A 100,798-nucleotide genomic window follows, 5' to 3' on the forward strand; every position below is an offset into this window, starting at 1 on the left:
ACCTTCTTCCACCGGGTCTCCCTCTTTCACTAAGACTTTCCAGATATTTCCCGGCATGGGGGCTTCCACGGTTTGAGCACCGGCGGGCGCCGCGGGGGCCGCTTCTTTTTTCGGTTCTTCCTTTTTCAGTTCTTCCTTTTTGGGAGCCGCGGCTTGGGCCGGCTTGGCTGCAGGCTGAGGGGCTGACTGGGCCGCCGGTTGTGCCGGTGCTTGAGGCGCGGCCCCTCCCTGTCCCACTTCTTCTACGTCCACTTCATAGGTCACACCGTTCACGGTGATATTAAACTTTTTCATATTGATGTTCCTCCTTCTATTTATCCCTTTTGGTTATTTTTAATGGATCCTGCGTTTTACCCGTACTGATTTATACCCGGTACATTTGATTGATCTGCTCCGTCCGTCCCGCTCTTCCCCAGGCCGGGGTGGTATCGGCGGTTCGTACGATGTTTCTTACCACGATGTTGTGGGTGGATGTTTCCATACTTGCGGCAATGGCGGCGGTAATCACCGCTACCAATTCTTCATCTTGCTGCTCCGCCGCAGAAGGCTCACGTTCTTCTTCCTTTACCGGTTCCGCCGCTGCGGGGGTTGAAGGCTTTTCTTCCGTGGCCTTGGCCGCCGGCTTTTGAGGCTGACGCAATAGTTTTTCCATAATATTGATGGCAAAATATAACAGGATCAATGCCATTAGTACGATTACAACCCCTAGGATCGTAACCTGAATACTGGCCGCCAGTTTATCGCCGAAGGACATCTCCACGCTGGGATCCCGCAGTCGGTCCAATAGGGTCTCCCCCGTAAGCAACGCTCTATTCATGTTCATTTAATCACCTCTTTGTTTAGTTCATAACCTTATAACCTAACCTTATACCGGGAAGTTTCCGTGTTTCTTCGCCGGTCTTGTTTCCCGTTTACTGGCCAGCATATCAAAGGCGTCCACCAGTCGTGCTCTTGTGGCAGCCGGTTCGATAACATCGTCTACGAAGCCTCGTTCCGCCGCCTTGTAGGGGGTGGCGAATTCCTCGGAGTACTGTTGGATTTTTTCTTCCCGGGTACGTTGAGGGTCGTCGGATTCCTTAATTTCTTTTCTGAAAATGATGTTGGCCGCTCCTTGAGGTCCCATTACCGCGATTTCCGCAGAAGGCCAGGCCAGTACCATATCGGCCCCCAGGTCCTTGGAACACATGGCAAGATAGGCTCCGCCGTAGGATTTTCGCACAATCAAAGTTACCTTCGGTACCGTGGCTTCGCTGTAGGCATAGAGCATTTTCGCTCCGTGTCGGATGATTCCCCCGTGTTCCTGTCCTTTTCCGGGCAGAAATCCGGGAACGTCCACTAAATTCAGTACCGGGATGTTAAAGCAGTCACAGGTTCGAATAAACCGTCCCGCCTTATCGGAAGCGTCAATATCCAAACAGCCGGCCAGAACCTTGGGCTGATTGGCAATGACCCCGACGCTGGCACCGTTGATTCGAATAAATCCGGTGATCATATTCATCGCATAGGTGGGCTGTACTTCATAAAAATCTCCCTCATCGGCGATGGCGGTGATGATGTCTTTCATATCATAGGGCTTGTTGGCATTTTCCGGTACAAAGCCTTCCATTTCCGGAAGCATGCGGTTTAAATCGTCTTCAATGGCGATTTGGGGTGCCCCTTCCATGTTGTTGGAGGGCAAAAAGCTTAAGAGTCTTCGAATTTCCCCTAAACATTCTTCGTCGTCGGAGGCCTTCACATGGGCCACACCGCTTTTGGTATTATGAGTGGTGGCGCCCCCTAATTCTTCCGAGGTCACCTCTTCTCCCGTTACGGACTTGACCACTTCCGGTCCCGTAATAAACATTTGACTGGTTTTATCCACCATAAAGATAAAGTCCGTCAGGGCCGGGGAATAAACCGCTCCACCGGCGCAGGGTCCCATGATGGCGGAAATCTGGGGAACCACTCCGGAGGCGATGGTGTTGTTGTAAAAAATCTGACCGTATCCCGACAGGGCATCCACCGCCTCTTGGATTCTTGCCCCTCCCGAGTCATTGAGTCCCACTATGGGGGCCCCCATTTTCAGGGATAATTCCTGGGTCTTCACAATCTTCTTCGCGTGCATCTCTCCTAAGGATCCCCCAACCACGGTGAAATCCTGGGCGTAGGCATAAACCAGTTTTCCGTGTACTTTCCCGTAACCGGTTACCACCCCTTCTCCCGGAGCATCGACCTTTTCCATTCCGAAGTTGACACATCGGTGTTTCATATGGGCATCGATTTCAACGAAGCTTCCCTCATCAAACAGTAGGTTGATTCGTTCTCTCGCCGTCAATTTTCCTTTGGCATGCTGCTTCTCGATTCTTTTTTCTCCACCGCCGGCTCGGATTTTTTCTTTCCGCCGACGCAGTTCTTCTAGTCTCTCTGTGGCCATTTACCATAACCTCCTAAATAAATAGTGTTCTATGTTCGTCCTATGATTTTACACCTAAACATTATAACATAGTTCCTCTCATCGAAAACCCTTTTTTCCCACTTTCCCCGGGGAATCAAGGATTTTTTTATGACCAGGTGCCAATACTATGTTCTGATAATGAACAAACCGGTAAAAAAACTAATCTTCCCGTTCACTCAGCTCAATTAACACCCCGTTGGTATCCTTCGGGTGACAAAAAGCGATTTTCGCACCGCCGGCTCCGTAACGGGGTTTTTCGTCGATCATCCGGATGCCCTTTTCCTTCATGGAAGCAATGGCCTTTTCAATATCCTCCACCCGGTAGGCCATGTGTTGGATGCCTTCCCCTTTTTTCTCGATGAACTTCGCAATGGGACCTTCGGGATCCGTGGACTCCAGAAGCTCCACCTCCGTATCTCCGATGGGCAGGAAGGCCACCCGTACTTTTTGTTCCTCCACGGTTTCTTTGCCTTCGCATTTGATGCCCAGTACATCCTCATAGAAGGAAAGGGATTTTTCCAGATCCTTCACCGCAATTCCGATATGATCCAATTTAGTGGTTTTCATATTTTTCAGCCTCCTTTTTTATCATCTTTCTTAGAATCTCTTCACTGGCGCTGTAGGGGTTCGATTGCCGCTGGGCCACTTCCCTGGAAAAGGCCTTGATGTCTTTTAAAATATCCTCTTCCCGTAAAAGGTCCTGCATCATCCGATCCTTGATCAGCTCCAGGATTTCAATCTCACTGCTTTTGACTCTTCGGTTCAGCATTTCTCCCGATTCATCCAAATAGGCCAGATGGTCTTTGACCGCTTCTAAGAGCTCTTCAATCCCTTTGTTTTGAATGGCCACCACCCGCTTTACCGGCGGACGCCAGTCACTGTGGGCATAATCCAGCATATTGTCAATTTCCCGGTGGGTTTTTGCCGCCCCGTCCCGATCCGCCTTATTGATGGCAAATACGTCGCCGATTTCCATGATCCCGGCTTTGATCGCCTGGATGTCGTCACCAAGACCGGGAACCATGACCATCAACACCGTATCCGCGGTTTTCATGATGTCCACTTCCGACTGGCCCACCCCTACGGTTTCGATAAAGATATAATCCATTCCGTAGAGGTCCAGGGCTTTCACCGCTCCCTGGGTGGCTTTGGAAAGACCGCCCAGGTGCCCCCGGGTGCCCATACTTCGGATAAATACCCCGGGATCCACCGCAAGGTCCGTCATTCGAATCCGGTCTCCTAAAATGGAGCCGCCGGAAAAGGGACTGGTGGGATCCACGGCGATGATCCCCACGGTTTTATCTTCCTTTCGAAGGGCTTTGACCAGTTTATCCGTCAAGGTGCTTTTCCCTGCACCGGGAGGACCGGTGATGCCGATGACCTTGGCGTTTCCCGTATACTGATAGAGTTCCCCCAGGATCTTTATGGCCTCGGGATCATTATTCTCCAGCATGGTAATCATACGGGCCGTCGCTTTTTTGTTCCCGTTTCTCAGTTTTTCCTTTAAATTAACCATAATTCACCGCCCGTCTGTATCCTTTAGTTACATTATCATTTATCCATTCGTTTATTAGATTAGTTGATTACATTAGTTGATTACATTAGTTGATTACATAGGGAAGTAGATGATTATGATAAACCATCTACTTCTATTTTTTTTGCCTGTTTTATTTCTTTAAGTTCTCCTTGATAAAGTCCACGGTGACACCGGTGGGGGTCCCCGGGGTGAATACCGATTCAACCCCTGCATCTATCAGGTTTTGAATGTCATCGGCGGGAATCACGCCTCCGGCCAGTACCAGCACTTCATCATAAACCCCTTCTTCCTTCAGGCGCTCTACCACCTTGGGCAGCAGATGATTGTGGGCTCCGGATAAAATACTCAGGGCCAACACATCCACATCTTCTTGAATCGCCGTTTGTACAATTTGATCCGGGGTTTGTCGAAGTCCTGTATAGACCACTTCCATCCCTGCATCTCGTAAGGCTCTTGCAATAACCTTGGCTCCTCGATCATGCCCATCCAAACCCGGTTTTGCCACTAATACTCGTATCGGTTTATCCATGAAAAAGACCTCCTCTATATTTTCCATAATATTCTATGATCTTTTATGCTGTATATTAATTAGATGACAACGCTTTGCTGATACTCTCCGAATACCTCTCGTAAAACGTCGCAAATTTCTCCTAAGGTTGCATAGGATTTAACCGCCTCCAGAATGAAGGGCATGGTGTTATCCTTTCCTTCCGCGGCTTTTTTCAGTGCTTGTAGTTTTTCCTTCACCGCAGCCTCATCCCGAGATTCCTTGGTTTTGGAAATTTTATCCCGTTGCAGCTCCTCTACCTTCGGGTCTACTTTTAAAAGACCTTCCACCGGTTTTTCATCCACTTGGAATTTATTCATTCCTACCACAATTCGTTCTTCTTTTTCCAGCTCTTTTTGATAGTTGTAGGAGCTGTCCATGATTTCCTTTTGAATATAGCCCTGTTCGATGGCTTCCGGAGCACCCCCCAGTTCATCGATTTTTTCGATGTATTTCAGCGCTTCTTCTTCGATGGAGTTTGTTAAACTCTCTACATAGAAGGAGCCGGCTAAAGGATCCACGGTATCCGCCACTCCGCTTTCATGGGCCACTACTTGCTGGGTTCTCAGGGCCACTCTTACGGAGTCCTCCGTGGGAAGAGCCATGGCTTCATCCTTTGAATTCGTGTGAAGGGACTGGGTGCCTCCAAGAACCGCAGCCAGGGTTTGCACTGCCACACGAACAATATTATTATCCGGTTGTTGGGCCGTTAAGGTGGATCCGGCGGTTTGGGTATGGAATTTCAGTTGCATGGACTTCGGATTTTTTGCCCCGAAGCGTTCCTTCATGATCTTCGCCCAAAGCTTTCGTGCGGCCCGGAACTTTGCCACTTCTTCCAGTAAATCATTATGAGAGTTAAAGAAGAAGGACAGTCGCGGCGCAAAGGAGTCCACGTCCAAGCCCGCTTTGATTGCGGCTTCCACATAGGCAATTCCATCGGCTAAAGTAAAAGCCACTTCCTGGGTTGCCGAGGATCCCGCTTCCCGAATATGATATCCGGAAATACTGATGGTATTCCAATTCGGTACTTCCTTTGAACAGTAGGCAAAAATATCGGTGATCAGCCTCATGGATTCTTCCGTTGGAAAGATATAAGTTCCCCGGGCTATGTATTCCTTTAGAATGTCATTTTGAATGGTTCCCCGTAACTTATCCGCACTGACGCCCTGCTTTTCTCCCACGGCAATATACATCGCCAGAAGCACCGCAGCCGGGGCATTGATGGTCATGGAAGTACTGACTTTGTCCAGGGGGATTCCGTCAAATAAAATCTCCATGTCCTTTAAGGAATCAATGGCCACCCCGACTTTTCCCACTTCTCCCTGGGCCAGTTCATGATCCGAGTCATAGCCGATTTGGGTGGGCAGGTCAAAGGCTACGGAAAGTCCCGTCTGACCCTGGTCCAGCAAGTACTTATATCGTTGGTTGGATTCCTCCGCCGTGGCAAACCCGGCGTACTGGCGCATGGTCCAGAACCGACTGCGGTACATGGTGGGTTGAACCCCTCTAGTGTAGGGATATTCTCCCGGGAATCCTAAATCCTCCTGATAGTCCATCCCTTCGATATCCTCGGGAGTATAAAGCCGTTCAACGGTTTTCCCGGAGGTGTTGGTGAACTCTTCTTTCCTTTCCGGGAATCGACTTAAGGCTTTATCCACCTTTTCCTGTTGCCATCTTTCTTTTTCCTTTTTTACCTGTTCTACTTTCTCTTTTTCAAACATCCTGTTTCCTCCCTTAAAATTAGTTTAAAATGGAAACCAGCAATCTTTCAATTGTGATAAACCCTGCTCATTTCAAAAATCTTCTTGTCCCTTTGAATCACGAGACCACAGATTTTTAAAACTTCTTTTGCTTTTGGCTTTGCAATTTTTTTGCAAGTATTATTTCATTCCTTGCAAGATGTTGAAATTTCAACTCTATACCTATAGACATTCTACATTTTTTGCTACCCTTGTGCAAGGTTTATTTTTAATTTTCTTATAATGCACCGCTTTGTAAACCTTCTCTTTTCATGCCTGCAACCTTTTTTCCACGGAAAAAACACCCCGGGAGATCCTCCCGGGGTGTTTTAACAGTGTTTCCTATTCAGGTTATTGATTCTTTTTCTCTTCGCTCTCTTTTTCGCTGTCATCGGAATCTTTTGGGTCTTCGTCGGTTTTGGCGTGCTCCTCAGCACTGCCCTCCCGGGCTTCCCCTTGTTCCTTAGGCGCTTCTTCCTTCGGGCCCTCTTCTGTTGTAGAGTCCTCTTTTGCAGAGTCCTCCTCCCGGTTGCCCTCTTTAAAGCTCTCCTCCGATTCTTTTTGTTGATGACCTTCCCGTACTTCTCTTTGAATCTCTTGCAGTTTTTCTTCCTGCTCTTTTATTTCCTTCGGATTTTTTTCAACCTGACGGTCTTTTTTCCGCTGTTCTTTAAATTCCTTCTCTTCTTTTTCCGAATCGATTTCCGCCTGAATTTTAATGGAGGCCAGTTTTTTCTCTAGGCTGTCCGCCGTATCCTCTTCTTCCACGGTCACCAGTCCTTTGAAAATCTTTTCAAACTGGAATCCGTTGATGGTCTCCTTCTTCAGAAGGGCCTGGGCCACGGCTTCTAACTGTTCGGAATGTTCTTCAAGAATTTTAATGGCCGCTTCATAAGCGCCATCCACAAATCGTTTGATTTCACGATCCACCCGGGAAGCCACTTCTTCCGAGTAATCCCTTTTGGAGGCAAAGTCTTTGCCGAGGAATACCTCGTCGTCGCCGCTACCGAAGGTCATGGGACCCAGTTTTTCACTCATGCCGTACTTGGTCACCATGGCTTTGGTCACCTGGGACACCCGTTGCAAGTCGTTTTGGGCACCGGTGCTGATATCATCCAGTTTCAGTTTTTCCGCTACCCGGCCACCGAGGAGATGGATCAGATGCTCTTCCATTTCCGTTTTGGTGGCATAGGATTTGTCCTCCTCCGGCAGGATCATGGTAAATCCTCCCGCACGGCCTCTGGGGACGATGGTGATTTGATGTACCGGATCGGAACTGGGCAGGCATCTTGCCGCCACCGCATGCCCCGCCTCGTGATAGGCGGTAATTCTTCGTTCCTTCTCACTGATCACCCGGCTTTTCTTCTCGATACCGGCGATGACTTTGGTAATGGCCTCTTCGATGGTGGCCATATTGATTCTTTTCGCCCGCCGTCGAGCCGTCAGTAGAGCGGCTTCATTCATAAGGTTTTCAATATCCGCCGGGGTAAAGCCCGGGGTTCTTCGAGCCAGAACTTTAACATTCACATCGTCATCCAGGGGCTTGCCCTTGGAGTGAATATGCAATATCGCTTCTCTTCCTTTAATATCCGGAAGTCCCACTTCCACCTTTCGGTCAAATCGTCCCGGTCGTAGGAGGGCCGGGTCTAAAATATCCGGTCGGTTGGTGGCGGCTACAATGATGATTCCTTCATTAATGCCGAAACCGTCCATTTCCACCAGTAACTGATTCAGGGTTTGTTCCCGTTCATCATGGCCTCCGCCGAGACCGGCTCCCCTTTTTCTACCCACCGCATCAATCTCATCAATAAAGACAATGCAGGGGGAACTTTTCTTCGCCTGTTCGAACAAGTCCCGTACCCGGGAGGCTCCAACACCGACAAACATTTCCACAAAGTCGGACCCACTGATGCTGTAAAAGGGTACGCCGGCTTCACCGGCAACGGCTTTGGTGATGTAGGTTTTTCCTGTCCCCGGGGGACCCACCATTAATACGCCTTTGGGAATTCTTGCTCCCAGTTCAATAAATCGTTTCGGGGATTTTAAGAAATCCACCAGTTCCGATAATTCTTCCTTTTCTTCGTCCATACCTTCCACATCATCAAAGGTAACCTTCTGTCGGTCCTCTTCTTTTTGCAGTTTGGCTTTGCTCTTTCCAAAGTTCATCACTTTACTGCCGCCGCCCTGGGACTGCTGCATAAATACAAACCAGAAAACCACAAACACCAGAATGATCAATAATGTGGGTAACATATTGATAAACCACGGGGTTTCCGCCGGGGGTTCTCCACCCACGGTTAAGTCCGCTTCATCCATCTTCTCGGTTAAAATTTCGGTAAACCGGGCGTCATCATATACATCCGGAATATAGGAAGTAAATTCCTGTTCCTCTCCGTTTACCAAACGGACACCATCCACGGAACGCTCCTGGGTATTAATTGAAACGATCTGGTCATTCATTAAGTCCTGGTATAGTTCCGAAAACTCTATATCTTCGATCTCTTGGGCTTCCATTCCCCATCTTTGTACAATTAAGAGCAGTACAATAAAAATTAAGATGTAAAAACTAGCACCACGGAAAAATTTCCTCAACAAAAGTCCTCCTCTCATTCTCCTGTTCATTTAAACACTTTAAATATTTTAACACAAGGATTTTTAAAAAACAACTGGAACCCTTGCTTTACTCCAAAATTCTATCATTTCACAAGCCGAATGGAAAGTATTCGTTGAGTTTCCTCCGTGACTTTATATTTATCACTTATTCGATACCCCACTACCCATAAAATATCTTTTTCATGACAGATCAGGGGGATTAAATCCCTCTCCCGCCGATCCACTTTGCAGTCAATCAAAAAGTCCTTCAGCTTTTTTTTCCCGGAAAGACCCAGGGGCCAAAACCGGTCTCCCTCTCTTCGGTTTCTGACAAGGATCTTTCCCTTAATTTTGTCATAATCGAAGTATTTCACAAACTTATCCCTGCTGACTTTAGACACCTCATCCTTGGAAAACACCTTCAGTTCAAAACTTGCCTTCAAGGGATGGACATAGGTGATCTCTCCCACTGCCAGTTCTTCCTTAAAAGACTCCACGTCTTCTTTGCTTCCCCGGGTGAAAATCAGTTTGTCATAACTGATGAAGGCTTCAAGGTTCATCGGTAAGTGGAGGGCTTTTCCCGTCGCTTTTTTTGCCAGCAGCCCCAAGAGGTTTTGCACCTGCTGATAACTTAACAGCTCTCCCCTTCCCAAGAGCTCTTCCCCGGCCCGTCGAAGGATCCGGGCTTTGATTGCCGGGTGCTGCTTTTCTAAGGCGGGAATCGAAAAAGATACCTGATCTTTTTTCTCAAAACACACCAGCTCTTTATACCTACCTTCCCCTTCTTGTTCAAGGTAATCATAATCCTCTTTTAAAATGTTCGCGGTTTTCACCAGGCTTTGTAAGACGGAAGGGTTGTAGTTTTCCTCCAGGTAGGGAATCAGTTCTCGGCGGATTTTGTTGCGGTGATAAATACTGGTTAAGTTTGTTTGATCGGTCCGGGGAGCTAAATTATGATCGTTGCAGTAAGCCTCGATTTCCCCGCGGGACACATCAAGCAGAGGACGAATAACCTGATCCCTTTTATACTGGATCGCCGTAAGGCCCTGCATTCCTGTGCCTCGCAAAAGACGCATCAATACGGTCTCCGCCTGATCGTTTTTGTTGTGCCCCACCGCAATTTTGGAGGCCCCCACTTTTTTCAGGACTTCCTCAAAGAACTCATACCGAAGGATTCGCCCCGCCTGTTCCGAGGTTAGCTGCTGCTCTTTGGCATAGGTCTGCACATCCATGCTTTTGACAAAACAGATAATGTCCAGTTCCTCACATAGGTTCAGGACGTACTGGGCATCCATCTGGGCGTCGATTCCCCGGATATTATGATTTAAATGAGCCCCGTATACTTCAATCCCCAAACGGGATTTCAATCGATGGAGTAAATGCAGCAAGGTTACGGAATCCGGTCCTCCGGAAACCGCCACTACAATTTTATCTTCGGCTTTTAGCAATCGGTGCTCATCAATGGTATTCAATAGTTGTTTTACGATGCTTTCTTCGGTTGTTTCGTCACTCTTCATAGAATCTCCTCACTTTATAGAGTACCTATTCATTATGATAACATAAGATGCCCCTATAGCCTATGGCATATTTGTGCTCTATGAGGTTTTTTTTACCCTTCCAGGAAATCCATGGCAGTTTTAGCATACAGGGCGGCCACCATACCCAGTCGATTTTCATCAATGTCAAAATGAGGGTTGTGAAGATTGTACACCAAATTCTTTTCCTCATCATAATTTCCGATTCTCAAAAAGGTTCCCGGAATTCTTTCCAGATAAAAGGCAAAATCCTCTCCGGCCATGGAGGGCTTCTTTCCCTCCAACACCCGTTCTTTGCCCAGAAGTTCCTCTGCAACCCCTTGGGCAAATTCCGTAAACTCTTCATTATTAATGGTTGCCGGGTATAAATGGGTGATTTTCAGGGAGTAATCCGCTCCGTAATAGTCTGTAACATTTTTTACGATGTTTTCAATTTTCTCCGGGAGGGCCAGCCTCAGTTCATTGTTTAAGGTTCGAAAGGTTCCCTTTAACAGGGCTTTATCCGGCATAACATTATAGGTTTCTCCCGCCTGAAAGGAGCAGATGGATATCACCAGATTTTCCAAAGGGTCCATCCCTCGGCTGGTTAAACTTTGTAACCGCTGAAGAATTTCCTGGCCGATCAGAATCGGATCAATATTTTCATGGGGCCTGGCCGCATGTCCGCCTTTTCCGTGAATTTCCAGGTACAATTGTCCCGTGGAAGCCATCACCGGTCCCTTGACCACCTCAACGCTTCCCCCCGGGGTGTCCGGCCAAACATGGCCTCCGAGGATTGCCTCTACCTTGGGATTATCCAATACCCCTTCTTCAATCATGGGTTTTGCTCCCCCGGTGCTCTCCTCCGCCGGTTGAAAGATGAATTTCACATTTCCCTTTAATCGGGACTGATATTTTTTCAGCAATTTAGCCGCGCCGATCACATAGGTCATATGGGCGTCATGGCCGCAGGCATGCATTTTCCCCGACACCTTCGATCGGTAGGATGCGGTGCTCTCCTCCTGTAAGGGGAGGGCATCCATATCTGCCCGAAGAGCAATGGTTTTCCCCGGTGCTTTTCCTCTCAACAATGCCACCACTCCGGTTTTCGCCACTCCCGTTGTCACTTCCAGTCCTATATCCTTTAAAATCTTTGCAATCATGGCCCCGGTTCTTTCTTCTTCATATCCAAGTTCCGGATACTGATGCAACTGTCTTCGGATTTCGATCAGCTCTTCTTTTAATGCCTCGCCGCTTTTTAGCCAGGGTATATTCATGGTTTGCCTCCTCTACAACACTTTTTTTACGACCATGGTTTTCCTTTCCTTGAATTCCATAGCTCTCCCTAAACTTCAGAAAGTTTTGCATCCCGGATCTGCAAGGTTTTGCATCAGTCCTTGGGATTGTTCAGCTTTAAACTGAAATAAAAGGTGCTTCCTCTTCCCAACTCGCTCTCCATCCATATTTTCCCTTTCATTAAGTCCACCATGCTCTTGGCGATGGTAAGGCCCAGTCCGGTGCCTCCATATCTTCGGTTAAAGGCCCCTTCGCTTTGGGTAAAGGGCTTGAAAATCCTCTGGCCCATTTCTCTGGAAATCCCTATTCCCGTATCCTGAATCGCGAACTGAATTTCCGAATAATATTTGGTCTTTTTCCTTGCACCGGCCCTCACATGGATTTCTCCCTGTTCCGTAAACTTCAGTGCATTGTTTAAAAGGTTTTCCAAAACCTGCATCACCTTTTCCCGGTCCCCGGATACCATCTTGGGGAGGGTTTCCTCCATATCCAGAAATAAAGAGACCCCCTTTTCCACCCCCTGGGGCTTATACTTAACCAGGAGTTCTTCCAGGAGCTCATGGGTATTAAACTTACGGTTTGCCAATTTCACATTATTGGTTTCGATTTTCGAAAGGTCCAGTACGTCCTGGATGACTTTGGAAAGATTTTTGGAGGATTGTTCAATTTCACCGATATATTCTCTTTGCTCTTCGTTTAATTCCGTATCCTTTAACAGATAAACAAAACCCAGAATCCCGTTCATGGGCGTATTGATCTCATGATTCATATTGGCTAAAAACTGATTTTTCATGTCGTTGGCCAGATGGGCCTGGTTTGCCAATCGATTGGAAGCCTTAATGGCTTTTTCAAGTTTTTTGTTGATGTATTCCAACTCCACCTGTGTTCTTAAGAGCTCATCTTCCTTTTTTCTTTTCTCCGTAATATTATTGCCGATGCCCCGATATTCCAGAATCTCTTTCCCCTCTCCAATTTCCGGATACTCGGTGAGCTGCAGGGTTTTGATATTATGGTTTTTATCAAAAACCTCGATAGGATAGGTTCTTTTTCCTTTACCGGGACTTTCACTGGTATTGGATTTAAGCCGGCACATATCCATTTTCTTATTGATGGGATTATTGGTAAGAAAATTTCTGAATTGGCTGATAAACTCCTCACTGGTAAATCCTAATATATTTTTAATCGATGCACTCATATAGGTAAAGTCTCCGTCGGGATTTCGAGAATAAAAAAAATATTCATCCCCGAAAGTCTCCAGGATCTGTTGTATTTTTTTGTCACTTCCCCAGCTTTCTTCCGTAATCATGCTAATTCCTCCATGGTCAAGATATACTGTCTAGGTTTCTACCCGATTTATCACTTTTAAAACTTCCCTAACAGAAAAAACTGCAGAGATTTTTCTCTCCACAGTCTAGCGTTGCCTGTTGCTTTATTTCCTTTGGAAAGACCCTGTCCTACAGCGGTTCTATAAAGCGCCCTAGCCAAGAGCCTTTAGAACTCCCTTGTTATTGGTTTCTTTTGAACAGTCGTTTCGGAATCTTTTTCGCCATCATGCCATTGTACTTCAGCACCGGGCGAAGATCCTTCCAATCGAAAATCGCCGGCGCTTTGGGTCGCATCAGGGAGCCCAGCACCTCTTTAAGGGACCATTCCCCGGATTTCAAGTAGCCCCTTACGGCCCACAAATCCTCGTAAAGATACCAAAAAACCCGGTTTTTTGTTTCCCGAACCTCTTGGGGGGGCAAGGGGTTTCCCGTGAGATCCCGGTAAAGAATATAGGGCATGTTCAGTCCGATTTTTTCCAGCAAGGTGTTAAAGTTCACAATCCGCACATTGATTTCCATCAAATAGTACCTACCATTGTTTTCATCTTTTTTGAACTCCAACTCGGCGAAGCCTTTAAATCCGATATCCTCTAAAATCTTCTTTCCGTAATCGAAAATATCTTCATTGTAATAATGTTCCGTGTACACCGAGGCTCCGTAATCATTAGGATATAACCTTAATAAGTGGAAGCTGCTGCAATGACTTACCCTTCCCGAGGCATTCACATAGGCATCAAAGGTATATTTGTTGGTATCGGGACCTTCAATGATCCTCTGCACCACCACCTTTAGATCCCTGCTTTCAGCTTTTTCAATGGCTTCGGTCAGCTCCTGTTCATTTTGAACCTTGAAAAGCTTTTTGCGAAAGGTCTTCACAAAACTATGGGAGTCCACCGGCTTGACCACACAGGGATAGCCCAACTCTTCCCGGACCTTTTTATAGAGATTGTCCTCGCTAATTTCCAAGGTTTCGGGAACCAGGATTCCCCCTTCCTTCATCATGGCATAAAGCCGGTCCTTGTCCACAATGGTGCTTAAATAGCCCTGGGGAATATCCGGCAGCAAATAGACGGTTTTCAACCGGTCCCAGTAACGGTCCACCATTTCCACGTAGGGATCCGCCGTGGGAATAAGCACCGGGGGGCGCTCCTGCTTTTTCCCATAGGCCATTAGATAATCGATAAACCCCTCGGGATCCTCTTTGTAGTAGGGGCCGATCAGGGAGCTTGTTACGTATTTGGAATAGGATCCGTAGGCTTCCTCTTGATTGTAATCCACGGTTGTCACCGGTACCCCCATTTTTCCCAGACACCGAACCGTACTCAGTCCGATGTAATAATTGGATCCCAATACCACAGCTTGATGTTTTTCCATTTTATTTCTCAATCCCCGTTCTGGACTTGACCCCTTGTTTATAATAATGTTTGACTTCTTTCATCTCCGTAACCAGGTCCGCGGCCTCAATAATTTCTTCCTTTGCATAACGGCCGGTAATAATCAGTTCGATTTTTTCATTTTTATTCTTGATAATATCCAGTACCTCTTCCAGGGCAAAAAGATCGTAGTGCAGGGCGATATTCACTTCATCCATAATCACCACATCGTATTTTCCGCTCTTGATGATCCCCGCCATTTTCCGAAGCCCCCGCTTGGCAATCTCCACATCCTCTTTTTTAGGGCTGTTACAAATAAAACAATCCCGTCCATACTGCTCGATGCGAAAACCGGGGAGATAATCCATGGCTTTTAACTCGCTGTAATCCATTCCTTTAACGAATTGTCCCATAAACACTTTTTTTCCGGCGCAAACCGCGCGCAGGGCAAGACCCAGTGCGGCGGTGGTCTTTCCTTTTCCGTCCCCGGTGTAAACCTGTACGTATCCTTTACTGTCCATTGTAAAACTCCTCTCTGTTTTTTCTTTACTATATCATATTTTTTTCTTCCTTTGAATAACTTTCAACCTTATTCCAAAATCCCGAAAGTTTTTTAAGGTTTTTCGCGTCGCAAAATTTTTATTGGGTATACATATAAAAATCACATAAAAGTTTGAAACAAAAGTCTTTATAAGGAAAGGAGCATGACTATGACAAGCCCTAAAGATCTTAAAAATGATCAGAAAAAAAAGAAGACCTTGGTAAAATGCGAAGCCAAGGGGGGAAAGGAAGTTACCCCGGAAGAATGCGAATACCAGAACCAAAAAGATAAGGCAAGAGAAAAGGGCCGGGAAAAACCTCCGGAAAAATCCGCAGGTAGAGATGCCGGCAATCGGCTGTGTATCAACTGCGATAATTACCCTCCCTTTAATAAAATGTAAGCCTAACTACATTCACTCCTCCCTAAAAAAGCGTGCCCCGAAGTATGGGGGCACGCTTTTTGCTTTCCTGGTGCACCGGTTCTCCCTCGATTACACCAGTTTTCGTTGAACCATTTCATCCACCACAAAGGAGGCCACGTCCTCGGCATAGGACCCAATGCCAAACCCGGCGTCATAACCCAGTTCCTTGGCCAGTTCGTGATTGAGTCTCGGTCCGCCGCAGACCACCACCATTTTTTCCCGAAGGCCTTCCGCCTCCAAGAGTTCGATCAACTCCGTTAAATTGGGAATGTGCACATCCTTTTGGGTAACCACCTGGGATACCAGGATGGCATCGGCCTTCAGCTCAATGGCTTTGGCCACCAGTTCTTCATTGGGCACCTGGGAACCCATATTCACCGCTTCGATGCCATTGTACCGTTCCAGCCCGTAATGTCCGTCATACCCTTTCATGTTCATTATCGCATCAATGCCCACGGTATGGGCGTCGGAACCGGTACAGGCCCCGATAATGGTGATGTCCCGTTTGATTTTTTCTTCAATGAAGGCTTCCACCTCTTTTTTCGACAGGGTTTCCACTTCTACCTTGGGTACTTCTATACCGGTGTAGTCAATGGAAGCGGCACATCGGCCGTAGACCACGAAAAATGAAAATCCCGGCCCCATATTCTTCATGCTTACCACACTGGGATCCTCGAGCCCCATTTTCAGTGCCAGACGCCGGGCCGCCTCCTTGGCCTCCTCATCCGCCGACACCGGCAGGGTAAAACTCATTTGCACCATTCCGTCATTTAACGTGTCCCCGTAGGGTTTCACTTTGGTTAAATCCACCTTCTCCAATGCCATTTTACGCACCCCCCTCTAACATTAAATCCACAAAGGGATTATAATAACCGGGATCTTTTTTCGTCACGCCGTCCAATCCTTTTCCGCCGGTTCGCATTCTTTTCACTCCGCCGAATTTCCCTTCTTCAATGGTTTTAAAAATGCCGTTCCGCTGGATTTCAATTAACAGATCGTGGGCATTACTTAGTACGTCCTTGGCCCGGCTTTGAATGATCCCGTCTTCCTTAAAGGTAATTTCCGAGCCCAGGTCCCGGCAGTTATTGAAAATGTACTTGGCATTTTCGATGGCCAGGGCCCGGTCCTGAATATGGGGGGTGTGGATGGCTTCCGTCATCATCCCCAACAGCTGCACCTCCTGATTGGTCCAGATGGAAATCATATTAAACATGGCATCCTGGATATGCCCTTTGAAAATGTCTCCGGTTTTGAATTTCGTGGGCGGCATGTATTTCAGCGGAGCCTTGGGGAAAATTTCCCTTGCCATTTGGGCCTGGGCAAGCTCCCATAGGAATCCGTTTTTCAGATCGGGATGCATTTCGAAGGCATGGCCCAGACCCATTTGTTCTTCCGGAAGTCCGGCTTTTTTGGCAAACTGCTCATTAATAAACTGAGAGGCCAGTACCGTATGGGCTTCCTCCACGGCGTCGGCGGTGGTTAAGTAATTGTCCTCCCCGGTATTGATCATGATACCCGCAAATCCGTTGATGATTCTGGAAAAGTATTGATCCACCAAGGTTCGCTGCATATTGATATCCCGAAACAAAATGCCGTACAGGGCGTCGTTCAGCATCACATCCAGGCGCTCTAAAGCGCCCATGGCCGCAATCTCCGGCATACACAGTCCGGAACAGTAGTTGCAAAGATGGATGTATTTCCCCACTTCCTTGCCTACCTCGTCCAGGGCTTCCCGCATGATCCTAAAATTCTCCTGGGTGGCGAAGGTTCCTCCAAACCCTTCCGTAGTAGGGCCGTAGGGTACATAGTCCAGCAGGCTTTGAGCCGTACTTCGAATCACTGCGATGATATCCGCCCCCTGTAGTGCTGCGGATTTTGCTTGCATGGCATCCTCATAAATATTTCCCGTGGCTACAATCACATACAGGTAGGGCTTTTCTCCATCCCCGATGTTTTTCATATCATGGTCCCGTCGATCCCGATTTTTTTGAATTTTTCCCACGGTCTCCTTGGCCACTTCATCAATAACCCCTTGAATATCCTTTTCATCCTTGATTTCGATTTTTGTAAGGTCCAGCTCTCCCCGGGATACGGCTTCGCCAATTTCCTGGGGACTTTTGTTTAGGGTTGCCATGGCATTGCCGATCCAAAAAGCGGCGCCTTTTCCCAGGCCTCCCCCCTGCTGGATGTTTTCCACCACCACATTGGGCAGTGGGGTGTCCAGTTCGTCCACGCCGTCAATGCCTAAGAGTCTTACCACCGTTCTTTCCACCGTAACCGTGGTATGCTCATCAATAAAATACTGCACGTCATCGGCAATGGTTCCTGCGGCCTGTCGGGCCTCCTGAATCATCTTTTGGTCCAGATTCAACTTGCTCTCCATCATTCACCCTCCTTGTTTTCTTCTTCTTTTGCTTCTCTGATCCCTTGTTCTTGACGTTCTCTTTCCAGCACTTCCTCCGCCCTTGTTAAAATATCCTCCCTAAGGCCCATCAGCCGGGCGATCATAATGGCCTCCTTGGGAACTTCTTCCCGGGGATCCCGCTCTTCCAGTCGATAATCCATGTATTTTTCCAGTACGCCGATGCCTTCCTCGCCGTGCTGCAGTTCATTTTTCAGTTTTTCCGGTTGTACCCTTCGAAGACCCACCACCTGTAAATGGCGTAGATCTTTGATCCGGCTTAATCCATCGAAATGGGTGGTCACCACGGAGATCCCCTTTAGGGTTTTAAAGTGTTCAATAACCCCCCGGGAAATTCCATAGCCCTCCTTGGGATTGGTTCCCCGGGCCAGTTCGTCGATTAACACCAGTCCCTTTTCTTTTTTTTCATCGGTAATCTTCTTAAGATGGTAGATTTCCGCACCGAAGGTGGACAGTCCCCGCTCCTGAGACTGTTCATCCCCGGAGGAAAAATAAATAAAGGATACCGGTCCGATGGTGGCCTCCTTCGCCGGAACATAAAGACCCAACTGGGCCATGGCCGTAATTAAAGCGATCAGCTTTAAGGTGATGGTTTTCCCCCCCATATTGGCCCCGGTAATTAAGGTCACCCCGTTTTCCAGGGTCACATCAATGGGCATATAGGACTTGCCTTCCTTTCGAAGCCGTTGTTCCACCAAACTGTGGCGACCTTCAACAATTTTTATATAGGGGTCCCCTACGATTCGAGGTTCCACCCCATGGATCTCATCCCCTAAGAGGATTTTCCCGATGCTGAAATCCAGCTCCCCCAGGATATGAATATTCTTTTGAATTTCATCGTGGAAATTTCGAACGTCCTGGGACAGTCTCCTGCGAATTTGAAACTCCTCTTCCTCTTCCCGGATTTTCAGGTTCTGATATTTTTCCCGAAGATCCTTCAATTCCTCCGTGGGACTTATTTTAAACACATAACTTTTAAAAGTTTCCGATAAAAAGAAGACCAAGTCGCTGTTTTTTAAGATTCCCAGGGCTTGTTTCTTCTCCTTGGGCACCAGGATTTCATTATTGGGTTTCGGTCTCAGACCGGTGAGCTCATATACTTCCTGGCGTGATTTTTTATCGGTTTCCATGATTTTTCCGTCAATGTTTCGTTTTTCCTCCCGGATATTCCATAGTTCTTCGGAGTAACTGTCATAGATGTAGAAGGTTTTTACCCGACTGTTTTCCGGGTCCATGGCTTTGATCAGGGGGGCCACGGAGTCCATCTCGAATTTTTCCAGGGCAACCTCCGGGTGCTCCATGAAAAACCCTCGTAATTCTTCCATCACCATGATTTGATTTTTAATTTCGAAAAACTCCACTTCATTCAGCACTTCGTTTTTCATCACCCGCTGCAGGGAGCCTTTGATATCCTTAATCTCTGATAGATAGCCCTTTAAATTCCAAAGAAAGTAATCGCTGCTTTTCAAGCCTTTGCGAAACCTGCGCAGCTCTTCAAAGGCACGTCTCAGCTCCCGAACCTGGGAGGTGCCGTAGGGAACCAGCTTGGACTTCAGTTCCTTGCCGTACTCGGTTTCTGTGGGCACCCAGTCCAGGACTTCCCGGAGGCCGGTTTCCTGAAACGTTTTTTTATCCATAAAGCGCATCATGAACATCTTCTCCTTCCAGCATTACATCAATCACCGGCAGTCCCAGGGAGCTTTTCATCTTTCTTAAAAATTCCAGGGGAGGGAATTCGTAGCCCTGAGGGGCATAGGGATTGATGGAGACCGCCACAACCTTTAAGGGCTCCATCACCTGAATCCGAACCCCCCGTTTCTTAAAGCGCACCCAGTCTTCCCGGGGAATAAAAATCTTCGTTCCGTCCTGGACCACAAATACCACCTGTTTGTAATAGGGGGTCACCGCAATTAAATCCTCGATGGTTTTCTTTACCAGGGAACCGGGGAAAATAATATATCGGCTGTTTTTACTTAAGGCACTGCCGATAATTCGCCCTCCGTTCAGAGAGGTTTTAAGGGGAAGCTTTTCTTGATTCCCCTCTTCATCGGCGATCCCGATACAGCCCTCCCGGATAACTTCCTTCCCGAAGGCGCGAATTCCCTCCTTCTCCAGGGCCTTCAAACCGAATAGTTCGATCTGATAGGCGGTCTCTTCGATAACCCGGTCCATACTTCGGTTGACTACGGCCCCGGTAGCTAAAATCGCAGCCTCGGTTATTCCCGGGGAAGCGGCGGTTTTCCGATTAATGGCCCCGTCCACCACCACAATATCCGCTCCGTACACCAGCATTTTCTTTGCCACTTCCCGGATCTCTTCATTATTGCCGGGCCCGGCCAGCTCCACCAAGCCGTTTTCCTTCACACGGCAAATCACCACGGGACCCAGGGTGGTTCGGTAGTCGGTGACCTCCAGGATTTCCAGCCGGGCATCACTGTTCAGGAGGATGTCTTGAGCCGTGGCCACAATGGTTCCTTCCATCACATGGATCACCGGTTTATCCGTGTTTGTCACTAGGTCTTCCCGTTCGCCGTCCCGTCCAATGGAGGTAAGGCCCAAACTGATGTATCGATCGTAGGCCTCTTCAATAATCCGATTCAGTACAACGGTTTTTCCGGCATTTTTTCCCATACCCACCACGGATAGGATTCGATATTTTCCGTAAATCAAATCAACAAAGCTCAAGACTTCACCTCCCCGCTTATTGGGTCTTCCTTAGCCATACTTTCCTCCGCCTTACTTTTTGCTTCGCTGCATTCTCTTTAATTGGGCCGGTTCTAAGGCAATGCGTCTTCCCTGCATTAAGGAAGCCACGCCGTCCAGATCCCATTTCTTTTCGCCCTTGCAAACTTCGCAGTTGCAGGACTCTTCATAATGCTCCGGTTCCGCATAAGTGGTAATAACCCCTTCGTAGTTTCGAAGAATCACTTTATGGGGAGATTGGGATATCAGATAGCTTGGCATAACCGGAATCTTTCCGCCGCCCCCGGGAGCGTCCACCACAAAGGTGGGTACCGCATATCCCGACGTATGCCCCCGAAGCCCTTCAATAATTTCAAGCCCCTTGGATACCGGGGTTCTGAAATGTTCGATCCCCATGGATAGATCACACTGGTAGATATAGTAAGGTCTTACCCGGTTTTTTACCAGATCATGGACCAGATCCCGCATCACATGGACGCAGTCATTAATTCCCCGAAGGAGTACCGATTGATTGCCCAGGGGCACACCGGCATTGGCCAGTAATTCCAGGGCCTCTTTGGCCTCAGGGGTGATCTCCTTGGAGTGGTTAAAGTGGGTGTTCAACCAGATGGGGTGATACTTTTTCAGCATTTCCACCAGGGCGGGGGTAATTCGCTGGGGCATTACCACCGGGGTTCTGGATCCCAGTCGGATGATTTCCACATGGTCGATTTCCCGAAGTTTTTGGATAATATACTCCAGCCGTTCACCGGATACCAACAGGCAGTCCCCTCCGGAAAGAAGGACGTCCCGCACTTCCGGCGCCTTTCGAATATACTCGATGGCCTGGTCGATTCGGTCCACAGGCTGCTCTTTATCCTGCTGTCCCGCAAAACGTCTTCTGGTACAGTGTCGACAGTACATGGAACACATATCCGTAATCAACAAAAGCACCCGGTCGGGATACCGATGGGTCAGTCCCGGCACAGGAGAGTCCACGTCTTCACTCAAGGGGTCCTCCATGTCCGCCGCCCCCTTATGAAGCTCTAATCCACTGGGGATGGCCTGTTGCCGTACGGGACAGGTGGGATCATTTTCATCCATCAAGGCGGCATAATAGGGGGTGATGCCCATTCGAAGGGTTCCCAGGGTATCCTTGACTCCCTGCTCTTCCTTTTCCGTCAGGTTTACCACCTTTTTTAAGTCTTCAACGGTTGTGATCCTATTTTTAACCTGCCATTTCCAGTTCTTCCACTGTTCCTTGGTAACGTCCTTCCATAATTCAATTTCATTGTAATGTCTCATTTACAATACACTCCTTATTATTTGTCTTATCCTCCCGGGATTATTTGTCTTATCCTCTCGGGGTTTTTCTTCCCCTTACAAGGAGGGCTGCATCGGTTTCCTGCCATTGTTTCTCTTGTTTCTTTTTTTTCTCTTGTTCTTTTTGTTTTTCTTGTTCCTTTTGTTTTTTCTTGTTTCAAGCCTTCGGTTCCCCTTTTAGGATAGGGCTTATGAGGCTTCTCTAGGATGGAGGCTTAGCTGTAAAGCTCCTGATATACTTTTTTCAACGGGGGATTTTCCCGTAATATTTCCATGGAGATCTCCGCGTGGCCTTTGGTGTATCCATTGCCGATGATCATGGTGGTGTCTTGCCCCACACCTTCCGCCCCTAATGCGGCTTTGGTAAAATTGGTGGCCATGGAGAAAAAATACACCAATCCGTCGGATTTCGCCGCTAGAATACTGGCCATCTCCGTGTTGTTGACATTTACGCAGTTGATCACCACGTCGGCCATTTCCCCGTTGGTAGCCTCGGCGATGCGGTCCCGTACCGCCAGAGCATCCGTGGCATCCACGGCGATATATTCGTCGGCCAGACCCAGCCCTTCCGGTCGTTGCAGGGATTTTTCACTATGCCCTAAGCAGATTACCTGTCCCGTTACGCCGGCTCTTTTCTTCGCTTCATGAAGGCACAGCATTCCCGACTTACCCGCTCCGCCGATGACCACAACCCTATGTCCCGGTTGGACCAGCTTTGCGGTTTGGGCCGGGGCTCCCGCCACATCCAATACGGATAAGGCCAGGTTTTGGGGAAGATCCTCGGGGAGTACGGCATAAATTCCGGATTCAAACAAAATCGCTTTCCCGGTAATATCCACTTGATCAATATCGATGCGAACCTCGTGGATTTCATCGATCACCAAGGGGGTCAGGGAAAGGGATACCAAAGTAGCGATTTTATCCCCTTCTTTTAACTCCACTTTTCCCTTTAGGGCCTGGCCGATTTTTTCCACGGTGCCGATTAACATCCCCCCCGAACCGGTAACCGGGTTTTGATGTTTTCCTCTTTCCGCCACTATTCCCTTCATGATTTCCTTGATTTTTTCCACATCTCCCCCGGCCTGTTCTTTGATCTGGGTAAAGCTGGCGGAATCGACGTTCAAGGTCTCCACGTTGATTCTGATCTCATTGTCGTAAATCTCCATGCTGTTATCAATTTTTGTCGCCGGTTGCGGGAGTACCCCTTTTGGTTCTAGTACTCTGTGGGTTCCTAAAGCACATCCTTTTTTCTCCATAATAAGCCTCCTTGATTTTTTGATTATTTTTGATTATTTTTCATAAATTTTGTTTTTATGCTTTGCTTTTCCTGAGACAAAGCCTGTTTAATGCACTCCACTTTTTAAACGCAATATCTATGCCAAGTTTATCACAAAGTTTTTGTTTTTAGTTTCCCTCCCTTATTTTCGTTGCAAACCCTGCTATACACCCCTACCGGGGGTAAAGCTCCTTTCTTTTTTTCCGCTTGTATGACTTGGAAACCCTTTTAAATTTCCCAGAAAATGAAAATAACCGCCTATTATTCAGCGGTTATCCCAAGTTTTTTGACTTTATACTGTAAGGTTTGGCGGGGAATTTTTAATAACTGGGCCGCTTTGGTAACGTTGCCTCCGGTTTCTTTCAGGGCATCCTCGATAAATTGCTTTTCCCAATTTTCCATGCTTTTTTTAAGAGAGAAATTCAAATGATCCTTTCGCTGTCCCTCCGCCCCGAACAAGGTTAAATGCCGGGGCAGGTCCTCTTCCGTAATATAGGTGCCCTCAATCATATTCATGGCCCCTTCAAGAATATTTTCCAACTCCCGAATGTTTCCCGGCCAATGGTATCGGTAAAAGGTTTGCAGCACCCCGTGGGTTACGCCCTTCACGTTTTTACCGAGCTGACGGTTGAATTTTCGAATAAAAAACTGGACCAAGCCTTTGATGTCTTCCTTTCGTTCCACTAAATTCGGTACCCTAAAGGAGACCACGCTCAGGCGGTAAAACAGATCATCCCGGATTTTCCGCTCTTTCATGGCATGGTAAGGGTCCATATTCATGGCCGCAATAATGCGAACATCCACTTTTCGGGTTTTGATATCCCCCACCCTGCGAATCCTGCCCTCCTCCAATACCCGAAGAAGCTTTGCTTGAAGCTCGAAGGGCATGGAGTTGATCTCATCTAAAAACAGGGTCCCTTTATTGGCCAACTCAAAGAGACCGGGACGATTATCCGCATCCGTAAAGCTTCCCTTCACGGTTCCGAATAAAATACTTTCTAACAGGGATCCCGGGATCGCCGCACAGTTCTGCGCCACGAAGGGCTCATCCCTTCGTTTGCTGGCATTATGTATGGCTTGGACAATCAATTCTTTTCCCGTTCCCGTGTTCCCGTAAACAATGACCGAGGAGTCGTTCTCCGCGGCTTTGATCGCCTTTCGTTTCAGCTCCACAATCTCCTTGGTGCTGCCGATAATGTCCTTAACCGTATACCGGGCGGTTCCCCGTTTTTCCTCTAAGTTGTCCGGCTCCTCATAATACAGTTCTTTTTGAAGATCCACGAGTTGTTCCGACAGGGCCCGGACTTTGGTAATGTCCCGGGAGATTTCAATGGCCCCCATTACATGACCCTCTTCTATAATGGGGATTGAAGTATTAATCGTGGTAATTTTATTGCCCTTGAAATTTAAAAACTCCTGCTTCACATCATACATGGGCTCTCCTGTACGAAGAACCTGTAAGAGGGTACTGGTTTTGTCCGTCAAGGAAGGATAGACGCTGAGAATATGTTTCCCCGTGACTTCCTCCTGATCGATGTCCTCCATTACTAAGGCTACGTCGTTGGAGTACAGGATTTTCCCTCGGCTATCAATGATTTGAACCCCTTCATCGATATTATTCAATATAGTATCCACCGTATCCCTCGCAAAGTAATTTTCCACTTCATCACCGCCTATTATTCAGCATTATTTTGTTTACATTGCCTTCTTTTGGGCAACGTTTGAGCGCTATTATTGAAAAATACTGGATTGCTCTCTTTCATTATACCACATTCCAAAATGGATAAAAGAATTTTCCGTGAATTCCCAAGGAACACCCCAAAAGAAAACCCCGCTTCCAAAGAACTAAGCGGGGGGGTCTTCTCGGTTACCAGCCGGCGGCTTTTCCCATAAAGAGAATACTGTCCGCTTCCTCATTGGCAATAACAAACAGGAATGGGCGGTCCGCTATAAAGCTTGGAGGATCCATGGCTGCGGATTCTTCCATTACTACCACGGTGGCCGCCGCGGCTTCGCTGCCCTGTTCGTTGACTTCAATCACCGCTTTGTGCAGGACCTCTTCAATGAAGATCCCCGGGCGGATCCCTTCAAAGTCCGCATTCATGTCAAAGGCTTCCACCATGCCCAGTCTTCCTAAGGCATCCTTTAAGGATTTAATGCCGTATTCCATTTCAAACCGGGGCATCTGCAGTTCCACATTTTGTCTAAGGGAAATACTTTCCTTGATTTCCTGCCACTGCTCATTGTCCAGGGTGTTTAAGAATTCATTAATGTCCGCCTCCTCCCTCGGCATAATAACGTACATCGCTGTATTTTCCTCTTCCCCGTAGGGCATTCGGACACTTTGGTAGCTGTTCCCTTCTCCGTATGCCACTTCGCCGCTACGCTTCATCATCATCACATCCTGAACCTCTCCGCTAATGGAGGTGAACTCCCCTTCAAAGCTCTGTTCCTCCTCAAAGGGTTCCGTCCAATCCCCCTGAAAGTATATGGCGTTGATCAAATACATAATCACATCTCCCGGTATGGGCCCCTCCAGCATCTCTTCGATTTTTCCCTCGGTGGCCTCCTCAATCCAGGCATTAATCTCCTCCGCCGCCCCTTCGTCAGAAAAATCCATTTCTTCCACTAAGGCATTGAATACCTGCTGATTCACTTCTAGAAAGTCTTCTTCGATAGACTCTCCTTCCCGATACCAAATGGAGTTAGCGATACTAAGATCAATATCCGGGTCCATGGCCACCAGGTACTTTAAAAACTCTTCATAGCTTTCCTGCAGCACCTCGTCCCCGATCCCGGCGTATCCTAAGACCTCCGCCATCTCTTCTCTTGTTTCTCCCCGGGCGCCCTGATAGGTCATGGCAAGGGCCGTGGAAATACTGATGGGGGAGATGAAGACGTTCTCCTGTGGCGCCTCTTCATTTAAGGCCTTCATGATGTCCCAGGCAAAATCGTTGTTTCCCTCAACAAAGCCCCCACTCACTTTGGACTGATCGTAGTCATGAGCGGCCTCCCCGCCGGGTAAAGTCCCGCATCCTATCAGGGCTGCGGTCAACAGCAGGATAATCCCCATAAAAACCGGCTTTTTCATCGTATCTTCTCCTCTCCTATTTTCGACTTACTATTATGACGGTTTGCCTCCCCGATTTGTTCCCTAGACCCATTGCCGAATATTTTATTAAGTTTTTGTAAAATCTCCTTGTTCCCCAAAAAATCATACCAAAAAATGATATAATGGTAGAGGATTTTCTATGACAGCGAACAACGATAAAACATTTTAGGAGGCAGGATCATGTCATTATTGGAAGCTATTATATTGGGGATTGTTCAAGGAATTACCGAATTTTTACCGGTCAGCAGCTCCGGCCATTTGGCCTTAACCCAGTTTGTCCTCGGCACCCCGGAAGATCAAATATTTTTCCTGACCGTCATGTTACATATCGGAACCATCTTTTCCGTCTTAGTGGTGTACTGGACGGACCTGTACAATATGGTGCTGGAGTTCTTTAAAATGTGTTGGGACCTGCTTCGAGGAAAGAGCTTGGGACTGGACAATATTTATCGAAAGCTGGGGGTATTGATCATTGTGGGGAGCATTCCCACAGCCTTGATGGGCATTTTTCTGAAGGACATTTTTTCCGAGGTCTACACCTCCCAACGGGTGATCGGTTTTGCCCTGCTCATTACAGGAACCCTTCTTTGGACTTCCGAGCGGATGCAGAAATTTCAATCCAATAAAAAAGCATTACAAAAAATGACCTGGCTCAATGCCGCCATCATCGGCGTATTTCAAGGTCTTGCCATCACCCCGGGGATGTCCCGTTCCGGCGCCACCATTTCCGGGGCGTTGTTTCAGGGAATCAACAAGGAGGCCGCCACCCGTTATTCTTTCCTCCTTTCCTTTCCCGTCATTGTCGGGGCCAGCTTATTGGAGGCCCGGGATGCCTTCACCCACGGCACCGGGGAAGTTGCCCTTCCCATGCTCCTGCTCGGGATTTTTACCTCTTTTGTGGCGGGGGTTTTTGCGATTCGCACCTTGATTCGAATGATCTCGAAGGGAAAGCTCTATTACTTTTCCTATTACACCTGGACCTTGGGTACCGGAGCGATTATTTTATCTTTCCTCTAGTTGTTTTACTAGTTATTTTACTAGTTGTTTTGCTTTTCCTTCTTCCAAAACCGAAACCCTCTATTTTCCAAGGGAAACTCTTCAATCACGGGATAGACCAGCTTCCCGTCTTTTCGGGTACTCTCCATGATGGCTATAGACGATACTTCCAAGGCTACCTTTTCCTCCGTTAATTTTTCCTCCAGGTCCGCTTTTGCTAAAGGGGAAAGCCTCACTTTTCGCCCAAAGGTCATATGGGGCCGAAAGGGACGGCTTTCTTTTTCGTAGCCGATTTCTTCCAGGCCCTGCTCGATTTTTTCCTGTAATTCCTGTAAACGATCCATCCCTTTCGTCACTCCCAACCAGGGGATGCAAGTTTTCCCCTTGAAAAAAGTGCCAAAACCCTGCAGCACCAGTTTAAACGGCGGCACCCCTTGTGTCTCTTTCTTTACCACCGCCCGCACCGGTTGAAGCTTTTCCTCGGGGATTTCTCCGATGAATTTCAAGGTCAGATGAAAATTTTTAGGGTCGGCGAAGCGGCCCCCCTCACTTTTTTCCATCACGATTTTTTGCAGGTTTTCCAGGCTTTTTTTCTCCCGCTCCTGAAAGGGGATTCCGATAAAAATCCGCATATTCTCCCTCCTATCAAACTTCCCGCTGTATTATTTTTACCCGAAAACTGCCTAGGCTGAAACTGCCCTAGGCTTTTTTGATGTTTACCCCGGCAGGCTTTTGTTAATCAGTGGATCGGAGGGCGATATGATCAAAAAAGCCCCGTAAAAAAACAGCCCCGGGTTTTCCGGGGACTTTTTTGTTATATTTTCTTGTCCTTATAACCGCAATGCAGAGAAGTCCCCACTGCTATAAGTGGCGGGAGTATGTCACAGGCTTTCCTTTAGCCCAGCAGTTTCACAAAGGTGCCATAGGCCTTTTCCACAATTTCCTCCTGGCTATATTCCACATTCCTTGAAAAAACCTTTTGATTGGCAAATTGGTCTTCATAGATCAACACGCACATAATGGCACTGTTCACCGCAAAGTACCAATCAAACAAGTCCGGTTTTTCGTTGATGATCCCTTCTTCCAGGCTTTTATCCACGATCTTTTCATATAGGTGGAGCAGTTTCTTTTGAATATCCTCGTTGTTTTTTTCCATCAGCTTATGCAGAGAGTCCACGGAGTTTTCACTGGATTTGCTGAGCATCAGAAAGCCCATAAATATCTGTTGTTTCTTTTCCATCATGGGAAAAATATTTCGAAGAATGCTTCGAAAGCTTTTTTCAAAACCTTCATTCTCCTCAAGAATATCCTCCAGCTCCTGGACCCAGCCCTTGATCATATAGGCAATGGCTTCGGAAATCACCTCTTCCTTGCTGTCAAAGTACTCATAAATGGTACCCTTTCCAATATTGGCTTTTTTCGCAATGTCCCCCACTTTGATCTGGGTTAGCTGATAATTATCCTCTATCAGGCTAAGGGTGGCCTCATAGATTAATTCCTGTTTACTCTTCACCATGATTTACTCCGCCTCCTTGGAACGATACTCTTTACGATTCAGTATATCATAAAGCACAGGAATAAGAATCAGGGTTAACAGGGTTGCATAGATCAGTCCTCCCACGGCGGTGATGGCCATAGGCTGTACCATCTCCACGCCCTGGCCGATCCCCACGGTTAAGGTGGAAAGGGCCACAATGGTGGTGATCGCGGTCATAACAATGGGTCGAAGCCGGATCTGTCCCGCTTTGATAATCGCTTCCCGTTTTTCCATGCCTCCCTCTCTTCGCTTATTGATATAATCCACGAAGACAATGCCGTTATTTACCACAATTCCCGATAGAATAATCAAGCCGAGAAAAGCGATAATACTGACGGGATTTCCCGTGACAATCAGGGCTAAAAACCCACCGGTAAAAGCCAGGGGAATGGTAAACATGACGATAAAGGGTGATAACAGGGACTGGAACTGAGCTACCATGATCAGGTAAATAAAGATTACCCCAAGACCCAGCATCAGGAACAGGTCTTCAAAGGACTCCATGATCAGCTCAATTTCTCCTCCCATTTCGAATCGATAACCTTCGGGCATATCATATTCTTCCAGGGCCGCTTCGATCTCGTCGTTGACCAGTCCAATGTTGTAGCCCTCCTGGAGATCCGCACTTACGGTTACGTAGCGCTGTTGATTGGAACGGTTGATCGCGGAGAATCCTACGGTTTCCTCAATGCTTGCAATATCCGTAATCGCCACCGCTTCCCCTTCGGAATTCTCCAGGGTCAGGCCTTCTAACTCCTGATAGTCTGCCCCTTCGATACTGTCTTCATCATAAACATAGATATCATAATCGTCTAATTCCATGGTCAGGGTCGTTGCTACATCCACATCTTCCAACAGCTCACTGACCTCCATATACACTTGGGCTACGGTGAGTCCTTCGGCAATGGCCGCATCTTTATCCACGGTGATGCTAAACTCCGGTGCACCGTCTTCCACACCATCGGAGACGTCCATGGTTCCCTCGATGCCTTTTACAATTTCCCCAACATCTTGGGCGGTTTCTCTCAGGGTATCCAACTCTCTTCCGAAAATATCAATGGAAACCGCTCCCCCTCCCAGCATGGCCATATCCATATTGTCGTCATCCACGGTGATTTCCCCGTCAAAGCTCTCCGACAGGTCCCGTAACTCCTGGGCCACTTCCTGGGTGGTTTTGTCAATGTCTTCGTAGAGCAGGACATACATGGAAACGTTTTCCAGGGATCCGCCCCCCATGCCCATCATTCCGAAACCGGCGTCGCCGATAAAGGCTCCTACGGTCTCCACTTCCTCCATGGCATAGATTTTCTCCATGATGGCATCGGCTTCTTCCGTCACCTCTTCAAAAGTGGAGCCTTCAGGAAACTCCACCTCTACGGATAACTCCCCGGAGTCCATAGGAGGTATAAATTCGGTCCCCAGGCTGAAGGATCCGTATACGCTTCCCACCAGGAGCAGCACGGCCAGTACAATGACCACCCACCGTCGCTTCAGGGAGGCTCTCAGGATTTTTCCGTAAACATTTTTCACTTTTTCCAACAGCTTATATTCCTTCGGCTTGCCCTTATCCATGATTCTTGATGAAATCATGGGTACCAGGGTCAGAGATACCAGCAGACTGGCCAACAGGGCGTAGGCAATGGTAAGCCCCATGTCCGTAAAGACCTGTCTTGCGATGCCGTCGGTAAAGAGAATCGGAATAAATACGGAGACCGTGGTAAAGGTGGAAGCGGTAATGGCTCCCGCCACCTGTTTTGCTCCGTCAATCGCCGCCTTTTTCGAGCTTCTTCCTTCATTTTTCATCCGATAGATGTTTTCAATGACCACGATGGAATTATCCACCAGCATTCCTACCCCCAGAGCGAGACCGCTCATGGAAATAATATTTAAGGTCACCCCGCTAAAGTACATGGCCACAAAGGCGGAAACCAGACTGATGGGTATGGCCAGGGCAATGGTGATCGACGGCTTCAAATCCTTTAAGAAAATAATCAGAATCAGGACGGCCAGCAATCCTCCGATCACTAAATTCATGAAAATCGAAGAAATGACAATGTTCACAATTTCCCCCTGGTCCATCAAGGGCACAATACTAATCGTCCCGTCCTCTTCCATGATGTCCTCCATCTGGGCCCGAAGACTGTCCGCCACGGCGGCGGTGGAGTACCCCGTTTGTTTTTGGATGTCCAGGATAATGGCATCCTCTCCGTTGACTTTGGCATAGGAGTCTTCCGTACCGTCAATCAGATTAATCTCCGCCACGTCCTCCAGAGCAAAGTCGGGAACCCCTTCCATTATCGAAGGAAGAATCGTCAGTTGTCGAAGTTCCTCCAGATCCTCAATTTCATCCCCCACTCGCACCAAATAATTCATATCATCTTCTAATACATAGCCGGCGGGAAGACCGAAGTTTTGTCCGCTGAGGATCCCTTCAATCATATCCTTGGTGATGTCAATGTCGCCGTTTTCCATATCCATGTCTTCCATGGGGGGATCTACCTCCGGCACTTCTTCGGGAGCCGCCTCACCGGGGGTTTCTTCCCCTTCCCCGGGAACCGCGCCCTCCTCGCCGGAAGCCCCCTCTGGACCACCGGGGCCTTCCTCCATTTCACCGGGATCGGGATTTTCCCCGTCGGGGATATCCCCCTGGGGCATGTCTGCCATCTGTTCCCTAATGGCTTCCTGGACCTCTTCATTCACCCCTTCTATTTTTTCTTCCTGTAATACGACCTCCACCTGAAAATCTCCAAGGCCCGAAGCATTAACGGAGGCGACCCCTTCAATACTTTCCAGGTCCGGGATCACATCACTTTCCACCACATTGGTGGCTTCCGTAATAGATAGGTCCTCTACGGAAACCGATGCCACCATAATCGGAAGCATGTCCGGGTTGAGACGCATAATATTAGAGGAGCCCACGTCATCGGGCATCCCCGTCGAGAGCATATCCAAATTCTCCCGCATTTCAATGAGCACACTGTCCATATTTGCCGACTCTTCAAATTCCAAGATCATAATGGACATATTCTCCTGGGAGATGGAACTGATGGAGCTGATATTGGTCAGGGTTGCCATGGACTGTTCCATGGGCTGAGTGACCGCATTTTCAACCTCTTCAGGGCTTGCGCCGATGTAGGGGGTGGTTACCACCGTCACCGGTAAATCGATGTTCGGCAGTAATTCCAAATTCATTCCCGTTAAGGAAACCACCCCTAAAATTGCAATGATTACCACCGCCACCACAATGGTGTAGGGTTTTCTTACACTGAATGCTGATAACATATTTTTCACTCCGTTTCTTTTTGTTATTCCGATTGATTGATCCTTTCAACTGCTCCCTTCAAATCACAGCCCACCGTCGATCAGCTCGCCATGTAATTTATAATTGTTATTGATTAGAACTGACTGGTCGGTCAGTTTTTAAATTATACAACCCTTTCCCCTCTATGTCAACCGTCTCCCCCATCTTTTCGATAAACCATCGGGGGAGCTGTGGACTTGCCATTTTATAAATGATAAAATTAATATAATCTTTCGAAACCGTTCACCGGAAATATAATTTACTTAACCAATTTACTAAACCAGTTTACTTAACCAAAGGATGTCTTTTAAATGAACAAAACAAAACTAGGTATGTTACTGATCACCGGAGTATTATGTATGTATGCTTTATTCTCAGGGGGAATCTCCTTAGTAGGGGAAGCCCTTCTTATTGCGCTGAGAACCTTTGTAAGCATTATTCCTATTTTAATCGTCGCTTTTCTCCTGGCAGGACTGATTTCCAGCTTAATTTCCCCGGATATGGCCTCGAAGTGGTTGGGAAAGGAAGCCGGTTGGAAAGGGCCCTTTTTCGGAGCTCTGATGGGCGCCGTGGTTCCCGGGGGCCCCTTCTTTTTTTATCCCCTGATGGCCACCCTGCTTACCTCCGGGGCAAACCTGGGCACCATGCTCAGCTTTGTGGCCTCCAAAAGTCTGTGGAATGTTGCAAGGATTCCTATTGAAATTGCCTTCGTAGGCATTGAACTGACCGTGATCCGGTTCCTGGTCACCTTCTTGATTCCGGTGCTGGTGGGCACCGGAGTGAATGTCTTCCTTCCCGGTTACACCGATAAAATACGGGAGGATATCAAGGCTCTGCAGTTGAAAAAGCCGGAGCATAAAAAGGAGGGTAAACATGACTAATGCCTTTTATACCCTAACGATTATGGCGGTGGTCCTTTTTATCATCGCTTATCGAAAAAACAAACACGGAGAAAGCATTATTGAAGCCCGGCGGATGCTGATCAATGTCCTGCCCCTGTTGCTGTTGGCCTTTACCATCGTGGGCTTTCTCGAAGTGTTGATTCCAAAGGAGGCCCTGCAGGACTGGTTGGGAGAGGAGTCGGGATGGCGGGGTCTTGTGATCGGTCCCTTGATCGGCGCCATTGTCCAGGGAGGACCCTTTGCTTTTTTCCCCTTGTTTGATTCCATCTTCCGGGACAGTGTCACCATCGGTACCGCCGTGGCCATGATCAGTGCCTGGGGCATGATCAACATCGGTCACCTGCCCTATGAGTTTGCCTTTTTGGGGTACCGCTTTGTGCTGATAAAATACAGTCTATACATTGCCCTTCCCAGTCTGGCCGGGCTTCTGGCCCAGCTGATCTTCGGGCCGTAAATTTTTCCATAAAAAAACCTATTGCTTCATGCAATAGGTTTTTTCGTATGTGCAACCGGCTGTCATATTCCTTTTCACAAAGGAATGAAGACCCTTGGCTTTGCGTCCTTACCTTTCGGTAAGTTTGCCCATGGTAAATATGTGCATTCCTAAGATGCCATAATTAGTTCGTAAGTCATAATTATTATATAAGAAGATTGGCCCTTTGTCCACCCATTTTCTGTTAAAATCCTGTATTCTACTTTTTCGACTTTTTCCTACGACGTTGCCAGCCGGTGAGGGCAGTGGTCAGGGCTCCTAAAATAAAAGACCCCAACAGTACGATGATCAAGGGGGCATCCAGGTTCATGAAAAGAAAGTTGACGGATACCTCCTGGGTATTGACAATGGCAAAGATTGCAAAAATAAATAACAGAATCAGACTGATGACCACTTGGGGACTGATGGTTTTCTCCCCGGTGCTGGTATCGGTTTTCGGCGGAACGTATTCTTTGCTTTGATTTTCTTTGTTGACGGATGCATCCTTCTCTTCTTTGGACATTTCTTAAACCCTCCCCGATTTGTGATATTTTATTCCTACCCCAAACCCCGGCGGTTTTAACGGTGATTTATCTTATTTCCCTTTCCAAAAGCTAGGAATGAAAAAGAGGAAAACCGTAAAAAGTTCCAGCCTGCCGAACAACATAAACAAAGAGAAGAGCATTTTACTGGGAGCGCTGAATTGACTGTAATTCTGGGTGGGACCCACCATTTCAAATCCCGGTCCGATATTCCCCACGGTTGCCGCCACCGAGGACACCGCCGTCACTATACCGACCCCTTCTAAGGAAATCAGTACCGTTCCAAAGGCAACAATTAACATATACAAAAAGAAAAAGCTGGTGACCCCTTGAACAATACTATTGGATACCGCCTTACCGTTTAAGGTCACCGGTAGGTAGGCCTGAGGATGAAGGAGTCGTTGGACCTCCCGACGGATGACCACGCCAAGGATCAGAAGTCTTGCCACTTTAATCCCCCCGCCGGTGGAGCCGGCGCTCCCTCCCACAAACATTAATACAAAAACAATCGCCTTACTAAAGGCCGGCCATTGATCAAAATCCGCCGTACCATAACCGGTGGTGGTGGTGATGGCTGCGGTTTGAAAGAAGGCCTGTTTTAAGGTTTCAAAAAAACCGGTATAGTAAGTGGTCAGCAGTAAATTCAAGGTAATCAGGGCTCCGGCAAAGACGATAATCGAAAGATATAACCGGAGCTCCGTGTTTTTAAATAGATTCTTCCATTTTCCCTTCCACAGATCGTAGTACAGGGCAAAGTTCACCCCGGCGGCAATCATAAAAAACGTAATGACCCAGATCGTGTAGCTACTCTGGTAGGCACCGATACTGTCGTCCTTTATGGAAAAACCTCCGGTGCCCACGGTGCCGAAGGTATGTACCAGGGATTCATACAGATTCATCTCTCCCAGATACAACAGAATGATCTGCAGGACCGTCATTCCCAAATAGGCGGTGTAAAGGATTTTCGCCGTATCCTTTACCTTCGGGACCAGCTTGTCCGACATGGGCCCGGGACTCTCGGCTTTAAAAATCCGAAAGGCGCCCACCCCCAGGGCGGGAAGTACGGCCAGGGTAAGGACCAAGATTCCCATCCCCCCCAGCCAATGGGTTAAAGATCTCCAAAAGAGAATTCCCTTGGGAAGCCCTTCAATTTCTTCAAGAATGGTGGCTCCCGTGGTGGTCAGCCCTGATACGGTTTCAAAGAAAGCATCCACAAAGTTTGGAATCACCCCGGAAAAAATAAAGGGAAGGGCTCCAAAAAAAGAAACCAGTATCCAGCCAAAGGTTACAATACTAAGGGCTTCCCGGGCCTGCATTTTTTTGGATTTTCCACCAAAGACTCTCATAGCCCCACCAACCAACATCAGTAAAGCGATCGTGTAAAAAAAAGGATAGGGACTTTCTCCATAATACAGAGAAATTCCCAAAGGGCCAATTAATACAATGGACTCAAATAGAAGAAGGGTCCCTAAGACCTTTATAATTATTCCAAAGTTCACCGAATACCCCTCCTCTTGTTTTGTAAAACAACTTTTTTAATATTTTCACTTCCGATTGTAAAATGAAAATAATTAAGCGTTGATCCGGCCCGATCACCGTATTCCCATCGGGAATGACGACATCTCCATTTTTTACAACCGCTCCCACAATCAGTCCCTTGGGAAGATTAAGTGCTTTTAAGGGCTTTCCAACAATGCTGGAGTTCTCCTGAGTAATAATCTCAATTACTTCCGCTTCGCCTCCGAGTAATAGTGATAGGGCAGCGACTCTTCCCCCTTGGGTATATCGAAGGATTTCACTGGCGGTAATCAGCACAGGATTGATGGCAACATCAATCCCTAACTGCTCAATAATTGGGACGTAGTTTGGTCTGCTAACCTTGGCGATGACCTTTTCCACTCCATGTTTTTTGGCTAACAGGGCTACGAGTAAATTCTCTTCATCGTAACCGGTTAAAGAAACCAAGGCATCGGTTTCTCCGATATTCTCTTCTTTCAGCAAATGGTTATCCGTGCCGTCTCCATGAATAATCAATGCGGCAGGTAGTTCTTCTGCTAAATATCGGCACCGGTCCTCACTGCGTTCCACAATTTTTACCTGCACCCCGGATTTAATCAAGTTTTTCGCAAGATAATAGCCGGCCTTTCCTCCACCGAGAATCATAACCTTTTTTGCACCCTTTTGTACACTGGGCTTTCCGCATTCTATGCAGTAATTATTAACGGTTTCTTTCTCCCCGATAATGTATACTAAATCAGAGCCTTTAATAATCGTATCCCCATGGGGAATAATAATTCCCCCGTCCCGCTGTATGGCTGCGATTAACATTTGGCTGGGTATTTGCAAGTCCTTCAACACCGTATTTTTAGCCAAAGGCAGATTCTTTGCCCGAAACTCCGTCATCACTACCCGCCCTCCGGCAAAGTCTTCCATATGCAAAGCCTTTCCTTTGATCAGATATTTGGATATTTCCCTAGCGGTCTCATTCTCGGGATTGGCTATATAATCAATATTCATTTCCTTTTTCACAAAGTTGATCTGATTCGAATATTCAGGATTTCTTACTCTCGCTGCTACTTTTTTGCACCCTAAACGCTTCGCGGTGGATGCAATTAAAATATTCGCTTCATCACTGCTGGTTACTGCAACTAACAGGTCTTTGCTTCCCGCTTTTAAACCGTTTAATAACGAGAGTTGGGCCCCGTTTCCTTTTACGGTGAGTACATCCAGCTGATTATCCGCACGCTCCAAAGCCGAACCTTTTTCATCAACCATTACCACATTATTATCCTCAATGGTGAAAGCCTCCGCCAACTTATAGCCCAGTTTCCCTGCGCCAACAATGATAATTTCCATTAAACCCATCCTCTCCGTTCACTAACTCCCTTAATTCTATATAGCCCTACATTAAACATCCTTTACCAAAATTTTATAATTTTTCTTTGTTGTACCCTCTATTATGAACGAAGACCTTTGAAATTCAAAAGTTTTTTCCACACTTCTTTATTCAATAGAAATATCATGTGCTTTATGATACAATAGCTCTATCTTAATCGGGTAGATGAACATGCCTCTGAGCTCTCATTCTATCCTACTGAAGGAACAGATTCAAGTTAATTTAATTCGTGTAAAGTGTGGTGTTTTATAAGATGAACCTTTTAACCAGCAAAAATGTGAACCCTACCCAAGCAATTGTACTGGGATTTCTGAGTGTCATTATTATCGGAAGTATTTTATTAAACCTCCCCATTGCTTCAGCAGATGGTTCCAGCGTACCCTATGTGGATGCGCTTTTTACCGCAAGCTCCGCTGTAGCCGTAACCGGTCTTGTTGTGGTGGATACCGGAACCCATTGGAGTATGTTCGGACAATTGGTGATCCTGTTATTAATCCAAATCGGCGGACTGGGCTTTATGACCATGATCACCATGTTTGCCATGATCATCGGGAAAAGAATCTCGCTGAAAGAGCGTTTGTTAATTCAAAGCTCCTTAAATCAAAATGATCTGTCCGGAGTGGTCCGCCTAACCAAATACATTATTATCGGTACCCTGGCCATCGAGGCCGTCGGCGCCATTTTATTATCCTTTGTTTTTGTACCGGAGCTGGGATGGGCCCAGGGTATTTGGTTTAGTATTTTCCATGCGGTTTCCGCCTTTTGTAATGCAGGCTTTGATATCATTGGCGGAGGTGTCAGTTTAATGCCCTACGTACAAAACCCTTTGGTGAATTTTACGGTATGGACCTTAATCATTCTTGGAGGACTGGGGTTTACCGTAATTATTGATATGTTTTTTTACAGGGATAATTTTCGACGTTGGTCCCTACATACGAAACTGGTGCTGATTATTTCCGGCTCTCTTTTACTGACCGGATTCTTTCTTTATTTGGCTTTGGAATGGAGCAATGCCGCCACTCTGGGAGAGCTCAGTGTCCCCGGCAAGTTTATGGCCGCTTTTTTCCAATCCGTAACCCCGAGAACTGCGGGATTCAATACCATTGACACCGCTTCCTTAACCGACGCATCGAAGCTTCTTACGATGATTTTTATGTTTATCGGAGGCTCACCGGCATCCACGGCGGGGGGCATCAAAACCGTAACCTTCGGAATTGTGCTTTTTACCATCCTCTCGCAAATCCGAGGAAAACAAGACACGGAAGTATTTCATCGACGGATTCCAAGGGATAATATCAATCGCGCCCTAACTATTATGTTTATTTCACTAATTCTAATCATTACCATCACCATGATCCTAAGCATTATTGAAACCGGAAACACTTTTTTGGAAACGGTTTTCGAAACCACCTCGGCTTTCGGTACCGTAGGCCTTTCTTTGGGTATTACACCGACCCTCAGTACCGTTGGAAAAGTTCTTTTGTCGGTCTTAATGTTCATGGGAAGAGTAGGCCCCTTTACCGTGGCCTTGGCCTTGGCAAAATCCACCCATAAGAATCAAGGAAAGATCCGTTACCCTGAAGATAAGGTGATTATCGGTTAGCTTCCGTCGTTGTATTAAACTAATAAAGGAGTGATTTAATGAAACAATTTGTAGTGATCGGCTGTGGCCGTTTCGGTGGCAGTGTGGCAAAATCCCTTTCCAAACTGGGCCATGACGTACTGGCCATTGATAAGGACGAAAAAATCGTTCAAAACATATCCGAACATGTTACCCACGCGGTGCAGTCCAGCGGAACCGATGAGCAGGCCCTGCATTCCCTGGGGATTAAAAATTTTGATGTGGCGATTATTTCCATCGGTACGGATATTCAGACCTCTATTTTGTCCACCCTGATTGCCAAGGAAGCGGGCATTAACTATATTGTAGCCAAAGCCCAGGGCAATCTTCACGCTAAGGTCCTCTACAAAATCGGAGCGGACCGGGTGGTATTTCCCGAACGGGAAATGGGGGAACGGGTAGCCCATAACCTTGTGGCTCACAACATTATCGACTACATCGAACTTTCCAAGGAATACAGTATCATGGAGCTGGAAGTTCCGAAAAATTGGGTGGGGAAAAGCCTGATCGACTTGGATCTTCGGGTGAAACACGGTATCAATGTCATGGCAATCAAACACGATGAGGAAATCAATATCTCTCCCGAAGCAGATGATGAGCTAGATCATGATGATATTTTAGTGGTGATCGGCCATGTGAAGGACTTAGGTAAAATTCAGGATCTGTAATTCGCAATAAATAAGACTAGGCCTTTGACCGTCGGTTTATGATAACCCCGGTCAATAACCTAGTCTTTATTTTTGTACAAATGTTTTGTTACACTATATTTCCAGTAAATCCAGTAACTCTTCTTTGCTGAACTTTGAAAGCATGGTTTCTCCCTTTTGTATTACCTGATCGATGATGGCTTTCTTTTGCTCCTGGATTTGATGGATTTTCTCTTCCACGGTCCCTCTAGCGATCAGTTTTTTCACTTGAACCTTCTTTTTCTGTCCGATACGGTGGGCCCTATCCGTAGCCTGATTTTCCACGGCGGGATTCCACCAGGGGTCCATATGAATGACCATATCTGCAGAGGTTAAATTCAATCCCGTTCCTCCGGCCTTTAAGGAAATTAAGAATATGGGAACTTCTCCCTTATTAAATCGTTTCACTAAATCCCCCCGTTGATTCATGGGAATCGAACCATCCAGATATAAGGGCCTATGGCCTTTCTTTTCCAAATCTTCCCGTACCTTTTTTAGTACTCCGGTAAACTGGGAGAAAATCAGTAACCGGTGATTGCTTTCCAGTGCCAGGTCCACGATTTCTGCCAAGGCTTCCAGTTTTCCGCTTCCTCCGTGATAATCTTCAATAAATACTCCGGGATGACAGCTGATTTGGCGAAGGCGGGTAAGTCCGGCTAGTATCTGAATCTGACTATTATTAAAGCCCTTTTCCTCCACCACGTCTTCAATCTCCCCTTTGATTCTCTGAAGATATAAACGATACAGCTTTTGTTGTTCCTTGGTCATATCCACCAGGACTTTTCCCTCCATCTTATCGGGAAGCTCCTTTAACACATCGGCTTTCAGCCTTCTGAGAATAAAGGGATCCACTTTCCGTTTCAGCTTTTTAAGGGAGAAATTGTCCCCATTTTTGTTGATGGGTTTTTGATACTTTTCCGTGAAGCTTTTATAGGAGCCCAGGTAACCGGGAATTAAAAAGTCGAAAATCGACCACAGTTCGGTTAAATTGTTCTCCAAAGGGGTTCCCGTCAACACAAACCGATGCTTACCCCGAAGGCTTTTCACCGCCTTGGCACTTTGGGAGCTTTTATTTTTAATATGCTGGGCTTCATCCAGAATGCAGGCATGAAATTGTTGGTCTTCATAAAGCTCCGTGTCCCGGCGAAGCAGGGGGTAAGAGGTTAGTACCAGGTCAAAGTCTTTAATTTTCTTCGCCTTTTCCTCCCGTTCCTCTTTGGTTCCGCTGATGGTCAAGGTCTTTAAGTCCGGCGAAAAACGCTGGATCTCATCCTCCCAGTTGTATACCAGGGACGTGGGCACCACCAATATGCTGGGTTCCAGGGCTCCCCTTTCCTTCTCTTTTAACAAATAGCTCAGAGCCTGAATGGTTTTTCCAAGACCCATCTCATCGGCTAAAATCCCTCCGAAACCATAGGCCGATAAGGTACTGATCCACTGAAATCCTTTCGTCTGATAGCTTCTAAGGTTCGCCGTCAGTCCCTTGGGGAGTTCCAAAACCTCTTTGGAAAACTTACTCGGGTTCATATTTGCTGTCAACTGCTGATAATCATCCATAAATCTTTCAAAGTTTTCACCGGTATCAAAGAGACTTTCTTCCCCTTCATTTTGCAGCCCCGCAATTTCAAAGGCTCGGTATTTCGGTATTTCCAACTTCCCGTCTTCAAAGTCCCCCGGGTCCAGCTCCATTTCATTAAACCAGGTAAAGAGTTTCCCGGAACTGCTTTGGGGTAGGGATAAGAAGGTTCCGTTGGCCAAACGGTGGTACTTTGCTTTTTCCTGAATGCTTTTCAGCAGTTTTCCGATTTCCTCCTTCGGTATGCTTTTAATATCGATGCTGCATTCCAATAAATCCAATCCGTGATTTAAAGTAATCTTCCCTTGAATATCCTCTTCCCCCAGGGTTTTTACTTTTTTAAAATCATCGGAATAATAAATGGAAAGCTTTGTATCCTCCTGAAGTTTCGGCAACAGGTTTTCCAGAAAGAAATAGATTTTTTCTTCCTGTTCAATGTAGCATCTTCCCTTTTGTACGGTAAACTCTCCCTCTTCCAGCAATTTCAAAAGATGATTTTCCGCGGTTCTTTCCCGAACCAGAATTTCTTCTTCTTTGGGGCCGGCGGCTTTTTGCTTCTCGTTTTTTTCCGGGGCAAAGGGATTGATCTCTTTGTTTCCGTAAATAAATACCAGTTTCGCCGTTACTTTTTTCTGCTCCTGGTCTAAAAACAGTTTCGCCTTCAGGGGCACTTTAAGGATTCTTTTTGCTAAATCATCCTGCAACCGGCAATGAACGTGTTCCTGAAGAACCGGCAGTACTTCTGTAATAAAAGATTTTTCCAGGGTTTTAGGGATTGTAACCCCCGCCTTCCCGTCGGTGATCAACTCTTTCATTAAGGGCCGGATCCAATGGTTTTTAGGATGCTTCAGGGGATAAATGTTCCCCTGATAAAAAGTGAGATTCTCGATCCCATCCAGGGGAATAATCGGCGCCGTCTCCTTCTTGTTCAATACCAGACCGGAACCCCGGGAGCTTTCGCCGACCTCTAAGTCCATAGGAATGCCTTCTTCCTTAAATCTCACACCATCATAATATTCCCCATCAATCCATAGTCCCATTCCTTCGTCTTTTGCCGCCCTACGCTTTAAAAGTTCCCCCAGGAGACGATCCTTTACAACCAGGGTTCTCCCCCGAAAAACCACTTCGCCAAAGTTTTCATCCCCCGAGGCTTCCCCCTGACGACTCATATCCAACAGCAGTATTAAGTAATCGATCATTTTCTGATCTTCCCTGCTGAACCGATGAATATTCGGATCGTAGGTAAAGTTCTTCCCGAAAACCACGGGCTTTTCTTCACTGTAACTTTGTAAAAATTCTTTAATGTTTTTAACAACATAGGTTTTGTTCTCTCCCAGGTGGAGTTCAATTTCCCCTTTTCCCCCATCAACCCTGACCCTGGGTTCAAAGTGTAACAGTTTTTCCGGAGGGGTTTCCCCTTCCCGGTATGCCCGGATAAGGGAATGCATCCGATTTTCCTGATTATCCCTGGGATCTTTGTACTTATCTATACTCATCAACAAAGCGGTAATATGCTTACAATCTCCATAATAACTACGAAAGGCGGGACAGGTGCATCGAGTCCTTCGAATATTTCCCTTCTCGTCAAAAACAGCTTCCATTTCGTACAGACGGGTTCCCTGAACCTGCCCTTGAAACAGACGAAAATTATCGGTTCTTCGAATACTTTGTATTTCTCCTCGGTTAAAAATCCCCAGACCTTTCCTATACGTCGTGTCTAAGGCCCCTCGCAGTTTCAGGGTTTCATCGGTTATATTATGCATTTATCCTCACCTTGCTCCTTTTACTTCGCTTTTTCCAACCATCCACTAAGACCGTACTAAATTTTGCCTAAACTTCATTATACCATCTTTATGCTTTCCTTCCAATCCTCTTTCAAGCATGAAAAAACCGGAGAGGCTTAGTCTCCGGCTAAAAGTTCTTCTTCTAATTCCCCGATGTTCTCAATGACCGGGTAACGCTTTTCCATAAACCTTTCGTACTCATTGTGACTGCCTTTGATGCCGATAAAATGAAAGCCGGTGTTTTCCGCAAAATCCATATCCGTAAGACTGTCTCCGATATACAGGACCTCCCGGGGGTTCAGTTGAAATTCCCTGCAGAAGGTCTCTCCCATATGGGGGTCCGGTTTGCCTTTGAAAAATCCGTCATCACTGCCGATAAAATGAAAGAAGGACCCTATCCCCAGGGCCTCCAGGTTATGCAGGGTGGACTCCCGGCTGTCGGCAGTGGCCAGGCCCAGGATATATCCCTTTCTGTGAAAGGTTTGAATGGTCTCCAGGGTGTTTTCCAAGGGAACCACCTTAGCATCGGGGCCTTTACTGTGTTTTTCCATCAGTTTCCCCAAAGCGTCCTTAGTGATCCCCGTTGCCTCCCCATGATCCCCCCCGGATGTGTTTAAAACTTCCATCCACCGGCTCAGGATCTCTTCCACCGGGGCGTATTGAATAAGACTCTCCTTCTCAAAACCCCGGGGGGTGAACCCGGAAATTTTCTGCAGCTCCCGGATTTTTTCCCGGGGCAGCTTCCACCCTTCTTCCAGCTCCTGAAAAATACTTTGAAATACTTTATGCCAGGTTTTTTCAAACTCTATGATCGTTCCGTCTTTGTCCAGTAAAATTCCTTTGATCTTCACCGTGAAATAACCTCCTCCAAACCAGTTTTAAGCGTGGCCCTTAGACCCTGCTTTTGTCTGTGGATTCTTTTTGGTGCTTTTTTCGTTTATCCCTATACATCTTCTCATCCACCTGTACTAAAAGCTTTTCTAATTTCGTATCTTCCCCGATGGGTACTTCCATGGTCCCGAAGGCTAAGCTTACAATGGATGTGTATTTTTTCAGTTCTTTTTCAATCCGAAAAAGAATGTCTTTTGCCTTTTCTTCGGAACAGCCCTCAAAAAGAAATAAAAACTCATCCCCTCCGATTCGAAAAACATAATCAAAGCCGGTTCGGGTTTCCTTCAGGGCAAGTTTTGCAAAATCCTTTAGCAACCGGTCCCCGGCCTCATGCCCCCAATCATCGTTTACCTTTTTAAAGTTGTTAAAATCAACCATGGCCATGGAGAGTATGCTGTCCCCCCGTTGACATCGTTTCAACACCTCCTGAAACTTTTCCTGCAGGGTATAGCGGTTAAAGAGCCCGGTTAAGGCATCCTTCGCCGCCACGGTCTCCAGTTTTTCATTCATCCGTTTTAATTCTTCATTTTTTTTCGCCACTTCCCGCTGGGCATTGGCAAATTGACTGTTTAATTTCATAATTTCTTCGTAGGAGTCTTGGCAGTGCTCTCCGCAGTACAACCCTTCCTCTACCATGATCAAATAGCCCCGTGCCATGGAAAATCCGTGTAACACCCTTTGTTTATCCTGCTCCTGCAAGGGATGCTCTAAGACCAGGTCCAAGATCTGATCTTTTCCATGGAAAAGGTTTTTTAGTTTTTCGGCTTTGTTTTCATCCATGGCTATTTTATCAAAAATTGATGCGCCCACGTCGAACAGCGTTTTCTCATGAGCATATATAATTTCTTCGATGACTCCTTGAGCATTACACCCTACTATCTCGATCAGATTCTCTTGCAATTTCATCTATTTTGCCTCCCAGTAATAAACTCCCCGTTTTTCCTTCTGTATTCAAGCCCGGTAAAAATTTCGGATATTCTTAGTTTCGACACCGGGACCGCCTTATCCTTTATTATTTCACAGAATTCATTGAAAAGCTACTTTCTTTATTCATGGTCTCCCGTTAAATTTTCTTGAAATTCTTCGTGATTATTTTAATCATTTGCTGTATAATGGGAGTTTATAAAGCCCGGACAATCCGGGAGGATTTTTCAAACAATCAAGGAGGCTCATTATGAAATGGTTAAATAAATATATGCAAGGACGGGCGGGGGGAGATCATCTATCCATCTTTCTGTTGGTGTTTTCTGTGGTGATTACCATATTCGGCCGCTTGACCGGTTTCTTTATTATTGAATCCCTTAGCTACATTCCCTTAGGCCTGGGGATCTATCGGATGTTTTCAAAAAACATCCAACAGCGAAGGATGGAGAACTATAAGTTTATGATGAAAATCAGTCCCTTATACAAAAAGGGCCATCGACTGTTTACCCGTTTACGGAATTCGAAAAACCATAAACTTATGCCCTGTACTTCCTGTAAGTCCATGCTCCGGGTGCCCAAAAACAAAGGCAAAATTCGAGTAACCTGCCCCAGCTGTAAAACCCGGTTCATAAAAAAAACCTGAAAAAACCCTTCAAAATACTTTACAACGCTACAATACCATAAGGAGAGAATCTCTCAATGAATATAATCAATAAAACCTTAGGAAAAACCATCTACCTCTTCGCTAAAATTTTAGAGGGGATGTTCACTGTCACCATCCGTCTTTTAGAAACCCTGGTTTTAATTACCAAGGGCATATCCAGCGGCCTGTTGCTGCTTCTCAGCATGGGAGGCTGTTTGTTTCTTTTAATCTTTGCCATCCCTTTAGGGATTCGAATCTTAACGGACCCCTATGCCCTGGGGATTCTATTGTTTCTTATGTTGTTTCCCTTTCTGGCGGGGAGGCTCCTGGTGCACCTGAAAAAACAGAAATTCCTGATCACGGCCTTTCTGTTCAATTTATCGAAGCACTTAATCCATCCCGAAGCCTATGCCTATAAATCCTTTGCCTCCTATAAAAAAGCCTATGACCAGGCTCAGGAAGATTACCGGAGGGAACAGGAACGGCGCTACCATGAACAGCAGCAGCAAAAACAACGGGCTTGGAATGAACAATTTTATCAATGGCAGTCCCAGGGTGCCCGGGGCAGTCGCTACTACTACCGCACCGGTTCCAGCGGTCAGTGGCACCGACAGGGTGGACAACACCAATCCTTTGGCGGTCCCCAGGGGAACCCCCGGCAAAAGTACAAGGAGAGCCTGGATATTTTAGAGGTCTCCGAAGGGGTTGATGAAAAGGAACTGAAAATGGCCTATCGAAAGAAAGCGAAAAAGTATCATCCCGATATCAACAAGGATCCCAATGCCACGAAGAAGTTTCAGGAAATCAACGACGCCTACAAATTCTTAAGCGAGTATTCATAAGAAAAAGTGTATCCCCGGGGAAAGAATCCCCCGGGGATTTTTACGCTCCGCCCCGCAAAAAAGCCCTTCGATATTTGTGTACCGCTCGGTCCACGGCTTCCGCCTTCCCGGTGAATGTCAACCGGGTTTGGGGAATGGGAAGATTTTTATACCCCTGATCCTCAAGAACCTCGAGCTCCACTTGCCACTGCTCCCCCAAATACTTCTCCGGAGAGAGCCACATCGCCGCCTTTTCAAAATAATCCTTGATCTCATAATAGGGAATCCCGCTATAGATTACCACTTCTTTCATTTATACACGTCCTTACATTATGTCATGATGTCATGGTCTTACAGAGCACAGGGAGTCTTTACAAGAGGTCCCGCACATCCAACACTTCCCCCTGCTCAAAGTCCCCGGTCAGTAACAGCTCTTTTACTTTCTCGGCGACCTTCTTTGTGGGCAGCAGCTGCCCCTCTTTTTTGTAGTTTTTAAACTTCTCCAGCTCCTGAAAATCCTCTTTATTGGAACTGCGGATTTCCTCCTGCATTTTCGTATCCATAATTGCCGGGGCTAAGGATAGAATCTTTACCGGGGCCTCCTTTGATTCCTGTTCTAATCCCACGGAACGGGTGAAAAGATTGACCCCCGCCTTCGATGCGCAGTAGTTGGCCCATCCGTAATGGGGTTTGCTGCCCGCCCCGGAGGAGATGTTAATCACCTTCTTATCCCCGGTAAAGCCTTGGGTTTTTTTGATAAAAGCGGAGGTGAGGATTAAGGGCGCCGCCAGGTTCACATGGAGATTTTGGAGAATTTCCCCGTCTTCGCAGTCCTCCAGTCGTTTCACCGGCGCCAACACCCCGGCATTATTGACCAGATAAATCCCTTCGGCGGCCTCAAGATCCACCCGTTGAAAAATCTCATCCATCAGGCTTCTTATTCTTTCGTGGTCCGAGAGATCAAATTCAAAAAACTCCAGGGATCCCCTCTGGGTCTCGGCAAAATCCATTAATTCCCGGTCCATTTTTCGCGAAATACAAAAAACCCGGTGGTTCTCATCCATTAAGGCTTTTCCCAAGGCCTTTCCCAGGCCCCGGGAGGTTCCCGTAATAATAAAATACTTCATAGGCTCATCTCCTCCGATTATAAGTTTAGATCCTTCGCTTTCTTACATACTTTTCTTTTCATTATGTACCCCGGATCCCCTTTATTACACACGGAACTCCAAGGATTCCAACCAAATCCCAAAGGACGGCGGCCCCCAATCCCGATTCTGGCCTTTCGGGTATATTCCTGTTATACTTACTGTTATACACGTTGTTATACTTACTGTTATACACGTTGTTATACTTTCTGTTATACACGTTGTTATACTTTCTGTTATACACGTTGTTATACTTTCTGTTATACACTACAAAATAAACCCTACACAGGATTAAAGGAGCGAGACCCATGGAAGGAACCAAAAGAAGTAATATCACCCCTGGGGCCACGGTTACCATCGTGGAAAAACAAAACCAGAGCACGGGAAAACTGACCCAAGGGGTGGTGGCAAAACTGCTTACCAAATCCCCGAACCACCCCCACGGCATTAAAGTACGTTTAGAAAGCGGAGAAGTGGGACGGGTAAAGGAAGTGCTGTAAAACCGGTACTGCCAACCCTTTTGATGAAACCTTTTACAAAAAAAACGACCGGGAAGGGTCGTTTTTTTACTTTCCTTGAAACTTAAGTTTTTTTCCAGAGGTTTTTCATCCGGTTTTCCATTTTCGCCTTCCGCTGTTTCGTCTGCTCCCGGTTGATCCTGATCTCTATAACATCCCCGGCCTTTGCCTCTGTGGGCAGTAAAGCCCGGGGCATATTAACGGTTTCTTTATCGGCAAGCTCCACCACGGCAAACGCCCCTTCAAATCGATCTATGATCACCTGCATTTTCATCGATCCTTTCCTGGTCCCCGGGATAGGAACCCAGCTTTTTTTCCATAAGGCCCTTTCTAGGTAATCGTTCGGATAAACACCCGGATCACTTCTGCGCCTCCAATAACGGTTCCTAAGGTGCTTCCGAGATTGGTTAAGGTGACCACCAATAGAATTCGGGTGACTTTATTTTTCCAAAAGCCCTTTACACTGACGGCGTCTTCCGACAGCTTTTCAAAATCCTCCACACTGGGTCGTCGGAGGTAGGCTTCCGTAATCCCTGCAAACCAACCGGCGGCCAGCAAGGGATTTAAAGAGCTTAAGGGGGCCACCAGAATGGCGGTTAATATGGTTAAGGGATGGCCCAGGGCGATGATGGCCCCCAGAGCGGAAAACCCGCCGTTCCAGATCACCCAGCTGGTGATTTGGCTGATGCCGGCGGAAAAATTCATATAAAAGGTGTACAGGATGATCCCGATAATAAGGATGGGAATGGCCCAGGCGATTTTTCCCGGGGCCTTGGATTTTTTCGGAACCTTCGATAACTCTTTTAAGTCATGTTCCTTATATATTTCCGTTTTAATTCCCGGAACATGGGCGGCGCCTAAAATCGCCACCACCTTATTCCCCGGGGCCTCTTTAATCTTTTGGGACAGGTATTGGTCCCGCTCATCAATCAGGGGTTTTTTAAGCTTCGGGAAATGTTCCGTGAAGTCCTGGAGCATGGCGTTCAGGGTGTCCTGGGATTTCATTTTTTCCAGTTCTTCCTCGGAGATACTCTCATCATTAAAAATACTGAAAAGAATTTGCACCATCAGGGACAGCTTCCCTTTGATGCCGATACCGTGCCAAACTCTGGCAAAGGTGGTTTGAATGTTTCGATCCGCCAGTACCAGTTTGGCCCCGATCTCCTTCGCCGAGTCGATTCCCTGAATCATCTCCTGTCCCGGCTTAATGCCGAACTGCTTCGCCAGCCGGTTTTGAAAGGAGGAGATTACCAGGTTGACCAACAGTACCGTGGTTTTTTTCTCTTTAATGATTTTGAAAATGTCCATCTTCTGCCACCGGTTTTTATCCGTCACCGACTGATACCGTTGGCGGTCCAGTTCGATGCAAACGGAATCCGGCTGTTCTTCTTCGATCACTTCTTTCACTTGTTTTGCACTTTCCTTCGATACGTGGGCGGTTCCGATCAGAATGATCTCCTTGCCCTCTATATTCATTCGAGTGATGTTTTCTTCGTTTGCTAGGGATGCTTCCGAATTTTCCTCCCGGGATTTTGCTAAAGAATCCTCCGTCAGTACTCCCTGCTCATTTTTGATTTGCTCTTCCATCATGATATTCCTTCCTCTCCATTATACTTCCTATTCACAGTTTACCAAATATCCGGACAAAAAGAAATAACATCCTTTCTTTAGCGGTTAATCATAATTAAGGCGATCACCGTCAGGAGAATCGCCACTTTGTTTTTGTTGGCAATTTTTTCTTTAAAGATGATAAAGCTTCCCAACGTGATCAGCACAATACTCCCCGCACTGTAGATGGGAAACACCACGGAGGTCTTTAAGGTATCCAGGGCTAAAATCAAAAAGTACGAAGAGAACAGGTTGGGAATCCCAACGGCAAAGCCGGTGAAAATATCTCTTTTGGTAATTACGGATTTTCTTCGAAGGGTGTAGGTCCCGCTGATCAGAAAGGCGGTGAAAAATACGAAAAATAAAAACACATCTTTGTAGTCATTCAGGGCATAGTTTTGATAAATTTTGTTGGAAAATTCCGCAAGGCCGCCGAAGGTAAACAGTAAAATCAGTAGATACTTCACATCCAGCTTTTCTTTAGCCTCCGAGGATAAGTTCACGATCAGTATGGATACAATTGCGAGAATAATCCCCACCCATTGGATGGAGGTGGGGTATTCCTGCCAAAGGATGATGGAAAAGATCATGGGGATCAGAATCCCGATTTTTCCGAAGGCTCCCGACAGTCCCGCTCCGTTTTCCCGAACACTCTTTTGGTAAAAAATAAAGGAGGCAAAGAAAAATCCTCCCGCCAGGGTACCGATAATCATGCCCCAGATCATACTGGAATACTCGGAAAAAATAAATCCCCCCTGACTAAACATCAGGGAAAACTCCTCCATAAAGGAATTCGACCAGTCCACTTTCCCGATCAAACCCTTCCCGGCAATCATAATAAGACTCATCGTAAAGGCAATGAAGTAATTGGCGCTGGTGATCACCAGCCGATTGGTATTTGCCCCTTCCGTATATTTAAAAATCAGCGCAATGGAAGCACTGCAAAGGGTTGCCAGTAAAAGAAAAAACATAATCCACCTCGTTTCCAGCAGAATCCTTCTGCTTTACTTGAAATCGGCCTAAAAATCCATGGAGAGCTGCTGGAAGTCGGGCTTGGAAGCTTCCTCTTCCGGAGGCCCCTCTTCCGGAGTCTCCTCTTCCTGTGCTTCCTCCTTCTTTGGATAGAAAACATCCTCTTCCCTGAAAACCTTTTGAATGTTGAGCTCCATCAAATAGTCATAGGCGGCTTTTGTGGATAGGGAGAAGTTTCCCCTGGGGGTTAACAGTCCTTCATCATTGATATCCACGTTGCAGTCAATGGCGGCCAATCGCCGGGACAAATAAGCCTCCTCTTTTCCCGATTCAACCTTTTCCCTTTGCTTTCCCTTCAGTTCCCCGGTGTTTTCATAAATCCCCTCCAGATCCCCGTAGGCATTTAAGAGTTTAATGGCGGTTTTCTCTCCGATGCCCCGGATTCCGGGGATATTGTCCGAGGCGTCTCCCGACAGGGCTTTTAAATCCACGATTTGCTTGGGACTCAGTCCCCCGTATTTCTCCGAAACCCCCCGGGGATCGAAATGGATCATCCCTTTATTCGATAAATAGATTTGGTGCACGTCCTCAGTGATCAGCTGAAAAAGATCCCGGTCTCCGGAGACAATCAAGGGCTCATATTTTTTATTTACGGCCCTGTAGGCCAGGGTTCCGATTAAATCATCGGCTTCGTAATTTTCCTTCTTAATAAAGGTGGCGTTACACTTTTCTAAGTAGGTCTCCATCATACCGAACTGGACAATCAGTTCCTCATCGGTCTCCTTACGGGTTCCCTTGTATTCGGGATAAAATTCGTTTCGAAAACTTTCCCGGGAAGCATCAGAACAGATGACCATATGCCAGGGCTGATGCTTTTCCTGTAGAGACTTTAAATATTTCACAAAACCGAAAAAGCCCCCTGTGGCTACCCCTTCTTTTGTGGCCAGCCTGGGATAGGCATAATAGCTTCGGTGAATTAAATTCATGGCATCAATCAGTAAAACTTTTTTAGTATTTTCAGTATCCTTCATGGTAAAGCTCCTTTCTACTTTCTTCCTTCCCTTCTTATCCTACCATATTTCGAGAAAATTTCATTGAAATTTTTTCATGAACTTTCTCCTTAGGAATACTAAAAGACCCGCCGAAACCTTTTAAAGGGTTTTAGCGGGTTCCTATTCGGTTTCCTATTCGGTTTCCTCCATCCCGGATTTTTTTACCCTCCAGGATATATTAGGGCCGTTCCAGCTTAAAAATTTCGCCCAACTTTTCATAACTGGTACCTGCCAGTCGACTGACAGGGCGTAGCGCTCTTGGGTCAATCCGTCCGTCCTTGATGATCCCCTCCCGAATATGATACTTCACCACCCGGCCGATCACCAAATCGCAGGCGGGGGCGCTTTCCCTGCCCCCAAGGGGGATGATTTTTTCTACCACGCATTCCATTCGAATTCCCGCTTCTTTTACCCCCGGTGTCTTGATTTTTGAACTGTCCACGGGGGTAAGGCCGGTGTATTCCACTTCGCTCCGAGTGGGGGGAAAGGCGATGGAGGTTTCATTGATCTTTTCAATGTAGGATTCATCGGTGATGTGAATCACAAAGTCTCCCGTCTCCTTGGCATTCCTCGCCGTATCCTTCATGACTCCACGGTCCCGCTGTACAGAAATCGACAGCATCGGAGGATTGGCGGTTACAATATTAAAGTAACTAAAGGGAGCGGCGTTTAACACCCCGTCCCGGGACAGGGTTGTGGTAAAGGCCACGGGTCTTGGAATGACCGATCCCGTTAGGAAAAAGTAGTTTTCCTGTTCCGTTAAATCCATGGGATTGATGATTTTCATGGTTTCGTTTTTGTTCATTTCGTTTTTATTCATTTCCGTCACCCTTTGCCCTTATTTTTCCAGCTCTCTTACTACAATCTTCGGAAGCTTCTTTTCAAGTTTTTCCCGGACGGGCTGGTACTCTTCGGGGAGCATAAATCTTTCCCCCAGCTTTTCCAAAGGTTCATCCACATCAAAGCCCGGACCCTCCGTGGCAATTTCAAAAAGGATGCCCCCCTCTTCATTGAAATAAATCGACTTAAAGTAGTTTCGGTCCCGGACCTCGGTTACCCGGTAGCCCTGATCCTCCAGGAGTTTTTTCCAGGCCAGCTGTTCCTGATCATTGGAAGCGCGAAAAGCGATGTGATGCACCGTGCCCACACCGGTGGTTCCCGGCGCCGGAGCGGTTTTTTTAAGATCAAGGACATCTCCCAGGTCCTGGGGGCTTTTGTACCGGATCAAGCCCCGGTCTTCCCCGATTTTTTCAAAACCGAAGAGGTTTTCCAACAGATCCCCGGTTTTATCAGGGGCCGTTGAATACAAGGTGGCTCCTTGAAAGCCTTTAATCGCCGTTTTTTCCGTCAGGGTGCCGATGCTGTGGCGACTCGGGGCCCCGGCAGCTCTTTCAGTGATTTCGATTTGCAGCCCGTGGGGATCCTGAAAGCTTATATATTTTTCTTCAAACCGGGTTTCCAGGGTAAAGTTTATATGAAATTTCGCTAATCGCTCCTCCCAAAACAGTAAAGCTCCTTTGGGTACGGCATAGGTGCTAACCCCTACCTGCCCGCCGCCGAGGACTCCTTTTTCCCCATTCGGTCGGGGAAAGAAGGTAATCACCGTCCCCGGGGTGCCCTGATAATCGCCGAAATAGAGATGATAGGTCTCGGGGTCATCAAAGTTTACGGTTTTTTTAACCATCCGAAGGCCCAACACCCCGGTATAAAAATCCGCATTTTCCTGGGGATCCCCGGCAATGGCGGTGATATGATGAATGCCTTTATTGATTAATTTCATTTTTCTTCTCCTTTCTTTATCCTCCCCTAAATTTCCGGGGATTCTGTGATAATGATTCCTAACTATAAATACCCCTTTTCTCCTTTGTTCAATCACGGCCTCCGTCAAAAACGCCTCCCTCCCGGGGGAGAAAGGCGCTCAATGAACACTTCATCATTCTTTTCCACTTCATTTCAGTTATATTCCCGACAGGATCGAGAGGATCCCCATGCCCATAATCAGACTCATACTGACTCTTTTAAAAAGAGCTTCATTGACCCGGTTTCCCATCCGGATGCCCAGGAAGGTCCCCAAAAGCAGTCCCGGTAAAAGATAAAGAGCGTAACCCGCCACCTCCTGGGTAATCAGCCCACTGAGGAAATAGGTAGGAATGGAAAACAGGTTGATGATCCAAAAGTACAGGGTTAGATTCCCGCGAAAAATCTGTTTTTCCACCCGTTGATTATTTAAAAACAGTACAATGGGCGGTCCCCCAAAGGATACACTGCCGTTCAACAGGCCGCTGGCAATGCCCACGGGAATGAATGCGGCTTTTTCATTTCGTACCGTAAAATGGTAGCCGGTAAAGTTAATCCCCGCCACCAAAACAATAATGATCCCCACCATCATCTTCAGGGTGTTTTCCTCCAGGACTTTCAATAATTGGACCCCGAAGGGGGTACCCACCATGCCGAAGATCACCAGCAGAAGGATCTTTTTTAACTGTACATGTTCCCGAATACTGTAGAGAATCATACTGTTCAGGATCAAACTGTAAATCATCAGTATCGGTACCGCTACCTGCAAGGGAAGCATCAAGCCCAAAAGGGGCAGGGCAATCAGAGAAAAACCGAAACTGGTGGCCCCCTGGGTCATGGCCGCCATAAATATAATCAACATTCCTGCTATTATTTGTTGCGGTATCGCTTCCATTGTGCTTGTCTCCTTTGCATCCCCGGCAGTCTTTCCTATGGACCCGGCGTCTTTTTTAATAGTATAACACAGACCGGGAGATATTTATATTTCTTAGAGAGGGTTTACCTTTTCCACAAATGGATACATATAAACTATACTACCGTTAAGATCCGGTATCCCTGGATACGGTGAAACAGTATACTAAGGAGGAAAAATTATGAATCTCAGCCAACTGATCAACGAAAACGGGCGAAAGCAGTCCCCTTACATGGAGGGGCTGGTAAATCATCTTCCCATGGGACAGTTCGCCCTTTATCAGCTCACAAAGGATTTAAGCAGGGTGGCATCCTACACCGAATTCTATAATGACCGGTTTCATGTGGACCCGGTGTCGGAAAGTTTCACCCCGGCCACCTCCATCCATGGCTGCCTGGGTAACCGGGAGGCTTATGAAGCTTGTCTGGCGTTAATGGAGGATGAAGTTAAGACCCACGGGTCGGAGGCGATGATTGAAAAAATACTGAATGCCTATCCCCTGGGCATGTCCTCGGGACTTTTCCACGTTACCATACGCCTGGCCTATGGAAAAGAAGGGGCTTCCTACGACGAAGCTCTGACCGAGGAAATCTCCCGGGCCCTTGCTTATTATGTAACCGCTTACCGGGCCGTGACCCCCTTTCACCGGAAAGTCCCGCGGGACCGACTCCATGAAAATATGAATTCGCTGATCAAAAGTCCTCTTGTGGAAAAAAACCTCCGCCAAAACAGTTCGCTAGGAAAAACCATGAAAACACTGTACCAGAGCCCGGCGTACCGGGATCAGGGATTTTTGATTCAGGGCACCGTTGAGGAGAAGGTCCTCGGCCTGTTGGACCTTTGCCTTCCCGCCTTTGACCACACCAAAAGCATTGTGGCGCTTCACTGCATTACCGGCCTTCATGCCCTGCTGGTCCTGAAGGATTATTTCCAGGATTTTGAGAAAGCCCTGGATATCTATACCACCGCGGTGATTACCCATCTTTTGACCATCGACGGCGTGGCCTTTCCCAAGCCGGATCATGGGCCGGTTTTACCTTCATGGGGGGAGTTGATTGCGAAAGGCGCCTCTTCCAAGGATGTGCATACCATCAAGTTTACCTACACCTGTCACGAACTGTATCAGCGTTACTCGATAGAGGGACTGAAACAATCGTTGCTTTATCAAATCCATAAATAACCCCGTGCTTTTCTTAACCCTCGATCTCCCTGCGAAACATCAGCAAGAGAACAAGCCCCAACACCGTCGTGCTTCCCGCCAGCAGAAAGGCCGGGGTAAAGGAATTGGTAATATCCAAAAGTCTGGACCCCAGCAAGCTGGTAAGGGCGCCAATTCCAAAGGCGCTGAAGACCAAACCGTAATTGAATCCCAAATATTTTGTCCCGAAGCCCGAGGCCACCAACACCGGAAAAAGGGCAAAGGTGGTGGCATAGCCCACCCCCAGCAACAATGAACATACAAGAAGCAGTCCGAAATTTACAGCGATGAAGGGCAGAGCCAAAAATACCGTGGCCTGCATGATATAGACCGTGATCATAACCCGCAGGGTCCCATACTGATCCGATAAAGCCCCCACAAAGGGTCGTCCCAGCCCGTTGGTAAGGGCATAAGCAGAAATAGCGGTTGCTGCAATGGCGGGCTCCAAGCTTAGTACTATTTCTCCATAGGCCGGGATCAGCCCGATGGCGGTTAATCCCCCGCCGATCACCATGGCCAGTGCCAGCCAGAGAATATAAAAGACCTTTGTTTTAATAAACTCCTTCGGCGGAATGTCTTTGAGCAGCTCCGCTGATTGAACGCCCTTGCTTTTCACGGCTTCCTTCCGTGGAGGAGAGCGGTATCCCCCGGGGGGATTCTTGAGAAGCCGGGCCCCGATCAAGGCAACCACCGCAATAAATATGGAAAGCACCACAAAGGTTCCGTCGACCCCGCATAAATTAATCATCTGCCGCTTAAGGGGGGAAAACACCACCGCGGCCAGACCAAAACCCATTACGGCGGTGGAAACCGCAAATCCCGGCCGATCCCCGTACCATTTTCGGGCAGTGGGTGCAATGCATGCGTAGGTAAGACCACAGGCCCCTCCTACCAGGATGCCGTAGGAAAAAACCAACCACAGGGGATCAGGAATCCATCGAAGGAGACCCGATAGGGCATAACCAACAAAAAATAACAGGGCTCCCCAGGTGGCAACTTTCCGTGGACCAATCCTATCCTGAATCCACCCCGCGGGTATCATGGTTATGGAAAATACGATAATCATAATCGTAAAGGGCAGGGTGGCCTGGGTAGCCGTCCAGCCCCATTCCATAACCAGGGGCACCACAAAGGACCCCCAGGCATAGCTCATCCCTCCCATTAAAGAAAGGAGAAAGCCCCCTAAAAGCACCGTCCACCGCCGACTAGTGTTTGGACTGGAAGTTGAGATTGTCATTTGACCACCGTCCTTTATAAGAAATCCTTGACCCACCGGGAGCATCCTAATGAATCCCCTCAGATATTTGCTGTTTTTCCTTGTTCCCGTGATCCATGCTTTTTAGAACTGTATACCTTATTATTATACCCTTTTTTTACCGGCAAACTCCGCTTCCCGACGGAAATCTCAGCCAAACCAAAAATAAGCGATCCCGGGGGATCGCTTGTCTCTTGAACCTATATTGTCATTTCTTTCAGTTTCTCATTGATCCTTTCCGGATCATACTCCTCGTATCCCTGTTTCTCTGCCCAGTCCCTAAGGGGTTTGTGCTCTGGATGCTCCCGGTCGTGGTAGACTTTTAAAAATTCATTATAGCCTTCCGCGCCCCCCAGATTTTCTATGGGAGCGGCCTCGGCGCCGTCAATTAAGGTCGGATGGCTCTTCGAGTACTCTTCATCGGTTTCAACGTACCCCACAATGAATTTCCACTTTTCTTCGTAATCATAGACATACTCCATGCTTTGATACTTTTCAAGATAATAGCCGATGTGCAGCTCTTCGGGCTTTTTGATCTCGGTCTCCAAATCCTGAAGCCTCGACTCATTAAAGGCTTGAAATTCTTCGGCGGATTCCCCATGTCTTTTAACCACGTCTTCCCGATTTTCCTGATAAGCCCCATGCTCTATATAGGCTTTCTCATCGTTGGTAATGCGGAGGTTTTCCTCGGGCAAATTAAACTCAAAGAGACTTCCCGCCTCATCCAGGGCCCATCCCTTAAAGTTCGAAACCCTTTGGATCACCCGGTGCAGATCCTCAAAGGTAGCCGTAGCGGGGATGATCACTTCCCGCCACATCAATGGGTGTACCTCTTGTAACTGTATTGTAATTCTATATGCTTTCATTCCATCACCTCTTAAAATTCTTTCGTTATTTTATCCTAACATACTTTAGGGAAATAATCACGGATCCTTGGCTATTACTCCTTAACCTTTGTTAATTCAGACTTTTCATGCCGGTCTTGCTGAACCGGTCGTGAAACAGCCGCCGATCCCTTCTAAAGGCACTGACCCCCAAATGGATCAGTCCGGTGCCCAAAATCACAAAAACTGTTAAGTAAAGAAGGGAACTATAGGGCTCCTCCATTTCCATCACCTCTAACAGGACCAAGGATCCGGGAAACCATAGAAGAAATAATACATGGCGAAACATCATCCTTGCGCGAGAGAAGCCGTCACCTTCCCGAGGATAGATATTAATCTTGACCAATGCCATTCCCGGGGTTTTTCCCCTTAGTACCCATGTGCTGCCTAGGAAATACAACCCGCTGAGGATAAAGACAAGGACAAAACTAAAGCCCCCCTGCCCCGGATTATTCATCGGGGTAACCGCCAAAAACCTGATAGCCAAGGGATAAAGGGCCAGGACGATGCCGATGTCCACCCCAAAAGCCAGGAAGCGTCGGGGCAGGGAGACCTCCTGGAATTCCCCGACCCTCTTTTCCCTTTCTATTTCCGGGGTCCATGGCTTCAGAAGGGGGGCGATCAAAAATCCCACTGCCGCCCCCAGGGAGTTCACCATCAAATCATCCACATTAAAGATCCGGTAGGGCCTGGGGTAAACCCCATAGAGCCCCGTAAGCTGGGTAAGCTCAAAAAACAGACTGAGAAGAAATCCTGCAAAAAGGGTTTTCCAAAAGGTAAACCCGAAATATTTTCGAAGATATACCCCCAGGGGAAGAAACAACAGCAGATTAAAATAAACCGTATAGGCTGTCGGCTGCAACAGGGCGGCAGGATAGGTGGCCGGATTTGATAGGTCGATCCCCGAGTACTGGGTAAAGTGTTCTACAAAAACAAAGGGTTCCAGATTATAATGGGGGGTATTTAAGAGTTCAACGGATTCCCGGGAAGGCAGGGGAAGAATCACCAAAAAATAGGCCGCCACCAGATACCAAATAAAAGAATATCCCACCAGGGTTCGCTTGATCGGTACTTGCCCCCGTTTACGATAATTATACACCGCATAGGGCAGGGCGGATAACAACAGGATTAATAAAGAAGTTCCTACACTCATGGCTATAGGGGATAAATATTGTCTGATCATGCGCTTGCCTCCGAATTCCCGATTTATTAAGGTTTGTTAAGGATTGTTAAGGATTGTTAAGGATTGTTAAGGATTGTTTAAACATTATACCATATCTCTTTTAGGAAACTAATGATTTTTTCCGCAAAAAAAACTCTCTTTCCAGTGGAACCTCCTTCGGATCTACTGAAAAGAGAGGGCAGTCACTTAGTTATTGCTGTACCGAGTCTAACCCTTCTTTAATTTTGCTGTTTATAGGCCTTCAGGACATGCTTTGCTAAAACCGTTGTGGTCACCGAGCCTACGCCCCGGGGAACCGGTGTGATCATGGATGCCTTCTTTTGCACTTTCTCAAAATCCACATCTCCCGACATATTTCCCTCGTCGTCCACATTGATGCCCACATCAATCACCACGGCGCCCTCTGAAACCCAGTCTTCTTTTACCATTTTGGGAACCCCAACACCCACCACCAGAATTTCTCCCTGTCTGGCGACGGCGGCGGTATCCCTCGTTTTGGAATGGGCTACCCTTACGGTGGCCTTACGATTCAGTAACAGCATGGCCACGGGCTTACCCACCACCATGGAGGATCCGATCACGGAAGCCTCAGCCCCCTTTATTTCCACCCCGTAGAAATCCAGGATTTCCATTACTGCGCTTGGGGTACAGGGATTGAACCCCGTGGGATCCCCCTCGGTCATTTTCCCTACGTTTACCGGACTGAAACAGTCGATGTCCTTTTCCGGGGCGATGATGTTTTTAATCATACTTTCGTCAATTTGTTTCGGCAGGGGTCTGAAAATCAGAATGCCGTTCACAGAAGCATCCTTATTTAATTTCTGCAGCTCTTCAATAAAGTCCTCCTGGGTGATATCCCCCGGAAGCACCACGGAGGCCACTTCGATTCCGATTTTTTCCGCCCGCTTGGTTGCCCCCCGTTCATAGGCAATATCATCTCCCCGCTCGCCCACTCTAAGGGTTGCCAACTTGGGTTGCCCGCCTTTAGCTTTAATATTTTCAATTTCCTTGGATAACTCTTCGGTGATCTTGTCTGCCACCGGTTTTCCTTTAATTATTTTTGCCATTCTGTCACCCTCCATTACTATTTTCTTTGCTAAAGAAAAATTCTTTCCTTTTAATTATAGCCCAGCTGTAAGGAATTTTAAACCGCCGGGCCCAATTATTTCCCCTTTTCCGATTGAACCGGAGAAGCGTTTTTCCATTTAGGTTTTCCAGTCTACTTACGTTCCGCAGTAGGTTACGTAGGGTTTAGCAGAAGGATCCGGGGGCTCCTGGTACGGCTTTTTCTCCTTGGAGTTTTCATAGGGGTTTTGCAGGACGGTCATTAACTTTTCCATTACCGTAAAGTCCTCCTTTTCCACCGCCGCCTTCAGGGCCCGCTCCACTTGATGGTTTCTCGGAATTACTGCGGGATTGGCGGTTTTCATTAAGGCTTTAGCCTCCCCCTCGGTTTTCTTTTGTTTTTCCAGCCGCTCTTTCCACCGGCTGAACCAGTCTTTAAACCGGGGAGTCTCTGCCATTTTCAAGTGCTCCTCTCCGCCATAGGTTAAGGCCACAAAGGTATTGGTAAAGTCCTCCTCTTTTTCCGCCATGAGCTGAAGAAGTCTTTGGATTAAGACTTGATCCTCCTTGGCGGCCTGGAAAATCCCCAGCTTTTCACCCATACCCTTTAGCCGGTAGGCTTCATAGGCCCGGGAAAAGCCTTGCAGCTTTTCTTCCATGATCTTAGCTCCCTGGGCCGGATCCTGATGCACCAGGGGCAGCAAAGTCTCGGCAAACCGGGCTAAATTCCACTGCCCGATGGAAGGCTGGTTTTTATAGGCGTAGCGGCCCCCTCGATCAATGGAGCTGAACACCGTCCCGGGATCATAGGTATCCATAAAGGCGCAGGGCCCGTAGTCAATGGTTTCTCCGCTTAAGGCCATGTTATCGGTATTCATTACTCCGTGAATGAACCCTACCAACTGCCATTTGGCAATTAAAGCCGCCTGTTTATCCTGCACCGCTTCAAAAAGTTTTACGTATTTTTCCTCTCCGTCGCTTTTTTCCAGGATCTCCGGGAAGTGCCGCTGAATGGTGTAGTCTGCTAAGGCTTTTAGTTCTTGAAGGTTCCCGAATCGTTGCAGATACTCAAAGGTTCCCACCCGGATATGGCTGGCGGCCACCCGGGTAAGAATTCCTCCTGGAAGCCTTTCTTCCCGCTGCACATCCTCTCCCGTGGCAACCACCGCTAAGGCCCGGGTGCTTGGGATGCCCAGGGCATGCATGGCTTCGCTGATGATATACTCCCTAAGCATCGGTCCCAGGGCCGCCCGGCCGTCCCCCCGTCTGGAATAGGGGGTAGGGCCGGAACCCTTTAGTTGAATATCGTATCGTCCCCCCTGAGGGGTGAGCTGCTCCCCTAAAAGATGGGCCCGTCCATCTCCCAGCATGGTAAAATGACCGAACTGATGACCGGCATAGGCCTGGGCAATGGGGGCCGACCCTTGGGGAAGCGCATTCCCGGAAAAAATCAACCCCCCGGGAACCCCTTCCTCTTGTTCGAGCCGCAGTCCCAGTTCCCTTCCTAAGGCCTCATTATAAACAAGAACCTTGGGATCCTTCACCGGTACCGGGTCCGCTTTGCTGAATAACTTTCCCGGCAACTGTTGATAACCGGCCTCTAAGTTCCATCCTTCTAAAGGGAGCCGTGGATTGTTTTCCTTGTTTTTGTTGTTACTTTTGTTGTTGCTATTATTTTTGTTGTTCTTCCTGTCTTCATCCATGGTAATTCCTCCCGCCTGTCCTTTGGCTGCTAACGGTCTACGGCTTCCACCCGGATAATATGCCGTACATTGATGAATATATTACGCTCTCTTTCCGTGGTGATTTCCACAAAATCACTTTTCACATTATTGTCCTCATCTAAAAAAGTCTTTAAAAATTCCCCGGGTTCCTGGTCTACGGTGTATACCAGGTCCTCAGTTACAATACGCGTCTTCATACCTTCACCTTCTTTCTTTCAAATAGATTACAAAAATACTCGATATCGATTGCAAAAATCCTCAAAACTTCTGTTCCGGAAGGTTCACTGTTGTTTTCCCTTGTACCTATTCCACAGGAAAATCCAAAACCTTCTTTATACTTTCAGTTTATCACGGTATACTGGTAGTAACAAAGAAAATAATTATACGCCTGATCCCCGGAAAGTTTTGCTGTTCGACAAAAGGAGGTTGTTAGAAAATGGATAACAACGCTTTATTGGTTCAAAAAATTGAAGCCAACCGCATTTTAAAAACCCCCTCGATCAAAGAAGCCTTACTGGCTGTGGATCGAAAAGATTTTGTTTTGCCCAGGTATACTGATTATGCCTACTTGGATCGGCCTTTACCCATCGGCGAAGGACAAACCATCTCCCAGCCCTCCACGGTGGTGTTTATGTTAGAGCTTCTGCAAGCTGAAAAAGGTCATAAAGTCCTGGATGCCGGTTCCGGCTCCGGTTGGACCACCGCCCTGTTATCCCACATTGTGGGACCCCGGGGAAAGGTCATCGCCATGGAACTTCTGCCTTCTTTAAAAACCTTCGGAGAGGAAAACTTTAAACATGCCCCCTATGAAAACGGCATTTTTCTTCAGGGCAATGGGGCTAAGGGTGTCCCGGAGGAAGCCCCCTTTGACCGGATTCTTATCAGTGCCGGAGCCAGAGAAATCCCGTCGGCTCTCCTTGACCAGCTGGCTGAGGGTGGGAAACTGGTCCTCCCCCTTCAAGACCGGCGGGGGAACCTGGTCTTAGTGGAGAAACGAGGCAATAACGATTTTCATAAAAGTTACTACCCCGGTTTTGCTTTTGTGCCTTTTATCACCGACCGGGAGTAAGCCTGAATTTCGGTTTTGCGTAACCTCTTCTTTTTAGGGTATATATCCCGGTATAATAAGGAGGGCTTACCATGGTCATGGATTTTAGAAAGCATGCACCTAATACCGCCGCTTCCGGTCAAAAAAGAGGAAGGATCGCCAGGCTTTTTTCCCGAAGAAAGAAAAAATCCAAATCTTCCCAGGAGGATAAATTAAAAGCTATCCGGTCCTTTGAAAAGGACCTGGAGCGGGCAAAGGTCTTTTGAGACTACGGCCAACTTCTGTAGTTTACAGAAGAAACCCGAGAACCCCCCGTGTTAAAAGCCATCTATCCCGATGGCTTTTTTTTCGGCAAAGGCCTGGTTAAAAGACATGGAGCCTCCCGGAAGTTACAGATCATAATACATTCGAAACTCCTCGGGATGGGGAAGTTTATGGATCTGGTGATGCTCTTCTCTCAGTTTTTGTATCTGGTTTCGGACCAAATTCTTTGAAAAGACACCGCCCTTTAACAAAAATTGATGGTCCTTTTCCAAGGCGTCACAGGCTTCCAACAGATCCTTCGGCAAACTCTTGATTTTTTCCTGTTCCGATGCCTTCAATTCAAACACATTCACATCATAGGGACCGAAGCCCTCTTTTGCCGGGTCTATCTTATTTTCGATCCCCTCCGCCGCCGCAAGGAGCATCGCCGTATAGGCTAAATAAGGATTGGCGGTGCCATCGGGAGATCGGAGCTCAAAGCGCTTATGCTCCGGCTGGGTGGCGTAACCGGGGATGCGAATGACGGCGCTGCGATTGGCGGTGCCGTAACAAATGCTTACCGGGGCTTCAAATCCCGGGACTAAACGTTTATAGGAATTGGTACTGGGATTGGTAAAGGCCATTAATGCCGGGGCATGTTTTAGAATTCCTCCGATGGCATACAGGGCGGTCTTGCTTAAATTACTGTACCCTCCCTCGTGGTAAAACAGGGGCTTTCCTTGATTGAATAAATGCATATGAATGTGCATGCCGTTTCCGCACTCATCGCTGAAGGGTTTGGGCATAAAGGTGGTGCTCAGCCCGTTTTTCACGGCATTGTTCCGAAGAATATACTTTAGCTTTTGAGTGCGGTCCCCCATTTCCAATAGGGTTGCGAACTCCACCTCGATTTCCACCTGACCGGGGCCGCCGTTTTCCGAGTGGTGATATTTTACCGGAACCCCGTAGGTCCCTAATAAATCCACGGTTTGATTTCTGAAATTATAACTGGAATCCAGTGGGACGTCCACATGGTAGCCGCCATTTTTCTTCACCTTGTTCCCCGGATTTTTCTCATCGGATTTCCCCGCATTCCATTCTCCCTGCCGGGAATCGATTTTCACTTCCATATGATGGTTTTTAATTTGATAGGAGATATGATCCAACACATAAAACTCGAACTCCGGGCCGAATAAGGCCTCGTCCCCCATCCCTTTCTCTGCTATATATCCCTCGGCCTTCTTGGCTATATATCGGGGATCATCTTCAAAGCGGACCCGCTTGCCCTCTTCCAACCTGTAAATATCAGCGATAAACACCAGGGTTCGCATTTCCGTAAAGGGATCGATAAATCCCGTCGTAAGATCGGGGATTAAAACCATATCGGATTTTTCCACGGTTAAAAATCCGTAGCTCGATCCGTCAAACCCGATACCTTCGGTCATAATCTCTTCCTTCAGGCGCTCTGCCGGTATCGTAAGGTGGTTCCATCGCCCCTTCATATCCACCACTTTAAAATCCACCATTTTCACTTCCTGTTCCTGAATAAATGCCTGTACCCCTTTAATACTTTTAAAAGATTTCATGTACTTCCCCTCCCCATCTAGGATAAAAGTCTTTGCTTAATATATACCCCGGTGCCCGGGTTTTATTAACTTATTTCTAAAACCCTCTTAGGAAGCATTTTCACCATGGCCTATTATTTTTGCTCCCCGGTTGATGTTTGAGCATCTTTCCCTCCCGAAGAAGCCCCTTCCCAAGCTCGGGAAAACTTTCGAGTATAAAGTCTCCTTTCAATTACCGGATCCCTCCTGTATACTGAAAGAAATCCTAAAACCTTAAGGAGGTGAACCTATGAATAAAGATACTGATTCCTGCCACTGCCATACCCCGGAAGATGAACAGTCCTCCGGCTGTGATTGTGACCAGGAACACGGGCATCATCATCACCCGGAGCCAAGAAAAATTTATTTAACCTTGACCGATGGAAAAGAACTGGAATGTGATGTGCTGGATATTTTTGAAGTCGGCGAAAAAAGCTATATCGCTCTCCTGCCTAAGGACTCAGAAACCGCCCTGCTCTACGAATTTTTTGAAGCCGATCAGGAACCCCGACTCAACAATATTGAAAGCGACGAGGAATATCAGGCGGCTTCCAAGGTATTTATGGAGAGACAACAGGAGGAATAATTTTCCCACCCTAACCTAACATCCCCACAAAACCCATAATGTCCGACCCTTCTCTTTCTTTCGAGGAGGGTTTTTTTCCATTAATGGGACCTTTTCTTCTTCGTTTCTTCTCCTTTTTTTCTCCAGGCAATATGTTTGCATCCTAATATTTCAATATTGTAATCTGTTCTCTTGTAATAATTTTTCTCATTTTAATGTTTAAATCTTTCCCAGTTGTGTATAAATAGTTATAAAGCTTCTCAATAAGTTTTCTATTTTAAAAAGCTTTTTTCAATCCCTTGCCCAAAGGAGGATGATATTTTGTCAAAGAAATCCCTATCCTGTGTTTCATCAAATCCTTTACCTACTCAAGAAAATACTGGTGAAGAAGAGCACAACAAAAACAATCCCAAGGAGGAGATGCAAATGTTAGCAAAAGTTGGAGGAAAAGCTCCGGATTTTACCGCAATGGCTTATCAAAACGGAGATTTTTCAGAAGTGAGTTTGTCAGATTTTACGGATAAGTGGACGATCCTATGTTTTTATCCCGGGGACTTTACCTTTGTGTGACCTACGGAATTATCAGCAGTTGCTGATCGAAAAGAAGATTTTGACCGTTTAGACGTGAACGTATTATCCATCAGTACCGACAGCCACTTTACCCACAAAATTTGGCAGGAAACCGAACTTACTAAAATGGTAGAGGGAGGATTCCCCTATCCCATGGTTTCCGACGGTAATGGAAGCATTGGCAAGCTCTACGGCGTCTATGACGAAGGCGGCGGCGTAAATATCCGGGGAAGATTTTTAATTGACCCCGACGGTGTTATTCAGGCCATGGAAGTCATGACCCCTCCTGTCGGCCGTAATGTTGAAGAGCTGATAAGACAAGTTGAAGCCTTCCAACATGTTCGGGAAACCGGAGAAGTAACCCCTGCCGGTTGGGTCAAAGGAAAGAAGACCTTAACACCGGGACCGGACTTAGCCGGGAATGTATGGCGGGAATGGACACCTAAGGATCGATAAAGACTTTCTTCTTTCTTAAAAATTCTCAAACTAACTTAAAAATTCTCAAACTAAATTTGCTTAAAAAAACTGCCCCGGGTTCATCCTTTAGGGGCAGTTTCTTTGCCTTCATATTCTTCACAAAGGAAACCCGGCTTTACTTCACGACCAACACATTCCCTTTTGCTTCTTGGATTACACCGTTACTGACACTTCCCAGCATGAACTTTTTCAGCCCTCCCAATCCTCGATTTCCGATAATGATCAGATCATAACCCTCTTTTTCAGCAATCTCCGTGATTTTTTCAACGGGCTCCCCTTTAATAATTTTTTTGTTGACCCGGATATTGGCTTTTTCCAAGTCTTCCTTAACTTCCCCGGCCATTTTTTTGATGTTCATGAATTTTTCGATTTGCAAACGTTCATGTCCGGAAAGCTCCTTCGATGGTCGGGGGCGGTTTTCCTCCACGGCTTTCCAGTAAGAATCTTCTTTTTCCGGATACACATGGAGTAAGGTAATCTCTTTTTTTTCATCGGTCAAAGCTAGATCCTTTGCGGCTTTCACCGCTTTATGGCTTTGTTCGGACCCGTCGAAACATACTAATAATTTCATTTTATCCCTCCCTCTATCAATCTTTTAGTGCTTTTTGTGTACGCATTACTATATACCCGGAAATTCTATTGTTAATTATTTATCTTTATCTTCTTTTGTACCCCTTGCGCTCCGTCCCTACTCCCCTTGGTATTATTCATAACCGTTCCCTGATGTTTATCCGCGGTTGTGTATATAAATACACCTCCAAAATATAGCTCCTTAACAACACATTGAAAGCCAACGATTATTCTCCTTTTTAGGCCGATCCCATAAATAAAACCGAAAAAAGTATAAAAAACACTTGCATAATTAATCACTATTATGTATAATAACTCTCCATAGGATATATCCAAACTACAAAACCATTTAGGAGGAATATTATGAAACTATTAAAGAAAAACTTACTCATCTTTTCATTATTCATGATTACTTTATTAATTACCACTGTAGGATGTTCTGCTACCGCAGAAGATGCACAAGCAGAAAACAAGCTCGAAGAAATTCAAGCCTCGGGGAAACTGGTCCTTGGAACCTCCGCCGATTATCCCCCCTATGAATTTTATGCGGAAATTGACGGTGAACTTCAAATCGTGGGCTTCGACATTGATATCGCAAAGGAAATAGCCAAGGATATGGGCGTAGAACTGGAAATTGTGGATATGCAGTTTGACGGTTTACTCGCCGCTTTGGTTGCGGACAACATTGACATGATCGTTGCAGGAATGGCCGCTACGGAAGAAAGAAAGGAAAGCGTGGATTTTTCAACTTCCTACTACGAAGCGGAGCAAACCATGTTGGTTCGTAAAGAGGATTATGAGAAGTTCCAAAGTATCAGCGACTTAGAAGATCATAGAATCGGAGTTCAAATGGCCACTGTCCAAGAGGGTATTGCCCAGGAACAGGTATCTAATGCAAAAGAGATCAAATCCCTGGGAAAAATCAGCGACCTGGTGCTTGAACTGAATTACGGAAACATCGACAGCATTATTCTTGTGGATACCGTTGCCATGGCCTACGCCGAAAATAATGAGGATCTTACCCTTTCTCAAATCAGCTTCGGTAAAGAAGACGGCGTTGCCGCTGCGGTGGCAAAGGGACATGAAGAGTTCTTAGCCTCGGTCAACCAAACTCTAGAGCGATTAATCGCCGACGGAAGTATTGATCAGTTTATTGAAGATGCTGTAATTTTAGCGGATCAACAGAATCAGGAGTAGTCCTATCGAAAGGAAGTGCAACCATGGATTTCAGTTTTTTACAACGATACTACCCCATGTATATTACCGGAACCTTAAACACCCTGGCCTTAGCTTTTTTTACCTTATTACTGGGCGTGGTCTTCGGCATTCTATTAGCCCTGATGCGTTTATCAAAAAGCCGGATTTTAAAAGGCTTTGCTTCATCTTATATTGAATTTATCCGCGGAACCCCCCTGTTGGTTCAGCTATATATCGTATACTACGGCCTCCCCCAAATAACCGGTATGCGCTTTCCAAGCTTCTTTGCAGGGATTATAGCACTGACCATCAACAGTTCCGCCTATATCGCTGAAATTATCCGAGCCGGCATCCTGTCTGTGGATGCCGGACAAATGGAAGCGGTCCGTTCCTTAGGGATGAGTCACGCCCTATCGATGCGATACATTATCATCCCCCAGGCTTTTAAAAACATTTTACCCGCCTTGGGAAATGAATTTGTTGTTGTGGTCAAAGAATCCGCCATTGTTTCTATTATTGGAATCTACGATATTATGTATAGCGGCAATATCATTCGAGGGAACACCTATCGTCCTTTTGAACCCCTGATTATCGTTGCCATCATTTATTTTATTATTACCTTTACCCTGTCAAATCTGGTGGGTATTGCAGAAAGGAGGATGCGGATCAGTGATTAAAGTGGAAAATCTCCATAAAAAGTTTAAAGACCTCCATGTATTAAAGGGAATCCATGGTGAGTTCAATCAAGGGGAAGTGGTGGTGATTATCGGTCCCAGTGGTTCAGGAAAAAGCACGCTGCTTCGTTGTCTGAATAGACTGGAAGAACCCTGCGACGGCAAAATTTATTTTAAAAATTCCAATATTATGGATAAGACAAGTAATATCAATCAACACCGGGAACATATGGGCATGGTGTTTCAACATTTTAATCTTTTTCCTCATCTGACGGTGCTGGAAAACATTACTTTAGCTCCCATTAAGGTAAAAAACACCTCTTTAGAAAATGCCAAAGAAAGGGGGATGAAACTACTGGAAACCGTGGGTTTAAAAGATAAAGCTCTTGTTTATCCCGCTAAGTTATCCGGGGGTCAAAAACAACGGGTGGCCATCGCCCGAGCCCTGGCCATGTCTCCGGAAGTCATGCTTTTTGATGAACCTACCTCAGCTTTAGATCCGGAAATGGTGGGCGAAGTTTTGGAAGTCATGAAAAAACTGGCAAAAGGAGGCATGACCATGATCGTTGTTACCCACGAGATGGGCTTTGCCAAGGAAATGGGAGACCGGGTGCTTTTCATGGATCAAGGAAACATAGTAGAATCAGGGCGGCCCAGTGAAGTTTTTAATGAGCCTAAGCATTCCCGAACCAAGGATTTTCTTAGCAAAGTCCTCCGGGCGTGATCAAAATTTTATTTTACCCGCACCAAAGCCACCCTTTTAGCGGTGGCTTGTTTTTGCGATTATTTTCGGATGGTGGCCACAATCTTCCTGGGATGAATCAGCATCTCGATGGCATGGTCGATATTATGCACCACAATATCCACCTTTGTCAGAAGGGGAGCGTAAGCGCCTTCCCCTGCTATTATTCCGAAGGATAGGATTCCCTCCTGCACCATTTTCACATCATTTCCCCCATTACCCAGGGTTACGGTTTCTCGATAACCTAAAGTATGAACAAAGCGCGCTTTTTCCTCGGAATGATCACTGCTCTGGAGCACAATGATCTCACAAAAATCACCGATTTCTTCTTTTAACTTCCCGGCGGTGTTATGGGTGTCTGCTGTGAGTACATAAATTTTAGCCTTTTGTGCCAACGCTTTTAACAGCTTTTCCGTGGTCTTCGCTATTTCACCGTTATTCGCCAGGGTTCCGTTCAAGTCAAAAACCACATGGTTGATTGTATATTTCTCTCCCCAGGGAACTTTTACATCAATCGCCATTTTTTCAGCTCCTTCTTTTTTGTTAATCATCCTTGTTTTGTTAATCATCCTTGTCTTGTTTTGTTAATCATCCTTATCCATTGAATTTTCTGTTCTTTTTACTTTTTACAGCATTTCATTGATGAAGCCACCATTAGTACCGGTGGCTTCACCTTGTTTAAGTAATCGGATCCCAAAAACTTTCGTTATTACAAGTTATCGTGGGCGCAATCGCAGTAGGGCGGGGTATCGGTTTGCTTGCAGGTGCAAAGCTTTACCGACCCGGTTTCTTTTGCGGTAAAGGCCACGGGTTCAAAGGAAAATCCTTCATCAGAACCATCGCAGAAGGGTTGATTTTTACTCCGGCCGCAACTGCACCATACATAGGTTTCTCCTTTTTTTACATCCACATCAATCGGTTCCTTTCCTGCTACTCTGCCCTTTTCTCTTTCTTGTCCCATTTGAACAACTCCTTTAGTTTTCATTTGAAAATTCTGTTTTCTTTACATATTACTTATACCTCCCTTACCCCGGTCTTAAACATTGCCTTCCGCCACTTCGCCATTCCATTAAACCCGGCAAAAGCTGATCTCCCATTTTTTAGACTGACGGTGACAGGAAGTTATGTTATAATTACTATAAGATGGAATATTCCGAATAGTAAAAGGAGGAATGTAACATGTCCAACAACAAAAAGAAGGACCAGTCAACCCCAACGATCGTAGTTTCCAAGTACAACAATTATTTAGTCACCGACCTGGAGACCTTGAAAAAATCCACTGGAGAAGAACTTGACACCCAGCCGGTTACCGGACTTTGTCGATGTGGCGGCTCTAAAATGAAGCCCTACTGTGACGGTACCCATAATGAAGAAGGACTGAATGAGGTAAAGAAAAAAGACCGGGTTCCCGATGAAGTTAAAACCTATACCGGTGAAGATATCATCATTTATGACAATCGCGGGGTTTGCAGCCATGATGGCAGTTGCGTTGAAATGCTTCCCCAGGTTTTTCACAAAGACAAAAAACCCTGGATCACCCCCGAGGGCGCCAGCGTTACAAAAATTATTGAAACCATCGAGCATTGTCCTTCCGGTGCCCTCAGCTACGGATTCGGAAATCGGCGCTTTCAGGAATGGGGACAGGAAAATCCCGCCATCACAACCGATAAGGACGGACCTTTACAAGTCACCGGTGGGATCCTGCTTAAAGATGATAGCGGCTGTCAACCGGAGTGTAGGGAACATTATACTCTTTGTCGATGTGGAGGGTCCCACAACAAACCCTTCTGTGACGGGGATCATACGGATAACGGATTTGAAGCGGATTAGCCTATTTTTATTTAAAAAAAGGAGTCTTCATAGTTATTATGAAGGCTCCTTTTCATAGGTGTTAGCCGGATCCCTTTCTTCGAGTTTCCTTTTTCAACCTATCGTACAGCTTATCCACTTCTTGATTTGACAACACCTGCTTGGTTTCTAAAATATCCTCATTCAATTCATTGATCAATTCCTTCATTTTCAGTATTCTTCCCTCTTCAGAATTATATCCTTCGACTTCTAAGGTGCAGTCATTATTAACTAACACAAAGGACTTGATCCGGGATTGATCGATTGCAGAAAAACTCTCCCTCAGCAGCTGAATTCTTTTTTGATTTTCCAGTAAAGGATTCTTCAACGTCTGCTCTTTGTTCTTATAATGTTGTGACCAACGCTCCTGCAAGGGATGACCCCGGAGGATCCCCTTATAGTTGTTCACATCGAACACATAAATTCCCGCCTCGCTGATCATGATCAGTTGCAATTCCACGGACCTTTGGTCCTCCTTTACTAAAAACCGATTTGTAAGGATTTTTCGATAAATCTGATACTCTTCCAAATAGGTAAAAGCTAAAAACTCCCCGTATTTTTTAGGGTTCAGGATCGTTTCAAAAAAACGGTTCCCACTTTCTGTCTTATACTGAGACCGCTTGTATTGTATCAGCTTTGGAAAGATGATTCCTGCAAGTAACAAAAGTATGATCAGTACTATGGGCATATTAAGTCCTCCTGTTTTGTATTTCCTTAGGATGTTTTTCCTCTATAATAGTAATTCTACAAACAAAGACTGATTTCCTTCAAGCCGTAAAAATTCCTAATAAAAAATAAACCTTGGCAAATTACTCTCCCTTACCCTTCCATTACGATTGCTGCAACACTTTTTTCGAGTAATAACGTAAATATCCGATGACGACAAACACAGTGATCAGCTCCACTATAGGTACCACCAACCATACCCCAAGCATCTCCATCCACCGGGGGAGGATAAAGACTAAGGGGATTATTAAAAAGACCCCTCTTAGCAATGAAATTCTGATGGAAGGTTTCGATAGGGAGACCGCCGCAAAAAAAGCCCCCATAGTAATGTTAATCCCCATAAGGAGAAAGGCGGAAAAATAGACGCGTATGCCTTCAATGCCCAAACGGCTCATGGTGGGATCTCCCTCAGAATTGAACACATCCATAATAGAGGGGGCAAAAATCACACCGCCGGTGTAGGTGAGGGCTCCCATACCCAGGGTAAGCAGTATGGTCCAGCGTAAAATCCTCTTTAAGTCTTCTTCCCGCTTTTTTCCGAAACTTTCACTGATTAACGGTTGAATCCCTTGTCCTATACCGATATATACCGCCACAATCACCAACGCCATATTTGCTACCACACCGTAGGCTGCCACCCCAATGTTTCCCGCAATGCCCAGAATCGTCAAATTAAATAGAAGGATCACCAAGCCGTTGGAAAAGTCCGTAATAAAGGCCGCGGAACCCAGGCGGATAATGTCCAGCCATTCCTTGAAAAATGTTGTGGGCATTTTCAGTTTTAAATTCCTTGAATGCTTCAACCAGTAATGAATCATCAAAGAAAGTCCCACCGCCGGGGCCGTCACCGTGGCCAGAGCCGCACCGAGCATGCCCAGCTGTAAGGGGAATATGAAAATATAATCCAGCACAATATTGCCGAAACTGCCGATCACCATGCCCAGCATAGCGATTCTGGGGTTGTTGTCGTTTCGAACAAAGGCTACAAAAATATTGTTCATAATAAAAAAACTTGAAAATAATAAAACCGTTCGAAGGTAGGTTTTTGTCATTTGAAAGATGGATTCATCGGCTCCCAAGAACCGGGTAAATTCTTCGGCATAAAAAAGGCCCCCCAGGGTCATTATTAAAGAAAAACCCCCTCCTAAAATCAAGGTGTTGGTAAAGATTCTTTTCGACGCCCGATGTTCTCCCCTCGCCCTAAGGATCGTAAACTTTGTTGCGCCGCCGATTCCCAGCATCAACCCCATGCCGGTTAATAACCCATATACGGGTATTGCAATATTTAAGGAGGCCAGGGCTTCATTGCCGATCCCCGTGGCGATAAAAAAGGTATCCGCCAGGATATAAATGGATATTCCCAGCATTCCCATAATCCCAAAGGTGGCTCCTTTTATGTATTCCCTGCCCAGGGAGGTTTTCTTTTCATTCATGGGAATCCGTCCTTTTTTAAATAATTTACTTATATATAAATCACGTTAAAAAACCTCCGCTTTAAAACCATTGGTTTCCGGAGGTTTACAATTATATTATCCAACTACAGGCTAGAGACTAGTGAACCACCAGCACACTGGTATCCGTTCCTTGTATAACGGCGTTGCTGACACTTCCCATCACCATATTCTTTAGGCCTCCTCGACCTCGCCGGCCCAGGATGACCATGTCGTAGTCTCCGTTTTCTGCTTCCGTGATAATCACTTTCGCGGGATGACCCTGTTCAATACGGATATTGGTTTTCGCCCCGCTTTTTTCAAGTTTCTCCGCAATTTCTTCCAAAACCTCCTGCTTTTCCAACCAATTTTTCTTGTCCTGATCCTTTAATTGATCCAGCAGGTCGGGAGAGGTTGCAAACTTATCCTTTGAAATGGATTCCCGGGAGTCTTGCTTATGGGCATGAATCAGAGTTACCTCGTGGACCCCGCAGTCCTTAATTAAACGGTGGGCTTTTCCCACAGCCCGAAGACTTGATTCCGATCCATCATAACCGACTAGTATCTTCATTGTAATCATTCCTCCTTTTTTAATAATTTACCCGAGGATGGAGAAATGAATCATACAACAGAAAAAATTTTATTCTTTTCCCTTCGCTATAATAAAATCATGGTGCCGGCTAAGCTATTTACCGACACCCTCCTTATCAAGTTCATCAAATTGGAAAATCCCAGAGTCCTTCAGTCATACACTTCAAACCTTTAAATCCTAAAGCGACTGATGCTCTCCTGCATTTTTTCCGACAGTTCCGCCAAGGCTTCACTGGCATTGGCGATCTCTTCCATGGCTGCGGTTTGCTCTTCCACCGAAGCGGAAACTTCCTCCGTCGCCGCCGCATTCTCCTGGGAAGATGCGGAAAGATTGCCGATCACACCGATGATTTCGTTCTTTTGCTTTGCCATTTCCAGGGAGGAATCATTGACCACCTCTAATATTTCTTTCATCTCTTCAATGGCGTTGTTAATGCCACTAAACTTCCTTTGGGTATCTTCCACCCCCCGGGTTTGTTGTTGAACAATTTCACCGGCCTCATCCATGATTTTCACCGTGTTTTGGGTTTTCTCGCTGAGGTCCCTAATCACCTCGTCGATTTCCTGGGTAAAGGATTCCGACTGCTCCGCCAGCTTTCGAATTTCCTCCGCCACCACAGCAAATCCCCGGCCGGCCTCACCCGCCCGGGCGGCTTCAATCGCCGCATTTAAAGCGAGAAGATTGGTCTGTTCCGAAATGCTTCGAATCATACCGCTGGCACTTTCGATCCGCTGAGCACTTTCATTGGTCTCTCCAATCACTTTTTGCACTTCCCCAGCGGCTTGACTGCTGGCCTGGGTTTTTTCAACAAGATCCCCCAGGAGGTGGTTTCCTTCTTCCTTTAGGCCGTCAATCACCTCTGCTGAACCGGTTAATTTTTTAAGGAGCTCCTGATCCTTTTCAATATAGTTCCCTAAAACATTGATGTTTTCCGCGCCGGTTTCCGTCTCCTGAGCCTGCTCCCCGGCACTTTTCGCCATTTCTTCAATGGTTTTCGCTACCTCATCCGCCGCCTTTGAGGATTCCTGACTGGTGGCCGTCAACTCTTCCGAAGAGGAGGCCACCTCTTGGGCATTGCCGGATACCCCTTTGAGCAGCACCACAAAGTTTTCCTGCATTTTCGCGATCCCCCGAATCATGCCCCCCACTTCGTCTTTTTGATCCAGATACTGAACTGCGGGATGATTTTCATCATAGGTTAGATCGTAATTTGATAGTCTGTTGAGGATATCCGATGCGGCTACAATGGGTTTTGAAAATGCGTTCCCCACAACATAGGCAATCCCAATCCCCAGGGCCAAGACGACCCCCGTCATCAATAGTACGTTTCGCTGCATACTGGGCAAGGCACTTAATACCTCCCCCTGCTCGGCGGTTACCACCACCCGCCATTGGGTTCCCTCAACCGGTGCAAATCCGGCATAAAGGTCCTCCCCTTGATAATGATAGTCCGCTACCCCGGCTTCCTCCCGGAGCATTTCTTCAAAAGTTTCCGCCACCGGTACAAGCTCCGGGTCCTCTGCCGAGTCTAGGATGGGATTAAAGCCGTTCATCACAAGCTCCGGATCAATATGGGCCTGCACGGTTCCCTCTTCGTTGATAACGTAAGCATAACCCTGTTCTCCGTAGCCCTTTCCTTCCAAAAGCTCGCTTAAAGCTTCCCCTTCCAGTCGTCCGATTAATACTCCCACAATGTCTCCCCGCTGTTCAATGGGGGTGGCCATCATGACCACGGGGGAATCCGTTACCCGACTGATGATCACATCGGATACGTTGGCTTCCCCTTCAAAGGCTCTTATCACATAATCCCGGTCCCCCAATTCCGCCGTGGATCCGTCGGCATATTGGGTAGATCCGTCGGGACTGACAACCCCGAGGCCGATAAAATCGGAATTCTCCACATACCTTTCCAAAATCTGCTGTTGGGTAAACCATCCCATGGTTCCCATTCCGCTACTGTTCCCGATGGCTCCCAGAGTGCTCAGGTCCCCTCGCAGTTCACTGGCGAAGACCTCTCCGATTTCCTGGGATTGCCTCATTAAAGCACTTTCCCCCTCCTCTTGAATGATGTTGCTTGTGGTGAAAATAGAAGCCCCACTGAAAACAATGGCAATGACTAAAATGATTGCCGAGAAATAAATAATGAGTTTCATACGAATACTTTTCATATTTTCGCTGACTAAACAGCTTTCCCCCTTACGTACGATCTGATTTTTGTACTACCTGATTTTTTGATGCTGCCCCCGATGACGGGCGGCCCCTCTTTCACTGCCCCTATCGTTATAAGCACCGACTTATATATTATCGACCGGAGGCTCAAATTCTTTAATACAAATAAAAGGAACAGGGGCTGGAATTCGTTTTTTTTACGATCCCATCCCCTGTCCCCCACTTTTTAGGATATTTTCGTGGTCCAGTTTTCACAGTTCCAAATGTCGGTGGTCACTTCCCGGTAAAATTCCGGCTCATGGGAGATCAACAGCACACTGCCTTTGTAGGCCTTTAAGGCACGTTTTAATTCCTCCTTGGCATCCACATCCAAGTGATTGGTGGGCTCATCAAGAATCAACAGATTGGTTTCCCGATTCAACAGCTTACATAAACGGACCTTCGCGTTTTCTCCGCCGCTTAGAACCACCATTTTGCTTTCAATATGCTTTGTGGTCAGGCCACACTTTGCCAAGGAAGAACGAACTTCGTGCTGATTCAGTGAGGGAAACTCCTTCCAGATCTCTTCGATACAGGTGTTGTAATTGGCTTCCTTGGTTTCCTGTTCAAAATAGCCGATTCCCAGATTTTCTCCCTTATCCACGGATCCCTCCACGGGATCAATCTCCCCTAAAATACTTCGAAGCAACGTGGTTTTTCCCAGTCCGTTGGCTCCGGTTAAGGCAATTTTCTCCCCCCGTTCCATCCGAAGATTCAAGGGCTTGGTCAGGGGTTCGTCATAACCGATAACAAGGTCCTTTGTTTCAAAGAGCAGTTTTCCCGAGGTTCTCCCTTGCTTAAAATGAAATTCCGGCTTCGGTTTCTCCTGGGGAAGTTCGATCTTCTCCATTTTATCCAGCTTTTTCTGCCGGGACATAGCCATATTTCTTGTGGCCACCCGGGCCTTATTTCTTGCTACAAAATCCTTCAATCCGTCAATTTCCTGCTGCTGCTTTTTATAGGCCGCCTCCAACTGTTGCTTTTTCGCCTGATACACCTTTTGAAATTCCTCGTAGTCTCCCACATAGCGGTGCAGTTTCTGATTCTCCATATGATAGATCAGGTTGATTACACTGTTTAAAAAGGATATGTCATGGGAGATCAGGATGAAGGCGTTTTCGTAGTCCTGTAAATATCGTTTCAGCCACTGAATATGTTCCTCATCTAGGAAGTTGGTGGGCTCATCCAATAATAAAATATCCGGCTTTTCCAACAGCAGCTTGGCCAGTAGCACCTTCGTCCGTTGTCCGCCGCTAAGATCGTGTACGTCCTTTTCCAGCCCTACATCACTAAGACCCAGGCCCTTGGCCACCTCTTCCACTTTTCCGTCGATGGTGTAAAAATCATTATTGGTCAACATATCCTGAATGTTGCCCATGTCCTCCATTAAGGTTTCCAGTTCCCCGGGAGAGGCCTCTCCCATTTTCTCACAGATTTCATTCATCTCTTTTTCCATATCAAACAGGTATTGAAATGCGCCCCTTAGTACCTCTCGTATGGTTTCTCCTTTTTCCAGTACCGTGTGCTGGTCCAGATACCCCACCCGGACTTTTTTCGCCCACTGAATTTCCCCTTCATCGGGCTGCAGTTTTCCGGTGATCATATTCATAAAACTGGACTTTCCTTCGCCATTGGCACCGATCAGACCGATATGTTCTCCCTTTAATAGTCGGAAGGATACCTCATGAAAGATGGCCCGGTCTCCGAAACCATGGCTTAAATTCTTTACCGTTAAAATACTCATTTTCGACTCCCTTTCTTTAATCACTACGATTGATTATAACGGAAATCCGGGAGAATTTAAAGACCGGTTTCCCGGGAAATAAAAGAAAAAAACCCGGCTTCCCCTACAGTCCCTAAAAGGTACTGTAGGTTCCGTCGAGGTTTTTCCCTCCGGTGGTTTCCTCCGAAGGATTATTTAGATTACTTCCGTTAAATTTCTCCTTTTTCCACCTTGTGGATCAAATCCTCCACCTTGGCCTTAATCAGATCCCGGGTTTCTCGAAAGCCTTCAATGGGTCCCCCGGAGGGGTCGTCCAGGCCCCAATCTTCGCTGTGGTTATTGGGAACAAAGGGACAAACCACATTGCAACCCATGGTGATTAAAATATCCAATTCCTGGGGAATCTCCGTCAGAAGCTTGGGATATTGTCCGCTCATATCCACCCCTGCCTCTTCCATGACTTTCACCGCCCCCGGCTTTAGTTCCGGGTATGCTTCCGTTCCAGCAGAATAGACTTCCAGTACATGGGAGCCCAGTTTCTTTGCCCAGCCTTCCGCCATTTGTGAGCGACAGGAATTATGAACGCATACAAAAGCCACTTTCTTTTTCATTGGATCGCCTCCTCTTGTATTTTTCCATTTACGGTATATGAATATTATCGATTATACTTGAATTGTACGGCATTCTCTCCCCCCTGTCAATCATGTTAAGAATTCTTAACAATTGAAAGTGCCCCGTCCTATGGGAGTTAAAAAAAGAAACTCGGGCTTTTAGGTATTACGTCCTTAAGCTTTTTCCTTTGTGTTTGCGTAAGGCGTTTTTTTGTGCTATGATGACTTTATTCAAACAAATCAATAGGAATCACTGGGAGCGCTGGTTAGGCCAGCTGAGAATAAGACCCGTTTAAGTCTTTAATCCCTATACCTGATCTGGATAATACCAGCGTAGGAAAGTGCGTCGATCATTATTGGACGAATACTCTTGTGTATTCAAGCACAAACCCTACGTCCGGGGTTTGTGCTTTTTTTATTACTGAAAATCCCCTTCCACTTTTGTTTCACCGGCAAGCACCTGCGATCAAACAACCCTATTCAACCCTGGAAAGGAGGCTTTACCAATGAACACAAGAAAACTAACCACCGCCGCCCTGCTGATTACCGTAGGGGTTCTCAGTGCCCATCTTATTTCCATTCCCATCGGCGTGTCCCGGGTATTTCCCGTACAACATGCTCTCAATGTGTTGGCCGCCGTCCTCTTCGGCCCTTATTATGCCGTCGTCGTGGCTTTTGTAACCTCCCTGCTTCGAAATATTTTAGGAACCGGTTCCCTGCTGGCCTTTCCCGGCAGTATCTTCGGTGCCTACCTGGCCGGCCTGTTGTTTCTGGCAACGAAAAAGTCTATCTTCGCCCTGGGGGGAGAAATTTTCGGCACGGGAATCCTGGGCGCCCTGGCGGCCTATCCCATCGCCCGGTATTTGTTAGGGGCAGAGGTTGCCGTGTTTTTTTACATCGGCCCCTTCGCCCTAAGCTCCATCGTCGGAGCCGTCATCGGCTACATCATCTATAAGCTGATGGAACAATCCGGCGTAATAAAATTCTATCACCAACAAGGAGGCAGGTAATCATGAAAAATCTTTTAACCATTGCAGGATCCGACAGCTCCGGGGGTGCAGGCATTCAGGCAGACCTGAAGACCTTCTCCGCCCACAGGGTTTTCGGCATGAGTGTGATCACCGCCGTGACCGCGCAAAGTACCCGGGGGGTCTTTGCCGTACAGGATATCGACCCCGGGGTCATTAAAAAACAAATCGAAGCGGTTTTTGAAGACATTGCGGTCCATGGCATCAAAATCGGTATGGTTTCTCAAATCCAAACGATCCAAGTCATCGCCGAAACCTTAAAACAGTATCCCTATAAGAACCTGGTGGTGGATCCCGTAATGATTTCTAAAAGCGGTTTTGATCTGTTACAGCCCGAGGCAAAGGCCGCCCTGATCAGCCACCTTCTTCCCATGGCCACAGTCCTCACCCCGAATCTTCCCGAGGCCGAAGAGATCACCGGCATGAAGGTTCAAAATCTGGAGGATATGAAAAAAGCGGCTGTAAAAATCCACAGCTTAGGACCGGCCTTCGTATTAATCAAAGGGGGTCATCTCCAAGGGGATGCCATGGATATTCTCTACGACGGAAGCTCCTTTACAACCTATACAACCAAACGGGTAGCCACAAAAAATACCCACGGCACCGGCTGCACCCTCTCCTCCGCCATCGCCGCGAACCTGGGGAAGGGGGAGAGTATTCAGGTGGCCATTAAACATGCCAAAGCCTATATCACCACAGCCATTGAGCATTCCTTCTCCATCGGCAGGGGTCCCGGACCGGTACACCATTTTTATCAGCTGTATCATCCGGATTCTTAATCCATCCCTTAGGAGGTATTTTTATGAACCTGTCCCAAGCCTTTGAAAGCATGCTGAATAACATCCGTAAAGAGTCTCCACTGATTCATCATATCACCAATTATGTAACCGCTAATGACAGCGCCAATGCGGTCCTTGCCCTCGGGGGCAGTCCGGTAATGGCCGATGCCGAAGAAGAGGTGGAGGAAATGGTGGCTTTTGCCTCGGCCCTGGTATTAAATATGGGCACCTTAAACTCCCAACGAACCCATTCCATCCTTCTGGCGGGAAAAAGAGCCAATGCCCTGGGGATCCCTGTAATTCTCGATCCTGTAGGCCTGGGTACTACAAAGCTTCGCCAAAGCCTTATGGCAAAGATTCTACAAGAAGTGTCGCTGACGGTGATCCGGGGCAACCTATCGGAGATCATGCATCTTTACGATCCTTCCGTTGTCCCAAGAGGGGTGGATTCCATCTTATCCTCTGGGGAAGGGGCCGAGGAAATTGCAAAGGTCCTGGCCCAGCGCCATCACTGCACCGTTGCCATTACCGGGGAATTCGATGTGGTTTCCAACGGCAGGGTTACCTACCGTATTGGAAACGGCACTTCCCATCTTTCAAAAATTACCGGTACCGGTTGTATGTCTTCTTCCCTTATCGGACTGTGCTGCGCCTCCGGGGCACCGCCCCTTCATGCCGCCCTGCTGGGACTGAGTATCATGGGGATTTCCGGTGAAATCGCAGGAGAGGGGCTGCAGCCCGGGGAAGGCTTGGGGAGTTTTAAAGTCCGGCTCTTCGACGCTTTTAGTCACTTTACCATCAAGGATTATCTGGAAAGGGGAAAAATTTATGAAGTCCAGGAATGAACGACACAATAAACAAAATATTTCCTATCGCCTGTACCTGGTTTCCGATGAAGGGGTCCTGGGGGGCAGGGATTTTCTGAAAAGCCTGGAGGCGGCGATTCTGGGAGGGATCACCGTCCTGCAGCTTCGCCATAAGGAAGGATCTTCCCAAGCCTTTTACCATCGGGCCCTGAAAGTAAAAAAATTGACGGAGTACTACGGGGTTCCCCTGATCATCAATGACCGGGTGGATATTGCCCTGGCGGTTAATGCCGAAGGGGTTCACCTGGGCCAACAGGACCTTCCCGTTACCGTAGCTCGAAGGCTCCTGGGTCCCGATAAAATCATCGGTGCTTCCACCGCCACTGTTCAAGAAGCGAAAGAAGCGGAAGCGGAGGGAGCGGATTACATCGGTGTGGGGGCTTTATTTCCAACGGCAACAAAAAATAATACCCGAAGCGTGTCCCTGGAGAGGCTTCGGATCATTAAAAACAGCCTATGCATTCCCGTTGTAGGGATCGGCGGGCTTACCAAGGAGAATATCCCCTCGGTGCTTAATACCGGGGTTGACGGGGTGGCCGTGGTTTCCGCCATCCTCGCCCAGGAGGACATTCAACAGGCAGCCAAAGACTTGACCAAAATCCACTAACATCAGGAGGTACCCTTTTATGATTTCATCTTCGCTTATTTATGCAATCATTATCCTTACCGTCATGGCTTTCACCGCCATCGGCGTCATTTACAGTCGGGGAAAGTTTGAATCCCTGGACGATTTTGTCACCGCCCGGGGCACTGCCGGCACCAAGATTCTTTCCACGACTTTTTTGGCCTCCTTTTTAGGGGTGTTTATTCTATTCACACCCCCGGAGGCGGGATCCATCGGCGGGATCACCACGATTATCGGCTATGCCCTGGGGCTGGCAAGTCTTTACATCGCTTTTATGATCCTCAGCCCCAAAATCCGTAACTATCTGCCTAAGGGCAGTACCTTAAACGACTTTGCACGAAAAAGATACGGTAAGAAAATGTACCTCCTGGTTCTTTTGTTGTCCATCTTTTATATGTTTGTGCATCTTGTGGCGGAGCTTACGGCGATTAGTCTTGTGGCCTATGAACTTGCGGGGATCCCCCTTATATTCACGGCCCTGTTCGTCGGTGTGGGCACCATGATTTATATCGCCTACGGAGGCCTTCGGGCTTCCATGTTTACGGATATGATCCAAATGGTGTTTGTGCTGGTGCTGCTTCTCGTTACCACCGTCGGTGTGGTGTATTACCTCGGGGGGATCGGAAACATGATTACCCTCAGCACTGAAAACGCGCCGGAACTGTTCGACTTCCGAAACCTGGGCGGGATTGAGTTCGGCCTGACCCTGGGAATCGCCGTATTTGTGGCGAATTTATTTCATCAGGGCTACTGGCAGCGGGTGTACTCCGGTAAGAATGACCGGTCCATCAGAAAATCCCTGATCTTTAGCATTATCATCGCCGTTCCCGTTATGCTCCTCACCGGATTTTTCGGGATCCTTTCCACGGGACTGGGCTTCGGAGAAAACCCCTCGGTGGCTCTTTTTTCTCTGGTTTACGGCATCTTCCCCAGGGGACTGATCATCCTCGTCTTTATTCTGGCCCTGGTGCTGGTGATGAGTACCGTGGATACCCTGTTAAACGGAATGGTGGCCACCTTCAGTGCCAATAGCCGGGGGATTTTAAAAGACATGGAAACCCGCTCCCTCCTTCGTTTTGCCAGAGCCTTAACCTTAGTAATCATTCTTCCCGCTACTCTAATCGCTGCCCAGGGCTACAGTGTGCTGTACTTATTCTTAGTGGCGGATCTTCTTTGTGCCGGGGTGGTTTTCCCATTGTTTTACGGCCTTTTCAATAAATATGTTACGGAGAATACCGCCCTTTTGGCCTCCTTACTGGGCATCGCCTCCGGGATCCCCTTTTTCATGGCCGACCGGCTCCTGGTAAGTTTCACGTTACCGATTGTGATCTCCGGGGCGGTTACCCTGATGGGAACCGCCTATGGCAAAAAACAGCTTGCAAAGAATTCCTAGGAGGGACTCCCTCCATAATCGCTGCTCTATCCCTGTTTTTTCACTGTTCTTTCATTGTTCTTTCACTGCTCTTTTTCGTTCATCAGTTTTGCCTGGGGACTTCTTTTTAACAGCCATCCGGAAATTGGGGCCAATAGGGCTCCCATGCCCAGCATCATAAAGGGAACCCCCCAATTAACCGCCCGGGTGGGGTCCGCCGCTCCCTGATTGAAGACTTCCAGCACACTGCCGAAGACAAAGGGGGAGAGCATGGTCATACCATAGCCCACAGCGGACTGTACCCCCAGGGCGGTGCCTCGAATGCCTTCATCGGTCATCTCCGTCAGCCCCGCCTTATAAATCCCGGAGTCCGCCACTACCCAGAGGCCGATCCAAAGACCCACGATCACAATCAGTACCATGGACTGGCCATACAGGAATCCAAAGAACAGCTGGGCCACCAAGCTGCAAATCGAGGCCAGCATTAAAGTGTTAATCCTTCCCCATCGGTCCGCCACGATGCCGAAGAACCAGGACCCGGGGGCTCCGAGAAGAATAATCATCGCCGCCAGCCGGCCGCCCAGGGCGATGGCTTGGGCCTCCCCATAGCCTGCGGCCAAGGCACTGGCCACCATAAAGGGACCGATCCATCCCCAAAAGGCATAGAGTTCCCACATATGGCCCATGTAACCGGTGGTGATCAGCACCGGACCCCGGTAGCCTCCCTGGGGAGCCGCTTTCACCCCCGGCGCTTTTTCCGACTCTTCTTCCTTATGTACTTTTTTAGCTTTCACTGCATCTTTCACTGTATCTTTCACTGTATTATTTTCTATTCCCGAATGATCCTTCTCTGTTTTGAGCCGATTTTCCTCCCCGGGTTTTTCTTCTACGAAAAGAAACACCAGTATGGCTGCAATAAACACCGGAAGGGATGTGGCCAAAATTCCTACTTCCCAGCTATAACGGGAGGCTAAGGGAGCCGCAATAAAATACCCTCCCCCATAGGCCATGGTCAAGGCGGCGGTATACCCTCCAATCACTTTTCCCCGTTCATTTTTGGGAAACCAGTTTGACAGCAAGGCCATTCCGGGCACGTAGATGGCCCCTGCGGATAATCCTGTCACAAGACGCAGCAACAGGATGCTCAAAAATCCCCGGGCAAGGAACACAAAAAGGGTGGAGGAGATGGCGGTGATCAAGGTTGCCCAGGCCACCACCTTTTTGGGCCCGACTTTATCCGAAAGCCAACCGGTAATTAGCACCACGATCACATAGCCTACCTGAAAAGCGGATAAAATCATTCCCGTGTCTCGGGACGACAGGGCAAACTCCGCTACGATCTGGCTCAGTACCGCGGAGAAATTATACCAGGGTAAGTATCCCAGGACCATGGCAATCATCATCATGATAAAAATTTTATTCTTTTTTTCCATCTTCTCACTCCTCGTATAACTTAAAGTATTACCAGATTGCTATATCTGGCCCGGGGTGCACAACCCACTTTCAAGTATCAAACCCACCATGAATTTTTCCATAAAAAGGAGGTAATACACCCTCTTTTCGATTGTATATACCTCCGGTATCATGCCTCATGATTCCTATAAATTATTGAGATAACCTTATAATAAGGTTGCGATAATAGCTATTTTTGCGTAACCGACTTCCCCGGCCCTTATTTTTGCGCCAGGGCTCTCAACCAGTTTTTTTCTTTTTCCAGTTCAATGGTGACTTCTTTAAATCCCGCTTTTTTCAGCCAGTTCTCCAATTCCTCCGGGGTAGGGATGACCATATCCCCCTCTTCTTCATAGGTCTTATTTTTTTCCTGATGCCCTTCATCGGGGAAGGCCTCATTTACGATTAAAAACTGTCCCTCTTTTTTTAAAATCCGGTGGACTTCTTTGAAGGCTTTTACCATATCCGGCCAAAAATAAACGGTTTCCACCGCCGTGGCCACATCAAAGTTTTCCTCCTCGAAGGGAGTCTCCGTAACATCCCCACGGATAATCACAACCCTGCCCTCTTCAACTTCTTGATGATTCAACTCATTCGCCCACTCTACACAGTCCTCGGAATAATCCAGACCGAAAACTTTTCCCTGGGGGGTATGAATGGCCAGGCGCTGCACGGTCTTTCCGCCGCCGCAGCCTAAATCAACCACTTGGGAGTCATCCTCCAGGGTGAGCATTTGAAGCCCCCAGCCCGTAACCTCATAATGATTTTTATTCATTTTTTCAACGATTTCTTTGCCTTCCTGCCCCTGGGGTTTGCGGCATTGGTCCAAGGTTTTCTTTACATCACTCATTTTTTTACCGTCCTTTCTGTATAAATACCCTTCCTATTGTACCACCGGAAAATCCCGATAGCTAGAGAAGAAACCGATAAAATCCTCCAGGCCTCTGAAAAAAGTCCTTCATTGCCTAATTTATACCCGGAAATTTTATGATAAACGCTCATAATCCCCTTTCACAAAAAAGAAAACCTCCCCTTCAAGTATTGGATTTCATCCTGTCTGTATTCTTTGAAGGGAAGTTTTTTTTTATTTTTTTAAGCATGGGGTATTTTCACTTGGCCGGTTATTCCGCCATTTCCAAAGCAATTTTCATCATATTGGTAAAAGCATTCTGCCGCTCTTCCGATGTGGTGGCCTCCTTTGTGGCCAAATTATCGGAAACCGTCAGCAGGCAGGCCGCTTTTTTCCCTAGCACCTTGGCATTATGGAACAGGGCAAAGGCTTCCATTTCCACCCCTACACAACCGTGTTTTTCATAGATTTCCTTGTACTCCTCAAAATTTTCCCGATAAAAGACATCGGAGGAGTGGATTCTTTCGGTGTGCATGGGGATCCCCAGATCCTTTGCGTAGTTCAACAATCTTTCATTTAAGACTTCCGTCCCTTCAATAACATCCCGGTCGTATCCTCCCTGCACCTTGGCATAACTGGATTCGCTCCAGGCATCCTTAGCCAGGATCACATCGTAGAGTTTTACTTTATCGGTATATCCTCCACAGGAACCGATTCGAATGATGTTTTCCACACCGTAAAAATTATAGAGCTCATAGGAATAAATCCCAATACTGGGCATACCCATACCGCTGGCCATCACCGAAATTTTTCGGCCTTTATAGGTTCCGGTATAACCTAAAACATTACGCACTTGATTAAACTTTACCACATCCTCTAAAAAGGTGTCGGCAATGAACTTCGCCCGCAGGGGGTCTCCCGGCATCAGCACGGTTTTTGCAATCTCACTTTTATTCTTTGCTTCAATATGGGGTGTTGGTATCATAAAAATCCTCCTTTAATATAGTTACTCTGCCATTATACCGTATATACCCTATTATTATAACCTTTATAACTTTTTTTTGAAATTTCAGTCACGGAGCCGGGGAAGTTTTCTGGACATAGCTTAATCCTTCCGTTACAATAAAATTAGAAAAATAAATAAAAAAGGGGACTACCTGATGAAAAAAATAATGATAATGTTGCTTGTCTTACTATTCATGTTGGTTTTTCTTGTTGGCTGTAATACCGAAGATCCGGAAGTTTCAGAGGAAGTTTCACAGGAAGATTCCGACAATGGGGAGGCATCGGAGGAAAGCTACATAACCTACTAAGACGATTACCTTCGCTTTCAACACCGGGAAGCATGGGAGGTCAGTGGTTCACCCTCCGGGGACACGAATCTGGTTATCATCGAACAGGAGGCCGGTTATGATTTCGTTCTTGAAGCGGAAAGAGTACGGCACCTGGATACAATGGAGGATTTTGAAGCACGGGTCCTGGAGGAATTTTCCGAGGGCCTGGAGTCGGCGGAAAAAGAGGATTACATCACCAAGGTTTCCTACGAGGACATTACCATCGACGGTCATCAGGGAAAGACCCTGCAGCTGGATGTGGATATTTTACAAGGCATCGGGGAAATCCTTTATCAAGACTTATCGGAAGAGCTGAGCCCTTATGACGAGGTTCAGGACTTTATTTCCGATTATCAGGATCCTGAGTCTTTTACAGAGGCTATTACTGAAAATGAAGAGCTGCAACAGGAGCTTTTAGCACTCCTTACGGACCTGGAAAGTGAAAGCCCGGAACCGGAGCAATCCCTTAGCCTGGCTCGGGCCCGTGTAGAACAGATCAAGGCGCTTCTTTCCGAGGACACCTCCATTGAACAGCGGCAAAAAATCAGTATCATCCCAAAGGAAAACCTGGTTTTTCGGGTGTATTTCCTTAAGGATCCCGCAGGATATGAGGATATGATTGATGAAGTACTCGATCTTATGGACACCATCGAATTTGTTGAGTAACATTTGCGGACTGAAATTTAGAGGATTTGACTCTTTGACTATTTAACTATTTGACCATTTGAATTATAAGAAAAGTTCTATCCCGGAGGCATTCCCATGCTTTCCTAGGACATAAGCTCCAAAATCCAACGGGCTCCCTTTCGGGGCCCTTTTTCCACGGCTTTTTCCCGCCAAAACTGAAGAGCTTGGTTTACCTCCCGGGATCGGAGCTTTTCCATGGCGGCATCAAAGGCCTCTTTGGTGATATGATTGGGATCCAGTACCGCCCCGATTTTGTTCTCCTGGGCATCGAAGGCCACGGCAAACTGATCGCTGGAAAAGGGAAGGATCATCATCGGCTTCCCGTAATAAAGGGTCTCGGTAAAACTGTTGGCCCCTCCGTGATGCACCACTAAATCCATATGGGGCATCAGAGCTTTTTGAGGCAAAAAGGAAGCCTTGGTTACCCTTCGGGAATCAAACCGATTGAAAAACTCGGAATTCCCCCCCACGGCAACATAGATATGCCAGTCGTCCTCCTGGTCTAAAAAGCCTTCCATCAGGCGCTCTATAACATCCCTTCGCTCCGACAGAAAGGTGCCGAAGGAGATTAGCACCTTCCGTCCCGGTTCCTTTTTGACCCGGGACCGTAGGGGTTCTTTTAATTCCTCGGGTTCAAAGCAGTAATGCAAATAGTAGGCCGGAACCCCTCTTTCCCTCTCCTTTCCCTTGGAATGACCATCGTCGGGAAAGCTGGGATAATTAAACAGCACTCCCCTGGGGGAGGTTAGGGAAAAAGGACTTTCGAAGAACCCTCCGGGGATTTCCCGGTGGGGAAAATGGTGATGAAAAACCTCGGTAAAGGCCTTCCGAAAGCGTTGGTTTACTTCCTCCTGCTTATTTTTCAGCTCCCGCTTTTCTTCCTCTGATGGTTCCAGCACCGCCGGCCAATGCTCCGTCAATCCGTTCACCCCTTCTTTGGATTGGATGGTTGCCGGATGGGGGGGACAGAAGGTGATAAAGGGAATTTCCAGACCGATCAAGGCCAAAGTGGCCCCGTAGGATAATTGATCCACAATAAAGAGATCCCCCTCCTGGGTTTCCTGCAGCTTTCTAAGAGCATGGATCAGCTCCCCGGGATTGGAAAACATATCCCGGATACGGTGCTCCCCTTGGGTGATCAGGGTTTTCACCGGCCCATGGTAGGTGGCTTCGAAGAATTCCTCCAGGCGCTTTTTTTCCTCCCGGTCCTGGTCCGTGTTTTTTGCGATCCCCGTATTTTGGTTTGTATTAATATTTAACGGATAAAACCGTAGTCCCGCGGCTTCAATCTCCCTTCGAAAGCCTTCACTGCAGGCGACTCCCACTTGGGCTCCCTGAGCTTTCAAGGCTTTCCCCAGGGTTTTCAAGGGGTGAAAGTGGGAGTAAAAGGGGGGACTTAAAATGATGATTCTTTTCTTAGCACTTGTCATAGTTCAGTACCTCCCGGTAGAATTTTGCAAACTTCAAAGAGATGGCCTCCATGGAATAATCCTCTTGGATGGTTTTTATGCTGTTCTCTTTTAATCCTTGTATTTTTTTCGGGTGGGCTGCAAAAAAATCCATGGTTTCCCGAAGACTTTTTTCCATATCCCACACATTCCCCATCTCCCCTAAAAAACCATTTTTTCCATGCTGAATGTAGGTCGATACCCCTCCTGCTTTGGGCCCTACGGCAATAAAACCCTCCACCATAGCCTCTAGGATGGCGATACCGAACTCCTCTTTTTCGCTGGAGCAAAAGTAGATGTGGGGCAGTTCAGCGTTTTCCAACTTATTGATTTTCCGCTCGATCAAACGAACCATCCTATTGGGTACTCCCGGTATATGTACATAGCTTCCCTGCAATTCCCGGTGGCTCTTTAGAAAATCCTTTTCGAAGTTCAAAAAATTCCGCTCCCCTTCATTGGGTCGTTGAACATTGCCTCCGATGATCAGCAGATTGTATTTTTCATAGGCTCCCGAGCGGTAAAAAGCTTCCAGAAGTTTTTGTTGCCCTTTCAAGGGGTGAAGCCTTCCCACATTTACTATATAGGGTTTCCCTAGATTTTTCGGATCAATGGCGTAGCGATGATATTTGGAAGTTAAGACTTTTTCAATATTAATGCTTTCTTTCGAGGGCAAATGGATATCTATCCCTTCACTGATCATTTGAAAAGGTTTGTTTTTAGCCATGGTCTCCAGCTCCGGAAAGTACTGCAGCAATCTTTTTTTCGCCTTTGTACCGCCGATGCCTAAAACTCCCCCGGTGCTTGCCAACATTTTTTTCCCCACCTGAACTTTATGGATTTTTTCCATCCCCTCTTCATAGTTATGGGGAACAACCCTATGGGTTTTTTCATGGATCATGGATCGATGAGGATCCGGGGTAAGGGTCAGTACCACCGGCCGTTTTCTTTCCTTCCCAAGCTTTGCCATGGATAAAGAGGCATCATTCAAATAACGCACATGATAAATGTTGGGGTTTAGCTGGAGTTTATTCAACACCACGGATACCATGGCCTTTAAAAAACTATGACTTTTGATAAAGCCCCGATCCTCTCCCACATGAAAGGGAAGGGTAATGGCAATATGTTCGTCCTCGATTTTTTGCACCAGGGGAAAGGATGAATGGTCCTTGGAAACATCTATTAAGGACAGGGTATACACTTCACTGATTTCCATGGAACGGGTTAGGGCTTTTCCCAGCTGTAATAAAAAAGTGCTGAGGCCGCCGCTGTCTCCTTTCCCGATTTGCAGGGGATTGCCCTGAAACAGAAACTGCAGCAGGGAAAATTGCTCCGGGAAATGTTCTAAGGGGACGGCCTCCCGAATCCTGGTGGTATAGGGACGGTATTTTTCTAACACAGGATACGCCTCCAGGGAAAAGGAGAAATACAAAAGATAACTGTAGAGTCCGAAGCTCTCCGGTGAATTTTCAGGAAAACTGTGGCGAAAGAGGTACAACACCTTCTCTTGAACCAAGGGCTCTTCCATTTCAATGGACAGGGCCATCATAAAGGATAGCAGGGATAACCCCTTGGGGTCCTTAGGATAAAGGCCCTTTAAGGCTTTTATATAGGGGCGGAAGGAATAATGGTCCCTGGAGAAATCCTGAAGAAGCGCATTAAAAACATAGGGATTGTCTAAATAAGGGGAGCGTAACAAGTCCAAGGGTTTAGGGTAACGACCTTGTAATTTTTTTAAGGGACGGGAGGAAGCAATGATTTCTAAAACCTCTCGTTCCTCCGGGGTTGCCGATACTTGGGTTAAAAATTCCTGGGTATTCATTTGGATCCTTCCTTCCCATGTTTTCATTTCTTTACTTATACCCGTGACACAAAAGAAAACACAGTTTTTCCCTTCCTTTTAAGGATTGCTCTTGTCACTCTAGCGGATGCACTGTTTTAAGGGGGGTGCCTTTAAAGAGGGGGTAGCCTTTTAACCGGATGTAAGGTTTGAATCCCCTGTGGATAGTTTTTTGGTTTTTCAGCAGAAAATCCCCTCTTTTATACACATTCCCTACACATATACACAGGGACTTTGAACCATGAAAATTTCAGTTTGCTTGTAGATCATCAACGCCGGCGGGGGATCTGTAACCGAGGATCTGTAAAAGCAAAAAGACGCTGAATAATGTTCCTCTTCAGCGTCCCCAGCGTATTGACCTAGCGTATTGACCTAGCGTATTGACCTAGCGTATTAACCGTAAACATGATTATTCTCCTGTTTTATTGTTCTCCTGCTTTTTCTTCTCCATTGCCCGCCATACCTTCTCCGGGGTGGCGGGAAGGGTGCGGATTCTTGCCCCTGTGGCCTGATAAATGGCCTCCATAATCGCCGGGGGCACGGTGTTGACCACAACCTCGCCGATGGATTTTGCCCCGTAGGGTCCCGTATCGTCGTGGCCTTCAATCAGCTCCACCTGAATGTTATGGACATCCTTTCGGGTGGGGATTTTGTACTCCATAAAAGAGTTGGATTTTAACTTCCCCTTGGCATTTACCTTCACCTCTTCATATAAGGCCATACCCATGCCCTGAACAATCCCCCCTTCGGCTTGCACCCGGGCCAGGGTAGGATTGATGGCGGTACCGCAGTCCACCGCTCCTACAAAGTCCAGAAGATCGGTTTTCCCCGTGTCCAAATCCACCTCCACTTCCGCAAAGCCGGCCATGAAAGGAGGCGCCGCTTTTTTCGGCACAAAGGATCCCGTGGCGGTAAGCTGTTGGTGGATCATGGAGTAGGTGATTTTTTTCGAAAAGGCCTCCAGGGAAATCTCCTTTCCCCTGTTACTGAAAATTCTTCCCCCTTCAAAGGAAACATCCTCGGTGTTTTCCTCCAAAACCTTGGCTCCGTATTCCCTGATCAGGGCCTCCATGTTTTTACAGGCTTCAATTACGGCGTTCCCCGAGGTGTAGGTGGTGCTTGAGGCATAGGCGCCACTGTCAAAGGGGCTGACGTCGGTATCCGAGGCGTGGATATTGATCTGCTCCACGGAAACATCCAGGGCCTCGGCGGCGATTTGACTCAGGATCGTATCGCTGCCGGTGCCGATATCCGTGGCCCCCACCAGCAAAGTGAAAAAGCCGTCATCATTGAGTTTGATCGTGGCTCCCGCCATGTCAATATTGGGAAGCCCCGAACCCTGCTGGGCGATGGCCATACCCACGCCCCGGGCTTTCCCTTTTTCCCTGAGGGCCTCTTTCTCCTTGGCGATCCGGCGACGGCGATCCTCCCAGGCGAAAATCTCTTTTCCCCTTTGGACGCAGGCCTCCAGCTCACAGCTGTCCATGTAAATCGGATCGGAACCGGATCCCTTGGTAATAATATTATATATCGGGGTGGTTTCCCCCTTTTGAATCATATTGATCTCCCGAAGTTTCACGGGGTCCATCTGTAGCTTTTCCGCCAGTTCGTTCACTGCAGACTCCAAGGCGAAGGTTCCCTGGGTTACTCCGAAGCCCCTCAGTGCCCCGCCGGGAAGGTTGTTGGTGTATACCGCCTTTCCCTTAAAGCTGCAGGCCTTGACCTTATTATACAGGGTCAACACTTTTTTCCCCGCGGCCCCCACGGTGGTGTTGGCATGCTCTCCGTAGGCTCCCGTGTCGGAAAGGGCTTTCATTTCGATGCCTAAAATCTTCCCCTCCTTTGTGGCTCCCAGGGTGATGTCAAAGCCCATTTTATGCCGGGAGGTGGTACCGGAGAATACTTCCTTTCGACTGTAAAGGATTTTGCTGGGTTTTCCCGTCAGCTTCGTGATCAGGGCGGGATAAAACTCCCCATGTATGCTTTGCTTCGAGCCGAATCCTCCGCCGATTCGGGGCTTGATGACCCTAATTTTACCCATGGGCATATCCAGGGCCCGGGCCAGGGTTCTTCGCACATGGAAGGGAATCTGGGTGGAGGAGACCACCACCAACCGGCCGTAGGTATCCTCATAACTGTAGGCTCGTTGGGTTTCCATCATGGCTTGGGCCTGGGCCTGACTTTCATAAGACTTTGTTATGACCACCTCCGATGTTTCTAACACCTCATCGATTTCCCCCACCTCAAAGCCGATCTCACAGGCCAGGTTCTTCTCCCGGTGATAGCCCACGAAATCCACGGGGATGAAATTCTCTTTTTCCGGATGGACCAGGGTGCGGTGCCCCTCGGCCTTTCGGTAGTCCAGTACCGGCTCCAGTACTTCGTAGGTCACTTTCAGCCTTTTGGCCCCGATCTCCGCAGCCCGTTGGTTTTCGGCGACGATAATGGCCACATCGTCCCCCACATGGCGTACGTATTCATCCAGTATAAATTTATCATAGGGGGAAAGCTCGGGATAGCACTGCCCCGCCCTTGTAAAGGGAATCCTTTGTAGATCTTGATGGGTCAGTACCATCTCCACCCCCGGTACCCTTCGGGTTTGGCGGTCATCGATGGAGGTAATTTTTGCAAAGGCGTGGGGACTTCGAACCACTTTAATGCACAGGGCATCCTTCGGAGCCAGATCATCGGTGTAGACCCCTTTTCCCTTCAGCAGTGCATCGCTGTCGATTTTTTTGATGGAATCACTGACATACTTCATGTTTTTGACCCTCCAGATAAGATTTTACCGCTTCCAACTGCCCTACGTATCCGGAACAGCGGCAAAAGTTCCCTTTTAAATACCGAAGAATTTCCTCCTCCGTGGGGTTTGTCACCACCTTCTCCAAATAAAGAATGCTCATGATCGTCCCCGGGGAACAGAATCCGCATTGGTCCACCCCTCTTTTCGCCAGTGCCTCCCGGACCCGTTCCGCCTTTTCTCCCACCCCTTCAATGGTGGTGACGGACTTTCCGTCGGCCTTGGCCGCCAGGGTTCCGCAGGATAATACGGCGATATCGTTTACATGAACGGTACAAAGACCGCAGGATTCCGTCTCGCATCCCTTTTTTACCCCGAAATACCCTTCCCGTCGTAGGACCTCCGCCAGGTAGTCGTCGGGGGCAATCTCCCATTCTTTTTCTCTGCCGTTGACCGTCACCTTAATTTTCATGGGCGGACACCTCCTGTAGGGCTTTTTTCAACAGTACTTTTCCCATGGCTCTTCGGTATTCCTTCGTTCCTCTCCCATTGGTTCCAAAAACCAGCTCTTCGGCCAGGATTTCCCCCGCCTGTTCCATCTCTTTCTCCGAGAGCTTTTTTCCCGATAAATAGGCGGCGGTTTCCACCGCCGGCGTTGCCCTACCGGGTCTGGCCCCCAGGGCGATTTGGTAATGGTTATCCACCTTGGAAAGGGCCAGGTTGAGAATGGAATAGTCGCTGCTGGACCCTCTTAAGTCCTGAAAACTGTAGACTCCTTTTTCTTTTTTTATCCAGATTTTTTCCACAATATCCCGCTCCTTTGGTCCCTTTTCCAGGAACTCCTCCAGGGAAACCCAGCCTGCTTTAAACAGCTTCACTTCAGTGTCGGTTGCCAACAGGGCCGTTAAAAAGTCGGAAAAACCGTAGCGGGAATACACCGTGGCGCCCACGGTCACCATGTTCTTCAGTTGCATTCCCACAATATCTTCAATGGATCGTTGAAAAAGGTTGTTAAAATCTTTATTTAAATCTTTATGGAGCATCACCGCCGCAAAGGTGGTCATGGCTCCGATTTCGTAGCCCTCCTCCTTTTCATCGATGTAATCCAGGTTAAGACTTGATAAATCCACGGCGGTGCCAATGGCCTTTGAGCCCAGCTTTAAGTAGGCCCCGCCGCCGATCACGGCATTGTTCCGTCGTTCCCTAAGCTTTCCGTAAGCTTCTTCCAGGGTTTTTGGGAAAAAATATTTTCCTATGGTGATCATTTATGAACCCTCCACTTCCATTTCTTTTTCCATTATTTCTCGCTCTTTTCTTTCGTCCTCAAGGGTTTTCTTCGGTAAAATAAGATTCAAGCTGAACACGACGATGGCGGAAATCACCACGGCGGAGCTGCCGAAAATCATCATAAACCATTGGGGAAACACTTCTAGGGCTTCAGGTACTTGACTGATGCCGACCCCCAGGGCCACGGCCAGACCTACAATGGTGATGTTTCGAATGGACAGCTCATCCTGAATGATCAGCCGAATTCCCGTCATGGTAATCAGGGCAAACACCGTAATGGTGGCGCCTCCCAGTACACTGTGGGGGATGGTGGTCATCAGGGCTCCCACCTTCGGCACAAAGCCCGCAAGTAAAATCATTCCTGCGGCTAAGGCCAGGACGAATTTACTGATCACCTTGGTCATGCTGACAATCCCCACATTTTGACTGTAGGTGGCGGTGGGAAGGCCGCCAAAGAGGGAAGCGATCACACTGGCCACCCCGTTTCCGATAATCCCCCCGGAGAGTTCATCGTCGCTGATCTCCCGACCCATGCCTCCCACCGTGGTTGCGGAAAGATCCCCTACGGCCTGTACGGAGTTTACCACATACATAATAGCCATGGTCAGAATCGCCGAGGGATAAAACTCAATGCCGAAGTATAGCGGTCTCGGCAGGGCAAACCAGGAGGCCTCGGCAATCGGAGCAAAATCCACGAGACCTAAAGGCAAGGCCAGAAAATATCCGGCTAAAATCCCCACTAGAATCGAAGCAAGCTTTAGATAGCCCTTGGCAAACTGATTGCAAAAAAGCACCACCAAAAGGGTAACCACGGCTACCAGCCAGTTGGTATAGGACCCGTACCCCGTCTGACCCATGCCCCCTGCCATGTAGTTTATCGCCGTGGGATACAGGGACAGTCCGATGGTAAACACCACGGTGCCCGCCACCATGGGAGGAAAGTATTTTCGTATCGGTTTAATAAATATACCCACAATCACCGCCACTACACCACCAATCATTTGGGCACCTAAAATTGCTGCGATTCCGTATTGACTGCCGATGGCGATCAGCGGGGGGATATAGGCAAAACTGACGCCCATAATCACCGGCAGTCCCGAGCCGATCCGGTAGGTAGACCCTGCCTTCCCCATGGGGTACAGCTGAATCAAGGTGGCAATTCCCGCAATAAACATGGCGCTTTGCACCAATAGAGTGGCGTCCCCGGTGCCGAGGCCCACCACGCCCCCGATGATAATGGCCGGGGTGATATTGCCCACCAGCATAGCCAGCACATGCTGGATCCCCAGGGGAAATGCCTTGGCCATACTGGGCAATCCATGCAACTCAAAAACTGAACGACTGCGTAACTCCGTACTTCCTTTGTCCATTTTTACGCCTCCTTACATATTTTTTTCATAAAATCTTTCCATAAAAAAAGCCAGCACAAAAGAATCTCTTCTTTTGGGCTGACCGTTTAAAGCAAAACCACGGTTTTCTTTAAATCTTGTTCAGCGTATATTTAATTGTTTGGATTTCTAAACCTTGATGGAAAAGTCAGCGCTTCGCTTCTTCTCCACCTTGACAATATTATATCATAGTCCCGGAAAAGTTGTAAAGGTACTTGCCCTAATCTTCAAAAAATTCTTTGTTCCCTTCCTTTATTACCTTTTTAGCCATTATTCTACGGTAAATACCAGGTATTCCCGGTCTTCCCGAATATCCTGTTCCACCTTTGTCAGCTGACAGGGCAGACTTAAAACCCCGGCGAAATGTTCTTCCAGCTCCTTTTTCAGCTCTTCATACAAGGAGCGACGGAAATAGGATATCAGGGTGATATGTTTGGGATTGGCCGAAAGCTTTTTTTCCATGGGGGTTAACATATCCTGAATATTTACGAAGATTTCCTCCCCTTGGATAAAGACCTGAATCTTCCTGGGGCCCTTCCCGGTCCATTTCTTCAAAATCGCCGCCGTTTTCTTTTCCAGCTGTTTTTCCAGGGCGACCTTTTCCTCCTTTATGCTCCATACAGGTCCCTTCAGCTGTTTTCGCCGGCGTTCTTCCCACAGTTTCTCCCCGATGGTTCCGATCACCTCCATTAAGGCTTCCGGATCCATGGGTTTTACCACATATTTAACCACCCCTAAGTCCATGGCTTCTAAAATCCCCTCGCTGTCCGACAGCGCCGAGGTGATGATCACCGGAATCTCCAGGCCCTTTTCCCGAATTTCCTCCACCATTTTCATCCCGTCCATCAAGGGCATTTTAAGGTCGGTGATGATGAGGTCGATGGACTCCCGTTCCAGTTTTTTTAACCCTTCGATTCCGTTTTCCGCGGTGGATACCTTGCCCAGCCGCCTTTTTAAAAAACGGGTTAGCTCGATTCGGGTTTCCGGATCATCCTCGATGTACAGTAGGGATAGGTTCGGCAAAACCCCTTCCCTGGGACGGTCTTTTTCCTGATTCATTGGCCTTACCCTCCTTTGGGGATTTCAATGATTACCTGAAATCCTTTTTCCGTGTTTTCTGCCCCGATGGTTCCCCATAAATGGTCCTCCACAATGGTTTTGGTAATATACATTCCTAAACCGGTTCCATATTTCTTTTCCTTGGTGGTAAAGTAGCGTTCAAAAATCCTTGGGAGGTCCTCTTCGGACACGCCGCTGCCCCAGTCTCTGATAAGAATTTTCACCGTGTCTTTGTAGTCCAAAATTTCGATCAGGATCCGTCGATGCTCCTTTTCTTCCCCTTCCACGGAATCCAAGGCATTGTGCACCAGATTAAACATCCCCTGGGAAAAATAGTTCCCATAGCCCCTGACTAAAAACCCTGCTTCCCCGGTTTTCTCCTCCATTACCTCTTCTTTGATCTCCAGGGTGATATCCCTTAGACGAATAGGGTCTTTTAACAATTCCACCGTGGAGCGGATCAGCCGCCGAACATCAAAAATCTCCTTTTTCTTCTGGGGCTTGAAAAAGTACCGAAAATCATCAATGGTTTCCGACATTTTATAAATCAAAGTTCGGGACCGCCTTCTAAACTCCTCCATCTCTTCACCCTTGAGCTCCCCATCCTGATGGGCCTCGGCTACATTGGTAATCATCAAATTCAGTTGATTTAAGGGTTGCCGCCATTGATGGGCAATGTGGCCGATCATCTCCCCCATGGCCGCCAGGCGGGACTGATAGAGAATGATGCCCTCCTGCCGTTGATTTTCCTTTACCGCTTCCTCCACCAGGACCTGAAGTTTATCCATGGTTTTTTTAGAGGTAATATAATATACGAAGAATAAAACCGTTGCCAGGCCCAAGCCCAGGGATATGGCCAGGAGTATACGGATGACCCGCTGTCTTTGAGCTTCCAGGATACCCCGGTAGTCGAAGATAAAGTTCTGAAAATCCCTTTCTTCCTCCAAAACCTCCAGCTCCACTAAAATCTCCTCCATCTCTTCCCAGCGATGGGGGTTGATGTTTCCCAGGGACACCACGGGATACAGACTGTACTCCAGCACCTGTTCTTTTTGAAATTCATTATAGCCCCGGTACTCTTCCCGCGACATCCTTTCGGGATCATGAAACTCCCCCAGGAGTTTGTCTATGATTTCCTCGGGGTTTTCCAGAGCGTACTGCCATCCTTTTAGGCTGGCCTCTTTAAAATCATGGACCCTTTCCGGATTTTTAAGTGCATACTCCCGGTTGGTAAACAAACTGTCCCCATAAAAATCGATGCCGTAATCAATGGGTCGTACCCTTCGAAGCTCTACCCCCTGAAGCTCTCCTTCGTAGGGGATGGTTCCTAAGTACCCGGGGATCACATCAAAGTTCCCCTCGGTGAGATCCTCAATGGAAAAATCATAGTCCCCGGAGATTTTGGGAAGCCTCTCGGGATCCATCCCCTCCTGAATAAGCATGGCCCGGAGTTCAATATCCAACAAATCATTTTCCCGTCGGCCGACCTTAAGGTCCATGAAATCCACTAAACTCTGATAGGGAGTGTCCGCCTTCATATAAAATTCCACGGGACTCCGTTGAAAAATTGAAGCCACCACAGTAAAATCGTAGCCCTGCTCCCGATAGGTTAAAATATCCGAGGCGCCGATGCCGAAATCCGCCCGGCCCTCCCCCACTTCCTTCGGGGCGGAGAGCACCTCCCGGCTTTCATCAAAGCCGCTTACAATCCTTACATCAAAGCCCGCCTCTTCATAATAGCCCTCCCAAAGGGCCGCGTAATAACCGGCAAATTGAAACTGATGATCCCAGCGAAGCTGCAACGTGACTTCTTCCTCCCCATAACTGCAGGTCAGGGCGGTGACCATCCAGAAAAAAAGACTCAGGATCACCCTCTTTTTCCCGGGAGAGGGTATTCCTCTTTTTTTGCTAGGGTTTCTTCCTTTATCCTTTTTCAACGGATTTCCCTCCCTCTTTCTGTCAGGGTTCCTCCACGGTTCCCCGATTATGCCTTCCAGGGTCAAAAACCCTATTTTCCTGATGGATTTTCCAGGCACCTTGAACTTATTTCCTCGTCCCTTTAATTATTCCATATGTACCGGAGAAAATCCTGCCCCTTACCCTAAATCTTGATGAATTTATTTTTTGCCCTAGACAAAACTCCCTAAAATCCTTATTCTTCTTCGCCTTTTCCTCGGCTTGTACACAGAAAAAAAGACCATCCTCCATAAGCGATGGTCCTTCTCCCATAAGAATTTGATCAATGATCAAATACGTCTTCAAACTCTTCATAGCCCTCCCTTGCCAAATCCTCCTTCGGAATAAATCTCAGGGCGGCGGAATTCAAGCAATAACGGAGTCCCGTAGGTTCCGGTCCGTCCTCAAATACATGGCCTAAATGGGAATCCCCGTGGAGACTCCTGACCTCGGTTCGAACCATTAACAATTTTCGATCTTCCCGCTCCACAATGTTCTCCTCCACTAAGGGTCTAGTAAAACTGGGCCATCCGGTTTTGGAGTCATACATGTCCTTCGAGCTGAAAAGCGGTTCTCCCGATACGATGTCCACGTAAATCCCCTCTTCCTTGTTGTCCCAGTATTCATTGTTAAAGGCCGGTTCCGTTCCGTCCTCCTGGGTAACCCGGTATTGCAGGGGCGTCAGCATCTCTTGCAGTTCTTCATCGGAAGGCTTTACAAAGCCGTTGATTTTATGGGGCACCGAATATTCCCGTTCCTCTCCCCAGACGTCGTCTAAAAACTCATCCCGTCCCGAGTTTCTTGTATAGAAATTATAGCGGCGGGGATTTCTTTGCGCATAATTCTGATGATACTCCTCCGCCCGGTAGAACTCGGTAGCGGCTCGAATAGGGGTTACCAAGCCACGGTCAAATCGCCCCGATGCTTCCAGGGCTTCCTTCGAGGTTTTTGCTAACTCCCGCTGCTCTTCGTCATGATAAAAGATGGCGGAAGTGTAGGAATGTCCCCGGTCCACGAACTGTCCTCCATCATCGGTGGGATTGATTTGTCGCCAGTAAACCTGGAGTAAGGATTCGTAGGAGATCCGCTCTTCATCATAGATGACCTCTACGGCCTCCACATGTCCAGTGCCCCCGGCGGTCACCTCTTCATAGGTGGGATTTTCCGTATCCCCTCCCGTGTATCCCGAGGTCACATCAATTACACCGGGCAGCTTTCGAAAGGGGGGTTCCATGCACCAAAAGCAGCCTCCGGCAAAAGTGGCCACGCTGTAATCTTCCCGGTTATAAACGGGATTCGTTTCCACAACCCCCTGTTCTTCTCCATTCTGTTCCCTTGAAGATGCTACCGTATAGATGGACCCTAACAAAAGTACAAAAACTAATAGCAAAATAATTTTCTTTTTAGTTTTCATAGGAAAGTCTCCTTTATGTTTATCCTTAGGGTAATTGTTTTCACCTTACTTATCCTTAGCATAATTATACCACTTTTTGTATGATATAACCATGGTTTTTGATAATAATTATCAATTGATTCAAAGGGGATGCGCCACAATAATCTTCTGTTTCAAAATATCCTCTTTAATTCCTCCCTTGCTCTTGTAATCTTTCCCACGGTCTATTACAATAGAGGCAATTGGACAAGTATTTACGAAAGGATGATATCCATGGAATATCCGCAGAGTTTTGGAAAGACCTTTAAGTCAGAAATGCGAAAAAGCAAACCCTATCTCATTTTAGGAACGGTGATGTATTTGATTACCGTGACCGTTGCCTATGGCATTCTCTCCACTTTCCAGGGGGCCACTTTTTCATTCAATAGCACCATCATCTTCACAGCCCTTAGGGATTATTTAATCATACCGGGGATTATTCTTTTATTCTCCTTTACAAAAACCCTTTGGAACACCCGTCGAAAAAAAATCAAGGATTCCTAAAGGGTACCGCTCTATTATTCTTCAAAAAGATCGCCGTCAAAAAGCCTGCTCCAGTAGGCTCTTTGGCGGCTATTTTGTTTTTCCGTAAAATTTATGGGATGTCCGGTGAAGCACCGGAAAATTCCGTGATTCCGGATTCAATTGCAAGAACCCTTTTATTGTCAACCCTTTTAGAAAATGTCCTTAAATAGTTAAAACATAAGCACCAGATTGCTGGCGGTAATCGTGATTTTGTAAAATACAGAAATTACCAAGGTATAATGTTTTTGGGTAACCTTAATAAACT

Annotated in this window: 93 protein-coding genes, 1 pseudogene and 2 riboswitches; of the genes and pseudogenes, 26 read left to right on the plus strand and 68 right to left on the minus strand. The window is 47.2% G+C overall.

The features are described from left to right. The 13 genes and pseudogenes from ISALK_RS08555 to cobO form a co-directional block, all read right to left on the minus strand. Window positions 1-294, minus strand: a 294-nt coding sequence (locus ISALK_RS08555) for an acetyl-CoA carboxylase biotin carboxyl carrier protein subunit (protein ID WP_160721256.1), incomplete at its 3' end; no start/stop codon positions are given. 70 nt (window positions 295-364) lie between these two features. Continuing rightward, window positions 365-823, minus strand: a complete 459-nt coding sequence (locus tag ISALK_RS08560) for an OadG family protein (RefSeq protein WP_160721258.1) — start codon at window positions 821-823, stop codon at window positions 365-367. Between the two features lie 42 nt (window positions 824-865). After that, window positions 866-2,413 carry an acyl-CoA carboxylase subunit beta gene (locus ISALK_RS08565; RefSeq protein ID WP_160721260.1) on the minus strand — a complete coding sequence of 516 codons (1,548 nt, stop codon included), beginning with the start codon at window positions 2,411-2,413 and terminating at the stop codon, window positions 866-868. Window positions 2,414-2,593: 180 nt separating this feature from the next. Beyond that, entirely contained in the window at window positions 2,594-3,001 is a 408-nt protein-coding gene (mce, locus tag ISALK_RS08570; protein ID WP_160721262.1) for a methylmalonyl-CoA epimerase, read from the minus strand. After that, window positions 2,988-3,950, minus strand: coding sequence for a methylmalonyl Co-A mutase-associated GTPase MeaB (meaB, locus tag ISALK_RS08575; protein WP_160721264.1), 963 nt, complete (start codon window positions 3,948-3,950; stop codon window positions 2,988-2,990). Before meaB ends, mce begins: the two co-directional genes overlap by 14 nt. Before the next feature lie 151 nt (window positions 3,951-4,101). Next, a complete protein-coding gene (locus tag ISALK_RS08580; protein WP_160721266.1) occupies window positions 4,102-4,500 on the minus strand; it encodes a cobalamin B12-binding domain-containing protein in 399 nt (132 codons plus the stop codon). Between the two features lie 59 nt (window positions 4,501-4,559). Further along, entirely contained in the window at window positions 4,560-6,239 is a 1,680-nt protein-coding gene (locus tag ISALK_RS08585) for an acyl-CoA mutase large subunit family protein (protein WP_160721268.1), read from the minus strand. A gap of 792 nt (window positions 6,240-7,031) precedes the next feature. Beyond that, window positions 7,032-8,849, minus strand: a pseudogene (gene ftsH / locus ISALK_RS08590) (ATP-dependent zinc metalloprotease FtsH); the annotation flags it as partial. A 104-nt stretch (window positions 8,850-8,953) separates the two neighbouring features. After that, entirely contained in the window at window positions 8,954-10,366 is a 1,413-nt protein-coding gene (tilS, locus tag ISALK_RS08595; RefSeq protein WP_201756872.1) for a tRNA lysidine(34) synthetase TilS, read from the minus strand. A 92-nt stretch (window positions 10,367-10,458) separates the two neighbouring features. Then, window positions 10,459-11,640 (minus strand): M20 metallopeptidase family protein, encoded by a 1,182-nt coding sequence (locus ISALK_RS08600; protein WP_160721272.1) that lies wholly within the window; start codon window positions 11,638-11,640, stop codon window positions 10,459-10,461. Window positions 11,641-11,753: 113 nt separating this feature from the next. Further along, complete coding sequence (locus ISALK_RS08605) at window positions 11,754-12,965, minus strand: PAS domain-containing sensor histidine kinase (RefSeq protein ID WP_160721274.1); 1,212 nt, start codon at window positions 12,963-12,965, stop codon at window positions 11,754-11,756. A 199-nt stretch (window positions 12,966-13,164) separates the two neighbouring features. Next, complete coding sequence (locus ISALK_RS08610; protein WP_160721276.1) at window positions 13,165-14,358, minus strand: carboxylate--amine ligase; 1,194 nt, start codon at window positions 14,356-14,358, stop codon at window positions 13,165-13,167. A gap of 1 nt (window position 14,359) precedes the next feature. Further along, window positions 14,360-14,878 carry a cob(I)yrinic acid a,c-diamide adenosyltransferase gene (cobO, locus tag ISALK_RS08615; RefSeq protein ID WP_160721278.1) on the minus strand — a complete coding sequence of 173 codons (519 nt, stop codon included), beginning with the start codon at window positions 14,876-14,878 and terminating at the stop codon, window positions 14,360-14,362. A gap of 189 nt (window positions 14,879-15,067) precedes the next feature. On the opposite strand from cobO, the gene ISALK_RS08620 reads away from it, so the two are divergent. Continuing rightward, a complete protein-coding gene (locus ISALK_RS08620) occupies window positions 15,068-15,298 on the plus strand; it encodes a hypothetical protein (protein ID WP_160721280.1) in 231 nt (76 codons plus the stop codon). A gap of 90 nt (window positions 15,299-15,388) precedes the next feature. Here the strand turns inward: ISALK_RS08620 and kamE are convergent, their stop codons facing one another. The 9 genes from kamE to ISALK_RS08665 all read right to left on the minus strand — a co-directional run bounded on the left by kamE (window position 15,389) and on the right by ISALK_RS08665 (window position 26,113). Beyond that, entirely contained in the window at window positions 15,389-16,144 is a 756-nt protein-coding gene (gene kamE / locus ISALK_RS08625) for a lysine 5,6-aminomutase subunit beta (protein WP_160721282.1), read from the minus strand. A gap of 1 nt (window position 16,145) precedes the next feature. Further along, window positions 16,146-17,702 (minus strand): lysine 5,6-aminomutase subunit alpha, encoded by a 1,557-nt coding sequence (gene kamD / locus ISALK_RS08630; protein WP_160721284.1) that lies wholly within the window; start codon window positions 17,700-17,702, stop codon window positions 16,146-16,148. Next, window positions 17,702-19,378 carry a lysine 5,6-aminomutase reactivase ATPase KamC gene (kamC, locus tag ISALK_RS08635; RefSeq protein WP_160721286.1) on the minus strand — a complete coding sequence of 559 codons (1,677 nt, stop codon included), beginning with the start codon at window positions 19,376-19,378 and terminating at the stop codon, window positions 17,702-17,704. The genes kamD and kamC overlap by 1 nt, the downstream gene beginning before the upstream one ends. Further along, entirely contained in the window at window positions 19,371-20,426 is a 1,056-nt protein-coding gene (gene kamB, locus ISALK_RS08640) for a lysine 5,6-aminomutase reactivase subunit KamB (protein ID WP_160721288.1), read from the minus strand. The genes kamC and kamB overlap by 8 nt, the downstream gene beginning before the upstream one ends. A gap of 51 nt (window positions 20,427-20,477) precedes the next feature. Beyond that, window positions 20,478-21,728: a lysine 2,3-aminomutase gene (gene kamA, locus ISALK_RS08645; RefSeq protein WP_160721290.1), complete on the minus strand. Its 1,251-nt coding sequence runs from the start codon at window positions 21,726-21,728 to the stop codon at window positions 20,478-20,480. 26 nt (window positions 21,729-21,754) lie between these two features. Continuing rightward, window positions 21,755-21,907, minus strand: a complete 153-nt coding sequence (locus tag ISALK_RS08650) for a hypothetical protein (protein ID WP_160721292.1) — start codon at window positions 21,905-21,907, stop codon at window positions 21,755-21,757. Window positions 21,908-21,961: 54 nt separating this feature from the next. Next, a complete protein-coding gene (gene kdd / locus ISALK_RS08655) occupies window positions 21,962-23,002 on the minus strand; it encodes an L-erythro-3,5-diaminohexanoate dehydrogenase (protein WP_160721294.1) in 1,041 nt (346 codons plus the stop codon). Window positions 23,003-23,283: 281 nt separating this feature from the next. After that, complete coding sequence (locus ISALK_RS08660; protein ID WP_160721296.1) at window positions 23,284-24,684, minus strand: sigma-54 interaction domain-containing protein; 1,401 nt, start codon at window positions 24,682-24,684, stop codon at window positions 23,284-23,286. A 205-nt stretch (window positions 24,685-24,889) separates the two neighbouring features. Further along, window positions 24,890-26,113: a serpin family protein gene (locus ISALK_RS08665; RefSeq protein ID WP_160721298.1), complete on the minus strand. Its 1,224-nt coding sequence runs from the start codon at window positions 26,111-26,113 to the stop codon at window positions 24,890-24,892. A 201-nt stretch (window positions 26,114-26,314) separates the two neighbouring features. Here ISALK_RS08665 and uppP point away from each other — a divergent pair, with 201 nt between their 5' ends. Next, window positions 26,315-27,151, plus strand: coding sequence for an undecaprenyl-diphosphatase UppP (gene uppP / locus ISALK_RS08670; RefSeq protein ID WP_160721300.1), 837 nt, complete (start codon window positions 26,315-26,317; stop codon window positions 27,149-27,151). Window positions 27,152-27,171: 20 nt separating this feature from the next. Here the strand turns inward: uppP and thpR are convergent, their stop codons facing one another. The 3 genes from thpR to ISALK_RS08685 form a co-directional block, all read right to left on the minus strand. After that, window positions 27,172-27,762, minus strand: coding sequence for an RNA 2',3'-cyclic phosphodiesterase (thpR, locus tag ISALK_RS08675; RefSeq protein ID WP_160721302.1), 591 nt, complete (start codon window positions 27,760-27,762; stop codon window positions 27,172-27,174). Window positions 27,763-28,025: 263 nt separating this feature from the next. After that, window positions 28,026-28,646, minus strand: a complete 621-nt coding sequence (locus tag ISALK_RS08680; RefSeq protein ID WP_160721304.1) for a TetR/AcrR family transcriptional regulator — start codon at window positions 28,644-28,646, stop codon at window positions 28,026-28,028. Window positions 28,647-28,649: 3 nt separating this feature from the next. Continuing rightward, window positions 28,650-31,949: an efflux RND transporter permease subunit gene (locus ISALK_RS08685; RefSeq protein ID WP_160721306.1), complete on the minus strand. Its 3,300-nt coding sequence runs from the start codon at window positions 31,947-31,949 to the stop codon at window positions 28,650-28,652. A gap of 330 nt (window positions 31,950-32,279) precedes the next feature. On the opposite strand from ISALK_RS08685, the gene ISALK_RS08690 reads away from it, so the two are divergent. Together ISALK_RS08690 and ISALK_RS08695 are read left to right on the plus strand one after the other, a co-directional pair. Beyond that, on the plus strand, window positions 32,280-32,849 hold the full coding sequence (locus ISALK_RS08690) for a permease (RefSeq protein WP_160721308.1): 570 nt from the start codon (window positions 32,280-32,282) through the stop codon (window positions 32,847-32,849). Continuing rightward, a complete protein-coding gene (locus ISALK_RS08695) occupies window positions 32,842-33,324 on the plus strand; it encodes a permease (protein ID WP_160721310.1) in 483 nt (160 codons plus the stop codon). Before ISALK_RS08690 ends, ISALK_RS08695 begins: the two co-directional genes overlap by 8 nt. A gap of 47 nt (window positions 33,325-33,371) precedes the next feature. Then, window positions 33,372-33,463, minus strand: a riboswitch (cyclic di-GMP riboswitch). A 99-nt stretch (window positions 33,464-33,562) separates the two neighbouring features. On the opposite strand, the gene ISALK_RS08700 is transcribed toward ISALK_RS08695, so the two are convergent. From ISALK_RS08700 to trkA, 3 genes are all read right to left on the minus strand, one after another. After that, entirely contained in the window at window positions 33,563-33,865 is a 303-nt protein-coding gene (locus ISALK_RS08700; protein ID WP_160721312.1) for a LapA family protein, read from the minus strand. A gap of 72 nt (window positions 33,866-33,937) precedes the next feature. Then, a complete protein-coding gene (locus ISALK_RS08705; protein ID WP_160721314.1) occupies window positions 33,938-35,383 on the minus strand; it encodes a TrkH family potassium uptake protein in 1,446 nt (481 codons plus the stop codon). Then, on the minus strand, window positions 35,334-36,740 hold the full coding sequence (gene trkA / locus ISALK_RS08710; RefSeq protein ID WP_160721316.1) for a Trk system potassium transporter TrkA: 1,407 nt from the start codon (window positions 36,738-36,740) through the stop codon (window positions 35,334-35,336). The genes ISALK_RS08705 and trkA overlap by 50 nt, the downstream gene beginning before the upstream one ends. 293 nt (window positions 36,741-37,033) lie before the next feature. On the opposite strand from trkA, the gene ISALK_RS08715 reads away from it, so the two are divergent. Then, window positions 37,034-38,383 (plus strand): TrkH family potassium uptake protein, encoded by a 1,350-nt coding sequence (locus ISALK_RS08715; RefSeq protein WP_160721318.1) that lies wholly within the window; start codon window positions 37,034-37,036, stop codon window positions 38,381-38,383. A gap of 38 nt (window positions 38,384-38,421) precedes the next feature. Continuing rightward, entirely contained in the window at window positions 38,422-39,069 is a 648-nt protein-coding gene (locus tag ISALK_RS08720; RefSeq protein ID WP_160721320.1) for a potassium channel family protein, read from the plus strand. A gap of 93 nt (window positions 39,070-39,162) precedes the next feature. Here ISALK_RS08720 and ISALK_RS08725 read toward each other — a convergent pair whose 3' ends face one another. From ISALK_RS08725 to ISALK_RS08735, 3 genes are all read right to left on the minus strand, one after another. Beyond that, a complete protein-coding gene (locus tag ISALK_RS08725) occupies window positions 39,163-42,426 on the minus strand; it encodes a DEAD/DEAH box helicase (RefSeq protein ID WP_160721322.1) in 3,264 nt (1,087 codons plus the stop codon). Window positions 42,427-42,563: 137 nt separating this feature from the next. Further along, window positions 42,564-43,298, minus strand: a complete 735-nt coding sequence (locus ISALK_RS08730; protein ID WP_160721324.1) for an HAD family hydrolase — start codon at window positions 43,296-43,298, stop codon at window positions 42,564-42,566. Window positions 43,299-43,338: 40 nt separating this feature from the next. Continuing rightward, entirely contained in the window at window positions 43,339-44,244 is a 906-nt protein-coding gene (locus ISALK_RS08735; RefSeq protein ID WP_160721326.1) for a GGDEF domain-containing protein, read from the minus strand. A 268-nt stretch (window positions 44,245-44,512) separates the two neighbouring features. On the opposite strand from ISALK_RS08735, the gene ISALK_RS08740 reads away from it, so the two are divergent. Further along, window positions 44,513-44,905, plus strand: coding sequence for a hypothetical protein (locus tag ISALK_RS08740; RefSeq protein ID WP_160721328.1), 393 nt, complete (start codon window positions 44,513-44,515; stop codon window positions 44,903-44,905). Between the two features lie 56 nt (window positions 44,906-44,961). Next, window positions 44,962-45,747, plus strand: coding sequence for a DnaJ domain-containing protein (locus tag ISALK_RS08745; RefSeq protein WP_160721330.1), 786 nt, complete (start codon window positions 44,962-44,964; stop codon window positions 45,745-45,747). A gap of 40 nt (window positions 45,748-45,787) precedes the next feature. Here the strand turns inward: ISALK_RS08745 and ISALK_RS08750 are convergent, their stop codons facing one another. Together ISALK_RS08750 and ISALK_RS08755 are read right to left on the minus strand one after the other, a co-directional pair. After that, window positions 45,788-46,039: a MoaD-like domain-containing protein gene (locus ISALK_RS08750; RefSeq protein WP_160721332.1), complete on the minus strand. Its 252-nt coding sequence runs from the start codon at window positions 46,037-46,039 to the stop codon at window positions 45,788-45,790. Window positions 46,040-46,097: 58 nt separating this feature from the next. Further along, complete coding sequence (locus ISALK_RS08755; protein WP_160721334.1) at window positions 46,098-46,853, minus strand: (S)-benzoin forming benzil reductase; 756 nt, start codon at window positions 46,851-46,853, stop codon at window positions 46,098-46,100. A gap of 326 nt (window positions 46,854-47,179) precedes the next feature. On the opposite strand from ISALK_RS08755, the gene ISALK_RS08760 reads away from it, so the two are divergent. Continuing rightward, window positions 47,180-47,371, plus strand: a complete 192-nt coding sequence (locus ISALK_RS08760) for a YwbE family protein (RefSeq protein WP_160721336.1) — start codon at window positions 47,180-47,182, stop codon at window positions 47,369-47,371. A gap of 82 nt (window positions 47,372-47,453) precedes the next feature. Here the strand turns inward: ISALK_RS08760 and ISALK_RS08765 are convergent, their stop codons facing one another. The 7 genes from ISALK_RS08765 to ISALK_RS08795 all read right to left on the minus strand — a co-directional run bounded on the left by ISALK_RS08765 (window position 47,454) and on the right by ISALK_RS08795 (window position 53,713). Further along, entirely contained in the window at window positions 47,454-47,657 is a 204-nt protein-coding gene (locus ISALK_RS08765; RefSeq protein WP_160721338.1) for a DUF3006 domain-containing protein, read from the minus strand. A 62-nt stretch (window positions 47,658-47,719) separates the two neighbouring features. Then, the gene (locus ISALK_RS08770; protein WP_236660336.1) at window positions 47,720-48,865 is read right to left on the minus strand and encodes a TraB/GumN family protein; all 1,146 of its coding nucleotides are present in this window, start codon (window positions 48,863-48,865) and stop codon (window positions 47,720-47,722) included. 191 nt (window positions 48,866-49,056) lie between these two features. Further along, window positions 49,057-49,968, minus strand: a complete 912-nt coding sequence (locus ISALK_RS08775; RefSeq protein ID WP_160721340.1) for a DMT family transporter — start codon at window positions 49,966-49,968, stop codon at window positions 49,057-49,059. A gap of 48 nt (window positions 49,969-50,016) precedes the next feature. Continuing rightward, window positions 50,017-51,000, minus strand: a complete 984-nt coding sequence (locus ISALK_RS08780) for a 5'-3' exonuclease (protein ID WP_160721342.1) — start codon at window positions 50,998-51,000, stop codon at window positions 50,017-50,019. A gap of 199 nt (window positions 51,001-51,199) precedes the next feature. Continuing rightward, complete coding sequence (locus tag ISALK_RS08785) at window positions 51,200-51,841, minus strand: flavin reductase family protein (RefSeq protein ID WP_245394416.1); 642 nt, start codon at window positions 51,839-51,841, stop codon at window positions 51,200-51,202. An 18-nt stretch (window positions 51,842-51,859) separates the two neighbouring features. Then, entirely contained in the window at window positions 51,860-52,801 is a 942-nt protein-coding gene (locus tag ISALK_RS08790) for a ring-cleaving dioxygenase (protein WP_160721344.1), read from the minus strand. 177 nt (window positions 52,802-52,978) lie between these two features. Further along, window positions 52,979-53,713 (minus strand): sulfite exporter TauE/SafE family protein, encoded by a 735-nt coding sequence (locus ISALK_RS08795; RefSeq protein ID WP_160721346.1) that lies wholly within the window; start codon window positions 53,711-53,713, stop codon window positions 52,979-52,981. A gap of 199 nt (window positions 53,714-53,912) precedes the next feature. Between ISALK_RS08795 and ISALK_RS08800 the strand changes: the two genes are divergently transcribed. After that, window positions 53,913-54,911 carry a questin oxidase family protein gene (locus tag ISALK_RS08800; RefSeq protein ID WP_160721348.1) on the plus strand — a complete coding sequence of 333 codons (999 nt, stop codon included), beginning with the start codon at window positions 53,913-53,915 and terminating at the stop codon, window positions 54,909-54,911. Window positions 54,912-54,924: 13 nt separating this feature from the next. Here ISALK_RS08800 and ISALK_RS08805 read toward each other — a convergent pair whose 3' ends face one another. The 6 genes from ISALK_RS08805 to ISALK_RS08830 all read right to left on the minus strand — a co-directional run bounded on the left by ISALK_RS08805 (window position 54,925) and on the right by ISALK_RS08830 (window position 61,237). Further along, on the minus strand, window positions 54,925-56,166 hold the full coding sequence (locus ISALK_RS08805; RefSeq protein WP_160721350.1) for an L-lactate MFS transporter: 1,242 nt from the start codon (window positions 56,164-56,166) through the stop codon (window positions 54,925-54,927). A 218-nt stretch (window positions 56,167-56,384) separates the two neighbouring features. Next, window positions 56,385-57,050 (minus strand): plasmid pRiA4b ORF-3 family protein, encoded by a 666-nt coding sequence (locus tag ISALK_RS08810; RefSeq protein WP_160721352.1) that lies wholly within the window; start codon window positions 57,048-57,050, stop codon window positions 56,385-56,387. Window positions 57,051-57,141: 91 nt separating this feature from the next. Further along, window positions 57,142-58,251 carry a VanZ family protein gene (locus ISALK_RS08815; RefSeq protein ID WP_160721353.1) on the minus strand — a complete coding sequence of 370 codons (1,110 nt, stop codon included), beginning with the start codon at window positions 58,249-58,251 and terminating at the stop codon, window positions 57,142-57,144. A 218-nt stretch (window positions 58,252-58,469) separates the two neighbouring features. Further along, entirely contained in the window at window positions 58,470-59,318 is an 849-nt protein-coding gene (locus tag ISALK_RS08820; protein ID WP_160721355.1) for a bifunctional 5,10-methylenetetrahydrofolate dehydrogenase/5,10-methenyltetrahydrofolate cyclohydrolase, read from the minus strand. Window positions 59,319-59,474: 156 nt separating this feature from the next. Continuing rightward, window positions 59,475-61,019, minus strand: a complete 1,545-nt coding sequence (locus ISALK_RS08825) for a protein adenylyltransferase SelO (protein WP_160721357.1) — start codon at window positions 61,017-61,019, stop codon at window positions 59,475-59,477. Window positions 61,020-61,048: 29 nt separating this feature from the next. Continuing rightward, a complete protein-coding gene (locus ISALK_RS08830) occupies window positions 61,049-61,237 on the minus strand; it encodes a hypothetical protein (protein WP_160721359.1) in 189 nt (62 codons plus the stop codon). 239 nt (window positions 61,238-61,476) lie between these two features. On the opposite strand from ISALK_RS08830, the gene ISALK_RS08835 reads away from it, so the two are divergent. Both ISALK_RS08835 and ISALK_RS08840 read left to right on the plus strand, forming a co-directional pair. Continuing rightward, a complete protein-coding gene (locus tag ISALK_RS08835) occupies window positions 61,477-62,109 on the plus strand; it encodes a protein-L-isoaspartate(D-aspartate) O-methyltransferase (RefSeq protein ID WP_160721361.1) in 633 nt (210 codons plus the stop codon). Between the two features lie 71 nt (window positions 62,110-62,180). After that, window positions 62,181-62,354, plus strand: a complete 174-nt coding sequence (locus tag ISALK_RS08840) for a hypothetical protein (RefSeq protein ID WP_160721363.1) — start codon at window positions 62,181-62,183, stop codon at window positions 62,352-62,354. 123 nt (window positions 62,355-62,477) lie between these two features. Here ISALK_RS08840 and glnA read toward each other — a convergent pair whose 3' ends face one another. Then, window positions 62,478-63,917 (minus strand): type I glutamate--ammonia ligase, encoded by a 1,440-nt coding sequence (gene glnA, locus ISALK_RS08845; protein ID WP_160721365.1) that lies wholly within the window; start codon window positions 63,915-63,917, stop codon window positions 62,478-62,480. Between the two features lie 268 nt (window positions 63,918-64,185). Between glnA and ISALK_RS08850 the strand changes: the two genes are divergently transcribed. After that, window positions 64,186-64,521: a DUF1292 domain-containing protein gene (locus ISALK_RS08850; protein WP_160721367.1), complete on the plus strand. Its 336-nt coding sequence runs from the start codon at window positions 64,186-64,188 to the stop codon at window positions 64,519-64,521. Between the two features lie 399 nt (window positions 64,522-64,920). Then, on the plus strand, window positions 64,921-65,526 hold the full coding sequence (prxU, locus tag ISALK_RS08855; RefSeq protein WP_160721439.1) for a thioredoxin-dependent peroxiredoxin: 606 nt from the start codon (window positions 64,921-64,923) through the stop codon (window positions 65,524-65,526). Window positions 65,527-65,662: 136 nt separating this feature from the next. Here the strand turns inward: prxU and ISALK_RS08860 are convergent, their stop codons facing one another. After that, entirely contained in the window at window positions 65,663-66,118 is a 456-nt protein-coding gene (locus tag ISALK_RS08860; RefSeq protein ID WP_160721369.1) for a universal stress protein, read from the minus strand. Window positions 66,119-66,480: 362 nt separating this feature from the next. Here ISALK_RS08860 and ISALK_RS08865 point away from each other — a divergent pair, with 362 nt between their 5' ends. The 3 genes from ISALK_RS08865 to ISALK_RS08875 are packed head-to-tail and all read left to right on the plus strand — an operon-like array spanning window position 66,481 to window position 68,712. Further along, window positions 66,481-67,314: a transporter substrate-binding domain-containing protein gene (locus tag ISALK_RS08865; RefSeq protein ID WP_160721371.1), complete on the plus strand. Its 834-nt coding sequence runs from the start codon at window positions 66,481-66,483 to the stop codon at window positions 67,312-67,314. 23 nt (window positions 67,315-67,337) lie between these two features. Further along, entirely contained in the window at window positions 67,338-67,991 is a 654-nt protein-coding gene (locus ISALK_RS08870; protein ID WP_160721373.1) for an amino acid ABC transporter permease, read from the plus strand. After that, a complete protein-coding gene (locus ISALK_RS08875; RefSeq protein WP_160721375.1) occupies window positions 67,984-68,712 on the plus strand; it encodes an amino acid ABC transporter ATP-binding protein in 729 nt (242 codons plus the stop codon). The genes ISALK_RS08870 and ISALK_RS08875 overlap by 8 nt, the downstream gene beginning before the upstream one ends. Before the next feature lie 59 nt (window positions 68,713-68,771). Here the strand turns inward: ISALK_RS08875 and ISALK_RS08880 are convergent, their stop codons facing one another. Both ISALK_RS08880 and ISALK_RS08885 read right to left on the minus strand, forming a co-directional pair. Beyond that, a complete protein-coding gene (locus ISALK_RS08880) occupies window positions 68,772-69,251 on the minus strand; it encodes a hypothetical protein (protein ID WP_160721377.1) in 480 nt (159 codons plus the stop codon). Between the two features lie 188 nt (window positions 69,252-69,439). Then, window positions 69,440-69,691 (minus strand): CDGSH iron-sulfur domain-containing protein, encoded by a 252-nt coding sequence (locus ISALK_RS08885; RefSeq protein WP_160721379.1) that lies wholly within the window; start codon window positions 69,689-69,691, stop codon window positions 69,440-69,442. Window positions 69,692-69,909: 218 nt separating this feature from the next. Between ISALK_RS08885 and ISALK_RS08890 the strand changes: the two genes are divergently transcribed. Further along, window positions 69,910-70,560, plus strand: coding sequence for a CDGSH iron-sulfur domain-containing protein (locus ISALK_RS08890; protein WP_160721381.1), 651 nt, complete (start codon window positions 69,910-69,912; stop codon window positions 70,558-70,560). Between the two features lie 61 nt (window positions 70,561-70,621). Here the strand turns inward: ISALK_RS08890 and ISALK_RS08895 are convergent, their stop codons facing one another. From ISALK_RS08895 to ISALK_RS08920, 6 genes are all read right to left on the minus strand, one after another. After that, window positions 70,622-71,266: a nuclease-related domain-containing protein gene (locus ISALK_RS08895; RefSeq protein WP_160721383.1), complete on the minus strand. Its 645-nt coding sequence runs from the start codon at window positions 71,264-71,266 to the stop codon at window positions 70,622-70,624. A 142-nt stretch (window positions 71,267-71,408) separates the two neighbouring features. Further along, window positions 71,409-72,737, minus strand: coding sequence for an MATE family efflux transporter (locus ISALK_RS08900; RefSeq protein ID WP_160721385.1), 1,329 nt, complete (start codon window positions 72,735-72,737; stop codon window positions 71,409-71,411). Between the two features lie 118 nt (window positions 72,738-72,855). Beyond that, entirely contained in the window at window positions 72,856-73,305 is a 450-nt protein-coding gene (locus tag ISALK_RS08905) for a universal stress protein (protein WP_160721387.1), read from the minus strand. A 191-nt stretch (window positions 73,306-73,496) separates the two neighbouring features. Continuing rightward, window positions 73,497-75,479 carry a methyl-accepting chemotaxis protein gene (locus tag ISALK_RS08910; protein WP_160721389.1) on the minus strand — a complete coding sequence of 661 codons (1,983 nt, stop codon included), beginning with the start codon at window positions 75,477-75,479 and terminating at the stop codon, window positions 73,497-73,499. 242 nt (window positions 75,480-75,721) lie between these two features. Further along, window positions 75,722-77,278 carry an ABC-F family ATP-binding cassette domain-containing protein gene (locus tag ISALK_RS08915; protein ID WP_160721391.1) on the minus strand — a complete coding sequence of 519 codons (1,557 nt, stop codon included), beginning with the start codon at window positions 77,276-77,278 and terminating at the stop codon, window positions 75,722-75,724. A gap of 188 nt (window positions 77,279-77,466) precedes the next feature. Then, a complete protein-coding gene (locus ISALK_RS08920; RefSeq protein WP_160721393.1) occupies window positions 77,467-77,868 on the minus strand; it encodes an arsenate reductase ArsC in 402 nt (133 codons plus the stop codon). Window positions 77,869-78,113: 245 nt separating this feature from the next. Then, a riboswitch (TPP riboswitch) is annotated at window positions 78,114-78,225 on the plus strand. 149 nt (window positions 78,226-78,374) lie between these two features. On the opposite strand from ISALK_RS08920, the gene thiW reads away from it, so the two are divergent. Genes thiW through ISALK_RS08945 form a run of 5 tightly spaced genes read left to right on the plus strand, consistent with a single transcriptional unit; the run spans window position 78,375 to window position 82,559 of the window. Beyond that, window positions 78,375-78,878 carry an energy coupling factor transporter S component ThiW gene (gene thiW, locus ISALK_RS08925; RefSeq protein ID WP_160721395.1) on the plus strand — a complete coding sequence of 168 codons (504 nt, stop codon included), beginning with the start codon at window positions 78,375-78,377 and terminating at the stop codon, window positions 78,876-78,878. 2 nt (window positions 78,879-78,880) lie between these two features. Then, a complete protein-coding gene (thiD, locus tag ISALK_RS08930) occupies window positions 78,881-79,675 on the plus strand; it encodes a bifunctional hydroxymethylpyrimidine kinase/phosphomethylpyrimidine kinase (protein ID WP_160721397.1) in 795 nt (264 codons plus the stop codon). Window positions 79,676-79,698: 23 nt separating this feature from the next. Continuing rightward, on the plus strand, window positions 79,699-80,520 hold the full coding sequence (gene thiM / locus ISALK_RS08935; RefSeq protein WP_160721399.1) for a hydroxyethylthiazole kinase: 822 nt from the start codon (window positions 79,699-79,701) through the stop codon (window positions 80,518-80,520). Beyond that, window positions 80,504-81,148: a thiamine phosphate synthase gene (thiE, locus tag ISALK_RS08940; RefSeq protein WP_160721401.1), complete on the plus strand. Its 645-nt coding sequence runs from the start codon at window positions 80,504-80,506 to the stop codon at window positions 81,146-81,148. The genes thiM and thiE overlap by 17 nt, the downstream gene beginning before the upstream one ends. A 19-nt stretch (window positions 81,149-81,167) precedes the next feature. Further along, the gene (locus ISALK_RS08945) at window positions 81,168-82,559 is read left to right on the plus strand and encodes a sodium:solute symporter family transporter (RefSeq protein WP_160721403.1); all 1,392 of its coding nucleotides are present in this window, start codon (window positions 81,168-81,170) and stop codon (window positions 82,557-82,559) included. A gap of 62 nt (window positions 82,560-82,621) precedes the next feature. Here ISALK_RS08945 and ISALK_RS08950 read toward each other — a convergent pair whose 3' ends face one another. The 3 genes from ISALK_RS08950 to deoD all read right to left on the minus strand — a co-directional run bounded on the left by ISALK_RS08950 (window position 82,622) and on the right by deoD (window position 85,822). After that, on the minus strand, window positions 82,622-83,971 hold the full coding sequence (locus tag ISALK_RS08950; protein WP_160721405.1) for an MFS transporter: 1,350 nt from the start codon (window positions 83,969-83,971) through the stop codon (window positions 82,622-82,624). Window positions 83,972-84,210: 239 nt separating this feature from the next. Further along, window positions 84,211-84,840: a class I SAM-dependent methyltransferase gene (locus tag ISALK_RS08955; protein WP_160721407.1), complete on the minus strand. Its 630-nt coding sequence runs from the start codon at window positions 84,838-84,840 to the stop codon at window positions 84,211-84,213. 271 nt (window positions 84,841-85,111) lie between these two features. Further along, entirely contained in the window at window positions 85,112-85,822 is a 711-nt protein-coding gene (deoD, locus tag ISALK_RS08960) for a purine-nucleoside phosphorylase (RefSeq protein ID WP_160721441.1), read from the minus strand. A 178-nt stretch (window positions 85,823-86,000) separates the two neighbouring features. Between deoD and ISALK_RS08965 the strand changes: the two genes are divergently transcribed. Beyond that, window positions 86,001-86,153, plus strand: a complete 153-nt coding sequence (locus tag ISALK_RS08965; protein ID WP_160721409.1) for a hypothetical protein — start codon at window positions 86,001-86,003, stop codon at window positions 86,151-86,153. Window positions 86,154-86,294: 141 nt separating this feature from the next. Further along, a complete protein-coding gene (locus ISALK_RS08970) occupies window positions 86,295-86,840 on the plus strand; it encodes a hypothetical protein (protein WP_160721411.1) in 546 nt (181 codons plus the stop codon). A gap of 104 nt (window positions 86,841-86,944) precedes the next feature. Here the strand turns inward: ISALK_RS08970 and ISALK_RS08975 are convergent, their stop codons facing one another. The 9 genes from ISALK_RS08975 to msrB all read right to left on the minus strand — a co-directional run bounded on the left by ISALK_RS08975 (window position 86,945) and on the right by msrB (window position 99,990). After that, window positions 86,945-88,291: a glycosyltransferase gene (locus tag ISALK_RS08975; RefSeq protein ID WP_160721413.1), complete on the minus strand. Its 1,347-nt coding sequence runs from the start codon at window positions 88,289-88,291 to the stop codon at window positions 86,945-86,947. Next, complete coding sequence (locus tag ISALK_RS08980; protein ID WP_160721415.1) at window positions 88,278-90,128, minus strand: glycosyltransferase family 4 protein; 1,851 nt, start codon at window positions 90,126-90,128, stop codon at window positions 88,278-88,280. The genes ISALK_RS08975 and ISALK_RS08980 overlap by 14 nt, the downstream gene beginning before the upstream one ends. A 427-nt stretch (window positions 90,129-90,555) precedes the next feature. Then, on the minus strand, window positions 90,556-92,907 hold the full coding sequence (locus tag ISALK_RS08985; RefSeq protein WP_160721417.1) for a xanthine dehydrogenase family protein molybdopterin-binding subunit: 2,352 nt from the start codon (window positions 92,905-92,907) through the stop codon (window positions 90,556-90,558). Then, on the minus strand, window positions 92,891-93,358 hold the full coding sequence (locus ISALK_RS08990) for a (2Fe-2S)-binding protein (protein ID WP_160721419.1): 468 nt from the start codon (window positions 93,356-93,358) through the stop codon (window positions 92,891-92,893). Before ISALK_RS08990 ends, ISALK_RS08985 begins: the two co-directional genes overlap by 17 nt. After that, window positions 93,348-94,151 (minus strand): FAD binding domain-containing protein, encoded by an 804-nt coding sequence (locus ISALK_RS08995; RefSeq protein ID WP_160721421.1) that lies wholly within the window; start codon window positions 94,149-94,151, stop codon window positions 93,348-93,350. The genes ISALK_RS08990 and ISALK_RS08995 overlap by 11 nt, the downstream gene beginning before the upstream one ends. Continuing rightward, a complete protein-coding gene (locus ISALK_RS09000; protein WP_160721423.1) occupies window positions 94,152-95,543 on the minus strand; it encodes a uracil-xanthine permease family protein in 1,392 nt (463 codons plus the stop codon). Window positions 95,544-95,831: 288 nt separating this feature from the next. Further along, window positions 95,832-96,620: a Na-translocating system protein MpsC family protein gene (locus tag ISALK_RS09005; RefSeq protein ID WP_160721425.1), complete on the minus strand. Its 789-nt coding sequence runs from the start codon at window positions 96,618-96,620 to the stop codon at window positions 95,832-95,834. Window positions 96,621-96,625: 5 nt separating this feature from the next. Beyond that, window positions 96,626-98,557 carry an ABC transporter substrate-binding protein gene (locus ISALK_RS09010; protein ID WP_160721427.1) on the minus strand — a complete coding sequence of 644 codons (1,932 nt, stop codon included), beginning with the start codon at window positions 98,555-98,557 and terminating at the stop codon, window positions 96,626-96,628. Window positions 98,558-98,859: 302 nt separating this feature from the next. Continuing rightward, window positions 98,860-99,990, minus strand: coding sequence for a peptide-methionine (R)-S-oxide reductase MsrB (gene msrB, locus ISALK_RS09015; protein WP_160721429.1), 1,131 nt, complete (start codon window positions 99,988-99,990; stop codon window positions 98,860-98,862). Between the two features lie 252 nt (window positions 99,991-100,242). Between msrB and ISALK_RS09020 the strand changes: the two genes are divergently transcribed. After that, complete coding sequence (locus ISALK_RS09020; protein WP_160721431.1) at window positions 100,243-100,512, plus strand: hypothetical protein; 270 nt, start codon at window positions 100,243-100,245, stop codon at window positions 100,510-100,512. Window positions 100,513-100,798 lie beyond the last annotated feature (286 nt).

This window comes from Isachenkonia alkalipeptolytica (genome assembly GCF_009910325.1).
GTDB lineage: Bacteria > Bacillota > Clostridia > Peptostreptococcales > T1SED10-28 > Isachenkonia > Isachenkonia alkalipeptolytica.

Coding starts and splice junctions, on each gene's coding strand:
- ISALK_RS08560 (WP_160721258.1), bottom strand. CDS start 823: ATGAACATGAATAGAGCGTTGCTTACGGGGGAGACCCTATTGGACCGA.
- ISALK_RS08565 (WP_160721260.1), bottom strand. CDS start 2,413: ATGGCCACAGAGAGACTAGAAGAACTGCGTCGGCGGAAAGAAAAAATC.
- mce (WP_160721262.1), bottom strand. CDS start 3,001: ATGAAAACCACTAAATTGGATCATATCGGAATTGCGGTGAAGGATCTG.
- meaB (WP_160721264.1), bottom strand. CDS start 3,950: ATGGTTAATTTAAAGGAAAAACTGAGAAACGGGAACAAAAAAGCGACG.
- ISALK_RS08580 (WP_160721266.1), bottom strand. CDS start 4,500: ATGGATAAACCGATACGAGTATTAGTGGCAAAACCGGGTTTGGATGGG.
- ISALK_RS08585 (WP_160721268.1), bottom strand. CDS start 6,239: ATGTTTGAAAAAGAGAAAGTAGAACAGGTAAAAAAGGAAAAAGAAAGA.
- tilS (WP_201756872.1), bottom strand. CDS start 10,366: ATGAAGAGTGACGAAACAACCGAAGAAAGCATCGTAAAACAACTATTG.
- ISALK_RS08600 (WP_160721272.1), bottom strand. CDS start 11,640: ATGAATATACCCTGGCTAAAAAGCGGCGAGGCATTAAAAGAAGAGCTG.
- ISALK_RS08605 (WP_160721274.1), bottom strand. CDS start 12,965: ATGATTACGGAAGAAAGCTGGGGAAGTGACAAAAAAATACAACAGATC.
- ISALK_RS08610 (WP_160721276.1), bottom strand. CDS start 14,358: ATGGAAAAACATCAAGCTGTGGTATTGGGATCCAATTATTACATCGGA.
- cobO (WP_160721278.1), bottom strand. CDS start 14,878: ATGGACAGTAAAGGATACGTACAGGTTTACACCGGGGACGGAAAAGGA.
- ISALK_RS08620 (WP_160721280.1), top strand. CDS start 15,068: ATGACAAGCCCTAAAGATCTTAAAAATGATCAGAAAAAAAAGAAGACC.
- kamE (WP_160721282.1), bottom strand. CDS start 16,144: ATGGCATTGGAGAAGGTGGATTTAACCAAAGTGAAACCCTACGGGGAC.
- kamD (WP_160721284.1), bottom strand. CDS start 17,702: ATGGAGAGCAAGTTGAATCTGGACCAAAAGATGATTCAGGAGGCCCGA.
- kamC (WP_160721286.1), bottom strand. CDS start 19,378: ATGGATAAAAAAACGTTTCAGGAAACCGGCCTCCGGGAAGTCCTGGAC.
- kamA (WP_160721290.1), bottom strand. CDS start 21,728: ATGAGACATTACAATGAAATTGAATTATGGAAGGACGTTACCAAGGAA.
- kdd (WP_160721294.1), bottom strand. CDS start 23,002: ATGGAGAAAAAAGGATGTGCTTTAGGAACCCACAGAGTACTAGAACCA.
- ISALK_RS08665 (WP_160721298.1), bottom strand. CDS start 26,113: ATGAAAAAGCCGGTTTTTATGGGGATTATCCTGCTGTTGACCGCAGCC.
- uppP (WP_160721300.1), top strand. CDS start 26,315: ATGTCATTATTGGAAGCTATTATATTGGGGATTGTTCAAGGAATTACC.
- thpR (WP_160721302.1), bottom strand. CDS start 27,762: ATGCGGATTTTTATCGGAATCCCCTTTCAGGAGCGGGAGAAAAAAAGC.
- ISALK_RS08680 (WP_160721304.1), bottom strand. CDS start 28,646: ATGGTGAAGAGTAAACAGGAATTAATCTATGAGGCCACCCTTAGCCTG.
- ISALK_RS08685 (WP_160721306.1), bottom strand. CDS start 31,949: ATGTTATCAGCATTCAGTGTAAGAAAACCCTACACCATTGTGGTGGCG.
- ISALK_RS08690 (WP_160721308.1), top strand. CDS start 32,280: ATGAACAAAACAAAACTAGGTATGTTACTGATCACCGGAGTATTATGT.
- ISALK_RS08695 (WP_160721310.1), top strand. CDS start 32,842: ATGACTAATGCCTTTTATACCCTAACGATTATGGCGGTGGTCCTTTTT.
- ISALK_RS08700 (WP_160721312.1), bottom strand. CDS start 33,865: ATGTCCAAAGAAGAGAAGGATGCATCCGTCAACAAAGAAAATCAAAGC.
- trkA (WP_160721316.1), bottom strand. CDS start 36,740: ATGGAAATTATCATTGTTGGCGCAGGGAAACTGGGCTATAAGTTGGCG.
- ISALK_RS08715 (WP_160721318.1), top strand. CDS start 37,034: ATGAACCTTTTAACCAGCAAAAATGTGAACCCTACCCAAGCAATTGTA.
- ISALK_RS08720 (WP_160721320.1), top strand. CDS start 38,422: ATGAAACAATTTGTAGTGATCGGCTGTGGCCGTTTCGGTGGCAGTGTG.
- ISALK_RS08725 (WP_160721322.1), bottom strand. CDS start 42,426: ATGCATAATATAACCGATGAAACCCTGAAACTGCGAGGGGCCTTAGAC.
- ISALK_RS08735 (WP_160721326.1), bottom strand. CDS start 44,244: ATGAAATTGCAAGAGAATCTGATCGAGATAGTAGGGTGTAATGCTCAA.
- ISALK_RS08740 (WP_160721328.1), top strand. CDS start 44,513: ATGAAATGGTTAAATAAATATATGCAAGGACGGGCGGGGGGAGATCAT.
- ISALK_RS08745 (WP_160721330.1), top strand. CDS start 44,962: ATGAATATAATCAATAAAACCTTAGGAAAAACCATCTACCTCTTCGCT.
- ISALK_RS08750 (WP_160721332.1), bottom strand. CDS start 46,039: ATGAAAGAAGTGGTAATCTATAGCGGGATTCCCTATTATGAGATCAAG.
- ISALK_RS08755 (WP_160721334.1), bottom strand. CDS start 46,853: ATGAAGTATTTTATTATTACGGGAACCTCCCGGGGCCTGGGAAAGGCC.
- ISALK_RS08760 (WP_160721336.1), top strand. CDS start 47,180: ATGGAAGGAACCAAAAGAAGTAATATCACCCCTGGGGCCACGGTTACC.
- ISALK_RS08765 (WP_160721338.1), bottom strand. CDS start 47,657: ATGCAGGTGATCATAGATCGATTTGAAGGGGCGTTTGCCGTGGTGGAG.
- ISALK_RS08770 (WP_236660336.1), bottom strand. CDS start 48,865: ATGAATATAGAGGGCAAGGAGATCATTCTGATCGGAACCGCCCACGTA.
- ISALK_RS08775 (WP_160721340.1), bottom strand. CDS start 49,968: ATGTTTTTTCTTTTACTGGCAACCCTTTGCAGTGCTTCCATTGCGCTG.
- ISALK_RS08780 (WP_160721342.1), bottom strand. CDS start 51,000: ATGAAGGATACTGAAAATACTAAAAAAGTTTTACTGATTGATGCCATG.
- ISALK_RS08785 (WP_245394416.1), bottom strand. CDS start 51,841: ATGAATAAAAACGAAATGAACAAAAACGAAACCATGAAAATCATCAAT.
- ISALK_RS08790 (WP_160721344.1), bottom strand. CDS start 52,801: ATGAAATTAATCAATAAAGGCATTCATCATATCACCGCCATTGCCGGG.
- ISALK_RS08795 (WP_160721346.1), bottom strand. CDS start 53,713: ATGGAAGCGATACCGCAACAAATAATAGCAGGAATGTTGATTATATTT.
- ISALK_RS08800 (WP_160721348.1), top strand. CDS start 53,913: ATGAATCTCAGCCAACTGATCAACGAAAACGGGCGAAAGCAGTCCCCT.
- ISALK_RS08805 (WP_160721350.1), bottom strand. CDS start 56,166: ATGACAATCTCAACTTCCAGTCCAAACACTAGTCGGCGGTGGACGGTG.
- ISALK_RS08810 (WP_160721352.1), bottom strand. CDS start 57,050: ATGAAAGCATATAGAATTACAATACAGTTACAAGAGGTACACCCATTG.
- ISALK_RS08815 (WP_160721353.1), bottom strand. CDS start 58,251: ATGATCAGACAATATTTATCCCCTATAGCCATGAGTGTAGGAACTTCT.
- ISALK_RS08820 (WP_160721355.1), bottom strand. CDS start 59,318: ATGGCAAAAATAATTAAAGGAAAACCGGTGGCAGACAAGATCACCGAA.
- ISALK_RS08825 (WP_160721357.1), bottom strand. CDS start 61,019: ATGGATGAAGACAGGAAGAACAACAAAAATAATAGCAACAACAAAAGT.
- ISALK_RS08830 (WP_160721359.1), bottom strand. CDS start 61,237: ATGAAGACGCGTATTGTAACTGAGGACCTGGTATACACCGTAGACCAG.
- ISALK_RS08835 (WP_160721361.1), top strand. CDS start 61,477: ATGGATAACAACGCTTTATTGGTTCAAAAAATTGAAGCCAACCGCATT.
- ISALK_RS08840 (WP_160721363.1), top strand. CDS start 62,181: ATGGTCATGGATTTTAGAAAGCATGCACCTAATACCGCCGCTTCCGGT.
- glnA (WP_160721365.1), bottom strand. CDS start 63,917: ATGAAATCTTTTAAAAGTATTAAAGGGGTACAGGCATTTATTCAGGAA.
- ISALK_RS08850 (WP_160721367.1), top strand. CDS start 64,186: ATGAATAAAGATACTGATTCCTGCCACTGCCATACCCCGGAAGATGAA.
- ISALK_RS08860 (WP_160721369.1), bottom strand. CDS start 66,118: ATGAAATTATTAGTATGTTTCGACGGGTCCGAACAAAGCCATAAAGCG.
- ISALK_RS08865 (WP_160721371.1), top strand. CDS start 66,481: ATGAAACTATTAAAGAAAAACTTACTCATCTTTTCATTATTCATGATT.
- ISALK_RS08870 (WP_160721373.1), top strand. CDS start 67,338: ATGGATTTCAGTTTTTTACAACGATACTACCCCATGTATATTACCGGA.
- ISALK_RS08880 (WP_160721377.1), bottom strand. CDS start 69,251: ATGGCGATTGATGTAAAAGTTCCCTGGGGAGAGAAATATACAATCAAC.
- ISALK_RS08885 (WP_160721379.1), bottom strand. CDS start 69,691: ATGGGACAAGAAAGAGAAAAGGGCAGAGTAGCAGGAAAGGAACCGATT.
- ISALK_RS08890 (WP_160721381.1), top strand. CDS start 69,910: ATGTCCAACAACAAAAAGAAGGACCAGTCAACCCCAACGATCGTAGTT.
- ISALK_RS08895 (WP_160721383.1), bottom strand. CDS start 71,266: ATGCCCATAGTACTGATCATACTTTTGTTACTTGCAGGAATCATCTTT.
- ISALK_RS08900 (WP_160721385.1), bottom strand. CDS start 72,737: ATGAATGAAAAGAAAACCTCCCTGGGCAGGGAATACATAAAAGGAGCC.
- ISALK_RS08905 (WP_160721387.1), bottom strand. CDS start 73,305: ATGAAGATACTAGTCGGTTATGATGGATCGGAATCAAGTCTTCGGGCT.
- ISALK_RS08910 (WP_160721389.1), bottom strand. CDS start 75,479: ATGAAACTCATTATTTATTTCTCGGCAATCATTTTAGTCATTGCCATT.
- ISALK_RS08915 (WP_160721391.1), bottom strand. CDS start 77,278: ATGAGTATTTTAACGGTAAAGAATTTAAGCCATGGTTTCGGAGACCGG.
- ISALK_RS08920 (WP_160721393.1), bottom strand. CDS start 77,868: ATGAAAAAGAAAGTGGCTTTTGTATGCGTTCATAATTCCTGTCGCTCA.
- thiW (WP_160721395.1), top strand. CDS start 78,375: ATGAACACAAGAAAACTAACCACCGCCGCCCTGCTGATTACCGTAGGG.
- thiD (WP_160721397.1), top strand. CDS start 78,881: ATGAAAAATCTTTTAACCATTGCAGGATCCGACAGCTCCGGGGGTGCA.
- thiM (WP_160721399.1), top strand. CDS start 79,699: ATGAACCTGTCCCAAGCCTTTGAAAGCATGCTGAATAACATCCGTAAA.
- thiE (WP_160721401.1), top strand. CDS start 80,504: ATGAAGTCCAGGAATGAACGACACAATAAACAAAATATTTCCTATCGC.
- ISALK_RS08945 (WP_160721403.1), top strand. CDS start 81,168: ATGATTTCATCTTCGCTTATTTATGCAATCATTATCCTTACCGTCATG.
- ISALK_RS08950 (WP_160721405.1), bottom strand. CDS start 83,971: ATGGAAAAAAAGAATAAAATTTTTATCATGATGATGATTGCCATGGTC.
- ISALK_RS08955 (WP_160721407.1), bottom strand. CDS start 84,840: ATGAGTGATGTAAAGAAAACCTTGGACCAATGCCGCAAACCCCAGGGG.
- ISALK_RS08965 (WP_160721409.1), top strand. CDS start 86,001: ATGAAAAAAATAATGATAATGTTGCTTGTCTTACTATTCATGTTGGTT.
- ISALK_RS08970 (WP_160721411.1), top strand. CDS start 86,295: ATGGAGGATTTTGAAGCACGGGTCCTGGAGGAATTTTCCGAGGGCCTG.
- ISALK_RS08975 (WP_160721413.1), bottom strand. CDS start 88,291: ATGACAAGTGCTAAGAAAAGAATCATCATTTTAAGTCCCCCCTTTTAC.
- ISALK_RS08980 (WP_160721415.1), bottom strand. CDS start 90,128: ATGAATACCCAGGAATTTTTAACCCAAGTATCGGCAACCCCGGAGGAA.
- ISALK_RS08985 (WP_160721417.1), bottom strand. CDS start 92,907: ATGAAGTATGTCAGTGATTCCATCAAAAAAATCGACAGCGATGCACTG.
- ISALK_RS08990 (WP_160721419.1), bottom strand. CDS start 93,358: ATGAAAATTAAGGTGACGGTCAACGGCAGAGAAAAAGAATGGGAGATT.
- ISALK_RS08995 (WP_160721421.1), bottom strand. CDS start 94,151: ATGATCACCATAGGAAAATATTTTTTCCCAAAAACCCTGGAAGAAGCT.
- ISALK_RS09000 (WP_160721423.1), bottom strand. CDS start 95,543: ATGGACAAAGGAAGTACGGAGTTACGCAGTCGTTCAGTTTTTGAGTTG.
- ISALK_RS09005 (WP_160721425.1), bottom strand. CDS start 96,620: ATGAATCAGGAAAAAGACCGTCCCAGGGAAGGGGTTTTGCCGAACCTA.
- msrB (WP_160721429.1), bottom strand. CDS start 99,990: ATGAAAACTAAAAAGAAAATTATTTTGCTATTAGTTTTTGTACTTTTG.
- ISALK_RS09020 (WP_160721431.1), top strand. CDS start 100,243: ATGGAATATCCGCAGAGTTTTGGAAAGACCTTTAAGTCAGAAATGCGA.